84 protein-coding genes and 4 tRNA genes (1 of these 88 cut by a window edge) are annotated in these 115,343 nt (G+C 41.0%); 63 read left to right on the forward strand and 25 right to left on the reverse strand.

All coding sequences use genetic code 11. The annotated features are described in order from the left end of the window. Positions 1–49 precede the first annotated feature (49 nt). Positions 50–1,834: a bifunctional UDP-sugar hydrolase/5'-nucleotidase UshA gene (gene ushA, locus L2747_RS07500; RefSeq protein ID WP_248998453.1), complete on the forward strand. Its 1,785-nt coding sequence runs from the start codon at positions 50–52 to the stop codon at positions 1,832–1,834. 385 nt (positions 1,835–2,219) lie between these two features. After that, the gene (locus L2747_RS07505) at positions 2,220–2,660 is read left to right on the forward strand and encodes an Hsp20 family protein (RefSeq protein ID WP_248998454.1); all 441 of its coding nucleotides are present in this window, start codon (positions 2,220–2,222) and stop codon (positions 2,658–2,660) included. A gap of 115 nt (positions 2,661–2,775) precedes the next feature. On the opposite strand, the gene ilvN is transcribed toward L2747_RS07505, so the two are convergent. The 4 genes from ilvN to L2747_RS07525 all read right to left on the reverse strand — a co-directional run bounded on the left by ilvN (position 2,776) and on the right by L2747_RS07525 (position 7,715). Then, complete coding sequence (gene ilvN / locus L2747_RS07510) at positions 2,776–3,270, reverse strand: acetolactate synthase small subunit (RefSeq protein WP_248998455.1); 495 nt, start codon at positions 3,268–3,270, stop codon at positions 2,776–2,778. Continuing rightward, entirely contained in the window at positions 3,270–4,991 is a 1,722-nt protein-coding gene (locus L2747_RS07515; protein ID WP_248998456.1) for an acetolactate synthase 3 large subunit, read from the reverse strand. Before L2747_RS07515 ends, ilvN begins: the two co-directional genes overlap by 1 nt. A 474-nt stretch (positions 4,992–5,465) precedes the next feature. Continuing rightward, entirely contained in the window at positions 5,466–6,698 is a 1,233-nt protein-coding gene (locus L2747_RS07520) for a multidrug effflux MFS transporter (RefSeq protein WP_248998457.1), read from the reverse strand. 663 nt (positions 6,699–7,361) lie between these two features. Then, entirely contained in the window at positions 7,362–7,715 is a 354-nt protein-coding gene (locus L2747_RS07525) for a hypothetical protein (RefSeq protein WP_248998458.1), read from the reverse strand. Positions 7,716–7,963: 248 nt separating this feature from the next. On the opposite strand from L2747_RS07525, the gene L2747_RS07530 reads away from it, so the two are divergent. Further along, positions 7,964–8,716 carry a Nif3-like dinuclear metal center hexameric protein gene (locus L2747_RS07530; protein ID WP_248998459.1) on the forward strand — a complete coding sequence of 251 codons (753 nt, stop codon included), beginning with the start codon at positions 7,964–7,966 and terminating at the stop codon, positions 8,714–8,716. 111 nt (positions 8,717–8,827) lie between these two features. Here L2747_RS07530 and metG read toward each other — a convergent pair whose 3' ends face one another. Continuing rightward, positions 8,828–10,867, reverse strand: coding sequence for a methionine--tRNA ligase (gene metG / locus L2747_RS07535; protein ID WP_248998460.1), 2,040 nt, complete (start codon positions 10,865–10,867; stop codon positions 8,828–8,830). A 160-nt stretch (positions 10,868–11,027) separates the two neighbouring features. Here metG and apbC point away from each other — a divergent pair, with 160 nt between their 5' ends. The 9 genes from apbC to L2747_RS07580 are packed head-to-tail and all read left to right on the forward strand — an operon-like array spanning position 11,028 to position 17,806. Further along, complete coding sequence (apbC, locus tag L2747_RS07540; protein WP_248998461.1) at positions 11,028–12,143, forward strand: iron-sulfur cluster carrier protein ApbC; 1,116 nt, start codon at positions 11,028–11,030, stop codon at positions 12,141–12,143. 11 nt (positions 12,144–12,154) lie between these two features. Then, positions 12,155–12,793, forward strand: coding sequence for a uridine kinase (udk, locus tag L2747_RS07545; RefSeq protein WP_248998462.1), 639 nt, complete (start codon positions 12,155–12,157; stop codon positions 12,791–12,793). A gap of 9 nt (positions 12,794–12,802) precedes the next feature. After that, positions 12,803–13,183: a hypothetical protein gene (locus tag L2747_RS07550; RefSeq protein ID WP_248998463.1), complete on the forward strand. Its 381-nt coding sequence runs from the start codon at positions 12,803–12,805 to the stop codon at positions 13,181–13,183. Continuing rightward, positions 13,183–14,082 carry an aminodeoxychorismate lyase gene (gene pabC, locus L2747_RS07555; protein WP_248998464.1) on the forward strand — a complete coding sequence of 300 codons (900 nt, stop codon included), beginning with the start codon at positions 13,183–13,185 and terminating at the stop codon, positions 14,080–14,082. Before L2747_RS07550 ends, pabC begins: the two co-directional genes overlap by 1 nt. Next, positions 14,079–15,086: an endolytic transglycosylase MltG gene (gene mltG / locus L2747_RS07560; RefSeq protein WP_248998465.1), complete on the forward strand. Its 1,008-nt coding sequence runs from the start codon at positions 14,079–14,081 to the stop codon at positions 15,084–15,086. Before pabC ends, mltG begins: the two co-directional genes overlap by 4 nt. Next, positions 15,083–15,721 (forward strand): dTMP kinase, encoded by a 639-nt coding sequence (gene tmk / locus L2747_RS07565; RefSeq protein ID WP_248998466.1) that lies wholly within the window; start codon positions 15,083–15,085, stop codon positions 15,719–15,721. The genes mltG and tmk overlap by 4 nt, the downstream gene beginning before the upstream one ends. A 1-nt stretch (position 15,722) precedes the next feature. After that, the gene (gene holB / locus L2747_RS07570) at positions 15,723–16,640 is read left to right on the forward strand and encodes a DNA polymerase III subunit delta' (RefSeq protein WP_248998467.1); all 918 of its coding nucleotides are present in this window, start codon (positions 15,723–15,725) and stop codon (positions 16,638–16,640) included. A 5-nt stretch (positions 16,641–16,645) separates the two neighbouring features. After that, a complete protein-coding gene (locus tag L2747_RS07575) occupies positions 16,646–16,972 on the forward strand; it encodes a PilZ domain-containing protein (RefSeq protein WP_248998468.1) in 327 nt (108 codons plus the stop codon). A gap of 45 nt (positions 16,973–17,017) precedes the next feature. Continuing rightward, a complete protein-coding gene (locus tag L2747_RS07580) occupies positions 17,018–17,806 on the forward strand; it encodes a TatD family hydrolase (protein ID WP_248998469.1) in 789 nt (262 codons plus the stop codon). Between the two features lie 273 nt (positions 17,807–18,079). Here the strand turns inward: L2747_RS07580 and rsmF are convergent, their stop codons facing one another. Further along, complete coding sequence (gene rsmF / locus L2747_RS07585) at positions 18,080–19,513, reverse strand: 16S rRNA (cytosine(1407)-C(5))-methyltransferase RsmF (protein WP_248998470.1); 1,434 nt, start codon at positions 19,511–19,513, stop codon at positions 18,080–18,082. 59 nt (positions 19,514–19,572) lie between these two features. Here rsmF and L2747_RS07590 point away from each other — a divergent pair, with 59 nt between their 5' ends. Then, a complete protein-coding gene (locus tag L2747_RS07590) occupies positions 19,573–20,799 on the forward strand; it encodes a nucleoside recognition domain-containing protein (protein WP_248998471.1) in 1,227 nt (408 codons plus the stop codon). A 224-nt stretch (positions 20,800–21,023) separates the two neighbouring features. Here the strand turns inward: L2747_RS07590 and L2747_RS07595 are convergent, their stop codons facing one another. The 3 genes from L2747_RS07595 to L2747_RS07605 are packed head-to-tail and all read right to left on the reverse strand — an operon-like array spanning position 21,024 to position 24,889. Then, positions 21,024–23,651 (reverse strand): PqiB family protein, encoded by a 2,628-nt coding sequence (locus tag L2747_RS07595; protein ID WP_248998472.1) that lies wholly within the window; start codon positions 23,649–23,651, stop codon positions 21,024–21,026. Further along, positions 23,629–24,270, reverse strand: coding sequence for a paraquat-inducible protein A (locus tag L2747_RS07600; protein ID WP_248998473.1), 642 nt, complete (start codon positions 24,268–24,270; stop codon positions 23,629–23,631). The genes L2747_RS07595 and L2747_RS07600 overlap by 23 nt, the downstream gene beginning before the upstream one ends. Further along, positions 24,257–24,889: a paraquat-inducible protein A gene (locus L2747_RS07605; protein WP_248998547.1), complete on the reverse strand. Its 633-nt coding sequence runs from the start codon at positions 24,887–24,889 to the stop codon at positions 24,257–24,259. The genes L2747_RS07600 and L2747_RS07605 overlap by 14 nt, the downstream gene beginning before the upstream one ends. A 185-nt stretch (positions 24,890–25,074) precedes the next feature. Here L2747_RS07605 and L2747_RS07610 point away from each other — a divergent pair, with 185 nt between their 5' ends. From L2747_RS07610 to L2747_RS07670, 13 genes are all read left to right on the forward strand, one after another. After that, positions 25,075–25,365: a YebG family protein gene (locus L2747_RS07610; protein WP_248998548.1), complete on the forward strand. Its 291-nt coding sequence runs from the start codon at positions 25,075–25,077 to the stop codon at positions 25,363–25,365. A gap of 86 nt (positions 25,366–25,451) precedes the next feature. Then, positions 25,452–25,907 (forward strand): GAF domain-containing protein, encoded by a 456-nt coding sequence (locus L2747_RS07615; protein WP_346347777.1) that lies wholly within the window; start codon positions 25,452–25,454, stop codon positions 25,905–25,907. A 286-nt stretch (positions 25,908–26,193) separates the two neighbouring features. Next, positions 26,194–26,832, forward strand: a complete 639-nt coding sequence (gene proQ / locus L2747_RS07620) for an RNA chaperone ProQ (RefSeq protein ID WP_248998475.1) — start codon at positions 26,194–26,196, stop codon at positions 26,830–26,832. A gap of 33 nt (positions 26,833–26,865) precedes the next feature. Further along, positions 26,866–28,911 (forward strand): carboxy terminal-processing peptidase, encoded by a 2,046-nt coding sequence (prc, locus tag L2747_RS07625; RefSeq protein ID WP_248998476.1) that lies wholly within the window; start codon positions 26,866–26,868, stop codon positions 28,909–28,911. A 73-nt stretch (positions 28,912–28,984) separates the two neighbouring features. Then, on the forward strand, positions 28,985–31,546 hold the full coding sequence (gene pepN, locus L2747_RS07630; protein WP_248998477.1) for an aminopeptidase N: 2,562 nt from the start codon (positions 28,985–28,987) through the stop codon (positions 31,544–31,546). A gap of 89 nt (positions 31,547–31,635) precedes the next feature. Continuing rightward, complete coding sequence (locus L2747_RS07635) at positions 31,636–31,863, forward strand: DUF2835 domain-containing protein (RefSeq protein ID WP_248998478.1); 228 nt, start codon at positions 31,636–31,638, stop codon at positions 31,861–31,863. A gap of 316 nt (positions 31,864–32,179) precedes the next feature. Beyond that, positions 32,180–34,228 carry a DUF1302 domain-containing protein gene (locus tag L2747_RS07640; RefSeq protein ID WP_248998479.1) on the forward strand — a complete coding sequence of 683 codons (2,049 nt, stop codon included), beginning with the start codon at positions 32,180–32,182 and terminating at the stop codon, positions 34,226–34,228. An 18-nt stretch (positions 34,229–34,246) separates the two neighbouring features. Next, positions 34,247–35,611, forward strand: coding sequence for a DUF1329 domain-containing protein (locus L2747_RS07645; protein ID WP_248998480.1), 1,365 nt, complete (start codon positions 34,247–34,249; stop codon positions 35,609–35,611). A 48-nt stretch (positions 35,612–35,659) separates the two neighbouring features. Further along, the gene (locus L2747_RS07650; RefSeq protein ID WP_248998481.1) at positions 35,660–36,676 is read left to right on the forward strand and encodes a WD40/YVTN/BNR-like repeat-containing protein; all 1,017 of its coding nucleotides are present in this window, start codon (positions 35,660–35,662) and stop codon (positions 36,674–36,676) included. A gap of 12 nt (positions 36,677–36,688) precedes the next feature. Continuing rightward, positions 36,689–38,992 (forward strand): efflux RND transporter permease subunit, encoded by a 2,304-nt coding sequence (locus tag L2747_RS07655; RefSeq protein WP_248998482.1) that lies wholly within the window; start codon positions 36,689–36,691, stop codon positions 38,990–38,992. A 261-nt stretch (positions 38,993–39,253) separates the two neighbouring features. Next, positions 39,254–44,098, forward strand: a complete 4,845-nt coding sequence (locus L2747_RS07660; RefSeq protein ID WP_248998483.1) for an NAD-glutamate dehydrogenase — start codon at positions 39,254–39,256, stop codon at positions 44,096–44,098. 59 nt (positions 44,099–44,157) lie between these two features. Beyond that, positions 44,158–45,177, forward strand: a complete 1,020-nt coding sequence (gene pyrD / locus L2747_RS07665) for a quinone-dependent dihydroorotate dehydrogenase (RefSeq protein ID WP_248998484.1) — start codon at positions 44,158–44,160, stop codon at positions 45,175–45,177. A gap of 174 nt (positions 45,178–45,351) precedes the next feature. Further along, entirely contained in the window at positions 45,352–45,888 is a 537-nt protein-coding gene (locus tag L2747_RS07670) for a cell division protein ZapC (RefSeq protein ID WP_248998485.1), read from the forward strand. 450 nt (positions 45,889–46,338) lie between these two features. Here L2747_RS07670 and L2747_RS07675 read toward each other — a convergent pair whose 3' ends face one another. Beyond that, on the reverse strand, positions 46,339–46,944 hold the full coding sequence (locus L2747_RS07675; protein WP_248998486.1) for a peptidylprolyl isomerase: 606 nt from the start codon (positions 46,942–46,944) through the stop codon (positions 46,339–46,341). Positions 46,945–47,347: 403 nt separating this feature from the next. Here L2747_RS07675 and rlmKL point away from each other — a divergent pair, with 403 nt between their 5' ends. The 5 genes from rlmKL (at position 47,348) to rmf (ending at position 53,905) form a co-directional block, all read left to right on the forward strand. Further along, positions 47,348–49,483 carry a bifunctional 23S rRNA (guanine(2069)-N(7))-methyltransferase RlmK/23S rRNA (guanine(2445)-N(2))-methyltransferase RlmL gene (gene rlmKL, locus L2747_RS07680; RefSeq protein ID WP_248998487.1) on the forward strand — a complete coding sequence of 712 codons (2,136 nt, stop codon included), beginning with the start codon at positions 47,348–47,350 and terminating at the stop codon, positions 49,481–49,483. Further along, positions 49,473–49,709, forward strand: a complete 237-nt coding sequence (locus tag L2747_RS07685) for a glutaredoxin family protein (protein ID WP_248998488.1) — start codon at positions 49,473–49,475, stop codon at positions 49,707–49,709. Before rlmKL ends, L2747_RS07685 begins: the two co-directional genes overlap by 11 nt. Before the next feature lies 1 nt (position 49,710). Continuing rightward, positions 49,711–51,630, forward strand: a complete 1,920-nt coding sequence (locus L2747_RS07690; RefSeq protein ID WP_248998489.1) for an ABC transporter ATP-binding protein — start codon at positions 49,711–49,713, stop codon at positions 51,628–51,630. Positions 51,631–51,659: 29 nt separating this feature from the next. Then, complete coding sequence (locus L2747_RS07695; protein ID WP_248998490.1) at positions 51,660–53,537, forward strand: DUF3466 family protein; 1,878 nt, start codon at positions 51,660–51,662, stop codon at positions 53,535–53,537. A 191-nt stretch (positions 53,538–53,728) separates the two neighbouring features. After that, on the forward strand, positions 53,729–53,905 hold the full coding sequence (rmf, locus tag L2747_RS07700) for a ribosome modulation factor (protein WP_220781850.1): 177 nt from the start codon (positions 53,729–53,731) through the stop codon (positions 53,903–53,905). A 104-nt stretch (positions 53,906–54,009) separates the two neighbouring features. Here the strand turns inward: rmf and fabA are convergent, their stop codons facing one another. Both fabA and L2747_RS07710 read right to left on the reverse strand, forming a co-directional pair. Next, positions 54,010–54,525 (reverse strand): bifunctional 3-hydroxydecanoyl-ACP dehydratase/trans-2-decenoyl-ACP isomerase, encoded by a 516-nt coding sequence (gene fabA / locus L2747_RS07705; RefSeq protein ID WP_220781851.1) that lies wholly within the window; start codon positions 54,523–54,525, stop codon positions 54,010–54,012. Positions 54,526–54,592: 67 nt separating this feature from the next. Further along, positions 54,593–56,302, reverse strand: coding sequence for a S16 family serine protease (locus L2747_RS07710; protein ID WP_248998491.1), 1,710 nt, complete (start codon positions 56,300–56,302; stop codon positions 54,593–54,595). A 233-nt stretch (positions 56,303–56,535) separates the two neighbouring features. Here L2747_RS07710 and L2747_RS07715 point away from each other — a divergent pair. The 11 genes from L2747_RS07715 to rplY all read left to right on the forward strand — a co-directional run bounded on the left by L2747_RS07715 (position 56,536) and on the right by rplY (position 64,128). Beyond that, a tRNA-Ser gene (locus L2747_RS07715) sits at positions 56,536–56,626 on the forward strand. Positions 56,627–56,833: 207 nt separating this feature from the next. Continuing rightward, positions 56,834–57,478, forward strand: a complete 645-nt coding sequence (gene uvrY / locus L2747_RS07720) for a UvrY/SirA/GacA family response regulator transcription factor (protein ID WP_248948097.1) — start codon at positions 56,834–56,836, stop codon at positions 57,476–57,478. A gap of 18 nt (positions 57,479–57,496) precedes the next feature. Then, on the forward strand, positions 57,497–59,326 hold the full coding sequence (gene uvrC / locus L2747_RS07725; RefSeq protein WP_248998492.1) for an excinuclease ABC subunit UvrC: 1,830 nt from the start codon (positions 57,497–57,499) through the stop codon (positions 59,324–59,326). Between the two features lie 47 nt (positions 59,327–59,373). Further along, entirely contained in the window at positions 59,374–59,922 is a 549-nt protein-coding gene (pgsA, locus tag L2747_RS07730; RefSeq protein ID WP_248998493.1) for a CDP-diacylglycerol--glycerol-3-phosphate 3-phosphatidyltransferase, read from the forward strand. Between the two features lie 151 nt (positions 59,923–60,073). After that, a tRNA-Gly gene (locus tag L2747_RS07735) sits at positions 60,074–60,149 on the forward strand. A gap of 11 nt (positions 60,150–60,160) precedes the next feature. After that, positions 60,161–60,234 (forward strand) — tRNA-Cys (locus tag L2747_RS07740). Positions 60,235–60,314: 80 nt separating this feature from the next. Further along, positions 60,315–60,400, forward strand: a tRNA-Leu gene (locus L2747_RS07745). 535 nt (positions 60,401–60,935) lie between these two features. Further along, a complete protein-coding gene (locus L2747_RS07750; protein ID WP_248998494.1) occupies positions 60,936–61,505 on the forward strand; it encodes a prepilin-type N-terminal cleavage/methylation domain-containing protein in 570 nt (189 codons plus the stop codon). 139 nt (positions 61,506–61,644) lie between these two features. After that, the gene (locus L2747_RS07755; protein WP_248998495.1) at positions 61,645–63,039 is read left to right on the forward strand and encodes a L,D-transpeptidase family protein; all 1,395 of its coding nucleotides are present in this window, start codon (positions 61,645–61,647) and stop codon (positions 63,037–63,039) included. Positions 63,040–63,135: 96 nt separating this feature from the next. Next, a complete protein-coding gene (gene mepK, locus L2747_RS07760; protein WP_248998496.1) occupies positions 63,136–63,684 on the forward strand; it encodes a peptidoglycan L,D-endopeptidase MepK in 549 nt (182 codons plus the stop codon). A gap of 156 nt (positions 63,685–63,840) precedes the next feature. Then, positions 63,841–64,128 (forward strand): 50S ribosomal protein L25, encoded by a 288-nt coding sequence (gene rplY, locus L2747_RS07765; protein ID WP_202722036.1) that lies wholly within the window; start codon positions 63,841–63,843, stop codon positions 64,126–64,128. A gap of 71 nt (positions 64,129–64,199) precedes the next feature. Here rplY and L2747_RS07770 read toward each other — a convergent pair whose 3' ends face one another. From L2747_RS07770 to eco, 4 genes are all read right to left on the reverse strand, one after another. Next, the gene (locus L2747_RS07770) at positions 64,200–65,714 is read right to left on the reverse strand and encodes a SpoVR family protein (protein WP_248998497.1); all 1,515 of its coding nucleotides are present in this window, start codon (positions 65,712–65,714) and stop codon (positions 64,200–64,202) included. 8 nt (positions 65,715–65,722) lie between these two features. Beyond that, positions 65,723–66,991, reverse strand: a complete 1,269-nt coding sequence (locus L2747_RS07775) for a YeaH/YhbH family protein (protein WP_248998498.1) — start codon at positions 66,989–66,991, stop codon at positions 65,723–65,725. 48 nt (positions 66,992–67,039) lie between these two features. After that, positions 67,040–68,974 carry a PrkA family serine protein kinase gene (locus L2747_RS07780; RefSeq protein ID WP_248998499.1) on the reverse strand — a complete coding sequence of 645 codons (1,935 nt, stop codon included), beginning with the start codon at positions 68,972–68,974 and terminating at the stop codon, positions 67,040–67,042. Positions 68,975–69,381: 407 nt separating this feature from the next. Then, positions 69,382–69,960 (reverse strand): serine protease inhibitor ecotin, encoded by a 579-nt coding sequence (gene eco / locus L2747_RS07785; RefSeq protein WP_248998500.1) that lies wholly within the window; start codon positions 69,958–69,960, stop codon positions 69,382–69,384. A 558-nt stretch (positions 69,961–70,518) separates the two neighbouring features. Between eco and dmeF the strand changes: the two genes are divergently transcribed. From dmeF to L2747_RS07805, 4 genes are all read left to right on the forward strand, one after another. Then, positions 70,519–71,487 (forward strand): CDF family Co(II)/Ni(II) efflux transporter DmeF, encoded by a 969-nt coding sequence (dmeF, locus tag L2747_RS07790; protein ID WP_248998501.1) that lies wholly within the window; start codon positions 70,519–70,521, stop codon positions 71,485–71,487. 29 nt (positions 71,488–71,516) lie between these two features. After that, a complete protein-coding gene (locus L2747_RS07795) occupies positions 71,517–71,936 on the forward strand; it encodes a MarR family winged helix-turn-helix transcriptional regulator (protein WP_248998502.1) in 420 nt (139 codons plus the stop codon). Between the two features lie 320 nt (positions 71,937–72,256). Further along, positions 72,257–73,876, forward strand: coding sequence for a phosphoethanolamine transferase (locus L2747_RS07800; RefSeq protein ID WP_248998503.1), 1,620 nt, complete (start codon positions 72,257–72,259; stop codon positions 73,874–73,876). A gap of 101 nt (positions 73,877–73,977) precedes the next feature. Then, a complete protein-coding gene (locus tag L2747_RS07805; RefSeq protein ID WP_248998504.1) occupies positions 73,978–75,030 on the forward strand; it encodes a GGDEF domain-containing protein in 1,053 nt (350 codons plus the stop codon). Positions 75,031–75,120: 90 nt separating this feature from the next. On the opposite strand, the gene L2747_RS07810 is transcribed toward L2747_RS07805, so the two are convergent. From L2747_RS07810 to L2747_RS07835, 6 genes are all read right to left on the reverse strand, one after another. Next, positions 75,121–77,826: a bifunctional acetate--CoA ligase family protein/GNAT family N-acetyltransferase gene (locus L2747_RS07810; RefSeq protein WP_248998505.1), complete on the reverse strand. Its 2,706-nt coding sequence runs from the start codon at positions 77,824–77,826 to the stop codon at positions 75,121–75,123. A 470-nt stretch (positions 77,827–78,296) separates the two neighbouring features. Next, complete coding sequence (locus tag L2747_RS07815; RefSeq protein WP_248998506.1) at positions 78,297–80,552, reverse strand: multiheme c-type cytochrome; 2,256 nt, start codon at positions 80,550–80,552, stop codon at positions 78,297–78,299. A 693-nt stretch (positions 80,553–81,245) separates the two neighbouring features. Next, positions 81,246–83,219: a hybrid sensor histidine kinase/response regulator gene (locus tag L2747_RS21480; RefSeq protein ID WP_248998507.1), complete on the reverse strand. Its 1,974-nt coding sequence runs from the start codon at positions 83,217–83,219 to the stop codon at positions 81,246–81,248. Between the two features lies 1 nt (position 83,220). Continuing rightward, a complete protein-coding gene (locus L2747_RS07825; protein WP_248998508.1) occupies positions 83,221–83,517 on the reverse strand; it encodes a hypothetical protein in 297 nt (98 codons plus the stop codon). 2 nt (positions 83,518–83,519) lie between these two features. Further along, positions 83,520–84,725 (reverse strand): EAL domain-containing response regulator, encoded by a 1,206-nt coding sequence (locus L2747_RS07830; protein ID WP_248998509.1) that lies wholly within the window; start codon positions 84,723–84,725, stop codon positions 83,520–83,522. After that, complete coding sequence (locus L2747_RS07835; protein WP_248998510.1) at positions 84,722–85,690, reverse strand: helix-turn-helix domain-containing protein; 969 nt, start codon at positions 85,688–85,690, stop codon at positions 84,722–84,724. The genes L2747_RS07830 and L2747_RS07835 overlap by 4 nt, the downstream gene beginning before the upstream one ends. Before the next feature lie 1,874 nt (positions 85,691–87,564). Between L2747_RS07835 and L2747_RS07840 the strand changes: the two genes are divergently transcribed. From L2747_RS07840 to prpF, 9 genes are all read left to right on the forward strand, one after another. Beyond that, positions 87,565–88,455 (forward strand): LysR family transcriptional regulator, encoded by an 891-nt coding sequence (locus tag L2747_RS07840; protein WP_248998511.1) that lies wholly within the window; start codon positions 87,565–87,567, stop codon positions 88,453–88,455. Positions 88,456–88,545: 90 nt separating this feature from the next. Then, positions 88,546–89,667, forward strand: a complete 1,122-nt coding sequence (locus tag L2747_RS07845; RefSeq protein ID WP_248998512.1) for an efflux RND transporter periplasmic adaptor subunit — start codon at positions 88,546–88,548, stop codon at positions 89,665–89,667. 8 nt (positions 89,668–89,675) lie between these two features. Further along, on the forward strand, positions 89,676–92,753 hold the full coding sequence (locus tag L2747_RS07850) for an efflux RND transporter permease subunit (protein WP_248998513.1): 3,078 nt from the start codon (positions 89,676–89,678) through the stop codon (positions 92,751–92,753). Between the two features lies 1 nt (position 92,754). Next, the gene (locus L2747_RS07855; RefSeq protein ID WP_248998514.1) at positions 92,755–94,224 is read left to right on the forward strand and encodes an efflux transporter outer membrane subunit; all 1,470 of its coding nucleotides are present in this window, start codon (positions 92,755–92,757) and stop codon (positions 94,222–94,224) included. 516 nt (positions 94,225–94,740) lie between these two features. Next, on the forward strand, positions 94,741–95,397 hold the full coding sequence (locus L2747_RS07860; RefSeq protein ID WP_248998549.1) for a GntR family transcriptional regulator: 657 nt from the start codon (positions 94,741–94,743) through the stop codon (positions 95,395–95,397). 95 nt (positions 95,398–95,492) lie between these two features. After that, the gene (prpB, locus tag L2747_RS07865) at positions 95,493–96,371 is read left to right on the forward strand and encodes a methylisocitrate lyase (RefSeq protein WP_220763063.1); all 879 of its coding nucleotides are present in this window, start codon (positions 95,493–95,495) and stop codon (positions 96,369–96,371) included. Between the two features lie 207 nt (positions 96,372–96,578). Further along, on the forward strand, positions 96,579–97,703 hold the full coding sequence (gene prpC / locus L2747_RS07870; RefSeq protein ID WP_248998515.1) for a bifunctional 2-methylcitrate synthase/citrate synthase: 1,125 nt from the start codon (positions 96,579–96,581) through the stop codon (positions 97,701–97,703). Between the two features lie 152 nt (positions 97,704–97,855). After that, positions 97,856–100,471, forward strand: coding sequence for a Fe/S-dependent 2-methylisocitrate dehydratase AcnD (gene acnD / locus L2747_RS07875; protein ID WP_248998516.1), 2,616 nt, complete (start codon positions 97,856–97,858; stop codon positions 100,469–100,471). Positions 100,472–100,877: 406 nt separating this feature from the next. Then, positions 100,878–102,113, forward strand: coding sequence for a 2-methylaconitate cis-trans isomerase PrpF (prpF, locus tag L2747_RS07880; RefSeq protein WP_248998517.1), 1,236 nt, complete (start codon positions 100,878–100,880; stop codon positions 102,111–102,113). 277 nt (positions 102,114–102,390) lie between these two features. Here the strand turns inward: prpF and L2747_RS07885 are convergent, their stop codons facing one another. From L2747_RS07885 to L2747_RS07895, 3 genes are all read right to left on the reverse strand, one after another. After that, positions 102,391–103,083 carry a helix-turn-helix transcriptional regulator gene (locus tag L2747_RS07885; protein WP_248998518.1) on the reverse strand — a complete coding sequence of 231 codons (693 nt, stop codon included), beginning with the start codon at positions 103,081–103,083 and terminating at the stop codon, positions 102,391–102,393. Between the two features lie 218 nt (positions 103,084–103,301). Then, on the reverse strand, positions 103,302–103,778 hold the full coding sequence (locus tag L2747_RS07890; protein ID WP_248998519.1) for a GyrI-like domain-containing protein: 477 nt from the start codon (positions 103,776–103,778) through the stop codon (positions 103,302–103,304). Between the two features lie 218 nt (positions 103,779–103,996). Further along, a complete protein-coding gene (locus L2747_RS07895) occupies positions 103,997–104,380 on the reverse strand; it encodes a VOC family protein (RefSeq protein ID WP_248998520.1) in 384 nt (127 codons plus the stop codon). Positions 104,381–104,728: 348 nt separating this feature from the next. On the opposite strand from L2747_RS07895, the gene L2747_RS07900 reads away from it, so the two are divergent. From L2747_RS07900 to L2747_RS07935, 8 genes are all read left to right on the forward strand, one after another. Further along, positions 104,729–105,031, forward strand: coding sequence for a YkgJ family cysteine cluster protein (locus L2747_RS07900; RefSeq protein ID WP_248998521.1), 303 nt, complete (start codon positions 104,729–104,731; stop codon positions 105,029–105,031). A gap of 240 nt (positions 105,032–105,271) precedes the next feature. Next, positions 105,272–106,114, forward strand: coding sequence for a class I SAM-dependent methyltransferase (locus L2747_RS07905; protein ID WP_248998522.1), 843 nt, complete (start codon positions 105,272–105,274; stop codon positions 106,112–106,114). Beyond that, positions 106,111–107,202 (forward strand): HNH endonuclease, encoded by a 1,092-nt coding sequence (locus L2747_RS07910; RefSeq protein WP_248998523.1) that lies wholly within the window; start codon positions 106,111–106,113, stop codon positions 107,200–107,202. Before L2747_RS07905 ends, L2747_RS07910 begins: the two co-directional genes overlap by 4 nt. A gap of 236 nt (positions 107,203–107,438) precedes the next feature. Further along, positions 107,439–109,844, forward strand: a complete 2,406-nt coding sequence (locus L2747_RS07915) for a type I restriction-modification system subunit M (protein ID WP_248998524.1) — start codon at positions 107,439–107,441, stop codon at positions 109,842–109,844. Then, on the forward strand, positions 109,825–111,102 hold the full coding sequence (locus tag L2747_RS07920; RefSeq protein ID WP_248998525.1) for a restriction endonuclease subunit S: 1,278 nt from the start codon (positions 109,825–109,827) through the stop codon (positions 111,100–111,102). Before L2747_RS07915 ends, L2747_RS07920 begins: the two co-directional genes overlap by 20 nt. After that, the gene (locus L2747_RS07925) at positions 111,103–112,515 is read left to right on the forward strand and encodes a DUF262 domain-containing protein (RefSeq protein WP_248998526.1); all 1,413 of its coding nucleotides are present in this window, start codon (positions 111,103–111,105) and stop codon (positions 112,513–112,515) included. Next, complete coding sequence (locus L2747_RS07930; protein ID WP_248998527.1) at positions 112,508–114,499, forward strand: DUF262 domain-containing protein; 1,992 nt, start codon at positions 112,508–112,510, stop codon at positions 114,497–114,499. Before L2747_RS07925 ends, L2747_RS07930 begins: the two co-directional genes overlap by 8 nt. A 36-nt stretch (positions 114,500–114,535) precedes the next feature. Then, a protein-coding gene (locus L2747_RS07935) for a type I restriction endonuclease subunit R (RefSeq protein WP_248998528.1) crosses the window boundary here: on the forward strand, positions 114,536–115,343 show its start. It continues 2,273 nt past the right edge of the window; 808 of the gene's 3,081 nt are visible here — the first part of the coding sequence; the start codon lies at positions 114,536–114,538; the stop codon falls past the right edge of the window.

Raw genomic sequence — 115,343 nt, forward strand, 5'->3', positions numbered from 1 at the left:
AAACAATTAATAAAACGAATTATAAAAAATAATCAAGGGGTTGATTGTAATGAAAAAGACTTTACTGAAAGGATTAGTGGCTACAGCAGTTGTTAGTGCATTAACGGCATGTGGTGGCGATAATAAGGACGATTTTAAGCACGTTTCAGATGCTTGTGTGGCAGCTGGCGCTGATTGTACCTTTTTCACCGTAATCCATACTAACGATAACCACGGTCGTTTCTGGCAAAATAAAGATGGCGAATACGGTATGGCTGCACGTAAAACTGCAATCGACAGTATCCGTGATGAGGTTGAGCGTGCAGGTGGTGATACTATTTTGCTATCTGGTGGTGATATCAACACTGGTGTACCTGAATCAGATATGCAAGATGCTGTGCCTGACTTTATCGGTATGGGATTGTTGGGCTATGATGCTATGGCTGTGGGCAACCATGAATTTGATAACCCATTATCTGTACTTGATATGCAAGCAAACATCGCAAAATTCCCAATGCTTGCTGCAAACATCTATAAAAAAGATAGCGAAGGAAATCCAACTCAGGAACGTTACTTTGAACCGTACCGAGTGTTTGAAATTAACGGCCTAAAAGTCGCTATCATAGGTTTTACTACTGTTGATACCCCAAAAGTTGTTAGTCCTGATAACGTTGCAAGCTTGCATTTCACTGATCCTAAAGCTGAACTTCAAACTGTTATGGCAGAAATCGAAGCTAATGAAACAGTTGATATGGTCTTTGCTCTAACGCACATGGGTCATTACGCAAATGGTGAACACGGCACTGAAGCACCTGGCGACGTTAAGTTAGCTCGCTCTTTAGCTGGCACTCCATTTGACGGTAAACTCCAAGCCATTATTGGTGGCCACTCTCAAAATCCAGTTTGTATGGAAGGTGATGGCTATGCTGACTTCAAACCTGGTGACGAATGTAAGCCAGATGAGCAAAACGGTACTTTCATCATGCAAGCACATGAGTGGGGCAAGTATGTAGGCCGTGCTGACTTTGAATACATCAATGGTGAATTGTCGCTTGCAAGTTACAAGTTAATCCCTATCAATCTTAAAGAAGAAAATGAAAACGAAGAACTTGTTTTCATTACTGAAGAGATTGAACAAGACCAACTAGTTATCGATGCGCTGCAACATTATCAAGATCTTGGCCAAGAGTTACTTGATGTGGATATCTCAAGCACTGACGGTAAGCTTGAAGGAGATCGTAATGTTGTTCGTGCAGAGCAAACTAACCTAGGTCAGTTATTAACTCGCGCATATGCTGATTGGGTTACTGCGAACTTCGACTCAACTGTTGATTTTGGTGTGATGAACTCTGGTGGTATTCGTGATTCAATTGCTGAAGGTACAATTTCTTACCGTGACGTGTTAACTGTTCAGCCATTTGCAAATGACGTGGCTTTTGTCACCATGACAGGTGCTGAAGTTCAAGATTACCTTGCAAACGTTGCCCTTAAAACCGGTGGTGGTATGGCTCAGTTACACCCAATGGAAATGAATGTTACTTGTGACGCTGTTGAGATTGACCCAGACGCAACTTCAGCAGATATCGTAGAGATTTTATCTCTAGGTGGACGCGACTTTAACCTAACCGATAACTACACTTTCTCATTGATTAACTTCAGTGCAAAAGGTGGCGATGATTACCCTGTAGTGACTGCTCACGCTAACTACATCGATACTCAACGTAGTGATGCATCAGTATTACGTGAATACTTCGAGAAAAACCCAAGCATTAAAGTGGCTGAATACGCGCCAGCTAATGGCGGCCACCCTAAGTTTTTCCGTGGTGGTTCGGAAGTTAAGAGTTGTGCTAAATAATTCGCTAAATTAGTTTAACAATCATAGTAAGTAAGGTTAAATCGTTCGGTATTAATCAAGTGATTTAACAACTAAAACTATGTTCTATAAAATCCAGTACAGGCTAAGTCTGTGCTGGATTTTTAGTTTTTACCTACCCTGCAGTCGAATGTATAACTCAGCTGAATTTTATCGGAATAAACAAATAATTTAATTTTCCCTTGAAAAGCTTAAAGCTCATCCATATATAGATGATAAGGTCGCTCAATGAGGACCTTACAAGATATCTAAATACTGTGCCTTCGGGGCAGGATTTAGAGAGGAAGTGTAATTACGCTTCAATAATGGTGCGATATCAGTCGGCCAACTTACTTTTAAATATATTGCTTAACACAAGGATATACCCATGAGAAATTATGACCTTACTCCACTATACCGCAGCGCAATTGGTTTTGACCGTTTAGCACAACTTGCAGAGCATGCGGCGTCTAATAAAGGTAATTCTGGTTACCCACCGTACAATATCGAACTAATTAATGAACATCGCTATCGCATTACGATGGCTGTTGCTGGCTTTTCTATGGAAGAGCTCGATATCACAAGCGAAGGTGACAAGTTATTAGTTAAGGGCACAAAAGCGGAAGAGAAAGAAGACCGTAAATACCTTTATCAAGGGATAGCAGAGCGTGGATTTGAGCGTACTTTCCAGCTAGCCGATTACGTAACTGTTATTGGTGCCAATTTAGAAAACGGCTTATTGAATATTGATCTTAAACGTGAGATCCCAGAAGCGATGAAACCAAGAAAAATAGAAATTGGTCGTTCACGCTTAATCGATGGTGAGTAAATCAAAGCGTGATGCCTAGATAACAACCCCACAGATTGATAGAGAAGAATAAAAAAGGGAGCCAATGGCTCCCTTTTACAATTTCAATAATCGATTCAGTTACTGATTTAGCCGTTTAAGCTTTCATTGCTTTTTCACCGCGAGCAAGACCCACAACACCTGAACGTGAGATCTCCACAACTTTAGTAACATCCCCTAGAGCTGCAATACAAGCATCAAGCTTTTCAGTGGTACCTATGAGCTGCACGGTGTAAAGGCTTTGAGTTACGTCTACAATTTGACCGCGAAAAATATCGGCTAAGCGCTTAACTTCTTCACGATTTTCGCCGTGTGCTTTGACCTTAATTAACGCAAGCTCTCGTTCGATATGCGCAGACTCTGTGATGTTAGAGACTTTAAGAACATCAATGAGCTTATGCAGTTGTTTCTCTATTTGTTCTAACACATACTCGTCAGCATTAACTGTTACCGTTAAACGCGATAAAGTCATATCTTCGGTCGGTGCAACGGTTAATGTTTCAATGTTATATCCGCGTTGCGAAAATAGACCAACAACTCGTGATAGTGCACCGGGCTGGTTTTCAAGTAATACACATATAATCCGACGCATTAGCTTTTCTCCGTTTTGCTCAGCCACATTTCATTCATTGCGCCACCACGGATCTGCATTGGGTGAACGTGCTCAGTTTCATCTACGTGAATATCCATAAACACCAGCTTATCTTTCATATTGATGGCTTTTTTAAGGCCTTCTTCTAATTCTGCTGGGTTACTGATTGTCATTCCAACATGGCCATAGGCTTCAGATATTTTTGCAAAGTCGGGGACAGAATCCATATAGGATTGTGAATGACGGCCTGCATAAATCATATCTTGCCATTGCTTAACCATTCCTAAGAAATGATTGTTTAAGTTAATAATAATCACAGGAATATCATATTGCAGAGCCGTTGATAGTTCCTGAATATTCATTTGAATAGAGCCATCGCCGGTGACGCAAATAACAGTCTCTTCGGGCATAGCCAGTTTAACACCTAAGGCAGCAGGCAAACCAAAGCCCATGGTGCCGAGACCGCCAGAGTTTATCCAACGGCGGGGCTTATTAAACGGATAATAAAGTGCGGCAAACATTTGGTGTTGGCCCACATCAGATGCAACGTAAGCATCACCATTGGTTAGCTTATGAACTGCTTCAATGACTTGTTGTGGTTTGATTTTTTTATCATTGGTTGAGTATTTAAGACTATCAACGGCACGCCAAGTAGCGATATCGCTCCACCATTGATCGTTTGCAGCCGCATCCGTAATTTCGTAGTCGTTTGCTTCTATTTGCTTGAGCATATCATCTAAGATTTTTTCAGCAGAGCCTACTATTGGAATGTCTACTCGAATAGTTTTGGAGATCGAAGAAGGATCTATATCGATATGTAGAATTTTGGCATTCGGGCAATATTTTTCGACATTGTTGGTGGTGCGATCATCAAACCGTACCCCAATACCGAAAATTAAATCACTGTTGTGCATTGTCATATTGGCTTCATAGCAGCCATGCATGCCTAGCATTCCAACACTGTTTTTATGAGTGCCGGGGAATGCGCCTAAACCCATGAGCGTGCTAACCACAGGAATATGTAGTTTTTCAGATAAAGCGAGAATCTGTGCATCGCAAGCTGATATTACTGCGCCGCCACCAACATAAAGAACTGGCTTTTTAGCATTTAATAAAGCTTGTAAGCCACGACGAATCTGGCCTTTATGGCCCGATGTCGTTGGGTTATATGAACGCATGCTGATATCTTCTGGATATTGATAGTCATGCAAAATAGCAGGATTCATACAATCTTTAGGGATATCGATAACAACAGGGCCGGGACGGCCACTAGCTGCGATATAAAATGCTTTTTTAAGGATTGCTGGAATATCTTTAGGATCGGTGACTAAGAAACTATGTTTCACTACAGGTCGCGAAATACCAATCATATCGCACTCTTGAAACGCATCATTACCGATAAGGTTACTTGGGACTTGCCCAGAGATAACAACTAGTGGTATTGAATCCATATAAGCCGTTGCAATACCTGTGATGGTATTAGTGGCTCCAGGTCCAGACGTAACGAGTACAACACCGACTTCGCCGGTTGCACGCGCATACCCATCGGCCATATGGACTGCAGCTTGTTCATGGCGAACTAGAATATGTTCAATATTAGACTTTTCATGTAGGGCATCGTAGATATCCAGCACAGAGCCGCCTGGATAACCAAAAATATGTTTTACACCCTCATCAATAAGAGAACGGACGACCATGCTGGCGCCTGATAGCTTCTCCATAGTATTTCCTCATAAGTTACCGCGACGTATGCAGTATCTTGATACAGCGACGGTAATCGCTCTAATAATTAAGCTAAGACGGTAATCTTCGCTCACGAAATGCCATAATAATCTTAGGAAAAATTATCGTTTGCAAAATATTGCTCGGCAAACATTCAATATGAATGTATTTTCATCATATAAAACCCAAAAGTTATTTCAAGCGATTTTAGACAAAAACTGTTCTGGTTGAAGAATATTCATTATTGAATAGGGAATAGTATATAAAAGCAGCGACAACGGTTCGGAGAACTCTGTGAATTTGGCCGACTTAGGTATTGGGGATTAAACCACTAAGCATTAGTGACTTAATGCTTAGTGGCTGGTTGCTGTCGATTATGAGTGCAGAGATTGCTTGCTTTGCTTGATGCAAAGCTCATGAGCTTATCATGATTAAGGAGCAATACTGCTTAATTGGTAATTTAGCATGTAATGTTACTCTTCGATAATCACAGCCGCTGGTTCATGCCGACTCATGAATTGACATAAACCCACGAGTATTACTGCCGACAACATTAGTGCCGAAAATGGTACCGCTGTACCAGTATAAAATAGCGCCAATAACGGACCTGCTAATGCACCAAATCCAAAGCGTAATGTACCGATAACGGCAGTTGCAGTACCGGTTTCTTTTTGAAATTTCATTAATACAATGGCGTCAGCATTTACCGACATGACTCCTAAACAAGCCATTAGTGGAAGTAACATGGCAACCGTAAACATGTAGTTAAGGCTTAATAGATTAACGGTTAACAGCGCAATACCGGCAATGGCACCAAAAAAGGTTGCTACCTTTAACATGCGTTTGGAGCCATAGCGACCAACAATCCGACTATTAACAACGTTTGCGAGCATTAATGCGCCGACGTTAGTACTAAATAGTATGGCAAAAAGTGATTTATCTAAACCGAATACTTCCATATACACAAATGGTGAAGCGGTTAGATAACAAAAGAAAGCAAAAGAAGTTAACACACCACTGGCAATGTTTAGCTTCACGCCTTTTTTGGTAAACACTGTGGCATAAGCACCAAAAAATGTTTGAGTACTGCGATTACTATTGTCTTTATCGCTCGGCATTTTAAGTTTAAGGCTGACCAAAAGTAATAATACAAACGCATAGAAAGCCAAAATAAAGAAGATTAAATGCCAGTCACCTAGCTCTAGGATTAGACTACCGATACTTGGGGCAATTAAAGGTGCCAACATCATAATCAGACTAACGTAAGACATACCTTTTGCGGTATTTTTACCGTAAAGTTCCTTGATATACCCTGGTACGACAACAGTTGCTGCTGCGCCGATAAATGCCTGAATAAATCTGATTGCTAAGAAGCTCTCTATTGTGGTGACAAAAGCTAAGCTTAAACTTGTGAACATAAAACCGCTAAGGCCGATTAGCACTAACCTTTTTCGTCCAAATCTATCGGCTAGAGGACCGAAGCACAGCATACCTAATGCGTAACCGCCTAAATATAAACTTAGCGATTGTTGCACTAAAGTAATATCGGTATTGAAGCTCGTAGCTAGGGTTGCCATTGCGGGTAGATACATATCAATGGCAAGGGGAGTGATAGCCACAATTGCAGACAGCATTGGGATCAGGAGGGCGAGGCTGGCACCAAAAGGATATTTCTGCTTGCTTTGACTATTGGGAGAATTGTTCAACGGTACCTCAACGACTAAATACTGCGACTTTTTGTAGCAATGGTGATTTAATTTGTGATTGTTACAGACGAATATTTGCGGTTATAGCAACTATATTTGCAGATAAGGTCAAATAAGCGTTTAACGGTGTTAATGCTAGATCTGTTGGTGCTTACATTGCCGACTAAACGAGGTAATGCTCTATTTAGTGAATGAAAGGAACACTGTAAATGTATTGATTATTTTCAGTGTCAGATGCAAATATATTAGCGTTTTAAACAAAATTATCAATCTTAAATCCGCGTTATTTTTAACCTATTGATGAGCAATTTGTAAGTAAAAGCGTTGGAGAGTTTAAAACGTCGAAGTGAGCCCTGAATCGGTGCTAGAGTTTTTATTCTAATTTTTGTTCATTAGTTACAACGTATTCAGGTCATATATTTTCTATTTCGAACAGCTTTGTAGCGGTCGAATCTCTCATAGACTGATTCGCTTACATTGCAAAAAAGTGAGAATCGAAGCTGTGATATTGCAGGTAAAATTTATGTACCAGTATTACGAGATTTTACGTAGCAGAGTTAGACCTATAAAGTAAAAAACTCCGCTACGCTGTAACGGAGTTTTTATTGAGTGCTTTTAAATATCATCACATTGGCAAAATGCGATTGATTTTATCTATAAAAATTAAAAGCCGCGTGGCAGTTGGCCTTTACCTGCAAGCTTTTCACGCCAAAGTTCTTTAGGTGTTTTACCTGCTTGATTACCACTGCTTTTAGCAACAGGAGCAGCTTTCTTAGCTGGCGCCTTTTTTGCTGCAGGTTTAGCCGCAACCGCTTTTTTCTCAGTTTTAGCTTCAACAGGCGTAGTTTCACCGCCAACTTCCGCTAACATCGCTTCTAAATCACTAAAGCGTAAAGACTTACCGCCATCGATTTTGTACCAGCTACCTTTCTGTTCAACTTTAACAGCTTGGCCATCACGCGCAGTAAGCGCTGCCTCAAGAGTGCTGATAACTTCTTCTTTGGTCAGTTTTGACATAATAATAACCTGTTTATTTTTGTGTGTACTTAAAGGTTTGAACTGATTTTATCGTTTAATGTACCGTAAAGTCCAATTTTAGGCGTATTTGACTGTATTTCTATGATGTTTTTAACCTTTTTAAGTAATTTGCGAGGAAAAAAACATCGATTGTTAATAACAGTAGCAAAATCCAAAGCTGGTGACTTAACTGTCTATTTACACTAACAATAGGTTAAAATACGTTTTTTGCTATTCTCGGTGGATTTATGACTCGGACCGAATTAGGCCAATATTTGGCAAATTTTTTACAACTCTCTAATTTCAAAGACTATGCGCCCAATGGCTTACAAGTTGAAGGTAAGGAAGAAATTAATACCATAGTGACAGGCGTTACAGCATGTCAGGCATTGATTGATGCTGCCATAGAGTTAAACGCTGACGCAATTTTAGTGCATCATGGCTTTTTCTGGAAAAGTGAGCCTGAAATCATTGTTGGTATGAAGCAAAAACGCATTAAGGCTTTATTAGTTAATGATATTAATTTGATGGGTTATCACTTGCCATTAGATGCTCACCCAGTTGTAGGCAACAATGCGCAGTTAGCAAAAGTGCTGGATATTGTAGAAGCTGAAGTGATTGAAGGTGTTGCTCAAGGTTTAATTTGGCAAGGTAAACTTGCTCATCCGTTAAAAGCTAAAGCTTTTAATGAATTTATTTCGCAAAAACTTAATCGAAATTGCCAACATTTAGGTGATGAAAATGCACTGGTCTCGACTGTTGCCTGGTGTACTGGTGGCGCACAGGATTATATTGATGTAGCTGCCAGTATGGGAATTGATGCTTTTATCAGTGGTGAAGTGTCTGAGCGTACATATCACTGTGCGGTTGAGCAGGGGATCCAATATTATGCAGCGGGTCATCACGCCACTGAGCTATATGGTATTCAAGCATTAGGTGAGCACTTGGCTGATAAATTTGGTCTAGAGCATCACTTTGTCGACATCGTTAACCCTGTTTAATTAGCCACTATGTGACTATGTCGAAGCAATGACCAAAATTAATAATTGTTTCAGTAATAAAAAAGCCGCTTAAATAGCGGCTTTTTTGTTTAATGTATTAAGTAAAAGGGCTTACTTCACTTTCATACCTGGCTGAGCACCTTCGTGCGGCTCCATGATCCAAAGATCTTTACCGCCAGGGCCTGCTGCCAATACCATACCTTCAGATACACCGAAACGCATTTGACGTGGCGCAAGGTTAGCGACCATAACGGTTAGCTTGCCTTCTAGATCTTCTGGCGCGTAAGCAGACTTAATACCAGCGAATACTTGCTTAGTTTCGCCGCCTAAATCTAGCTCAAGACGTAATAGCTTGTTGGCTTCTTTAACGTGTTCAGCTTTGGCGATACGTGCAATGCGCAGATCAATCTTAGCAAAATCATCAAAGCTGATCTCATCGCTAATAGGATCTTGCTCAAGCGGGCTCTTAACCTCAGCTTTAACTTCAGGCTCTGCTGTTACTTGCAAGTTTTCTGTTGATGCTTCGATAATGGCTTCAATGCTCTTCATCTCAACACGCTGCATTAATGCTTTAAACTTAGCTATCTCGTGGCCAGCCAGATCAACGTCTAGGTTGTCCCACTTAAGCTCCATTTGTAAGAAGGCTTCAACATCTTGCGCAAGCTTTGGTAATACAGGCTTTAGATAAGTCACTAATATACGGAATAAGTTAAGTGCATTACTACAAACCTGATGCGCTTCTTCTTGCTTGTCATCTTCTTTGATTAACTGCCAAGGCGCCGAATCTGCAACATATGCGTTAGCAATGTCTGCTAGCGTCATAATTTCACGCATAGCTTTGCCGTATTCACGGGTCTCATAGAAGTTAGCAATGCTTTCTTGTTTCGCTAAGAAGCTTGTTGTCAGGCTAGTGTCGTTAATCTTCGCTAGTTTGCCGTCAAAACGCTTGCTGATAAAGCCTGCTGTGCGTGATGCCAAGTTGACTAGTTTACCAACTAAATCGGAGTTAACGCGTTGTGCGAAATCTTCAAGGTTTAAATCAAGGTCGTCAATTCTGCTGCTAAGTTTAGCGGCGTAGTAATAACGAAGATACTCAGGATCTAAGTTATCAAGGTAGGTACGCGCTTTAATAAAGGTGCCTTTAGACTTTGACATCTTAGCGCCATTAACAGTGACATAGCCGTGCGCATAAACACTAGTAGGCTTACGTAGACCTGCCCCTTCAAGCATTGCTGGCCAGAACAGACTGTGGAAATAAACAATGTCCTTTCCGATGAAGTGGTAAACTTCAGCTGTTGAATCTTTGGCCCAGAAATCCTCAAAATTTAGGTCGTCGCGCTTGTCACAAAGGTTTTTAAATGAACCCATGTAGCCGATAGGGGCGTCTAGCCAAACGTAGAAAAACTTGCCCGGTGCATCTGGAATTTCAAAACCAAAGTAAGGCGCATCACGAGATATATCCCACTGCTGCAAACCTTGCTCAAACCATTCACCTAGCTTGTTAGCCATTTCTTGTTGTAATGAACCAGAGTTGATCCACTCTTTCAACATGCCTTCAAAAGCTGGCAGATCAAAGAAGAAATGCTCAGTATCTTTCATTATTGGCGTAGCACCAGATACGGCAGACTTAGGATTGATCAAATCTGTTGTACTGTACGTCGCGCCGCAGTTATCACAGTTATCGCCATATTGATCTTCAGACTTACAGCGTGGGCAAGTACCTTTAACAAAACGGTCTGGCAGGAACATTGACTTTTCTGGGTCAAATAGCTGCGAGATAGTTTTAGTTTTGATATAACCATTGTCGCGCAGCTTGATATAGATGTCGCTAGCAAGTTGACGGTTTTCATCGCTGTGAGTGCTGTGGAAGTTGTCAAACTGAATATTGAAGTCAGCAAAGTCTTTCTCGTGTTCAGTTTGAACTTGAGCGATCATTTCTTCAGGAGTAATTCCCAACTGCTGTGCTTTAAGCATGATTGGCGTGCCGTGAGCATCGTCAGCACAGATATAATGACATTCATGTCCACGAAGCTTTTGAAAACGTGACCAGATATCGGTTTGAATATACTCCAACATATGACCTAAATGGATAGGACCATTTGCATATGGAAGGGCACTTGTGACTAGGATTTTACGTTGTGAATTTGCCATCTTTTCTCAAAATCGCTGGGAACCAAATTGGAATGGCATAGATACTAACCGATCCTATGCATAGTTTCATCAAAAGCTCGCACAAGTGGATTAAATCTAGACTAATGTTTGCCAGAATATCTGGTACAATTGCGCAAATCTTATTTAGGGGGTCTGCATTTTGTCTTCAACACATCCAAATTATCATCTTGATGATGCTCTACTCAGCCAAGTACTAGCAATTCTTGATACGTTTCAAGACACGTATCTGAACAAAAGTTTGCTTAGCGCGGGCATGGTTACAAAACTTGCTATCGAAGGCAAGCGACTGCAGCTAGGGTTATGCTACTCATACCCGTGTCAAACTCAGTATCGCGACATCGTAATGGCAGTGACCAAAGAGCTAGCGGTATTGGATGCGATTGATGAAGTAGAATGTGAAATCGATTTCCAACCTGAAACAGTATCGGCTATCAGCGCCGTTGAGCCACTGCCAAATATCAAGCAAGTCATTGCAGTTGCTTCAGGTAAAGGTGGTGTGGGTAAATCTACAACTGCAGTAAACCTAGCGCTAGCATTAGCAGCAGAAGGCGCTAGTGTAGGTATATTAGATGCCGACATTTATGGTCCATCAATCCCTATGATGTTGGGTGTTGAAGATTTCAAGCCGGTATCACCAGATGGCAAGATCATGACCTTTGCTCCGGCACATGGTATTGCAGCACAGTCGATAGGCTTTATGCTAGATGGCGATCAAGCTGCAGTATGGCGCGGCCCAATGGCGGCAGGTGCGCTAGTACAACTACTTACCGAAACTGATTGGCCAGAACTGGATTACTTAGTGATTGATATGCCACCAGGAACTGGTGATATCCAGCTTACTTTGTCGCAAAAAGTGCCAGTAAGTGGTGCCGTAATCGTTACAACACCGCAAGATATTGCGTTGGCTGATGCTAAAAAAGGCGTGAGCATGTTCCAAAAAGTTAACATCCCTGTATTGGGTATTGTTGAAAACATGAGTTTCCACTTATGTCCTGAGTGTGGTCATAAAGATCATCCATTTGGCGCAGAAGGTGGCCAGAAAATGGCGACTCGCTATAACGTTCCGCTACTTGGGCAATTACCGCTACAGCTTAATATCCGTGAAGATGTAGATAAAGGTACACCTACTGTAGTGGCTGACGAATCAAGTCAAGTCGCTGGTATTTATCGTGAAATCGCTAGAAAGGTCGGGGCACAGCTTGCGTTATGTCAAGCACAGCCTAAAGTATCAATTAGCATGTCTGATGACGAATAAGGTCTATTTAAATGAATTCTAAAGATTGTGTTGTAATTGGTATTGCTGGCGCATCAGCATCGGGTAAAAGTTTAATCGCAAAAACGATTTATGAAGAGCTTTGCCGTGATTTAGGTACAGACCAAATCGGCGTGATTGCAGAAGATGCTTATTACCGTGACCAAGGTCATTTGTCTATGGACCAGCGTGTACTTACAAATTACGACCATCCAAAGGCTTTGGACCACGAGTTATTGTGCAGCCACCTACGTGAGTTAAAAGCCGGCAATGCAGTTGATGTGCCTGTATATAGTTATAACGAACATACCCGTACTGATCAGAAAGTAACACTAACTCCTAAGAAAGTGATTATTTTAGAAGGGATCTTGCTACTGACAGATCCAGCTCTTCGTAAAGAGATGGATGCGTCAGTATTTATGGATACTCCGCTAGATATCTGCTTTATGCGTCGTTTATCTCGCGATGTAGCTGAGCGCGGCAGAACAATGGAATCAGTGATGGTGCAGTATACCGAGACTGTACGCCCTATGTTCCTTCAGTTCATTGAGCCATCTAAACAATACGCTGATATCATCGTGCCACGCGGTGGCAAAAACCGTATTGCTACAGATATCTTGAAAGCACGTATTCAGCATTTATTAGCGAAATAGCGCTATTAAATGAGGCATAGGGGACAAACTGCAATTAAGGGGTTAGGGAATACAGTTATTGCTGGCAGCTTTCATGGAGTCGCGGCTATTCAGGCGCCTTGGCTAAAACCTAAGCTGGCATGTGATAAAGCTGTTGACGCTGGATTGACTCAATTATGTCAGATTGCTAATTTGTTATTTCAAGCTAGTGTTCCTTATATTTATTCGAGCTCTTTAATTGATGTAAGACCCTGTGAGCTAATCACAGCCATTCGCCAAATGAATGCTGCTGAACAAAAGCATTCATTTGCGGATTTTGAGCCACTCAGACTTGCTATTGTGCTAAATTATGTGGCATTACCCGTTGATATCGTGCGTTGGCGAGATAGCCTATTCAGCAAGGAGCATTAATGGCGCAAGTTTGGGTAAATGGAGAAATCGATATAGGCGTCAGCCCTTTAGATAGAGGGCTAGCCTATGGCGACGGTTTATTCGCAACGATGCGTGTAAACCAAGGTCATATTTTATTTCTTGATGAACATATGGAGCGTCTTACTCAAGGCGCTTTTCGTTTAGGTTTTAGCTGGACACCTTCTGCTGCTCTTTACTCGCATTTAACCTCTTTAGCCCAGGCTAATCCACAGTCTTGCATTAAGTTAATCTTGTCGCGAGGTGTTGGAGGCAGAGGCTATGGTGTCGAGCTTAATCGAGTTAACCAAGCCTTTACTCAGTATGATTTATCTAATGCAGAAAAATCAGACTCTAAGCATGAAACTGCAAGCAATAACTCACTGGATGTCACTGAAGTTATTTCATTAAGTGTATTACCTGAACACTACCAAACTTGGCAACAACAAGGCATTTGTCTTGCGCGTTCTGAAGTCCTATTAGGTAAACAGCCAAAACTTGCAGGTATAAAGCACTGTAATCGATTAGAACAAGTATTAATTAAGTCGGCCGTACTACCCCATGGTTACCAGGATTGGTTGGTGCTTGATTCAAGTAACAATATGATTGAATCATCGATGGCAAATATCTTTTTTGTTATCGAGGATAAGATTGTGACACCAAGAATAAGCCATGCAGGTGTGGCTGGTATGATGCGTGAACAATTGATTTATCAACTTTTAAGCAGAGGTTTTAAGGTAGAAATAACAGATATTGATTACGATAAGTTAAGCTCGGTGAAGCATGCATTTATCAGTAACAGTCTTTTTGGATTAGTTGATGTAGTCGCTATCGATAGATTTACCTTCGAACGTGCGGTTTGGACATCAAGTTTAAGAGAACAGCTCAGTCTGATATTATGAAAAAAATTATAATAAGCCTATTTGCAAGTCTATTTACCTTATTAACCATTGGCGCAATGTCGCTTTATTGGGGTTATCAAATGCTGTTGGATTATGGTCAGCAGCCAATCAATGTGACCGAAGCACAAGAGCTAACCGTTAAACGAGGAACGACATTTAATCAGTTTATTTCTGTTTTAGAATCTACCGATCTCATTAAAGACGGTTGGAAACTAAAGTGGTTGGTTCGTTTAAAGCCTGAACTTGCCCATATCCGTTCCGGTTTATATGAGATTACACCGAGCGATAACATTGACAGCCTTTTAGCTAAAATCGTCGGCGGTAAAGAGAAATCGTTTGGCGTCACACTGCTAGAAGGCCAGACCGTCAAGGAGTGGCGCCAGGTATTAGCGACGCAAGATAAGCTGGTTATGCAAGCAGACGTGTTTCAACAAATCTTGCTAGATAATGGCGATGACAGTGGCTTGCCAGAAGGCAAGTTTTTTCCTGACACTTATCATTACCCAGCTGGTAGCAGCGAAAAAGCGCTGCTGAATAAAAGCTATCTAAAAATGCAGCAGGAACTTGAGCAAGCATGGCAAGGGCGTCAAGCTAACTTACCGTTAAAGTCTGCCTATGAGTTGCTTATCTTAGCGTCCATTATTGAGAAAGAGACCGGTAAAGCGAGCGAGCGTCCATGGATTGCTGCTGTCTTTGTTAATCGTTTGCGTAAAGGCATGCGTCTGCAAACTGATCCCACGGTAATTTACGGCATGGGTGACAGGTATAACGGCAATATTACTCGTAAAGATCTGCGTGAAACGACCGCATTTAATACTTACAGAATTAATGGTCTACCACCAACACCTATAGCAGCGCCAAGCTTAGCGGCAATAAAAGCTGCCGCGCATCCTGCCGATGTTGATTACTTCTATTTCGTATCGCGAAATGATGGTAGCCATGTATTTTCAAAAACACTGACCGAACATAACCGTGCAGTGAACAAATATCAGAGAAACCGATGAAAACACCAAGCGAACACTCGGCCAAGTTTATTGTCATTGAAGGACTTGAGGGCGCCGGCAAATCTAGTGCTATTGCACTGGTGAGAGATTTTATAGAAAAGCATACTGGTCAAGCACCTATTTGTACTCGTGAGCCTGGCGGTACGCCTTTGGCGGAGCAGATGCGTGATTTAGTCAAAGTGGCAAATGAAACCGATCCATTATGTGATGAAGCCGAATGCTTGCTTTTCTATGCAGCTAGAGCGCAATTGGTTGCCAATGTTATTAAACCAGCACTTGCGAAAGGCGAATGGGTTTTAGGTGATAGACATAATTTGTCTTCGCTAGCATATCAGGGCGGAGGTAGAGGGCTTATGCCTCTAGTTTCAGCAATTAGTGATGCAACCTTAAAAGGTTTTAAACCTGATCTGACTTTGTATTTAGATATTGACCCTAAGCAAGGTTTAGAGCGCGCTGCACGTCGCGGCGAGCTAGATCGTATTGAGCAGCAAGAAATTGAATTCTTCGATCGCGCACGAGCAACGTTTTTAGCCTACGCAAATGCAGATGATTCAATAAAAATTATCGATGCGAGCCAGAGCATGTCTGAAGTACATAAAGATATCATTGCACTGTTACAAGAGCAGAGCTGGTAATATGGCCCAGCTTCCTTGGTTACACCAGCCTTTAGAGGCTTTTTGTTCCCTGTTAAAGACTAAACGTATAGGCCATGCTTACCTTGTGGCTATGGACATGGGTTATGGTGGTGAGCAATTAACACTAGCGCTTGCTAAATCATCATTATGTACTGCGGTTGGCTATGCTGGGAGCTGTGGATTTTGTAAATCGTGTCAGCTTGTTGAAGCCAATAATCACCCCGACTTATATCGAGTTGAAGCTGATGGTGCACAGATTAAAGTGGATCAAATCCGTACACTTTGCCAAAAGCTAACCACTACGCCCCAGCAAGGTGGTCGCCGTATTGCATTTATTTTAAATAGTGAGCGCTTAAATCAGGCGTCTGCTAATGCATTACTTAAAACACTGGAAGAGCCAGGTAAAGACACAATATTGTTTCTACAGGCTAATTCACCGAGCCGATTATTATCAACGATCAGTAGTCGTTGTCAAAGACTACATTTAGAAATTCCCGCTAAATCAGTAGTTAGGCAGTGGTTGCATCAAGAGTTGCAAATTAGTGAGGATGTTACTTGGTGCTTACCAGTAGTTGGTGGACCTTTAGCAGTCATTGAGGCCGTTGAAAGCGGGCGAGAGCAGCTGCTCGTATCTTACCGAAAAGCTTGGTTGCAAAGTTTGTCGTCTGGGCTGCTGTGTGATAGTTTAATAAATGTTAATGAAAAGCAAGTTTCTGATGCACTTAAAGTTTTATATCTAGTCGTGCATAGGATCTTGGTGAAAAAACAAGAAGTGGACCCTTTGACTCGAGTGGCATTAGCCAACTTTGCAGGCAAAATCATGCAAGTCGAAACACGCTTATCAGTAATGCCAACTGTTAATTCGTTAGCATTATTTGAAGGGTTAACCATTGAATATCGCCAGCTAATGAGCCAATAAACCCTATGAGTAATCTTGTCGTTAAATTTGAATCTTTACAGCAGCTTTATCGTGCCTATATGCCTTTTATCAAGCCTATGGGAATGTTTGTTACAAGCGCAGAAAGCTTTAATCTTGGACAAGAAATAAATGTGTCTTACTTATTGCCAAATAGCAGTGAAAGGCATGAGTTTACCGGTTCTGTAGTTTGGATAAACCCAATGGGCGCGTCTGGCGGCCGTCCTGCAGGTATTGGAGTTAAAGTGTTGACCGATCCAGACTTTCATAAACACCATATTGAGCAGATGCTTTCACATGAGCTTGCCTCCGGGGATTTGACCTGCACTATGTAGCTGGGTAGACTTGCAGTCCTTTTTGCTGTTTGTTGGGTTTTCTCAGTGCTTATCGATTCACATTGTCATTTAGACCGTCTTAAAACCGCGCCAGATCAGGCCTCACTTCAAGAAATTATTGCTGCTGCTAAAGCACGTGATATTGCATATTTTTTATGTGTAAACGTTCGTCAGCAAGGATTTGCTGATATGAAGCAGAAAATGGCGCCATTCAATGAAGTCTTTTTATCTGCGGGAGTACACCCTTTAGATGTCCAAGACGGTCTTAATATTGAAGAAGTTGAACAGTTTGCTCGTGATGAGAAAGTTATCGCGATTGGCGAAACGGGTCTTGATTATTTTTATGCGAAGGAAACTAAAGCATTACAACAGCAATGTTTTGAGCAACAGATAGATCTGGCTGTTAAAGTGAAAAAGCCATTAATCATCCATACTCGTGACGCGCGAGAAGATACGATTAATTTTTTAAAGCGTGGTAATGCGGAAAGTGTTGGTGGTGTATTGCATTGCTTCACGGAAAGCTGGGAAATGGCCAAAGAAGCGCTCGATCTTGGTTTTTATATCTCAGTGTCAGGAATCGTCACATTTAAGAACGCCGGCGATTTACGCAACGTGATCAGAAAAGTTCCTAAGGATCGTCTACTCGTTGAAACAGACTCACCGTATTTAGCACCTGTACCGCATCGTGGTAAGGAAAATCAACCGGCTTTTGTGCGTGATGTAGCAGAGTTTGTTGCTGAGTTACGAGGAGAAAAGTACCCAGAACTTGCACAGTACACGACTGAGAATTTTTTCAACTTATTTAAAGATGCGGCTCGTTTAGCGGGTCGTTAGTACTTGCTAGAGCCAAATTAGAGACAAAAAAAGACCCAAAACTATTCCAATTGTTCTGGGTCTAGGGGAATGGCTCACTAGGAGCCGTGCGCTACTGTTGATACCGCATAGGTAAAATTTTACAGCTGCTTAGTTCGGTAATCTTTAGTTATTCTGAGCAGCTAGTCTTAAACTGATGTTATACAGTGTAGACCAGCTTTTTTATTTGTGGGTGGTTATTTTTGTGTCAACATCATCCAAATGTAACTTTTTATGTATTTATGCACTAAAGTTTTATAGATAAAGGGCTATCTTATCTTTAACTAAGTCTCTAGGGAGGTTGTTTTTTAATTTATTACCTAAGTGCTTTGCAACCCCAAGTGGATTCGCTGCATAACTGACAATTACTTCACCCTGTGGTTTTACTCTTTCAGCAAGGCTAATATCACGTCCCATCAAAAACTCTTTTGCCTGCTCATCGCTAAGTTCTATTTGGGTTGGAGACGATAAAGCTAAGATCGCTTCGTGGCGAACTTTATAGCCTTTTTTCAATGCATCCGCGAGTTTGATCCCAATGCGTTGGAAGCGCATTTTTCCAATAAGCGGCAATACAGCTTGAGGGAATAACCAAAACTCGAGATCTCGCTCCATTATCTGTGCATCATCAGGTATATCGATATTGAAAGCCTCTTTAAAATACAGCACAAGTTCTGCAACTTGTTTTGCTTTCGCGGCAGTAAACGGGAAGTTCTTTTGTTTTCTTGGTTCATCTTGTTGGCGTTCAACCTTTGAAACCTTGTTTATTTTTGCGACAAAAAAACCTTCACTATCATAAATTTGTGGCCAAACGTGTAAGAACCCCTCTTTTGTACAGGCCTTTTCTGCATTGGGGAATAGCTTCTCTAAACTAGCAAACTCTACAGCATTACCGAAAGTTGTTTTTAAGTGGTTACAGACGTCTTGGTTTTCTTGGCGACTTAGTGCACAAGTTGAATAAACCATGTTTCCGCCAACCTTTAATGCTAAAAATGCCGATTCAATCAATGCTTTCTGGGTTGCAACTATGCCTTTATTCTCATTGTTATCCCAATTTTTCAGTGCGTCAGGGTCTTTGCGGATAGTACCTTCACCGCTACAAGGTGCATCTAACAAAATTGAATCAAAGGTTTCAAAAAGATATTCACCAAACACTCTTGCATCGAAGTGAGTAAGAGCGCAGTTTGCGACACCCATTCTGGCTATATTGGCATGGAGTACTTTGACACGGCTAGCAGAATATTCATTAGCCACTAACAAACCTTTGTTTTGCATTAGCCCTGCAATTTGAGTTGTTTTAGAGCCAGGGGCTGATGCCATATCAAGTACTACAGGATCTGTTTGTACTTTTATATTTTGGCTATTTTCATTTTTAAACAATGCGGTTGGCGGCAGCATCGAACTCGCTTCTTGGATGTAAAACAAGCCTTGCAAGTGCTCTATCGTGTTGCCAAGTTGAATCTTCTGGCTATTGGTGATCCAAAAACCTTCTGCACACCAAGGTATAGAGTCAAACTGCCAACCTTTTGGTGTCATTAGTTTGATAAAATCAGTGACGCTAATTTTTAAAGTATTCACCCGAATAGAAAGACGCAGTGGCTGATTGCTATAAGCAATAAAGTCTTCCATAGAAAGGTGATCTGGGAGTTCGCGTTCGATACTGTCGAGGAAATTCTGATTAAAATGAGCCATATGTCGAAGATAATGCGGTAAAGTATCAGGATTATAACAGATTAAAAGAGATTCATTGCGTGCTAAATAAGATCTGGTTTGGCTTTTTTGCTACCGCATTAGTGGCGATACTAGCCCAAGTGTTTACCGGCCATACTCAAGTTCTGTCTGAAAGCGTGACAGCCATTTTTTCAAGTTCGAAACTAGCGGCTGAGATTGCACTTGGTTTAGTGGGAGTTCTTTCTTTGTGGATGGGCTTAATGCGAGTTGGGGAAAAAGCTGGTGTCGTTGCACTTTTTTCGCGCTTATTTGAGCCGCTATTATCGAAACTCATGCCTGAAGTACCAAGAGGCCATCCCGCATACGGTAGTGTGACCATGAATCTAACTGCAAATATGTTGGGGTTAGATAATGCTGCGACGCCCTTAGGGCTAAAAGCAATGCAAGATCTACAAACGTTAAACCCAAATAAACACGTAGCAACTAATGCGCAGATCTTATTTTTAGTGCTTAACACCTCTTCGATAACTTTAGTCCCTGTCACGGTGTTTTTATATCGCGCTCAACAAGGTGCAGCAGCACCAGCAGATATCTTTTTACCTATATTGTTAGCGACAACAGCATCAACTTTGGCTGGGCTAACGATAGTTGCACTCGTGCAACGGTTATCACTATTTAACGCTGTAGTTTTGGGCTATGCCGGCGTTATATTATCTTCGATTATTGGCCTGGTCTTTTATCTCAGTACTCTCACTGTGACCGTAATAGGCGAGGTGAGTACTGCACTCGGTAACGGGATCTTGCTGCTGCTTATCTTTAGTTTTGTTTTAGTCGCAGGCGTGCGTAAAGTGGCCGTTTATGATGAGTTTATTGAAGGGGCTAAGGAGGGCTTTTCACAATCAATTAAACTCATTCCGTATTTATTGGCAATGCTGTTAGCTATAGCATTATTAAGAGCATCAGGTGCTTTAGATTATTTACTGCAATTGATCGCTAGCGTGGTTGCTGTAGCAGGTGGTGATGTGCGTTTTGTAGATGCTATGCCTACCGCGATTATGAAACCTTTTAGCGGTTCAGGCGCACGAGCTATGATGTTAGAAACCATGCAACACTATGGGGTAGATTCTTTTGCCGGCCGATTAGCAGCCATATTGCAAGGTAGTACAGAAACCACATTTTATGTATTGGCGGTATATTTTGGTGCGGTTGGGATCCGTAATGGACGTCACGCATTGGCTTGTGGTTTATTTGCGGACTTAGCGGGAATTATTGCTGCAATACTTGTTTGTTATCAATTCTATGGTTAATCGCCTGCCTTGGTAATTGTCAATTAACATTGCTCTATAACGTCAGTAGCTTAAATTTCGAACACAATACGAGGCTTACTAAGGTAAGCTAATTATTTGAATGGTTATATTCATGACTGATATGGGATTAGTGGATAATTTACCGTTTTAGAAAGGCATATAAAAAACGAGGCATTTGCCTCGTTTTTTATGTTTTGATTAACAGCCGTTTTAACTGGAACTCATTAGTTTTGACTTGTTTGTATAGGAGACCAATTCAACCAAGCAGGATCGATTTCACTATTTAATATAAAAGTCTGCTTGCTAGTAAGCTCATTGGTTGAAGTGGTTGTCGCTTGTGTTGCTACTGCAATCCCGCCTGCTAATATAGTTTCTAAAGAGCCTGTTTCTATCTGCGCTCCAGAGAAAATTCCGACGTCGACCTTCACTCCTGAAAGATCCCAAAACACGCTAGTCTGATTGATTAGATGCTTATATTTATTTTCTACATGAGCTTGCATCAACACTCCTGTACCTTGCTGTGATAGCTCGTATGCATCAACTTGACCGATTTTTATACCTCTAAAAAATATTCCTGTACCGGACTTTATTGAGCCTAGTGAGCTATCTGATAAAGTAAATCTCAGTTCATTTGCTTGGGTATAAACAGGCTTTTCAATCGTACCGATAAACTCTGATGAAGTTGTTACACTATGTCCTGGGTAGACTTCTATGTAAGGGCCGCTAATTAAGGTCTCTGGTGCAGTTATTCCCGCAAGCGAGATATCGGCAGTAACAACAGAGTATGCTGCATCTTGTTGGACAAAATTAGCTGCGTACTCCCCATATAAGTATGCGTTAACGTTCAATTTATTAAGGTCTGCACCCAAGGTTACAGTTTCTACTTCACCGACTTTATGCCCTAGATATCTGATAGGTGCTTTGCTTGTTAATTGTACCGTTGCTGGGAAGGTAAGCTTAATTGGCTTGGCTTGACTCATCGCTAATAACTTAGACTCATATAGGCTGGTTGAGTTAACGACTTTGCCTTGCTCAAGTAATCCCAAACTGATGCCACCTTTTAGTGCACCCATCAAAGGAGCGACTTCCACTTCAACACCACTTAAACTCGCGTTAATTGATAGCGCGCTATTACGCCAAAATACAGTTTGCTCGTTAAGCAGACTTTTAAAGGTACGTTCTATGGCAATATCAATAGCAAAGTTGTTCTCAGCGGCTTGCCATTGTACTGAAGTGACTTCACCTATTTGCATTTTCTTATAATAAATTGGCGAGCCAGCAACGAGATCCGCAGCGTCTTGGTTAATTAAGCGTTTTTTGATTAAATGCTGTTTGCTATAAAACACCTTGGCATCTTCACTGCTAGCAAATACGTATAGTGAGTCGCCGTCAGTCGCAAGGGCTTTATTTGTTCCTCTAACTAAGCTTAATGCACCATTTGTTAGTGTATTAAAATCGTTCGTTTTTACCTTTACACCATCTAAATTTGCATCGATTTTTAATGCCGACTCTGCAATGAAATGGCTATTTTTACTGACTAACTCGGCAAAATCTGCAGCGATTTCGACTTGATATTCAACCTGAGTAAAAGCATCGTTTAATTTTGCGCTCAGTACTTGACCAATCTTTATTTGCTTATAGCGAATTTCTGCTCCAGCACTAACTCCAGGATTAGAATCTGAATGCAAAGTTACCAGTAATTTGCTGATATTTTTGGGCTCTGGTGCTTGAGTCAATAGTTGATATTGTTGTTTAGCTGGGCCTGAACCTGGAACAAAGTTTATAACATTGCCAGTAATCAAACGTTCTGGATGTTTGATACCTGATAGCGAAATATCAGCGCCTTCGAGCCAAAAGTTTGCACTTTCAGTCAAGAGTTCTTGATACATGCTATCGATTTTAGCGTCTAATAAGATGCCATTATCACTTAAAGATTTTTTGGTTACTTGGCCAATCTGTATGCCACGATATACAATCGAAGTATTTTGAGATACAGATTCGCTTCCGTTAGCGATTAGCTCAAATTGAGTGCCACCTAGCGCGTCATCTTCACTATCATATAGTGCAAACTCATGATTGTTTTGAGCAAGTGTTGAACCGCTATTAGAGCTAAAGCTAATACCGCCAGCCAGGAGCGACGCTAAACTCTCGCTGCTAACTTTAATTCCTGATAATGAAGCATCAACACTAATGCCTGATACATTCCAAAATTGTGAATCGATTTTCACAAGCTCTGCATATTGCTGTTGGATAAAGGCGGTAACTAGGATCTGCTCGGCATTCTCAAGATGATAACCAACAATTTGGCCAACTGGGATTTGTCGATAAAATACTGGCGAACCCACATCTAAGGAGCCTAATTTATCTGAGGTAATATTAACTATTAGGCCTTCTACGCCCGGGGTAATGACTGGCGCTTTAGTCTCGGCTTCAAAGTAGGTTTCTGACTTTCCTTCACCGGGTAAAATACTGATGTAATTGCCCGAAAAAAGCGTATCTAAGCCTTCAACACCAGTAATCGTGGCTTTGGGTTTGACCAACCAAAACTTTGTACCTTGATTAATAAAAGGCTCTGAACGATAGTCCATAATCACTTTTACATCGACGCCCTGTAGTTGGTCGTCAATACTCATATCAACCACTTTACCAACAGTTAACCCTTGGTATTTTACTAAGGTTTTACCTATGTCCATACCCGTAGCACTAGGGAAATGGATTGTGACTTCAATACCTGACTCACGAATGCTTTTGACACCGAGCCAAGCACCGAGTGCCAGTGCAATAATAGGTAATAACCAAATCGGTGAAAATAGTTTTTTCTTGACGATTTTAGGTGTTTGTACTTGAGTCATTTTTTGCTTCCAATCTATCCCAGAGTAAACGGGTATCTATGACTTTTGCAGCGAGCTGCGTGAGTAAAATTACTAAGGCAAACGCTGTTGCAGCTGGGGCAGGTTTTGCATCTAACAATTGTCCCATATTAACCACTGCAACAGTCAGTGAAATCACAAAAAGGTCGAGCATTGACCAGCGTCCAATCCATTCAATAATATGAAAACCAGTCATTAACTTCTTTTTTGAAATAGGTAATTTAAAGGTAATTGCTGATAAATAAATGGTTAAACCAACAATTTTTAAAATTGGTACCAAGATACTCGCAGTAAATAAAATGATGGCAATAGGGATCATATCAGTTTTAACTAAATGGGCGATCCCTGAAAAAATGGTGTCTTGTGTTACACGACCTTGATTAGTCAATGTCGTTATTGGATAGATATTAGCTGGAATGAGTAGGACTGCAGCAGTGATGAGTAGTGCCCAGCTTTTTTGCACACTGGCGTAGTCACGAATAATTAATGGTGCATCACAGCGACTGCATGTCCTAGATTTGCAACAAGTCACCTTATTACACGTTTTGCATAAGGTTAAACCAATGTCTTTTCCCAACGGGCCGCCACTATTTATGCTCATCAAGAAAACTCCACATGTGTTCCAAATCGTATTCCCGCATTAAAAACAGCGTCATAATAAATAGCATAGTAAAACAGAACGTACCGAAGCCAAAAGATACTGTCGCGAAGTCGGCCAAATTGAAAGCTGCGACTAAAAAACTGATAACGTAAATTTCAAGCATTGTAAGCTGGGTTAACAATCCTTGCATTTTTAATAATTGTTTTAAGGTTGTTCTTAACATCATTGACGTTAGTCCGAACTTGATAATGAGGATCTGACTTAATATAGAGATTAATAATAACCCTGGTGCAACAACGGCCGAGATTAAAACAGCTACTCCAACGAGCCAGTAACCTTGGTAGTAAACGGCTAATGCGCCTTCTAACACGGTCGTGGTTCTCATGCTGCCGAGAAATTCAAGTTCCAACACGGGATATAAATTAGCAGGTGCAAAAAAGAATACGGCAGTTAAACATAGAGCTAGCATACCGTTTATAGAGCAATAAGGAGTATCGTAAAGCGGGGTATGGCAACGAGGGCATAGCGCACGCACACCGCTAGGCAATGCACGCTTCCTAATCACAAGATCACACGATTGACATAATGTAATACTACAATCTTCGGTTTCCATTCCCATCCGTTTTGTATTCAAGTGGACAATACCTACGTTGATTTCAATGCAAATCATGGCTTTTGACACGTATGCTTTTGAAAATATTGAGCCATTAACCACAGAAGTTTATCAGATAATCAAGAAAACTTGCATAAGAAGTTCAATCTATGAGACTCTTTACTGTATATAAAAACAGTGTGAGGTTGGATATGGCCGTTGTAACTCAATTTGTAGTGGTTAGAGAAGGGGTTGAAAAGATGACTTTTACATCTAAAAAGGAGGCTGATGCCTACGATAAGATGCTAGATATCGCTGACAATCTGATTCCATTTTTATCTAAAAGTGAACTTGACTTAGCCGAGAACGATATTGAAAAGTTAGGTTTTTTCCTTGCTCAACATAAAGATGATTTACAAGTTTTGTTAAAAGGTGGTTCGTTAGATAAAAAAGTGACGCCTAAAAAAACACCAAAAAAAACCGAGAATAAAGAGCCTAAATAAAACCGCTTGAACAAATGACTCTGTTTGTTGTTAGAATGCTGCAATTATATTTTAGCTTTAGATGAACTTGTTGGGGATTGTTAAAGGTGAATGATTTTTACGATACGTTGAATAGACAGGTCCAGGCGTTGTTCGAAGGTGAAGATGACATCGTTGCGGCGCTTGCTAATTTTTCAGCATTATTAAATGACAATATGACAGATCTAAATTGGGTCGGTTTCTATTTATTGAAAAATGATCAATTGGTACTCGGGCCGTTCCAAGGTAAAGTGGCTTGCACGCGTATCCCTATTGGAAAAGGCGTGTGTGGAACAGCGGTCGCTATGAATATCAGCCAGCGAATAGATGATGTTCACCAGTTTGAAGGTCATATAGCATGTGACAGTGCAAGCAATTCGGAGTTGGTTGTACCGCTAAGAAAAAATGGAACTGTTATTGGCGTGCTCGATATTGATAGCCCATCGTTATCAAGATTCAGCGAAATTGATCAACAAGGCGTCGAAACTTTGGTTAAAAGTCTCGAAATCTGCCTATTTGGTTAAACTACGACCAATTATCGCTAATTGTAGGTCGCAATCATTTGAAGCCTCTCTATAATAAGCGGTTTGAGTAATGAAAAAACTAAACACTGACAATTCAGCAAATGAATGCATGGAGTTTAGGCTTTTATGTTGCTAAGGTAGGTTTGGTTTTAGAGTGTAAAAACAAATGTTAACGATTTTTCATTTGTGCTTTTAGCTCTGATCAGACAAATATAAACGACACATAAACTGAACTCAGCGATAGTGCTTATCAGTGGTGTCCCTTTTTTAAACTGTGGAAGTAAAGATGGAATCAACAGAAAAGTTGACCGATACCAACGCTATTCTTGCGTATTTGTACGAAACATTTCCTTTATGCTTTATAGCTGAAGGCGAAACTAAGCCATTAAAAATTGGTTTGTTTCAAGATTTAGCGGAAAGGTTAGCTGATGATTCTAAAGTCAGTAAAACTCAGCTGAGAATCGCATTAAGAAGATACACTAGCAGCTGGCGTTATTTAAAGTGCGTGAAAGCAGGCGCACAACGTATCGATTTAGATGGCAACGAATGTGGTGAATTAGAGCAAGAGCACATTGACCACGCGGCAGCTACACTAAAAGAAAGCCAAGATAAAGCGAAGGCTAAACGTCTTGCTCAAGCTAAGACTGCAAATCCAACAGCTAAAGCTGCTAAAAAACCAGCTAAGAAGCCTGTTGCTAAACGTCCTAAGCCTGCAGCAAGCAGCAAGCCTGCTAAAGAAGCGGTAGTGGCAGAGAACTTAACACCTGCAGTATTAGCTGAATTAAAAGCCAATCAGCGTGTTAACGTTAAGTTAGGTAAGGCACCAGTTGCTGGTGTGATTTTGGACATTAAGAAAGAAGATGTTCAGGTTCAACTAGACTCTGGTTTAACCATCAAAGTTAGAGTTGAGCACATACTGCTGTAATGGCTTAGAAGCATATAAAGGAGTAACTTGTTGATGCGAAAACTTTCTCTGGCTGTATCTATTGCCGGTATTTTTGTCGGATTCTCGGCATGGGCCGTAAGCCCTACTATTCAATTCAGCGAGTTGCCCGCTCTTAAGCAGGAACCGCAGCACAAAGTAGCCAGTAAACGTGTTACTGGTCTCTTCACTCGTTCACATTACCATCGTTTTGATATGGATGATGTGTTTTCTGAGCAAGTATTTGATCGTTATTTGAAGCAATTAGATTACCGTAAGAATGTTTTACTACAGTCTGATATTGATGGTTTCAAAGGCTATTCAACACAATTTGACGATATGCTAAAAAGCGGCGACTTGAATCAAGTTTACGCTATGTACGAGCTTGTTCAAAAACGTCGTTACGAGCGCTTTGTCTATGCATTATCTTTACTAGATGAAGAGATGGCATTTGACGTTGCGGGTGACGAATATGAGTACGATCGGAAAGAGGCGAGTTGGCCTAAAACTGAAGCTGAATTAAATGAGCTTTGGCGTCAACGCGTTAAATACGATGCGTTAAACCTTTCTCTAACGGGTAAAAACTGGGACGAAATTGTTGAAGTGTTAGAAAAGCGCTATAACAACGCAATTAAACGTTTAAGCCAGACCAAGAGTGAAGATGTATTCCAAGGCGTAATGAACGCGTTTGCTCGCACTGTTGAGCCACACACAAGTTATCTGTCACCACGAAACGCTGAACGTTTCCAGATGGAAATGAACCTAAGCCTAGAAGGTATTGGTGCCGTTTTACAAGTTGATGATGACTATACGGTAATTAAGAGCCTTGTTGCTGGCGGCCCAGCGGCTTCAAGTGAAAAATTATCGCCAGAAGATAGAATTATTGGTGTTGGCCAAGAAGGTAAAGAAATTGTTGATGTTATTGGCTGGCGTCTTGACGATGTTGTCGAGCTGATTAAAGGGCCTAAAGGCAGTAAGGTTGTATTAGAAATCTTGCCTAAGAAAGGCGGCACAAGTGCGAAAACATTTGAGCTAACAATTGTTCGCGACAAGATTCGTTTAGAAGATCGCGCAGCAACATCAAAAGTCATTGAACCTACAGAAGGTCCATACGCAAACCGTAAAGTAGGCGTAATTCAAATCCCTGGTTTTTATATGGATTTGTCTAAAGACGTTTCTAAAGAATTAGCAGAATTAAAAGAGGCCAAAGTTGAAGGGATCATTATCGACCTTCGTGGCAATGGTGGCGGTGCGTTAACAGAAGCTACACTTTTAACTGGTTTGTTTATTGAACAAGGCCCGGTAGTCCAAATTCGTGATGCCAATGGTCGTGTGACACAAAATCGTGATAACGATGGACGTGTTACCTATGATGGTCCGTTAACCGTAATGGTTGATCGTTATAGTGCTTCAGCATCAGAAATTTTTGCTGCGGCATTACAAGACTATGATCGTGCGTTAATTGTTGGTGAGTCGACCTTCGGTAAAGGTACTGTTCAGCAACATAAGAGCCTAGGCCGAATCTACGATATGTACGAAAAACCAATTGGCCATGTGCAATATACGATAGCAAAGTTCTACCGTATCAACGGCGGCAGTACACAGTTGAAAGGCGTAACGCCTGATATCCCATTCCCAAGTGCTTTAGAGCCTGGTGAGTATGGTGAAGCTGAAGAAGAAAACGCGTTGCCTTGGGATAAAGTACCTGTTGCACAATACGGCACATTGGGCGAAATTTATCCTCAACTGATTGCTAACTTAGATGGTAAACATAAAGACCGTATTAAGAGCGATGTTGAATTTGGTTATATTTTCCAAGATATTGCAGAGTTTAAAGAAAATCACGACGATAAAACTGTGTCATTGGTTAAGAGTGAACGTTTAGCTGAGCGTGACGATAACGACCAAAAGCAACTTGACAGAGCTAATGACAGGTTAGTACGGGAAGGTGAAGAGAAAGTGAAGTCATTGGACGACATCCCTGATGACGTTGAAGTCGCTGATGCGTTCTTAGATGAAACCGCATTTATTACTCTGGACTTAGCTGATATTGAAAAGCTAGCCAAGAACCAACAAAAGTAAGATTGACTCAATAAAAAAACGCGCTTAATGCGCGTTTTTTTTAATCAAAAATTAATAAGAAAGAGGTTTATTCATGTCCCAGCCACAAGCTAAATTCCTCAAAGATTACCAAAAACCACTATTTCAAATTAGTCATATTGATTTAGACTTTTCCTTGGCTCAAGCGCAAACCCAGTTGATTGCGACAAGTAAAGTGATTCGTCATGGTACACATAGTGATGCGTTAGTATTAGCCGGTGATGATATTGAGTTACTCAGCGTTACAATTGATAACCAGTCTGTTGATTATATGCAGCGTGATGGCGAGCTTATTATTGAGACAAGCTTGAATGCATTTGAATTACAAATCATCACCAAATTAGATCCAGAGGCTAATACAAGTCTTGAAGGTTTATATATGTCCGACGGCGCATATTGCACTCAATGTGAAGCGGAAGGATTTAGACGTATTACTTACTTCCTAGACCGCCCAGATGTATTAGCTATTTACACAGTTCGTATTGAGGCTGATAAGCAAGCTTTTCCATTTCTACTGAGTAATGGCAATTTAGTTGACAGTGGCGATTCTAATGACGGTTTACACTTCGCTAAGTGGCATGACCCATTCCCAAAACCCGCTTATTTATTTGCATTAGTTGCAGGTGATTTTGATCTATTGGAAGACAGTTTTACGACTTGCAGTCAACGAGATATTAAATTGCAAGTATTTGTTGATAAGGGAAATTTAAATAAAGCTCACCATGCTATGGCATCGCTTAAAAAGTCGATGGCATGGGATGAAAGCCGCTTTAATTTAGAATATGACTTAGACATTTACATGATCGTCGCAGTTGATTTTTTCAATATGGGGGCAATGGAAAACAAGGGGCTCAATGTATTCAACACTAAGTTTGTTTTAGCAGATAAAGACTCAGCTACAGATGATGATTATCATGGTATTGAATCTGTTGTTGGTCATGAATATTTCCATAACTGGACAGGAAATCGAGTAACTTGCCGTGATTGGTTCCAACTAAGCCTTAAAGAGGGGCTTACTGTATTTAGAGATCAAGAGTTTAGTTCAGATTTGGGCTCTCGTGCAGTTAATCGTATTCATGCAATTAAAGTCATGAAGAACCAACAGTTTGCAGAAGACTCTGGACCTATGGCACACCCAATTAGACCAGAGTCAGTTATTGAGATGAATAACTTTTACACCGTTACCGTTTATAACAAAGGTGCTGAAGTTATTCGTATGATGCATACTTTGCTTGGAGAGAGTGGCTTTCAAAAAGGAATGGCATTGTATTTCGAGCGTCACGATGGTGAGGCTGTAACATGTGATGACTTTGTGGCGGCGATGCAAGATGCAAGTGGCATTGATTTAGCGCAATTCAAACGTTGGTATAGCCAAGCTGGCACGCCACAAATTGATGTACAGGAAGAGTACAACTCAGAGACTCAGTGTTATACATTGACCTTGCTACAGTCTACTCCGGACACGCCGGATGGTTCTGCTAAATTACCGCTGCATATCCCATTTGATATTGAGCTTATTGACGTTGCCGGCCAATCAATTGTTAATAAAGTCCTAGATTTTACGCAGGAGAAACAACAGTTTAATTTTGAAGGGCTAGAACAGAAACCTATTCCATCTTTACTGCAAAATTTTTCAGCTCCTGTAAAACTTAATTTTGAATATTCTGTTGAACAGTTAGTTCACATAATGCGTTTTGCTCAAAGCGAAGTCGCTAAATGGGAAGCTTCTGTAGCGTTATTTAGTCAATCCATTTGGCAAAATATAGAGCGTTTGCAGGCGCAGCAAGCGATGTTTATCGATCCAAGAATAGTTGATGCTTTTAAAGGGGTATTGTTAGCACAAGATCTAGATAAAGCCTTAATGGCGGAGATATTGACCTTAGCCAGCGCAGGCTCATTAATCGAACAAAATGATATCGTCGATCTAGATAATCTTAAAATAGCGCGAGAGTTTGTTGTACTGGAGATCGCCGCAAACTGCGAAGACGAGCTGCTAGTTATCGTACGCGAGTTAGCAGGTATTGATGATGCTGCAACACGAGCTTTGAAGAACGTTTGTTTGGCCTTATTGCTAAAAGTTGATAGTAATTATGCATCACTTGCTGAGCAGCAATATAACAATGCTGAAAACATGACTGATAGCTTAGCCGCCTTAAGCGCTTTGAATGGTGAATCTTCTGCTATTCGTGAGCAACTTATGGCTAAGTTTGAACAGAAGTGGTTGAAAACGCCATTAGTTATGGACAAGTGGTTAGGATTGCACGCGACATTCACTAACGACAATTGTATTGATAAGTTGAAATCTTTATTTGATCATGAAGCGTTTAGTTTTAATAATCCTAATAGAGTTCGCTCGTTAATTGGTATCTTTGCAGCAGCAAATACTTTTGAATTTCATCGTCATGATGGATTAGGCTATCAATTCTTAACGGATGCAATTATCAAACTTAATACTTTGAATCCACAAGTTGCCGCGCGGATCATAACGCCTTTAATACAATTTAAGAAATTTGATTTGGCGCGTCAGCAATTAATGATCAATGAGTTAAACCGAATTCTTACGGTCGATAATTTATCAAAAGATCTATATGAAAAAGTAACTAAGGCGTTAGTTTAGACGTTAGATTAGTCCTAGAGTCTCGACGTCCTGTCTTTTATATGCAGCGTCGAGACTAAACTATTTGTAGCCAGCAATAGAGTAAGAAATTGTCTAGTCAACATCAATTCCAATTTGGGTTAAATATCACTTACCAAGAGTTTCTACCTTATTATCGAGGAGAAATTAATAAGGTTGAAGTCATTGATCTCACAGGGCGCACGCTTTGGATTAATGCGCGGCATTTTAGACCTTTTTTAACAAGTGTCGGTATTAAGGCGTATTTTCGTATGACCATTGATGCACAAGGAAATTTAATTACTCTAATTAAAATTTAGAGTAATTACTTCAAACGGTCGATTGCTTTAAACAATCTGCAGTATCTATCTGTTGAACTTGTAAGTTATTGTTAAATATGTGTATATGAGTTCAACACTAGCCCTTTCTAAATTCACCTATTACTGATTTAAATCTATTGCTAAAAACTAGTCTAAAAATCTGCTTTAAGTAACGAAATCTTTTAAAGATTTTCTATGTTTCATCCTTGCTCACTCTGTATAAATGCTGTAACAATGGTGTTACCTGGAGGCTAACGGTATGTTGGCTATCAATTCCTATAACAATAGAATCCAGCAGGTTACGGAGAGAAGCTAAATGAAAAAGGTTAAAAACGGCTTTAATAAGTCGACGCTCGCTTTGGGGATCGTTGCGGCGCTCAGCTTTGGCATGACTAATCATGCAAATGCTGTCTCATTTAATTGGGGGGAGGTAGAAGGTACATTCGACTCGACTTGGACTGCTGGTGCAAGTTGGAGAACTGAAGGTCGTGATTGGGATAATCAAATTGGTAAGGTAAATCACCCACGATTTGATTGGTCCGGATATTCTGCTTTTGGTAATACGAAATACAGCTCTGCTGAGATCTGGGCGCAGCCCGGTTCTTATTCAAGCAATGGTGATTTGAGTAATTTGTTGTACTCGCAAGGCGATACAACTTCAGAAATTTTCAAAGGCCTGCACGAGTTATCATTGAAATACCAAAACTTCGGTGTGTTTGCCCGTGGTATGTATTTCTATGATAGAAAAATGAATGATGGTGATTTTGGTTTTAATGATCCTTTAACGGGTCAAGAGTTTGATCCATGTGAAGATAGCAAAGCATCTGAAGTTCAGTGTAAAGATATTCGCTTACTCGATGCGTTTGTTTACGCTGATTTCGATTTTAACGATGGTGCTAATCCACTATCAATACGTGTTGGTAATCAGGTTGTCTCTTGGGGAGAAAGCACACTGATTGCCCACGGTATTGGTGTTATTAACCCTGTCGATTTAAACATTCTAAATGCGCCTGGCGCAGAGTTAAAAGAAGCGTTTAGACCACAAGGTATGGTGTGGGCGTCATTTGGTGTTACCGACAACTTATCTGTTGAAGGTTTCTACCAATACGATTGGGAACCTGTTTGGGTACCGACTCCAGGCTCATTTTTTTCGACTAATGATTTTGCCGGATATGGTGGCTACAGCCAAAATGCTCAGTTAGGATTTAACGCAAATCCTGACATGAATCTTGATTTCTTAATGTCAGAGTACAATGCCCTTGTCGGTATGGTTGGGTCTGGACAGGTAGATGCTGCAACCTTGGCATCACTTGCATTAGCGTACCCAACAAAGGCTACACTGGTTGAAGATCCTGCTGAAGCGAGCGATGATGGTCAATGGGGTGTCAAACTTGGTTACTATTCTCCCGAATTAGGCGAAACAGAGTTTGGCCTTTACTACATGAATTATCACAGCCGTCGTCCCCTTATTAGTGGTACAACAGCAAACTTTTCTCAAGAAGCTATTGGCCGAGATCTTCAGCGCCTTGGTGGTAAAGCTCAGTCTGGCGAGGCGATGACTCGCGAAGACTTGTTAGCATTAGAAACTTTCTCTAAAGCTCAGATTGTTTATCCAGAAGATATTCAATTAATGGGTGTAAGCTTTAATACGCTGGTAGGTGATACGTCAGTTGCAGGTGAGATTGCTCACCGTTTAGATGAGCCTCTGCAGATCGATGATGTTGAATTGCTATTTGCAGCAATGCCACAGCAGCTTGCTAATGCCGGTTTGCGCCCAGATTTAGATGGTGTCTCACAAGTAGAAAATTATGGACCAGGTGAATACGCGGAAGGCTTTATTCGTTTGGATACTACGCAAGCACAAACCACATTCACTCATTTATTTGGCCCTACATTAGGCACTGATAATCTAACTATGTTGGCTGAGATTGGTGGTGTTTGGATCCATGATATGCCTAGCCATGATGAGCTTCGTTTAAATGGCCCTGGTACAGGTCGCTCAGGTGGTAATCCTGATATGCCAGGTATTATTGAAGCATTGCATAATGGTCCTGAAACCAACCCGTTCCCAACAGATTTCGCATGGGGTTATCGCTTAGTTGCTAAGGCTGACTATAACAACGTGTGGGGAGGAGTAAACATTGCGCCTCGAGTTATCTTCTCACATGACGTTGATGGTATTACGCCAGATCCAATGTTCTTGTTCACTGAAGGTAAGAAGTCTGTAGCTGTTGGTATTAACTTTGATTATCAAAGCCGTTGGGGCGCTGATATTTCTTACAATACTTTCTTTGGTGGTGTAGGCACTACTAATGCCATGGCTGATCGAGATTATGTGTCGTTCAACATTAAGTATTCAATCTAAATCACAAGGACAATAATAATGAATAAACTTGCGATATTGCCTGTAGCAGTGATGATTGCGCTAAGCGCACCGAGTGCTATGGCTAAAGTATCAGAAGCCGATGCGGCGAAACTCGGAACAGAGTTAACTCCACTCGGTGGTGAGAAAGCTGCTAATGCTGATGGATCTATTCCTGCTTGGGATGGGGGGATTACAGAGCCTGTAGCTGGATATAGTAAAGGTATGCATCACCCAGATCCGTTTCCGGGAGACAAAATTGAATTTACTATTACAAATGCAAATAAAGATAAGTATAAAGCGTATTTATCAGATGGTCAGGTAAAGCTATTTGAGTTGTACCCAGAAACCTTCAAGATGAATGTTTACCAGACGCGTCGTTCAGCGTCCGTGCCGCAGTTTGTTTACGATGCGACTCGAGAAAACGCGACTCGCGCAGAGCTTATTGATGGCGGTAACGGCATCAAAGGTGCGTCAATTGGTATTCCTTTCCCTATGCCTGAGAATGGTTTAGAAGTGATTTGGAACCATGTTTTACGATTCCGTGGTGTTGATATTAAAACGTCTCGTAGTCAGGCGGCACCTACAGCTGGCGGTAGCTACACACTAGTTGAAACAGCAGAAGAAATTCGTTTTCAATATTCTCGTCCAGAGATGACATTGGATAAGTTATCTAAAGACAATACACTGTTTTTCTTTAAGCAAGTTGTTACACAGCCTGCACGCCTAGCGGGTACAGCGTTACTTGTTAAAGAAACAATGGACCAAGAGAAATTACCTCGTCAAGCATGGACCTATAACACTGGCCAACGCCGTGTTCGTAAAGCACCAAATGTTGCGTTCGATACGCCAGGTACAGTGTCTGACGGTTTAAGAACAACCGATGATTTCGATATGTTCAACGGTTCGCCTGTGCGTTACAACTGGGAGCTTGTCGGTAAACAAGAGCTTTATATTCCTTACAACGATTATAAACTTCATTCAGATAAGCTTGAGTATGACCAAATTATCACCCCTGGTCATATCAATCCAGAATACGTACGTTATGAGAAACATCGTGTTTGGGTAGTCAAAGCGACGCTAAAAGAGGGCATGCGCCATATTTATAAGGCACGTACTTTCTATATTGATGAAGATTCATGGCAGGTATCTGTAGCTGATTTATATGATAACCGTGATGAGCTTTATCGTGTGGCTATTGCTCATGGTTTGAACTACTACGAAGTGCCAACTCAGTGGAGTACGTTAGAAGTATTCCATGATCTGCAATCACGTCGCTATATCGCGATGGGGTTAGATAACGAAGGTCGTATGTACGACTTTGATGCCAAACTAAGTGAAGCAAACTTCACACCAGCGGCATTGCGCCGTGCAGGTATTCGTTAACCCTACCAATGAGGGGCGCAAGCCCCTCTTTATTTTAAGGAAGTTTGTATGTCGTTTAGCATGCTTCGGTTTCTCTCTGTATTGAGTTTATTTAGCCTTTTTCAGTCTACTTCACTGCTGGCACAAGAGAATAATTTACAACAACAAATTCAGCCTCTTGCTGCAAACTCTCTCGTTTTAGATATCGCAAAAAATCAACAAACCTTGGTCGCCGTTGGTGACAGAGGCCATGCCTTTATTTATCAAGACTCTTGGAGGCAGGTGAGCACTCCTACTCAGGTACTGCTGACTAAGGCTTTTTTCATAACGCCAAATAAAGGTTGGGCAGTCGGTCATGATGCGACTATTTTACATACTCAAGATGCAGGGCTGTCTTGGCAATTACAAATGCAATCGCCTGAAATTGAGAAGCCTTTTTTAGATATTTTATTTTTTAATGAACAAAATGGCATTGCTATTGGCGCCTATGGATTGTTCTACCGAACTCAAGATGGTGGTCGCACTTGGAAGAGTGAATACCATCAAGAACTGCTTTTTGAAGAAGATATTGCTTACCTAGAAGAGCTCAAAGCTGAAGATGAAACTTTGTATTTATCTGAGCGTAGTACTTTATTACCCCATTTTAATCGCATATTACCTGTTAATGACACAACCTTAATCATGGTGGGGGAGTTAGGGTTAGTTGCGACATCAATAGATGAGGGGCGTAATTGGATTAAACAAGATTTTCTCTATGAAGGTTCATTGTTTAATGTCGCTGTAGTTAGCAATACTGCATTTGTTATGGGGTTAAGGGGCAACGTATTTCGTGCAGACTTAAACCTTGTAGATTGGCGTAAGGTTGAGTTACCAGTGGATTCTACCATTAATGCAGGGATCCAATTGGGCGAAGATACGCTGCGCGTTGTCGGTAATGCAGGAGTGATTATTGATATTTCAACCTCTGGCGAAAGCCAATTAGTAGAGCAACGACAAGGTGAAAACCTCGTCGCTATTGCCGAAGACTCACAAGGAAACTTATGGGTCGCGGGTAATAAAGGTCTCATCAAATTAGAACAAAAATAATAGGACCTTACTATGTTAGATAAATTAGTTAATGGATTCGAATCTTATCTATTTCGTCATAGAGCCTTTGTTATATTTTTATTTGCAGTTGCTACTGTGTTTTTGGGAATGCAAGCTAGCAATCTAAAAATGGATGCAGCATTTGTAAAAAATATTCCGCTTAATCATAGTTATATGCAAACTTATCTTAAGCACCAAAAGCAGTTTGGCGGCGCAAATAGTATTATGGTGGCAGTTGAAGATACTAGCGGCAATATCTTTAACCCGACCTTTTTTGATGCGTTAAAAAATGTTCATGACCAACTATTCTTTATTCCTGGAGTGGATAGGGCACAAGTCAAATCGTTATTTTCACCATCAACTCGATTTACTGAAGTCGTTGAAGATGGATTTGCCGGTGGACCGGTGATCCCAGCTGATTTTTCAACTACAGAATATGGTCTAAAAGTTGTTCGAGGTAATATTGAGAAAGCAGGTATTGTTGGGCGATTGATTGCCGAAGATTATTCTGCTGCAATGGTAAGTGCTCAGCTAATGGACTTTGACCCTCAAACTGGTGAGGCTCTGGATACCTTAGCTTTTGCTGCACAGCTGGAAAAAGAGTTACGTGAGCAATACGAAACTGATGAAATTAAAATTCATATTATTGGCTTTGCTAAAATGGCGGGAGATGTAGCCGATGGTGCAAAAGGCGTATTACTGTTTTTCTTAATTGCTATTTTAGTCACCGCGGTCATGGTGTACTTCTTTTCTAAATCAGTCGCCTTAACAATTCTACCTTTGGTTTGTAGCCTTATAGCTGTGGTATGGCAGTTAGGCTTATTAACTGTGGTTGGTTTTGGTTTAGATCCCATGTCGATTCTTATTCCATTTTTGGTATTTGCAATTGGTGTAAGCCATAGTGTGCAGATGATTAATGCTGTGAGGCGACGTGTGACTGATGGTCAGTCAACGAAAGCTGCCGCAGCGTTAGCGTTTAGAAGTTTATTGATCCCAGGTGGTGTTGCGTTGTTGTCCGATACCATTGGCTTTATGACTTTACTCGCGATTGATATCGGTATTATCCGCGAGCTGGCAATATCGGCTTCATTAGGTGTAGCAGTCATTATTTTAACTAACTTGATGCTGTTGCCACTTTTAATCTCATTTACTACGGTAACACCAAATAAAGAAATTAAAGATAAACCCGGCAATAATATTTGGTTAACACTGTCTAAATTTGCTACGCCTAAATATGCAATTTGGGTCTTGGCTATTACAGCGGTGCTTTATGGTGTTGGTCTACAGCAAGCCAATAAAATGAAAATAGGTGACTTGCAAGGTGGTGCACCAGCACTGCATCTAGATTCACGCTATAACCAAGATACCTTTTTCATTACAGACAAGTTTTCAATCACCACTGATGTGATGACCATTATCGTAGAGGCTTTTCCTGAGGCATGTACTTATCATTCAGTACTTACTGAGATCGATGAGTTTGAATGGCAGGTTAGTAATACGCCGGGTGTTGAAGCAACAGCAAGTCTTGCATCGGTTGCTAAACGTGTTAATTCTGGTTTTAACGAAGGAAATCCTAAGTGGAGCGTCTTACCACGTACAACAGCCAGCTTAGTACAAGCTGTAGGGCGAGTGCCAACAACTTCAGGACTGTTAAATAGCGACTGCTCGGTAATGCCTGTGTACTTGTTCTTGAAAGATCATAAAGCAGAAACTATTGAAGTTGTCATCGAGAAAGTAAACCAGCTACAACAGCAAATGAATAGTGACAAACTGCAGTTTAAGTTAGCTTCTGGCCCCGTAGGTGTTATGGCTGCAACCAATGAAGCAGTGGCTGAAGCACAGTTACCTATGATGCTGTATGTCTATGGTGCAGTGTTTATTTTGTGCCTTATTAGTTTCCGTTCTTTAAGAGCGACAATTGCCGTGATTTTGCCGCTTTACGTGGTGTCTACCTTGGCTCAGGCATTAATGACTCAACTTGATATTGGTTTGGCTGTCAGTACATTACCTGTTATTGCGCTGGGTGTCGGTATTGGTGTTGACTACGGTATTTATATCTTATCTACCATGGCGGTTCGTCTGCGTGATGGTATGCCAGTGCAGCAGGCCTATTATGAAGCTTTGGTTGAGCGAGGTAGTGCAGTGATATTTACCGGACTGACATTAGCGATTGGTGTGAGTACTTGGTTCTTCTCTGCGCTCAAGTTCCAAATGGATATGGGAATATTGTTAACCTTCATGTTTTTGGTAAATATGTTGGGGGCAATAATTATACTCCCAGCAATTGCGGCTATTTTTTGGCGGCAGCCCAAGTAGAGTCTACTAAAGAGGAGCATTAGCTCCTCTTTTTTTATGCATAAAAACACGTAATATACGATTGTTATGTCAGAGATGTGAATGAAATCGCTGTCAGGTTAAATTCGATGAGGATGTACCACTAAAATAGTTCTCGAAATATGGCGAGTTTAGTAATAAACTTCGCGCTATGACCTAGGTCACAAAAATAGGCTCAGGTCGGTTTAAGAAGCATCCATAAAAATTAAAAAGCGCTGCCATAGCCCCTAAGGAAATAGCAACATGGCCTTGAAAGATGCAATGCCTTCAGTACTGCTCGAAAATGTAGTCACCCTAATTCACGCTAAAGTACCTAATACACAAGCAAAGCAAGTAGAACAGTTCGCTACTTGTCTCTATGCGCACATGTCGAAAGACGACCTCAATGCACGCAATGACAGTGATCTATACGGCGCTGTTTTAAGTCAATGGAATGCGCTGAACAAGACCTCCGTCGGGGAAGGTCATATCAGAGTATTTAATCCAAGTCAGTCTAAGCATGGCTGGCAATCAAGTCATTCAATTATAGAAATTATCCAACCAGATATGCCATTTTTGGTTGATTCTGTTGGCATGGCGCTAAACCGACTCGGTATTACTGCACATATGATGCTGCACACGCCAATGGCGATTGAGCGTCATGACGGTAAAGTGACGAAAGTGAGTTATAGCTCTGATGATCAACATAACGTCGATAAAGTCGCTGTATTTTTAATAGAGATTGATCGCCAAAGCAGTGACGCAGATATTAAAGCACTGACAAAAGAAATTGAATCAGTTATAGACGATGTAGGCGCGGCTGTTAACGATTGGGAAGCGATGTCTCAAAAGCTAAGTGATACGATTGCTGAGTTAGAGAATCGTCCATACCCAGGTACAAAAGAAGAGTTAAGCGAGGCAAAAAACTTTCTTTCGTATCTAAATGATCATCACCTTACTTTGCTTGGTTACCGTCGTTATGACCTTCATAAAGTTGAAGGTGATCTTGAATTAATAGCGGATAAGTCAACGAGTTTAGGTTTAATGACTAAGTCAGCTAAAGCCAAAACAGAAACTGGACTCTTACTGTCTAACTTCTCGGCTAGTGCCCGTAAAGAAGCACTTGATAGCAGCTTGTTAGTACTCACTAAAAGTAGCGAAAAAAGTCGAGTTCATCGTCCAGCATATGTTGATTATATTGGTGTTAAGCGTTTTGATGAACAGGGTAACGTTGTTGGTGAAGACCGATTTATTGGCCTTTATGCATCAAACTTATATAACCGTAGCCCACGCGAAATTCCATTGCTAGCTCAAAAAGTGCAACGAGTGTTAGATAACTCAGGTCTTACACCACGCTCTCATGATTATAAAGCGTTGATGCATATTCTTGAGACACTTCCACGTGATGAGCTTATCCAAGCGAGCGTTGAGCAATTAGCATCAATTGCCCGCGGTGTGCTTGAAATGCAAGACCGCGACAAACTGAAATTGTTTGTTCGTAAAGATGGGTTTGGTCGTTTCTTCTCTTGCTTAGTTTATGTATCAAAAGATAGATATAACACCAAGTTACGTGAAGATACTCAACGTATTCTTGCGCAACATTTTGAAAGTAGTGAAGACGTTGAATTTACCACTTATTTCTCTGAATCGACTTTGGCTAGAACGCATTACATTATCAAAGTTGACAATAATAATATGGACGTCGATGTGGCAGCGATTGAGAATAATTTGACAGAAGCAGCGCGCTCTTGGGAAGACAAACTTGCCAGTGCCGTCATTAGCGCTCAGGGCGAAGAGCTAGGTAACAGTTTAATTAAGCGTTACGTTGACGCTTTCCCGCGTAGTTATAAAGAAGATGTATTACCAAGCTCATCGGTCGTAGATATTCAGCATCTTGAAGAGCTGGATGATGACCATAAATTGGGTATGCTATTTTATCAGCCGCAAGAAACGGCGCTGAATGATAACAAGGTACGCTTAAAACTATTCCATAAAGATGAACCTATTCATCTTTCTGATGTGTTGCCAATGCTGGAAAACTTCGGTCTTAGAGTCATCAATGAAAGACCTTATGAAGTTAAAACTGCTGATGGTGCAACATATTGGATTTTAGACTTCTTAATGACAACTCAAAACGTTGCATCTGATGATCTAGCTGACAGCCAAGAGCGCTTCCAAACTGCATTGTCTCAAGTGTGGAAAAAAGAGCTAGAAGATGATGGCTTTAACCGTTTAGTGCTTTCTACCGGATTAACCGGACGAGAAGTATCAGTACTACGTGCATACGCTAAGTACATGCGCCAAATCGACTCTACATTTAGCCAAGCATACATTGAAGAAACTTTCTCAAGTTACCCGCAGATTGCAGATCTACTGGTTAAAATGTATATCCGCAAATTTAACCCTAAGTTAAAGACTCGGACGCTAAACAAGTTTCTTGAACAGATAGATCTTCGTCTAGAAGACGTATCTAGCTTAGATGATGACCGTATTATCCGTCGTTACTTAGACTTAATTAACGCGACTAATCGCACCAATTTCTATCAAGTTGCTGACTCTGGTCTACCTAAGTCATATATCTCGTTCAAATTTGAACCAGCTTTGATCCCAGAGATGCCTAAGCCATTACCAAAGTATGAAATCTTTGTGTATTCACCGCGTGTTGAAGGTGTACACCTTCGTGGTGGTAAAGTGGCACGTGGTGGTCTGCGCTGGTCTGATAGACGTGAAGATTTCCGTACAGAAGTATTGGGTCTAGTTAAAGCGCAACAAGTTAAAAACACCGTAATCGTTCCAGTAGGTGCAAAAGGTGGGTTTGTTTGTAAGCAACTGCCGACCGATGGCAACCGTGAAGCGTTTTTTGCTGAAGGGCAAGAATGTTACCGTTTATTTATTCGTGGTCTGCTTGATATCAGCGACAACATTATCAACGGCGACGTTATTGCACCAGAAAATGTGGTTCGTCATGATGAAGATGATCCATATTTAGTTGTTGCAGCAGATAAAGGTACTGCAACATTTTCTGATATCGCAAACGAAATTGCGATTGAGTACAATTTCTGGCTAGGTGATGCGTTTGCTTCTGGTGGTAGTAATGGTTATGACCATAAGAAGATGGGCATTACAGCTCGCGGTGCATGGGAATCTGTTAAGCGTCATTTCCGTGAAATGGGCGTTAACTGCCAAACCACAGATTTTACCTGTTTAGCCGTTGGTGATATGGCTGGTGATGTATTTGGTAATGGTATGTTGTTGTCTAAACATACACGCCTAGTGGCTGCATTTAACCATATGCATATCTTCATTGACCCAAATCCTGATGCTGCAACCAGCTACGTTGAGCGTGAGCGTTTGTTCGCATTGCCTCGTTCAAGCTGGGAAGATTATAACCAGGAGCTTATCTCTAAAGGTGGCGGTATATTCTTACGTTCTGCTAAGTCAATTCCATTGTCTGCAGAGATGAAGAAAATGCTTGGTACGCAAAAAGCGTCAATGGCACCATTAGAGTTGCTGAAAGAACTGCTTAAAATGCAGGTCGATCTTATCTGGAATGGTGGTATTGGTACTTACGTTAAAGCGACGAGTGAAACTCATGTTGAAGTTGGCGACCGTGCTAATGATGCTATTCGTGTAAACGGCAATGAAGTACAAGCCAAGATTATTGGTGAAGGCGGTAACTTAGGTTGTACTCAGTTAGGTCGTATTGAATACTGCGCGAATGGCGGCCGTATGAACACGGACTTTGTCGATAACGTCGGTGGTGTAGACTGCTCTGATAACGAAGTTAACATCAAGATCTTGCTAAATGCTCTAGTCGCAGATGGCGAGATGACATTGAAGCAGCGCAATCGTTTACTAGAAGATATGACTGATGAAGTCAGTCGTATTGTTCTACAAGATTGTAAAGATCAGACTCGCACTATTTCGGTAACCCAAGTGCGTGGCGCTGAGCAGCTTAAAGAACAGATCCGTTTTATTCACTATCTTGAAAAAGAAGGCAAGTTAGATAGAGCGCTTGAATTCTTACCCAATGAAGATGAATTGGCTGATAGATTAGTCAACGGTAAGTCACTAACGCGTCCAGAACTATCAGTACTTGTTGCTTACGCTAAAATGGTGCTTAAAGAGCAGCTGTTAACTTCAGAAATTACTGAAGACAGTTTCTTAAGTCAGCTATTAGTTGAATACTTCCCTAAGCAATTGCAAGAAAAGTACACAGCAAATATGGCATCGCATCCGTTAAGAGGTGAAATTATTGCCACATCGTTAGCTAATGAACTAGTTAATGATATGGGACTTAATTTCGTGCAACGTATGCAAGATGAGACAGGTGCCTCAGTAGCTGAAGCGGCTATCTGTTACACTATGGCTCGCGAAGTATTTGGTTTAGCTGATTTAACTAAGTCCATTACAGATTTGAACGGTGTTATACCTGCAGTTGTTCAATGCGAAATGTTACATCAGTTAAGACGTAACATTCGTCGTGCGAGCCGTTGGTTCATGCGACACCGTAATCGTAATTTGAATATCGAGCAAACGATTGCGTTCTTCAAGCCAGTATTTGATGAGTTAAAAGCTAGCGTTCATCAGTATATGGTAAATGAAGAAGTTGAAGGTATTCGCGCCGAGTCGAATGCATTGATTAAAGAGGGTGTGCCAGAGGATGTCGCGATGGTTGTCGCAAATGTCAGCACCTTGTTCTCTGCACTTGATATTGCTCAAATCTGTGAATCTGAAAACAAGCCAGTTCCTTTGGTTGCTGAAACTTACTTTAAGCTTGGTGCAAGTGTAGATTTACACTGGTTCCTTGAGCAGATAAGTGCACAACCGGTGAGTAATCACTGGCAAGCATTGGCGAGAGCAGCCTTTAGAGAAGAGCTTGATTGGCAACAGCGTTCATTAAGTTCTGTGGTGTTAAGAACTTGTACTGAAAGCTGCGATGCAAACAAGATTATTTCAGAATGGATTGGGGCAAATCAAAGCCTACTGGAACGTTGGTTCCATATGCTGGCTGACTTCAAGACTTCGCAAAGCCATGAGTTTGCAAAGTTCTCTGTAGCCTTACGTGAACTTAATCTTCTGATCCTTCATTGTGAAGGACAAAAGTAATCTGATATAAATCAGAAGCCCTGGCAAATGCCGGGGCTTTTTTCGGTCTAGGAGAAAGCATGTTTTATAAAATCGCACAAAAGTTCATGTTTCAGATGGATCCAGAACTAGCGCATAATTTTGCTATGAGCAGTTTAAAATCTACTGGTAATTCGCCTCTAAATTGCTTTTATGCGCAAAATATTAAGCCAGCTCCCGTTACTATGATGGGACTGACATTTCCAAACCCTGTAGGCCTTGCTGCTGGGATGGATAAAGACGGTGAGTGTATCGACGCATTTCATGCTATGGGTTTTGGCCATATTGAAGTCGGTACAGTAACACCGCGTCCACAGCCTGGTAATGAACAACCTCGATGTTTTAGACTCAAACCCGCAAAAGCAATTATTAATCGCATGGGCTTTAACAATAAAGGCGTCGATAACCTTGTTGAAAACCTAAAAGCTGTTAAAACAAATGCTATGGTTGGTGTGAATATTGGTAAGAATAAAGATACGCCAGTAGAGCAGGGCAAAGAAGATTACCTTATTTGTATGGATAAGGTTTATCAATATGCGGCTTATATTGCTGTTAACATTTCATCGCCTAACACCCCAGGTCTTAGATCGCTTCAATACGGAGATCTACTAGACGATCTTCTTGGTTCTCTTAAGCAAAAACAAACAGAGCTTGCTGAAAAACATGGTAAATACGTACCAATTGCTTTGAAAATTGCACCTGATTTATCAAGTGAAGAGATTGAAAAGATTGCAGAAGCGCTGATTAAAAGCAACTTTGATGCGGCGATTGCAACTAATACAACACTGACTCGCGACGGAGTAAGTGGATTGTTAAATGCTAATGAAGCGGGCGGATTGAGTGGTAAACCATTGAATTCATTGTCTACTGTAGTGATTAAACAACTAGCAGACTGTCTAAAAGGTAAGTTGCCGATTATTGGTGTAGGTGGTATTAACTCTGCTGAAGATGCTTTAGATAAATTAGACGCTGGTGCAGAAATGCTTCAAATTTATACTGGTTTTATTTATCAAGGACCTCAGTTAATTAAAGATATCGTTGAAGCATATCGAATTAAATAAAGGTATTTAGATCTAATATTGTTTATTAGATCGTAAAACGATCATTCAGATCTATTTTAGATCGGGATGATCGTTTTTTATTTAACAAATACATTTCATTTCGAATAAAATTTATTTTGATATTGATGAAATAATCATCTATTATCCAATTGTATCTAAATAAAGGTAAACGTTATGTTATTAATGCCAAAAAGGGATTGGCAATGGGGCTATAATGAAACACACCAAGTACTCAGTGTTTCGTTAGGGGATGATATGGAGTTCTTATCACCTTATAAATTTAAGTCTCTAATACCTGATGCCAAAAAAACAACAGAGTTTAGCGTTGAACACGCTAAATTTTATATTGATTTGGTTGACCGTTTATCAAAGTCCTTATCTTTAAATGATGCCCTCTTGGTGCAAATAGCGCTTAACGCTACCGCTGCTCATTTTTTATTAAAACCTCAGATGCCAAAATCTTGGTTCTTTAATGTGTCACATCAGTGTGTTTATAGCGAAGTTGGTAAGTTATTTCAGCTAACCACTAATGAGCATACTGTCTTGGCTATGGTGATAGAGTCGGGGTTGCAAGCCTCGTTAATGATGATTATGTCAGCAGAGTGTCGTTTAACTGATTCTAAATCGTTACTGCAATTTGAAACGATTAAAGTTATGCATGATAGGCTAGCACCATTATCTCCGTCTTTACGTCAAGTTAATGCCGCTTAAATTTTTTGGAGGGTATTTAATTCGCTAGCCCAGTAACTAGCTCTTCATTTTTATGCCTTCAGAATGAAAGTTATATAGGCTAGAGGAGCGACTCTGCTTAGTCTAATTTTTATTTAAAGTGCATTGTTAAATCTTGATTAATATCTTCACTCCCGAAAGGACGAATTGGCTACTCCCCCCTATACTGACTTTATATTGTTAATTTAAAATTAGCTAAGATGCTAAGTTAACTACCTCCGCTAAAAATTTTATATGCTTAAATATTGCATTGGTGATCATATCCGTACTTGGTGTTGAAGTTCTTCCTGCTTAATTTTGATGTCTTATAACGAATATTTCATAATATTTTTTAGGTAAAGGCTAATCGTTTTTAGGGTGGCAAATTTTTATTGATCAGTTAACGATAAGATGGACGCCATGTACTATGCTTTTTATAGCGTCCATTTAAGGTTAATTAGAGCAGTTAGTTTCCGTCACAGAACTAATTAAAATCTCAGTCAAAGGGACATCACTGCTATTGGTGCTAACGACGCTTATTTGGTCTACAACTTCCATGCCTGAAGTCACTTCACCGAAAACGGCATAACCATGGTTAGAACTTGATGCATCAAGTTGTGGATTATCGAGTATATTGATAAAAAACTGCGACGTTGCAGAGTCCGGAGCACTGGTTCGTGCCATTGCTATGGTGCCGCGCTTGTTACTTAGCCCTATATTCGCTTCATTAACTATTGGTGCATTTCCTAGCTTGGCAACTAACCCTGAAGTGTAACCGCCGCCTTGCACAACAAAGTTATTAACACTTCGGTGAAATAGCGTTCCGTTGTAAAAGTCACTCTCGACATAATCTATAAAATTATTACCTGTTACGGGAACATTGGTGAGATCGATTGCAAGTGTAATATTCCCCATACTTGTAGACATTTGATAACACACATCTGCTTTAAGACTTGGTGGTACTAGTGGTGGAGGAGTCACGGTGCTATTTGAATCGTCGTTACTACCGCCACATGCAGTTAAGCCTAGGCAAAGAAAAACGGGTACAAGTTTGTTCATTAATCTACTCACTATAAATATCAGCAACCAGTGTTGCATGGATGTTTTTATTGTTACTTTCATGTGGTGGTGATTTTTATCGATTTTTTGTCGTTGATCAATAAAGCAATATCAATAGTAACAAACTGTAGCAATTAGCTTTTGTTGTTTAACCCGCCCGAGTACATTTAAGTGTGACGTATGCAATTTGTCGTATATAAGGGGCGAACTGAAAACAACAAAGAGTATATAAAATGGTCGATAGCGAAAATATTGAGGGGATAGAAACGATAGATTTAAGTTTTCAGACAATACTACTCGCTGATTGCAGCGATTAAATCTTGCTTTAGCTAATAACTTTTATCATTTAGTAGCGCTTACAGGTATAATGTCCAACTAATTTTTACTGTGTGTCGACTAATCAATGTTAAATTTTTTTGCTGCAGCTCCTCGGGGCTATGAATACGCGTTATCACTTGAACTAGCAGAGCTTGGCGCTTCTGAAATTAAAGAGAGCGTTGCTGGTGTTTATTTTTCTGCTTCTTTAGAGCTGGGATATCGTATTACGCTTTGGTCGCGCTTGGCGAGCAGAATCATTTTTGTCATTTATAAAGGTCCATGTGAGTCTCCTGAGCAGTTGTATAATGCGGCTTATGGTATTGACTGGCAGATGCAGTTTTCAAATCGCAGCACGTTTAGCATCGACTTCCATGGCTTGGGTGGTTTTATTAAAAACACTCAATTTGGTGCATTAAAAATTAAAGATGCAATCGTTGACCGCTTTCGTGATGATGACTTTAGTCGTCCAAATGTAGAAAGAGTTGACGCTGATTTTAGAATCGATGCACATTTTAGACGCGGCGAAATAACTATTGGTTTTAACTTCTCTGGCCCAGCGCTGCACAAGCGTGGCTATCGTTCTACGACCGGTGAAGCTCCACTTAAAGAAAACTTAGCAGCGAATATGCTAGTACGTAGTGGCTGGCAAGCAGAGAAAGTTGATTTACTTGATCCTTTCTGTGGTAGTGGCACAATTTTGATTGAAGCCGCTATGATGGCTTGTGATATGGCGCCAGGTATTCACCGCGAACGTTATGGTTTTGACCACTGGTTACCGCACAACAAAAAAGTGTGGGAAGAGCTTTTAAATGAAGCCCGTGCCCGTGCGTCTATCGGTAAGACTCGTTGTGAAATTAAATTCTTCGGTTCAGACATTGACTCTCGTTTAGTTGCTTTAGCTAAGCGCAATGCAGAGAATGCTGGCGTATTAGAATTGATTGATTTCAATGTTTGTAATGCACTGAATATTGAAGCGCCAGTTGAGTCAGGTTTTTTGATCTCTAACCCGCCATACGGCGAGCGTTTAGGTAATGTAACCTCATTACTGCAACTTTATTATCAGTTAGGTGATAAGTTTAAGGCTGAATTTGGCGGCTGGAGCATTGCTATTTTAAATAGTGATGTAGAGCTGTTATCGGCACTGAAACTTAAGGCTGACAAGCAGATGAAGATGAATAATGGCGCGTTAGAGTGTGCGTTTAATCTATATACTGTTCATGCTGAAAATACTCGTCGTGTTGATCCTGCGAATATTAAGATAGAAGGTGATGTTAGCGATATAGCAGTTCCGTTTGCTAACCGTATTAAAAAGAATTTCAAACAATTAGAGAAGTGGGCGAAGAAAGAAGGTGTAGATAGCTACCGTTTATATGATGCTGACTTACCTGAGTATAACGTTGCTGTTGATAAGTATCTTGATTACGTAGTTATTCAGGAATATTCAGCGCCTTCTCAAATACCTGAAGCCGTGACTAAACGTCGTCTTACCGACGTGTTGATCTCTTTACCTAGTGCAATTGGTATCGATCCAAATCATATTATTTTAAAAACCCGCGAGCGTAAAAAGGGGACAAATCAGTATGAGAAATTGGCTGCGAGCAAACTTGAGCTCATCACAACTGAATATGGTGCAAAGTTTAAGTTAAACCTTAAAGAGTATTTAGATACTGGTTTGTTCTTAGATCACCGTTTAACGCGTAAGTTAGTGGGTGAAAAGTCAAAAGGTCGTAGTGTCTGTAACTTGTTCTCATACACAGGTTCTGCATCAGTACATGCGGCATTAGGCGGAGCGACATCGGTAACAACCGTTGATATGTCAAATACTTATATCGATTGGGCAAAAGAGAACTTTGCGTTAAATGGTTTAAATAGCGATAAGTATCAATTCGTTCAAGCTAACTGCTTACAGTGGATGAAGCGCACTCACGATAGGTTTGATCTGATTTTTATTGATCCGCCAACCTTCTCAAACTCTAAGCGTATGGAAGATTCATTCGATGTGTTACGTGATCACGTAGATATGTTGAGTGATGTATTTAAGCTACTAAATCCAGGTGGAGAGATCATTTTCTCTAACAATAAACGTAAGTTTAAGATGGAAGTTGAGCAGCTTGAAGCGCAAGGAATGGTTGTTAAAAATATTGATAATCAAACATTGCCTTTAGATTACAAGCGCAATCCGCATATTCATAACACTTGGTTGATTACTCATGCCAAGTAATACCTCTGTTGTATTGTTTCACACAGATGCTTGCCATTTGTGTGAGCTTGCGGCTGAGCTGCTTGAGCAAGCGAATGTTGCTTATAGCATGGTAGATATTTGTGATGATCTTACCCTAGCAGAGCAATACGGTATTCGTATTCCTGTGGTCAAAATAGCTAATACTGAAAAAGAGCTAGGTTGGCCGTTTGATCTCGAAGCATTAGTCAGATTTTTAGGAGCGTAAGTTGAGTCTCGTACGTATTAATAACGGCTCTTTAGCCTACGGTTACACCCCTTTATTGCAAAACGCCGATTTTACAATTGAACCAGGTGAGCGTGTTTGTATTGTGGGCCGTAATGGCGCTGGTAAGTCTAGTTTAATGAAAGTGCTAAGTGGTGATGTTCTGCTTGATGAAGGCGAGTTTAACATCGCAACTGACGTCAAAGTTAGCCGTTTACAACAAGACCCACCAAAAGCAGAAAAAGGCACTGTGTATGCGTATATTGCAGCAGGCCTAAAAGATGTTGGTGAAAAATTAGAACGTTATCATCAGCTTTCTCATGATTTAGCGACAGCCTCTGCAGATGATATGGAGCGTATGCTAAAACAAATGGAACGTCTGCAAGAAGACATCGACCATTTAAACGGTTGGCAGCTAGACAATAGAATTAGTCAAAACTGTGAGTTACTTGGTTTAGATGCAGATGCTCCACTATCTGAGTTATCGGGTGGTTGGCAGCGTAAAGTAGCGTTAGCACGTTCTTTGGTGAGTGATCCTGACTTATTGCTTCTTGATGAGCCAACAAACCATTTAGACATCGATACAATTGAATGGTTAGAGCAGTTCTTATTGAGTTACCGCGGCGCTATTGTGTTTGTCAGTCACGACCGTGGCTTTATTCAACGCATGGCAACAAGAATTGTTGATTTAGATCGTGGCGTAGTGACTTCTTGGCCTGGTAATTATCAAACATATCTAGATGGAAAAGCGGAGTGGTTGCGTGTTGAAGCCGAGCAGAATGCCCATTTTGATAAAAAATTGGCAGAAGAAGAAGCTTGGATCCGCCAAGGAGTTAAGGCTCGTCGTACTCGTAATGAAGGGCGTGTTCGTGCTCTAAAAGATCTACGTGTTGAACGTATGGCCCGTCTTAATCGTCAGGGCGGCGCCAAAATGGCAGTTGCTGATACAGAGCGATCAGGTAAATTGGTCTTCGATATCGAAAATCTTGAATACAACCTACCTGAAAAGAATTTGGTTAAGAATTTCAGTTCAACTGTTATTCGTGGTGACCGTATTGCACTGATTGGTCCTAACGGTTGTGGTAAATCAACATTAGTTAAATTACTTATTGGTCAGCTTGAAGCTCAATCAGGTCATGTAAAAGTTGGTACTAAGCTTGAAATTGCTTACTTTGACCAGTATCGCGAAGCGCTAGATCCAGAAAAAACGGTCGAAGATAACGTAGGTGAAGGGAAGAAAACCGTTACTATTAACGGTCAAGACCGTCATATTTTAAGTTACTTGCAAGACTTCTTGTTCTCGCCAATGCGTGCTCGTACACCTGTAAAAGCATTATCTGGTGGTGAAAAGAACCGTTTATTGCTTGCGCGCTTATTGCTAAGGCCTGCCAACCTTATTATTCTCGACGAACCAACAAACGACCTTGATATTGAGACATTAGAGTTGTTAGAGTCGTTACTCGCAGAATATAAAGGTACTTTATTGCTTGTTAGTCACGATCGTGCCTTTATTGATAACACAGTAACAAGTAGCTGGTGGTTTACTGGTAATGGTGGCTGGAGCGAATACGTTGGTGGTTACCAAGACGCTGTAGCTCAAGGTGCTCGTTTTTATTCCGAGGAACCTCAAGGCGATAAGATGGTCGAAGCTCCAGTTGTAGAAGCTAAACCCGTAGCTAAGCCAATTGAAAAGAAAGTTGAAAAGAAGCTTTCTTATAAATTGCAAAGAGAACTAGAGTCTCTACCAGCGCTAATGGAGCAGCTAGAGCAAGAGCTTGAACAATTACAGACTATTGTCAGTTCTGCTGATTTTTACGCTCAGGAACAAAAAATAGTGAATGAAAACTTAAAAGCGTTGTCCGATAAGGAGAGTCAGCTTGAGAGTTGCTTTGAGCGATGGGAAGAGCTCGAATCATTGAAGTAAGCTAAAAATAATAAATAGGAAGCGAGTTAATGAAGTTTAAGTTGGATAAAGCCCTATCGTTAGTAGCTGTTGGTGTTTTAAGTGTACTTCAAGGCGTTCATGCAGCGCCTGTTTATGAGATTATCAATATTGATAATTATCCTGATGTACAAAACGGCGATTATGATTTAAATGGCACCATAGATAACACTCGAAATGGCTATGGTATGGCTGTTAACAGCAGTAATGAAGCCGTTGGTGCTGCAAAGGGTAAAAAGAAACTGACCGTTTCTGAAGAAGACGATGGCGTTATTGATATTGAAGATGGCGTAGCTGATTCCGAAACGATTACTTATTCGGTCAATCTTCCAATTATTGCCAACAATTACACCTTTAACTCTATTGGTAACGCGTGGGTCCCAACATTTGAAAGTGTAAATGGAACCACTGCACCAACCTTCCCAGAAGATGAATCGGCTGTTAACTCCGTCGATACTTTTTTCTATGACATTAATGATAGTGGGCTTAAAGTCGGTGCCATGACAGGTAAGGAACAAACGCTTCCTTATGTGGGTGACCGAGAAGATCAAGATTTCTGGTACTACCGCGAATATGAACAGCGTGGCTTTGTTAAGTCTGGTAGTGATGCCGAGGTTGCGTTGCTTCCGCCTTACTCACAATATGTTTATAAAGAAGGTGAGTCAGAAGAGCAAACAATTACCGTTGGTGGTTTTTCTAGCGCCGCATCAGTCAATAATAATGGTTTAATCACAGGTTATGCCAGTACCGATATTAGTGAAAATAGTGCCGGTAAAATCGACTCTTGTGTAAGTAATAATAGCGAAACTAAACCTCAAAATATCTGTATTCAAGATTTACAGTTTCCCAACCAATATGGCTATAGTGACGTTCAATATCAGATCCGTGGTTACGTTTGGCAATATGATGCAGGAGCGGTTACGGCAACAATGCTACCGCTTGGTCTTGAAGTTACCAATGATTCAGTTTTTAGCGCACAAGGCTTAGGCATTAACAACGAAGGTCAAGTTGCCGGTCGTTCTTATGTTTATCGAGATAATGATAAAGATAGACTTTATTACGATGCTGCATATTGGACTAAAGATGCTGCTACTGGTGAGTATAAATACAACTGGGTAGATGTTGATGAAGCTCGAGATGTATATTCATCAATTGCTTATGATATTAATGATAACGGTATTCTAGTCGGCAGTTACAATAAGTATATCAATGGCTATCGCCGTGATAAGTTTTTCTATTTTGATACTAAAAGTCCAGAAACACCACTCGTTACTCCTAATGACTTTTACGATAATTTGTCTGACTTAAGTAGTCGTGGCCGTGATATTAACAATCTGGGCCAAGTTGTCGGTTATATTGAGACGACACATGATAAAGAAAAGCCACGTCCAAAAGCGGGTTTCCTTTATGATTTGCCTAAAGATGAGTTTAGTAATCTAAATGACTTACTAACGTGTGAGTCTAAAGGCTATAAGCAAAATGACAAAGGTAATTGGGAAAGAAACCTAGTTGAAGTGACTGACGGTGACGGCAAAACTCTAACCTATAAAAGTGACATCTTAGTTGTTGAAGCAAATAGCATTAATGAAGATGGTACGATTGTGGGTACAGCGTTCATCCGTAAGCCATCTTATAAATTTGATGACGATGGTAACTTGGTGATAGGTGATGATGGTAAACCATTCTTTCAGCTAAATGGTAATGGCGATCCGGTTACTTCATACTTACCGAGAATGGTTATTCTGCAGCCTAATAGTACATCAGGTGCTGAAGCTTGTACCGTTGTTGATGATGACGATACTGATGAAAACTATGAACGCAAGGGCGCAGCGAGCTTTGCATGGCTTTTAGCATTGCCATTATTGTGGTTTAGACGTCGTATTAAATAACTAGCACAATAACTTAAAAAATCGAGGCAAATAGCCTCGATTTTTTTTGAATTAAATTTGTAATAATTCTCAATAGCTTAAAAAACAAGCATGCTAAAGTCGGTTTTTTGTGATTGATCTCTGTTCAAAAAAGCTTTATCAATGGAGGTGAAGCGATAGCTTCTTTTGGTTATTGAAGAGAGGATGCTTGCATGAAAAGACAGAAAAGAGATCGATTAGATAGAGCTTTTTCTAAAGGTTTTCAAGCTGGAATTGGCGGCCGTTCGAAGGAGATTTGTCCATATTCGACACTTGATTCTAAATCACAGTGGCTTGGCGGGTGGCGTGAAGGCATTGATGGGCGAGTGAGTGGATTATTTAATAAATAACACTTTTCACCTACTTTGATTAATTTTGTATTTTTATCACGGAATTGTTAAAAGCAGCATTTTTGCCCTCTAATATAGAGGGCATTTTATTATATTTTTAGCGGCTAAAAGCTAGTGGTATCGGTAAAAATCCCGACTTTAAGATCTTTAGCGCTGTAGATTTCACGGCCGTCAACTTCCATTGTCGCATCGGCAATGCCCATAACCAATTTACGATATACTTTACGCTTAATTGTAAGTTTGTACGTGACTTTTTTAGCTTCAGGTAAGACTTGACCGGTAAACTTTACTTCACCAACACCAAGCGCACGACCTTTGCCTAATGCGCCTTCCCAGCCAAGAAAGAATCCAACAAGTTGCCACATAGCATCTAAGCCTAAACAACCTGGCATTACTGGATCGCCAGCAAAGTGACAGTCAAAAAACCATAGATCTGGGTTAATATCTAGCTCTGCAACAATTTCACCTTTACCAAACTCACCACCGTCAGCATTAATTTTTAATACGCGGTCGATCATCAACATATTGTCTTTCGGCAATCTCGGAGAATTAGGTTCGAATAATTTGCCAAGTCCACAGGCAACAAGGTCTTCTTTAGTAAAACTGTTTGCGTAACTCATTATTTTTTATACTCCAGCAATTTGAGCTGCCAAGGTTAGCGAACACGTGTACGCTAAACAACTCCGATCAGCTAGAAAATCTTAATTTATCGACTAATCTCGCAAAAAGGCTACGTTCTTCGTCTTGATAACCAGCAAGACTTTCCAAGCGTGATTGCACTAAACCATAAAGAGATTCATCTGGAAATTGATTATCCTCATCTGGGCTACCAGCGGGTGTTTGCATTAAGATCTCTACTGCTTCATCGATATGTTTAACTTGGTACAACGTAAATAATCCAGCATCGACAGCATCGATAACATCTTGATGCAGGTTTAGCTGTTGCATATTAGAGCAGGGAATTATGACGCCCTGATGACCCGTTAATCCACGACGTTTACAGAGTTTAAAGAAACCTTCGATTTTTTCGTTTACACCACCAATAGCCTGTACATTTCCAAATTGGTCTATGGCGCCTGTAGCGGCAAGGCTTTGGTTAATTGGTTTTTCTGAAATCGCTGATATTAAACAGCAATATTCAGCCAAAGAAGCACTATCTCCGTCAATCTCTTGGTAAGATTGTTCAAATACAATATTTGCATTTAAATGCAGAGGGGCATCTTTACCAAAAATACGGTAAAGGCACGCAGATAAAATCATCATGCCTTTTGCATGAATATTGCCACCTAACTCAGATTTGCGTTCAATATCGGCAACTTCACCGTCTCCATAGTGGACGGAAGCGGTAATACGTGCTGGTTCGCCATAGCTAAACTCCGCATTTTCAATAACGGTTAACCCATTTATCTGGCCAACCATTTCGTCCTGAGTGGGCAGATTGATAAATAAATCATCAAAATTCTGTTCAGATAGTCTCTCTGATGCATTATGACGTTGATTTACCATGTTGATGCTGTGAGCGAGGGTTTGCTCAGATATTTTTTCGCTTTGGCCATATGCTTTAGCTTGAGCTAACAAATGTTCTATATTGGTACTCATTAAACTTAAGCGTTGCTGGTGATCTGCAAGTTTCGCGCTAAATTGTAATAACAGAGTTAAGGCTCCGTCGTCGAGCTCTACTTTGATATGGTTAAGTATCCCTGCTAACCAGTGGCAATAATCCAATACTGAGTGCTCAGATAAATCCATTTCGTTAATCAGCTCACCCAGCAATGGGAAGTGACGTGAAAAGCTCGGTTCTCCCAACCAGCAACTGCCATATTGATGGCTTGAACCAATCAGGATGATTTTACATTTTAGCGGGATTAGCGGTAGTTTTGAGTGAGCCTGATATGCTTGCTTATCGAGGATGTCGAGGAGCAGATCCCATAAGGTTTCGCGCTTCCACAATGAGTCAGCGCAAATAAACAGCAAATGACAGCTCGCAAGTAATCCAGCTGTATAGTTTTTGCTACTAGGATCGTATTGACCAATTAAGTCTGATTTGCGAATTGCTCCAGATAAATATCCATGGCTAAGTGTTTTGTTGGTAAGTACTGTGTCGCCGACATTTGTCGTTGCTTGCCAATGGGTTTGCCCTTGTTGATCTAATATCAAACTTTGCGCTATAAATTGGCCGTGATTTTTAACTAATGACTCAATGATACGTTTACGATTGCAGCCAAAATACTCGGCCAAATACATGTGCTGGTTTTCTGTGGTGCATAGTAAATTAAATGCATCAATAGTCCGGACTTGAGCGAGCAAGTCTGCTTTTGCACTAGATGTAATAACCTGTTTAGCTGGAAGAGTAAAACGAGGAATAAGCGCTGAAGCAGGAATAACGTTTGAGTTCATATAAGTGTATGGCAATTTTTAGTAGCACGATACTAGCACATTTTTTAATTGCCTTTGATAGATAACGTTATATAACTGATGTAAAAGCGGATGCATAATAATTAGTATCAGCTGTTTTTCGTTTAAACCTCCGCCAAATTGTGTGCTTATTGAGCGTCGTTATGTATTTACCGGTATTTTTAAGGTAAATAGGTTTACTTCATAAGAGAAAAACCATAGTATTTACATCGCTCGGAGAGATGGCAGAGTGGTCGAATGCACCGGTCTTGAAAACCGGCATGGGTTTATAGCCCATCTAGGGTTCAAATCCCTATCTCTCCGCCACATTTAGAAAAGGCAGCCTATGGCTGCCTTTTTGCTTTTTTAGCTAAGTCAATGATTTTGAAAAGTATTAACTCTAGTCAATCTCGTTGATTTCAGACAAATTTATCTTTCTTAATCCCTTTTTTTGCGATAAATTAACCTTTATAACATTATTGATTCTAACTTCACTTTATGAGGTTGAATTAAGCATTAAAAGGTAAGGCAACTTTGATCTCTGTATATTTAGTTGATGACCATGAGCTAGTCAGAACCGGTATTCGACGGATCCTTGAAGACGAGCGTGGCATTAAGGTCGTGGGTGAAGCCGGTGACGGTGAAACGGCAGTACAGTGGTGCCGTAAAAATGAAGCCGATGTCATTTTAATGGACATGAATATGCCAGGGATTGGAGGGTTGGAAGCTACGCGTAAGATCCTGCGCTTTCAAGCTCATGCCAAAATCATCGTGTTAACAATTCATACAGAAGATCCATTTCCTACTAAAGTTATGCAGGCAGGGGCCTCTGGTTATTTAACTAAAGGCGCAACTTCCCCTGAAGTATTACAAGCGATTCGCCAAGTTGCACACGGCCAACGTTATCTATCTCCAGAAATCGCGCAGCAAATGGCACTAAGCCAGTTTAATCAATCAGAAGAGAATCCGTTCAAAACACTGTCTGAGCGTGAGTTGCAGATCATGTTGATGATTACTAATGGTGAAAAGGTCAGTGAGATCTCTGAACAACTCAATTTGAGTCCAAAAACGGTAAACAGCTATCGCTATCGATTATTTGCTAAATTGGGGATCGGTGGAGATGTTGAGCTGACTCGTTTGGCGATTAGATATAAAATGCTTGATACGGGACAATTTTAATCAAAATCGACATCTTTTATGCCTGAGCAATTTAATGCCGAAAACTTCCTAAAAACAGTCACTTCTTCTCCTGGCGTATACCGTATGTATGACGCCAAGAGTGTGGTTATTTATGTAGGAAAAGCAAAAGATTTGAAAAAGCGGCTTTCTTCTTACTTTCGTAAAAATCTTGGTAATGTAAAAACTCAGGCACTTGTGTCTCATATTGCTAATATTGATGTCACGGTGACACATAGTGAAACTGACGCATTAATTCTAGAAAATGATTACATCAAGCAGTACATGCCTAAATACAATGTATTGCTTAGAGATGATAAGTCTTATCCATATATCCTACTAAGCAGTCACAAACATCCTCGGTTAGCATATCATCGTGGCCCAAAACGAGATAAAGGCCAATATTTCGGTCCATATCCTAATGGTGGTGCGGTTAGGGAAAGCTTGCACCTTATGCAAAAGCTCTTTCCTATTCGGCAATGTGATGATCTTTATTATAAATCTCGTTCTCGCCCCTGCTTACAATATCAAATTGGTCGTTGCTGTGCGCCTTGTGTGGATCTAGTGAGTAACGAGGATTATCAGGAGCAAGTTAGGTTAGCATCATTATTTTTAAAAGGTAAAAATAGTCAAGTGATGTCGGTCCTTGTTGAAAAAATGGAGCAAGCTGCAACTGACATGGCCTATGAACAAGCTGCTTTATATCGTGATCAAATCACCGCTTTACGTCGAGTGTCTGAGCAGCAGGAAGTATCCAATGCCTCTGGAGATATGGATGTGATCGGTGCTTATTATGCTTCTGGAGTGGCTTGCTTCCATCTACTGTTTATTCGGGAAGGTAAAATATTTGGTAGCCGCAGTTATTACCCTAAAGTACCGGTCAATACCGAAGTCACCGAAGTTTTACGAGCATTTATGTTGCAGTTTTATTTGAACTCGGATAGTCAACGTCTAACACCCAAAGAAATTCTAATCAGTGAAGTATTTGCAGAACAGCAAGAGCTAGCTGCTGCGATACAAACGGCACAGAACAAGAAAGTTGAGATAAAAACTCAAGTTAGAGGAGAGCGCGCCAGTTTTCTACGCTTAGCTCTAACCAACGCGACTAATGCAGTTAATACACGTTTATCACATAAGAATACTGTTGAGCAGCGTTTCTTGTTATTAGAAGAAGCTATTGAAGCAAGTAACAAGATCCAGCGTATGGAATGTTTTGATATTAGCCATACTATGGGGGAGAGTACAGTTGCATCTTGTGTCGTATTTAATAGAGAAGGGCCAAGTAAAGCTGACTATCGTCGTTATAATATTACAGGGATCACCGGAGGAGATGATTACGCTGCAATGAAACAAGCCATCAGTCGACGCTTTGACAAAGTGACTGATAAAGGCAAAGTTCCCGATATTTTGTTTATTGACGGTGGTATTGGCCAGTTGAGAATTGCGCAAAAGGTGGTTGATGAAAAGTTCGTAGCACTAGATAACGCTCCGACATTGATTGGCGTTGCAAAAGGGGAAGGGCGAAAGCCTGGACTAGAAACATTGATTTATGGTGAGAACGAAGAGTCATTCACTTTACCTGCAGATTCAGGTGCTTTACATCTTATTCAGCATATTCGTGATGAGTCCCATCGATTCGCAATAACAGGACATAGAAATAAACGCCAAAAAACTCGTAACACATCAACGTTGGAATCTATTGCTGGTGTGGGTCCGAAAAGGCGCAAAGCATTACTGCAATATCTTGGTGGTTTACAAGAAGTCAAAGGTGCAAGTGTCTCTGAATTGGTAAAAGTACCCGGTATTAGCCTAGAAATGGCACAAACGATACATGATGCATTGCGAGGGTAACAAAATTAAGGCAAGATTGGCGCTGCTTTTGACTAATAGGTCCTACAATGCCGTTTAACATTCCTATTGCGTTAACACTTTTCAGGTTATTACTGTTACCTGTTTTTGTTGTGCTTTTTTATATACCTGAACCCTGGTCTCCTTTTGCTTCGGCATTTGTTTTTTGGTTAGCAGCGGTAACTGATGCGCTAGATGGTTATGCTGCACGAAAATTAAAGCAGTCGACTCGTTTCGGTGCGTTTCTAGATCCCGTTGCAGATAAGATCATGGTAACGACTGCCTTAGTGTTATTGATTTCTGAGTACAGCAACATTTGGCTGACGTTGCCAGCATTAATTATGATTGGCCGCGAGATTGTGATTTCAGCATTACGCGAATGGATGGCTGAAATTGGTAAAAGAGGAGCTGTTGCTGTTTCATGGATTGGTAAATATAAAACGGCAGCGCAAATGGTGGCTATTACTGGGTTAATTTGGCAACCAAATGAATTTCTGACAAATGTCGCCTACGCACTGTTTTATGTTGCGGCAGTTCTTACTTTATGGTCGATGATGAGCTATATTTTGGCCGCGTGGAAAGATCTGACGGCTGAATAGAGTGTTAAAACACCGAAGAGATCAATAAGTGGTCAAACGGTCTTTTATCGATAATTATAGCGTTGACTCTTGGTAATTAATCGGTAGAATGCCATCTCGTAGTCAAGGAGAGCATACTAAGCACTAGCTTGATTACGGTTTAAATTGAAATGCGACATTAGCTCAGTTGGTAGAGCGATACCTTGCCAAGGTATAGGTCATCGGTTCGAACCCGATATGTCGCTCCAATTTAAAGTATGGCGCGATGGCAGAATGGCTATGCTGCGGATTGCAAATCCGTCGATCTCGGTTCGACTCCGGGTCGCGCCTCCATAAATAAGAATTTGGTGAGTTTCCTGAAAATTGAAACAGTATTGGTACCGACAATACGTATCATCAAAATCAAAGAGTTTGCCCGTGTGGTGGAATCGGTAGACACAAGGGATTTAAAATCCCTCGCTGAATAAGCGTGCCAGTTCAAGTCTGGCCACGGGTACCATCTTCTATTGAAGAGTGATAAAACCAGCCTAGAGCTGGTTTTTTTACGTCTAAAATTTAGTGCCATAATAATCTCACTATTTACGCATAGCAAAAATTCCCTCGAACTCTTCACAAAGTAACGCGTGCCAATTCAAGTTTAGCCACGGGTAGCCTTGTTAAGGCCTCCGCACCAACCTGCGGAGTTTTTTTGTTTCTATAAGGCGCTAATGGACTAATGCGTTTAATCTGAGCAATATATTCCTTGTACTCTTAAAAAGTAACGCGCGGCAGTGCATGTCAGGCGCCGACACGTATCAGAAAGTCTATGCTTAAACAGCAACTTTCAGATTGTTTTATGCTTTGTATCTGTTCTACATTTGTTTACCTGTGGGTCATTAGGAAACTTCGCATAAATGCAATTGATAAAATTTCAATGATGATAAAGACTACAACTTTATCTATTTATGCATAAATTTAATACAATAATGAGCAGGGAAAGTTGAGGTTTGACTTAACGTTACCATGTTATTTATTGGATATAAGTTGGGTGTAGTATGAATAAACAAGCTAAGGGGTTCACTCTGGTTGAATTGGTCGTTGTGATCATTGTTCTGGGAATTTTGGCGGTTACTGCGGTACCTAAATTTATAAACTTAAGTGACGATGCACATGACGCATCTATCAAAAGTGCATTTGGTAGTTTTAGTTCAGCGGTTAAGCTTTACCATAGTTGCTGGCTAACATCAGGAAAGAGTGGCTATGAAATGGATTTAGCTTGTTATGGAGAGGGGGATTTAGATTCTTCTGTCACAGGGTATCCTTTAGGGATTGATACGTCTACTAGTCAGAATGGTACTCGTCTTCAAGGTGCGTTTTGCAAAGAGATCTGGCAAGGACTGCTTACAAACGATGATTACAACCTAGAAAACCACGGTAATAACACGTTTGATAAAGGGGATGATATTATTTATTGGTATTCAGGTGGTGATCTAAGTGACTCAGATACATATTGTTATTATAACTATATTGCTGATGATAGGAGCCAAGGAGCCGATAATTGGCAATTAAAGTATTACCCGGCAACAGGCCAGACCAGCATTGGTCAAAGTGCTCTTAGTTTTTAAACTAATGGTATAAGCTTATTAATTAAAGAAGCTTGTTATTTAGTTCTTCGAAAAATTTGCTTACCTAAATTTTTAAGCCGTCATATACAAAACACAATTGTTTGCCATACTTAAAATAGCAATATTGAAGGGAGGCAAAATGCGATTTGGTAGTATGATATGCTGGTTAGGTTTGATATCTATTTGCTTTACAAGCCATGCTGATGAGCGGCTTACACGTGCTCAAAATATGCTGTATCAACAGGTGTCCTTAATTGCTTTGGTTGATCAAGATGAGCAATTTGAGCGATACAAGACCAAATTGTTAAAAAGTCAGCTTTCTCAAACTCAGTTAAAGCAAATTGAAATGCAAATTGCTGATTTTTGGAGCCAACGTAATTTACCCATTAGAAATGGAGCTGTGAGCCAATCAGCCGATCCGTTTATAAGAGCTATGGCACTGGAGCCGCAGCTAGACGGATATTTGCATATTCAAAATCGTATCCGTCACTTACAGTGGTTAGCAGAGCAAGACTGGTGGCAACCTATCAGTATCTCTAAGTTGATTCGGCCAGGGATGAGCGACCCCGCAATTCCATCGATCGTCAAACGATTATGGCTGTTGGGCGATTCCAATAGCTCAGCAAAGAGCACTAATCAGTTAGATCCTTCAACCGCAACTTCTTTAAAACGTTTTCAGCGTCGACATGGTCTACAGCCCGATGCAGTCATCGGGCCTGAAACGATAAAGTGGTTAAACGTAACACCCAAACAAAGAGCTTCGATGTTAGCTAATAACTATATTGAGCGTGCAGAGTTTATGGCTCAACGTTCGCACCGTTTTTTAGTTATCAATATCCCTGCATTTGAAATGGAGCTATTTAATAATGGTCGTGTAGAGCTTGCCTCTAGGGTCATTGTTGGTAAACCTTATCGCCCAACTCCATTATTGAGTAGTGCAATATCGAATGTAGTGATAAACCCTAGCTGGCGAGTGCCTAAAAAGATTCTATACAACGACTTGTTACCTCAAGTTAGAAAAGACGGTAACTACATCAATGAGCGTAACTTTGACGTCTACGATAGAGACGATAAGCAAGTATTAAGAACCGCGGAGCAATGGAGTGATTTGGCTAAAGGGCCGTTTCCCTTCCGGTTTGTACAAAGGCCTGGAGTAAATAATACTTTAGGGCGCTATAAGTTCTATTTTCCAAATGATCACAGTGTGTACCTGCATGACACCGTCGATCCTAAGCTATTTCAACTTAGCAATAGAGCTTTGTCTTCTGGTTGTATTCGTGTTGAAAATGTTGAAGGTTTAGCCAATTGGATGGCAGCTAATCTAGTAAAAGATAAGCAAACCTGGGTTGATAGACATAGAGATCGAAAACGTACCCAGTGGTTTGCACTCAATTCAAAACTCAATGTGCACTTAGTTTATTGGACAGCTTGGTTAGATGAGTCTAATCAAGCTCAGTTTAGAAATGATATCTACCAAATGAACACCAAACCCAATGCTTCCCCCCCCGTCAGTGCTCAAATCAACGACTTATAAAGCAGATACTGCTAATTTAGCATGATTGCTTGATTTCTGTTTTTCTACAGGTTAATTTGCCTGCCAGTTGTTTGAAAAGTAGTCAGTGGTGGATGTGTGTCAGTAGTATGTAGCTCGCGTAGACAGTTATTATTAGGCTTAGGTGGTGTAGCAATGTTTTCAATGTTGCCTTCAAAAGCCCAAGCAAGTCGTTCAACGAAAGGAGTTAGAAGCTTAGGTTTCTATAATCGTCATACAGGTGAACGTGGGCATGGAAGCTACTGGATTGATGGTGATTATCAAAATGAAATTCTGACGGATTTTAGTCAGGTGCTTAGAGATCACCGACTAAATGAATCTGCGCCAATGGATAAAAGACTGTTTGATTTTGCTTTTCAGCTAACAGAGTCTTTGAGTTTTGAAGATGAGTTGCATATTATTTCCGGTTACCGCTCACCAAAGACCAATGCTATGCTTGCTAAAAAAAGTAATGGTGTGGCGAAGAAGAGCTATCACATGAAAGGGATGGCATTAGATTTAGCGTTACCCGGAGTTAAACTCGCACAAATTCGTGAAGCGGCGATTGAATTGAAGCTTGGTGGAGTTGGTTATTATCCAAATTCTGGCTTTATTCACATAGATACTGGACCTGTAAGAAATTGGTAGTAAGTTTATCCATTAATATATCCAAATCGCGCGTCATATACTTTGTACGTATAAATATTCTGTGTTAGAATCCGCCCGCTTTAAACAAAGTCATGGTTGGTCGAAAATCGTGGCTTTATTATATTATTATTATTATTTTTATTAAGTGAGTTTACTATGTCTTATACTATCGCTGCACAAGTTCGTACAGAAATCGGGAAAGGTTCGAGCCGCCGCCTACGTCACGCTAAGAAAGTTCCTGGTGTTATCTACGGTCCAGGTAAAGAAGCTATCTCTATTGTTTTTGAACACAAAGATATCATCAACATTCAAGAGAACCAAGATTTCTACACTTCTGAGCTAACTATTGCTCTAGAAGGTAAAGACGTTAAAGTTCGCGTTCAAGACATGCAACGCCATGCGTTCAAGCCAATGATCGAACACGTTGACTTCAAATTCGCTTAATCTAAGCTGATTTGATAAAAAGCGCCTAATAAGGCGCTTTTTTTATGGCTCAATGGTACCAATATTGGCTGTTATTCTTCATTTTTTTCAGGGCAAGCTGCTATTAGGCTTGTGTCGCCGTCATCATAGAGTTCTAGTTTGACATCGAAGCCCCACAAACGATGCAGGTGTTTAACGACTTGATGGCAGGTATCAGCTAGGGGGATCCTTGAGTTAGGTATATAGCGTAATGTTATCGAGCGATCGCCACTGACTTCTACATTTTGAACCTGAATGTTAGGTTCCAAGTTGGATAGGTTATACTGCTGCGACAGTTTTTCTCTGATCTCTTTATATCCAGCGTCATCGTGGATTGCTGAAACGCTAATATGGTTTCTTCTATCATCATCAAGAATAGAGAAAAGCTTAAATTGCCTAATAATATTTGGCGATAGATATTGGCTAATAAAGCTTTCATCTTTGAAGTTTTCCATAGCGAAGTGCAGTGTCGTTAACCAATCACTACCTGCGATTTCTGGAAACCACTCTTTATCCTCTTCGGTAGGGTTTTCGCAAATCCGACGAATATCGACAAACATATTAAACCCCAAAGCATAGGGATTTATGCCACTGTAATAAGGGCTGTTATAGCTTGGCTGAGCAACCACGTTAGTATGGCTTTGTAAAAACTCCAACATAAACCGGTCAGTAACTAAGCCTTCATCGTAGAGGTGGTTTAAAATGGTGTAGTGCCAAAAGGTAGCCCAGCCCTCATTCATAACTTGAGTTTGTTTTTGTGGATAAAAGTACTGCCCCATCTTGCGGACAATTCTAACTATTTCACGTTGCCAAGGTTCCAAAAGTGGCGCGTTTTTTTCAATGAAATAGAGAATATTTTCTTGTGGTTCAGCAGGAAAGTTCACTTTTTCCTGCTTAGCTTCCTCTTGCGGTGAATCAGGAATCGTGCGCCAAAGCTCATTTACTTGGCTTTGCAAGTAAGCCTCTCTGTCTTTCTGGCGCATCTTTTCTTCTTTGAATGATATTTCGCTAGGGCGCTTATAACGGTCAACACCATAACTCATTAATGCATGACAGGAGTCAATAATGCTTTCTACTTTCTCAATTCCATATAGCTCTTCACATTCACTGATGTAGTTTCTAGCAAACACTAAGTAATCGATTATAGAACTGGCATCAGTCCAAGTTTTAAAAAGGTAGTTACCTTTAAAGAAACTATTATGACCAAAGCTAGCATGGGCCATGACTAAGGCTTGCATCGTAATAGTATTTTCTTCCATTAAATAGGCGATACACGGATCGGAGTTAATAACAATTTCGTAAGCTAAACCCATTTGTCCACGCTTATAGCCTTGCTCAGTTTCAATAAACCTTTTACCAAACGACCAGTGTGTGTAGCCAATCGGCATGCCTATTCCTGCATAAGCATCCATCATTTGTTCGGCAGTAATAACTTCAATTTGATTTGGGTAGGCATCTAAGCGATAGATCCCTGCAACTCGCTCAATTTCAGTTAAGTAGGTTTGTAGTAGATCGAAGTTCCAATCTGGGCCATCGTCTAGTGGTGTTCTTTTATTTGGAGTATCCATAGCGCCTCCTAAACAGCCTGCTTTTTAAATAGTTCTCTAAATACAGGATATATATCTTCAGCCTGTTTTATATGTTGTACTGCGATGTTGTCATGAGACTTTTGCAGATCTTCATACTCTCGCCATAGTGTTTGATGAGCGCGGTTAGTGATCTCTATGTAGCTGAAGTAGCGAACGACTGGCAATAGCTTTTTCTCGAGTAGTTCATGGCAAGAAGGGGAGTCGTCTGCCCAATTATCACCATCAGAAGCTTGGGCTGCATAGATATTCCACTCATTTTCTGGGTAACGTTTTTGCTGGATCTCGTGCATTAGTTTCAAAGCACTCGAAACTATGGTGCCACCAGTTTCTTGCGAATAGAAGAATTCATGTTCATCTACTTCTTTTGCCTGGGTGTGATGACGAATGTACACAACATCTAAGTTTTTATAGGTACGAGTTAAAAATAGATACAATAGAATGTAAAAACGTTTTGCCATGTCTTTTGTGGCCTGATCCATAGAGCCGGATACGTCCATCAAACAAAACATAACCGCTTGGCTAGATGGTACTTCACGTTTTGCATAATTGTTATAGCGTAAATCGAATGTATCGATAAAAGGAACTTTTTTAATCCGCTGTTTAAGATCGATTATTTCAGCTTTTAACGCCATGATTCGTTCAGCATCAGAACCGGGTTTATTTTCCAGTTGGTCAAGTTCATTCTCTAATTGAGATAACTTGTTTTTTTTGGTTGAAGTCATTGCCGTTCTGCGGGCAAGTGACGAACGTAGTGATCGCACGATATTGATATTGGCAGGGACTCCGTCGTTGGTAAAACCTGCTCGATATACTTGATATTCAACAAGTTTGTTTAAACGGTTATTTTGTAGGTTAGGTAGCTCAAGATCTTCAAATAACAGCTCTAAATATTCATCTTTTGAGATCTCAAATACAAAGTCATCTTGGCCTTCGCCGGAATCAGAGGCCTCTCCTTGACCTGCACCTTGTCCCTGACCCGACGGTGGACGCTCTATTTGATCGCCTTGAGCAAATTTATCATTGCCGGGATGAACTCTTTCTCTTACTCCACCACTTCCTTGGTGAAAAGTGGGTTCACTAATGTCACGTGTTGGGATACTAATTTTTTCGCCTTTATCGACGTCCGTAACACTACGACGTGTAACTGCATCGCTAACAGCCTTTTTAATTTGCTTTTTATAACGATTAATAAAGCGTTGTCTATTAACGGTACTTTTACCTTTAGCATTAAGCCTTCTATCAATAAAACTTGTCATGCGCACCTCCTAGCCAAATGGGGGGGAGCAAGCTCCCCCTTGGGCTTTTTAAGAAGACTTTCTTACTCTCAAGTACCACTCTGAAAGCAGTCTTACTTGTTTTTGGGTGTAGCCTTTTTCCATCATTCGATTCACAAAGTCATCATGTTTACGTTGATCATCTGTTGAGGTCTTGCCATTGAAAGAAATCACAGGTAATAGATCTTCGGTATTTGAAAACATCTTTTTCTCAATTACCGTTCTAAGTTTTTCATAGCTCGTCCATAGCGGATTCATGCCTTCGTTGTTAGCACGTGCGCGAAGGACAAAGTTAACAATTTCATTTCTAAAATCCTTTGGATTGCTTATTCCTGCTGGCTTTTCTATTTTTTCTAGCTCTGCATTCAATGCAGCTCTATCAAATAGCTGGCCTGTTTCAGGATCTCTATATTCTTGATCCTGAATCCAGAAATCGGCATAGGTGACGTACCTATCAAAAATATTCTGACCATATTCTGAGTAAGACTCTAAATAAGCGGTTTGGATCTCTTTACCAATAAACTCAACATATTTTGGAATGAGGTAACCTTTTAAAAACTCTAAGTAGCGCTCAGCCATTTCTGTTGGGAATTGTTCTTGCTCGATTTGACGCTCTAATACATAGAATAGGTGAACCGGGTTAGCGGCAATTTCGGTATGGTCGAAATTAAATACCCGCGACAAGATCTTAAAGGCAAAACGGGTGGATAGTCCCAACATGCCTTCATCGACACCAGCATAGTCACGATACTCCTGATAAGACTTAGCTTTAGGATCGGTATCTTTCAAACTCTCACCATCATAGACTCGCATTTTTGAATAAATTGATGAATTTTCAGGCGCTACAACTCTTGATAAAACAGTAAATTGTGCCAAGGTTTCAAGCGTACCAGGAGCACACGGGGTATTGGCGAGTTCAGAGTTGCTGAGTAGTTTTTCGTAAATACGAACTTCTTCTGAAATTCTTAGGCAATAAGGTACTTTTACAATGTAAACCCTGTCTAAGAAAGCTTCATTAGTTTTATTGTTTCTGAATGTGGTCCACTCTGACTCGTTGGAGTGAGCTAGAATGATCCCACTAAAAGGCAGTGCAGATAAGCCTTCTGTACCGTTGTAATTACCTTCCTGAGTTGCTGTTAGTAGAGGGTGTAACACCTTAATAGGTGCTTTAAACATCTCCACAAACTCCATCATGCCTTGGTTAGCACGACATAATGCACCTGAATATGAATAGGCGTCGGCATCGTGTTGTGCATAATGCTCTAGCTGACGAATATCTACTTTACCTACAAGTGATGAAATGTCCTGATTATTTTCATCTCCAGGTTCGGTTTTAGCGATAGCTAATTGATCAAGAATAGAAGGGTAAACTTTAACGACTTTAAACTTAGAAATATCACCGCCAAATTCGTGTAAGCGTTTTACAGCCCAAGGTGACATGATTGTTTTCAGATAGCGGTCAGGAATATTGTATTCTTGCTTAAGAATGTCGCCGTCTTCATCTAAATTAAATAAACAGAAAGGGTGATCATTAACAGGGCTTCGGACACCGTCCGCGGTTAATACATATACTGGAACATCTTGCATCAAGGCTTTTAGCTTCTCCGCAAGAGATGATTTACCACCACCGACAGGTCCAAGTAAATACAAGATCTGTTTAGACTCTTCTAAGCCTTGAGCTGAATGTTTAAGGTAAGCCACGATTTGTTCAATGGCTTCCTCCATGCCGTAAAAATCTTTAAATGCTGGATATCGTGAAATTAGCCGATTTGAAAACAGTCGGCTTAAAACCGGATCCTTGGAGGTATCAATGACTTCTGGCTCGCCAATGGCCGTTAATAGTCGCTCTGCTGCAGATGCATAGGCACTGCGGTCTTGCTTACAGATTTTCAAAAAGTCTTCTAACGAATACTCTTCGTCTAGTTTTTTCTCATAGCGCTGTTGGTAATGCTCAAATATACTCATAACCGGCCCCCTGAAACGCACAAATGATAAGATTAGAGATAAATATTCTTTACCTCCTATCTTTAATCTTAGTCGTAAAATGAGACCTCTGTAGTAAAAAAGTAAATAAAAACAAAGAGAAATAGTTGCATTTGCAATAGTTGCAGTTGATATTTTTAAAATCAAACAAAAATGAGCAAGCGCTATAGATGTTGGTTTCCCGAGTCATTTTTATTCTTCTAAAAATAAACTGTTTCAAGAATCGATACCGAGTGCTTTTTGGCGTAAGGGAAATTAATGACAGCTGGAAGCTGCTTAAATACTATCTAGAAAGCAGAAAGCAGAAAGCAGAAAGCAGAAAGCAGAAAGCAGAAAGCAAGGCGTAGTTAGCGCCTAACTTTCGAAAATACCATAATGTATATTGTTGGTTACTTAGCTTGGCCTGAATAGCTAAATTCAGTTTCAACTTTCCATACGCGATAACGCAACTGGCTGTTTTCCGGAAGGTAAAATACTTTTGCTAAGCGGCTATCATAGTTAAGTATTAGATCGGCATTAATCGATAAAAACTTAGCCGTTTTCGCTTTTTCAAAGCAGGCCATCATCGTACTCGGCCCATCAACTATGGTGTCTACTTGATAATAATTGTAACCCCAACCTTCAACTGATAACTGTTTCAGCTCCCCAATCAGACCATGTTTATTGCAATCAACCATTTGTGTTTGGCCGATCTCAATTTCTATCATGTAATCACTTTCATTCTCGATTTTTGGTAGGGTTAAAATGTGTTGTTCTTGCCCGGCTGCAGGCTTTGGGTACATTTTGGTTTCGTTGATAGAAACATAATTGCTAGCACTATACATTTGGGTCGTTATCATATTTTGATTCAATCCAGACGGGTGAGTAGGACTTGTAGCATTCACATTAAAAGAAAAAGCGCCAAAAACTAAAGAAGTTGCTAACAAGGCACGGCTAAACTTATTTTTGCGTTGAGTGAATAAAGTCATAAATTCTCCAAAATAAAAGTATTGTTCGTATTCAATATCTATATGAACGGCCTAGATTTTAAAAAGGGTTAAAAAATATTGTATTTTTTTAATTTTATTTACTTTCAACTAAAAAATACATTTTAATTCAAACGATTATCTTCTTCCTCCTGTTTAAACAAAACATTCCTTTTAACCTATCCTCAAGCAAAAAACAGTTCGTATCGCTGTTAAATTATCCAAAAAATTTAGCTAATTCCGCTGTTCAGTACAAATTGATCTCGATCACAGTAACCCGAGTTTTCCTTGAAATACTGTACTGACAGGTTCAAACTTTGTTTGATGATCAAATTACTCTGAGTTCAAATTATACTTTTTTCAAAGTAACTCCTTCACTGAGGCTGAATGAGTGTGACTCCTTTGCGTCATAAGCTAGTCAACATTGCTAGTTTGTTGAAAGAGCCAATATAGCTAGAGTTAATTATTCAGAAATTGGGCAAAGTTGCTTTTAAATAGTAGTTATAAGGCTATGTGCTGAGTAACACCGTACATAATTAGAAAAGGAAAGAAGGTATTTTTATGCTTAAGGGGGAGCAAGTGCAAATTAACTGTCAGCACAAACAAGGCTTTTCAAATTTAAATAGTGCAGGTGAACGAAATACTGCTTATGTTCTGTTGCTAACGATAGTAACTATGTTAGCTGAAATTGTAGCTGGAACAATGTATGGCTCGATGGCTTTGCTAGCAGATGGCTGGCATATGGGCACACATGCAGCGGCATTTATGATTACACTTTTTGCTTATCGTTATGCACGGAATAATGCCAATTCAGCTGAGTTTTCATATGGTACGGGAAAGGTGAGTGTTCTGGGCGGCTATACCAGTGCGATTGCGCTTGGGGTTGTGGCGCTGGTGATGTTGGTTGAATCTGGTATTAGAATATTTAAGCCCCATGAAATTCAATTCGATCAGGCCATTTTGGTCGCCTTTATTGGACTTACTGTAAACATAGCAAGCGCATTTTTACTTAAAGATCATCATGGTCACTCACATGGCGATGGACATGGCCACTGTCATGAACATCACGATCATCATAGCCACCATGAAGAGAGTCACGGACATGATCACAATTTACGTGCGGCGTATTTCCATGTTCTTGCCGATGCGCTTACCTCTGTACTGGCAATCGCAGCCCTATTAATGGGCAAATATTTTGGATTAACTTGGTTAGACCCATTAATGGGGATCATCGGTGGTATCATTATTAGTCGTTGGGCATGGGGCTTACTAAAGCAAACAAGCCCAGTGTTACTCGATGCGAGTATTGAGCAATCTTATATTGATCAGGTAACAGTCAGTATTGAACAAGAAGGAGCACGAGTGGTGGACTTACATATTTGGAAAGTCAGTGCTGATCACTACGCTGCAAGTTTTGTCATTGAAAGTCCTGATGGAAAAGGAGTCGAATATTATAAAAATAAGCTTTCATATTTTAAACGCTTATCTCATGTCACTATTGAAGTGAATCATGTGGCTGAGGCACAATAGACGCCTTATCAATAAGAGTAAATAAACTAATGAAAAACCAAGGTGATAGTCTAAATCATGCCATGATTGAGTTTTATGAGAAGTTATCATCTTGGGAGATGGCCGTAGTTAAAGATAAAGGCTTTAGTTTGCCTCAAGTACATACAGTTGAAATATTAGGGCTGAATGGTCCAATGCGAATGAAAGAACTTGCGCAAAAAATAGGGGTGACCACGGGGACGCTTACTGTTCAAGTCGACAAAATGGTTGATGCTGGTTTGGTTAATCGTGTACCTCATGCTAATGATCGGCGCTCAATTTTAATTGAGCTGACCGAAAATGGTCATATGATGTTTACCGAACACGATAAGTTGCATATGCAACTAACACAAGATTTAACGGCCAAGTTTGATGATAGTGAACGTGCTAAGTTATTAGAATTTTTCGAGAGAATTAATAAAGAGTTTTAATAGATTGTCTCCCAAATTGTATTACTCTGAATATTGGCCATTTAGTTTAACCTAACCATTTAATGGCTTACAAATTCAGCAAGAAAGTAAGCCATACTCCAAATTGAAATCATCCAAATATTTTTAGTGACTAGCTTTGGTACCAATCTTATCGCCATTGAGCGATACATTTTGATACTAAATAGCGGCTATTTCTAGCTAATCACTTTTTAGCGCAGCCCTATGGTGCTAAAATTAAAGCGAAAGTGCCGACTGAAGGCTAGTGGCAAGGAAGGCCATAAACCGTTATTACTCGTCATCAAATAAAGTGAGCAATTCCTGTGCTATCACGTCTTAAAAATCTAAACAGCATCCAATTTACTTTTATTCTTGCGCTTTATTATGTCTGCGTGTTCAATATTCCATTCTTTAATATTGTAAAGCACGGGATCGATAAACAAGCTAACGTGAACATGCTGTTTATAGCTACGATTCCGTTCTTTTTAGTGTTTATACTGTCATTTTTATTTAGTCTTTTTAGCATCAAGTATATAGCCAAGCCATTTTTTATTGGGCTGACAATACTGTCATCTTGCGTTTTCTTTGCTGAGTTGCAATATGGCGTTATTTTTGACTATGGCATGATTGAAAACATGGTCCAAACCAACCAAGCTGAAGCTGCGACTTACCTCAATTGGGTGTCTATTGCCAATCTAGTTATAACAGGCGGGATCCCGGCGTTATTGATTTACAAAGTTAATATTACATACAAACCTTTTACTAAAGAGCTACTGCATAAAGTCTTGTTTATGCTAGCAATGCTTGGTGGTGTTCTACTTATTGCCGCATTTTATTATGAAAATTATTTAGCATTTGGCCGCAATAATAGTTTAATCAAACGCTCCATAATCCCAACATACTTTATCGGTTCTACGGTTAAATTCGTTAATCTTAATTACTTACAGTCGCCACTTGAATACAAACAATTGGGTTTAGATGCTCATAACTCTAGCCAAAAAAAGAAACCTAACCTAGTTGTGTTACTGGTAGGTGAAACTGCTCGTGCGATGAACTATAGCTATTACGGTTACGACAAGCCGACAAACTCTCATACTCAAAAGCACGATTTAGTTGTCTTTAATGACACGCGCTCATGTGGCACTGCAACGGCGGTTTCTTTGCCTTGTATGTTTTCAAGAATGGGTCGTGAAAACTATGACGAACGTCGAGCGAAAGCACAAGACGGTGCTATCGACGTATTAAAACATGCAGGAATACAATTACAGTGGCTAGACAATGATAGTGGCTGTAAAGGAGTATGCCAGCACGTTGAAAATATCGTTATTGATCATAACAATAATTCTAAATGGTGCAATGGTGAGTCTTGCTATGACGAAGTACTAGTTGATGAGTTAGTGGCGAGATTAGGGCAAATAAAGCTAGAAGACACTTTGATAGTATTACACCTAATTGGTTCTCATGGGCCAACCTATTACCAGCGCTACCCTGAAAGTCACCGTAAATTTGTGCCAGATTGTCAGCGTAGCGATATACAAAACTGCAGTAAACAAGAGCTGTTAAATACCTACGACAATACGATCTTGTACACTGATTATATTGTGTCATTGGTAGTTGATAAGCTAAAGCAGCAAGAAACTAGATTTGATACAGCTATGCTATATCTGTCTGATCATGGAGAGTCTTTAGGTGAAAGCGGCATGTATTTGCACGGTGCGCCTTATGCATTTGCACCAAAAGAGCAAACTCATATTCCTTTCTTGGGTTGGTTCTCTGAAGATTTTGCTACACAGAACAATTTAGATTTAGGTTGCTTGAATAAGTATGCTAAGTCCGGTGGTTTTTCCCATGACAATCTATTTGATAGCTTACTGGGTCTGTTAAATGTCACTAGCGATGTTTACCGGCAGAGCACTGATATTTTTGCTCGCTGCAGAAAATAAACTCCTTTAATAATAGACTTTCTGTAAAAATAGGCTGTTAAGCAGGCTTTTTTTGTATAAAGTATTGATAAGTATGGATATCAATAAGGGGTTACTAATTTATGGATGTGGCGCAGCAATTATCAGAAACTGAGCTGTCGGCAAAGATATTACGCCATGCAGTACCTAAGATGTCAGAGTTGAACATACCTGTTACCCCTGACAATTACGCTGTATGGTACGAATACTATAAAGGAATTAACCTCGACCTAAAGCGTGCAATTGATGGTTTTTTAGCTAACAGATTAGCGTTTACTCCTGAGGTATGTAGCAGCCTGTATAAAACCTATATTCAGGTCAACTCCTCTGAAGTCATTGAAAATGTCCAAATTGAAACTCAAGTTTTAATTAACAGCTTAATTGCAAAAATTGCCAGTATGACAAAAGGTACGTCACGGTTTTCTGAATCACTGAGTGAATTTGATACTGCTTTAAAAGAACAACCAGATCAACTCGTCATGCAGAAGCTTGTTGATGGTGTTAGCTTAGAGCTCGAACAAATCATCAATACGAATCTTGAAATGGATAAAAGTCTGCATAGTATGACGCAGGAGGTTGATGCTCTTAAGTCCGAAATGGCCGAGCTTCGTTCCGTTGCGATGACAGATCAGCTGACTTCATTACATAATCGCCGAGCTTTCGATCAAGAAGTGATTAGCCATATTGATAGTTTTAGTCAGCCTAACTTTGAAAGTAGCTTGCTGGTGATTGATATTGATTACTTTAAGAAATTTAATGATACGCACGGACATTTAATCGGCGACAAGGTATTAACTTATGTTGCTCAGGCATTGAAGAGTTCGGTTAAAGGTGCTGATTTTGTTGCACGTTACGGTGGCGAAGAGTTCGTAATTTTGCTGCCGCAAACTAACCATCTAAACGCTCAAAAAGTTGCGGATAATATTAGACGTAAAATTGCCGAGCGTAACTTAACTATCGGTAAAGAGAAAAAGCTACCGTTAGGCAATATTACTGTGTCAGTAGGTGTTGCGTCACTCAAGCCTACAGATGATAAAGATAGCTACTTTTTACGTGCTGACGAAGCTTTATATCGCGCAAAGTCATCTGGGCGCAATTGCGTCGTTGGCGAGCCCGTTATTGAAACGCCGATTTAGTAAAGCAGTTATCTATAAAGAATACTAAAAAGGCCACTAGCTTATGCTGGTGGCCTTTTTAGTTAACAGATTAGTGCGAGATGATTAAAGTTAGTCGTTTGATGCAGGCTTTAAATCCATATGCATATTAATTAGACGTTCTTCCATATCAAATGTCACTGTAAAGCCTAAATGTTTAGCAAGGCTGGCCATATTTCTATTTTCAAACATGGTAAACCCAGTAAGGGCTAAGGTGTCATTTTGTTTGTAGTAGCGCACCAACTTCTCAAGTAATAACTTACCTAATCCCTGGCCTTGGTAATTACTGCGTACAGCCATGGCAAACTCTGCTTCTGTATTATCAGGGTCAATTGAGGCTCTAATTGCACCTAAGGTGGTTTCTTCGCCATCATCACCTAACGCTGTGGCTATAAAAGCCATCTCACGGGCGTAGTCAATCTGGGTTAATACCGCCATTTCCTCATGAGTCATTTTCGAGCGTACGCCAAAGTAACGTTTGTACCTGTCTTCGTCAGATAGTGAATTATCAAAGGCCATATGTTTAGGTTCATCTTCAGGAAGAATCGGCCGCAGCATTACTTGGTTGCCATTTTTTAGGGTAGCAATCTCTTCTAGTTCTTTAGGGTAAGGGGAGATTGCCAGCCTTGAGGCATTATCAACAGGTTCAGGATTAAGGCCAATATTAACGTCAAGCAAGGTAATATTCTCGCCTGCGCACAAAACAGGGTTTAAATCTAAGGTCGCTATTTCAGGGCAATCAATAATTAAATGCGATATTTGTGTAAGCAATACACATAGCGCATTCATATTTAACCCAAGTGGTAAATGGCGATCCCTAAGTTTTTGAGTCTTGAGTGCTTGGATCACCATATAACGGGCTAGTGTCATGTTAAGAGGCGGTAGCGCAACGACGGCATCTTTAGTTGGTTCCCATTCGGACCCCCCTTCGCCGAGCAAAATAGCAGGGCCAAATACCGGGTCATTGGCAACGGCAACACGGATCTCTTGCGCCCCCGCGGTTAGCGCCATTTTCTGTACGATTAACCCTTCAATTTTTGCATCGGGGTTAAGTGACATTACGCGTTCAATCATGGCTTTAGCCGCTTGTTTAACTTCTAAGTCTGAGGTTAAATTTAGCATTACGCCGTGTACGTCTGACTTGTGATGAATATCAGGTGATTGCACTTTTAGTGCAATTGGGTAACCGGCTTGTTTCGCATATTCAACAGCCTGATCTGGGTTATTAGCAAACCAAGTATCAACAGTATTTAAACCGTAAGCCGCTAAAATCACGCGGGATTCATGGGTCTCTAACAGAGTTTTACCAGAATCTATTGCTTGTTGAAGCTTGGTTCTTGCGGTAGCGGTATCAGCTGGAATATTAACGGGGATAGATTGTGGTACTTCCTGGAGCAGTTTTTGGTTACGACGATACTCAACCATATGCATAAACGCGCCCACAGCGCCTTCCGGTGTTCTGTAGGTTGGAATTCGGGATTTTGAAAAGTGTTTACGCGCTTCATAAGCAGAATCTTCACCACTCCAATTAGTTAAGACATTGACTCTATTACGGTTCGGATGCTTTGCAATTGTTTCAGCTATTGCTTCTGCAATCTCAACACTCTCGCCTAAAGCTGATGGTGAGTGCAGTACTAAAATGGCATCTAGATCGTCACTATCCATCAGAATTTCTAGTGATTTGGCATAGCGCAGTGCGTCCGAGTCCCCCCCGATATCTACCGGGTTTTGGCCAGACCAACTTTTAGGAAGTAGGGCGTTTAATCTTTGATAGATCTCAGTGGATAAAGAGGGTAGTTTGCCACCGCCTAATATAAGTTCATCGAGCGCTAACACTGCAGGGCCACCGCCGTTGCTGATGATCCCAAGGCGCTCACCTTGTAACGGTCTAGAGTGAGCTAGCGTCTCTACAGCGGCAAATAGCTCGATAAGATCGTTTACCCTAAGCATACCCGCTCGCCTAAAGGCTGCTTCATACACGGCATCGTTTCCTGCAACACCGCCAGTGTGAAGTTTTGCCGCGCTGGTCCCCTCAATACTTCTACCAGACTTGATGACTAAAATAGGCTTGTTACGCGACGCTGCTCGCGCTGCCGATAAGAAGTGACGCTTTTCATTAACCGAGTCGACATAAAGTAAAATTGCATCGGTTTTAGAGTCTCTGCCTAGGTAATCAAGTAACTCATCAAAGTTAATGTCATTGGCGTCGCCAAGAGAAATAAACGATGAAAAGCCAATGCCTTTGTTATTCGCCCAATCAAGTACAGTGGTACATATTGCAGCTGATTGCGACACAAATGCAATTTTACCGGGTAGTGCAGCTGTATGGGCAAGGCTAGCGTTTAACCCAAGGTTTGGCAGTATCATCCCTAAGCTATTTGGACCAAGAATACGCATGCCATAACGTCTAGCGGTTTGCTGAGTGACAGTGAGTAAGCTTATACCATCTTCGGTTAACTCATCACCAAGGCCCGATGCCATCACGATAGCGACTTTGCAGCCAAATTGAGCCAGAGTTTCAATGATTGCAGGCACTCTAGTCGCCGCGGTACAAACAATGGCTAAATCCGGTTTTAGAGGTAAAGATTCTATGTTTGGATAAGCTAATACGCCCAATACCGCTTCATATTTAGGGGTTACCGGCATAATAGGCCCTGAAAAACCTCCAGACAGCAGGTTTTTCATTAATACATTCCCCGCTCGTTTGGGTTTATTTGACGCGCCAATGATGGCAACAGATTTAGGTTTAAACAGAGTATGAAGGGTACGTTGGCTCATGAACTTATCCGATAAGTCAGTATGTTATGAGTTTACATGAGCCCAATATATTTACCATAGTAGAATGGTCGAATCGAATCAGAAGCTTCGAAACCTGGTTTATCAAAGCTATATCAAACCGAGCAAAGAAACCCGTTAATAGAAAAGTGATACAAAAAGCAGTTATAAAGTCTGAGCGACTTTCACTAAGTATCTGCAGATTTTGATGTGAATAAATTACTCCGCTAATTCGTTTTACCTAAGTTTTATATCAAGTACAATCTATTTTGCTTAGCAATTAAGCCAAGTTTTTAATATCAAGAATATTGATGAGTTGATTTTTATTTCGATATTTTTGCGATTGAGTTTTAATACGCCACTAAAGTAAGCCTGTGTAATTAATTGGGCTCATCACTGGCATTGAAAGCCTATACCTAGTTCAATTAGCCGTAGCAAGAATTAGCCGACCACTATTTAATAACTGTCATCTGTTACTTCGGCAGCCGTGCTCTAAGGTCTTCAACTACATTGTTCGGCACCAATGGGGTCAGTTTGTTTAAACACTGCAAACTTTGCGGTGAACGATTATCGATCATCAACTCACATAAAGCGAAAAGGTACTGTGGATTACCACTCACTTGATAAGCCTTATTAAACGCGGTAGCAGCTTCACCAATGGAGTAAGGTGTTAATGCAATTGCGTAGACATACCAAAATCGGCCATTATTAGGTTCAAGCTTAGTTGCCATTTTAAGGCTCTTTAGCGCGGCATCATTTTGTTTGCTGCGTAGTAGGGCTAACGCTTGACTAAAGCGCAGAGTACCCGAGTCGGGCTTGGCAATAATGCCTTGCTCTAGTATTTGAACCGCCGCAGATTCTTTACCTTGTGAGCGATATAAATCAGCAAGATTAGTATATGCGCCGGCAAAATTCGGTTGTACATCGATAGAAGCCTTGTAACTTGCTTCGGCTTTGTTTGCAAAACCCTGGTTTGCATATAAATTACCTAAATTTGTGCGCGCAAAGCCTCTATCAGCATTAAAGCTGAGGATCTCAATATATTCTTTTAATGGCGCTTCTAGTTGAGCTTGTTGCTGACTTGATAGCTGTTGCCAATAGTTTGCAAGTGCTGCAGCGGCTTGGGATCTGATCATTAACACTTCATCGGTCAACAAAGGTGCCAGCATTTGCCATCGTTCGGCAATAGTATATGGGCTGCTACCTTCGACTGCTGCGACCCTTAACATTTCATCTTGATGTTTTACTGCTCTTGCGATCGCTACAATCCCATTTCGTCCAGTAAATTGCTGTAAACGCTCAATGGCGGCAGCTCGAATAATATTGGCTTGCTGGTGGTCCTGAGATAGATAAGACAAAGCATCAACAGAGTTAGGATTACCGGCTCTAGCACTGGCAAAAGCGCTACTAAAGTGCTGCGGTACAAAAGTGTTTAACTCTGGATACCAAGACGTTGAATGCTCAATTGCCCACTGAGTTGATTTGTCATCATGACATTGGTTACATGCGTTCGGAGAACCTAATCGTTGAGTATTCGCCGGGACAGGGATACTGAAACTATGATCACGTCTGTCATCAATTTGCATATAAGTTGTTTCAGGCATATGGCAATTAACACACAAGCTACCAGTGTTGTTATCGTGTTTATGATGTTCGCTGGTATCAAATGTGCCAGGCTCATGGCACTGACTACAAAGTGAATTTTCCTGTAATATTAACTCGGTGGTATGTGGATTATGACAATTACTGCAAACCACGCTATTTTCATGCATTTTCGACTGTAAAAATGATCCATAGACATAATTTTCATCATAGACCTGACCATCATCAAAGTATTGCGCCTGAGCAATAAGATTCAACTGATAGCGGTCCCCAAATGGTTTAGTTACCAAAGGCTCTTTGTCATTGAGCTGTAATCTACGACTATGACACTGGGCGCAGGTTTGAAGCTGTTGACTATCTTGTTTTGCCAAAGGTTTAGCAGTGTTTTCACTAGAGCTTCTAGCTGAGCCCAAATTCGAGCGTTGCCATTGGGCAACGGATTTAGCAAGAGTTCGATCAAACCCTTTAAATGGGGTTTCAGCGATGACTAAAGCGGAAGATGCGCCTTCATTGTTAGCGTTTTTACTTGGTGAGTCGTTAGCCCAAGAAAGGTGATCGCTTGCTGCGCCATGGCAGGCTTCACAGCCAACATTAATTTCTGAAAATTGAGTATCAAATCGGTTCGTTTGCGGATTATAATTTTTCTTCACATTGGTTGAGTGGCAATCGGCACACATGTGATTCCAGTTTTGCCCGGCATTTAACCAATAGAAGTCCTGATGTTGAGCACTGTTATTTGGATAAAGGTAAAACCACTTTTGACCACCATCTTCAACCTTGCGATTATCCCAAGCAAAAGGAATAAGTTGCACTCGACCGTCTTCGAACTCAACCATGTACTGCTGCAGTGGGTAGTAACCAAAGGTGAAGCTTATCTGGTAATCAGTCAATTTACCCTGGCGATCAGCAAGGTTTACCCAATAACTCTCTTGCTTCTTAAAGAATCGGTATTGTTGGTTCTGATGGTTGATAGTGATCTGATTAAAGTCTCCAAATACGCTTTGTTCATCAGCGTGCTTCATCGCCATATCATGATCAGAACCTTGCCAGTCTTTAAAGGCTTGCTCATGACAGCTTTTACAAGCAAATGTGCCGACAAAGTCAGCCGAGCTGGCTGTATTCGGCATACACGTGCTCAAAACCCCAAGAAAACCTAGCATTGCGGGCAGAGCTTTTGAATTTAGCCAATCAGGATTAAAACTGGAAAAAGCGAACCAAGGTTTGATAATGAAATTCCTTTTACATCAAATAGAACAACGAGCAATATCCTTAACTAACATCGCTGATCTATTGGTAATTGTCCATTAATGATCTTGAACACTAAAATAACTTGTTTATCAAAGTGGTCTCATTTTGTTGTGAAGTGCACTGGCTCATTTGCTTGGTTTTTAACCGTGTTGAAAACGGGTTAGAGTTTTAATCAGTTATTAAGTACAAAATTAACCAAAACAGACTTATTTTAGCCAGAGCATGATCACTTAGGATTAACTGACATAAAATCATGTTGTTTGCAGTCGCTTTAGCTCGAGTAGTGTATCTAGCGTATAATTCACTTGTTGTGGATTAGTAAGTAGTGAGGCATTTTGCTGCGAATTGAAGATTTAGAGCGGTTTACGATAGTTGTTTAGCTGGCCAGTTATACTGCTGCGGCAATCGCAGTTAACCTACCAAGGGCAAATGAGCGTCGCGGTATAGGCTTATTCAATGCTCAACACACGACAGTAACTTCTAACTCAACACGGCACAACTATCACGCACACCTCACCGCACTTTGCCCTACTTACATAGCGATATTATCTTGTATAGATTCTACTATCACCTTAACTTAGCGCTAAATACTGTTCCAGTTGATTGACTTTTAATGGTTTTTGTAAGAATACAATATCATTTGAAAGACTTAGTTTTGGGATTTCATTTTCGGAGTTAGCAGATAAAATGAAGTAGCGAAGGGAGTTATATCCATATTGTTTGAGTTTTTCTATTAGTGTTAGGCCATTGGATTCACCTAATATATAGTCCATCAATACAATTAATGGGGATTGTTCAGAATAACCATATTTACTCATGTAGCGCTGCAATGCTGTAATCGATTCCGCCTCATTAACAGCAGTAATGACCTTATAACCATTACTTTCTAATAGAGATTTACATACAGCGAGATCAAAGCGATTGTCTTCAACTAAAAGCACGACTCTATTTTTATTATTCACCCTTAACGGGTAAGTATGAGTTTGATGAGGTTTAGTATGATCAACTTTGCTTACTACATTCGCTTTAGTGTTAGTTAAATGGTGTTTATTTGACACTTTATAAGGGAAGTGAAATATCACCAAAGTACCTTTACCTGGTTGGCTTCTGATCTTAATTTTACCACCAATACTTTCAATCACTGACTTGGAAGTATACAAGCCTATACCGATACTTGGTTCCGCCTGCTTAACAGAAGAATAAGTGGTAAACGGATTTCTAAATGCTTCTTCCGCGCTTTTGACCATGCCATTACCAAAGTCTTTTATCGATACTCTGATGTAACCTAATTTAGCACTGTCATCTGTGTCACAAGGTAGTATTTTTATATCGTAAATAACCCTATTACCTGTACTGTGCTTAAAGGCATTATTAATAAAATTAGTGATTAGTTGATAGAATTGAGTTGAGTCTAGTTGAATAAATTGTGGGATCGGGCTCGATAATTGCATTACTATTTTTTTCTTGTGGACATCAATAAATGATTGATAATAGTCATTTAATTTACCTAGAAAGGCTTTAAGGTCTAATTCTTCATAGCATAACGAAAGGCATTCCGCGCTAGCTTTACTGTAGGAAAGAGCGTTCTGTGCAACACTATTAACTAAATTTGATGACCATATCAAATTATCAACGATCTCTTGTTCTTTTTTTCTACTGTAAGAAATTGTTTTTAATAAGTTTGCATAACCAACAACTGCATTAATAGGGGTTCTTATTTCATGGTTTAAGTTAGACAATGCAGCAAGTTTCGCATTATTCTCTCGTTGAACAGTTTGTTTATTAAGCAGGTTGTGCACGTAAATCGCCATTAAAAGTGATATACCTATGCCTAATAGTGAACAGTATGCAAGTAGTGTTAAAACTGTAAATAGCTCATCTTCAGCCGGGATGTAGTTTACGTAAATTAGAAAATTTGTACCGTATTTTGGTAACGTCATTATCTTGTAAGAATCAAAATTAATTAATGTAGATAAATGTCGATTTTTATAGTCTTTACATGCCTGATTACTTAGTGTCTGACTACCGATGGTTAACCTTAAGCAAAAATTTTGATTTTGTTCAAGTTTTTTCTGGATAAGGCTATTAGGAACTGCATAGATTAAGTATGGATCTTTAAAATGTTCTAGAGGGATGATTGTAGTAGTATAATTATCAAATTTAAAGCTGGTTTCTCCTCCAAATAAACTATTAAATTGTTTTTTATTTATCGTATCTTCGTAACCTGTATCGGATATAAAGTTTGGTTTTAAGTGTTTTCCAATAGTGAATGCTATGGCTGATTTTGATTTTAATATCTCACTTGAAAATAGAGAAAAATTTTCATGGCTAATTGGATTTCTAGTTTCAAAAAGAATGCGTAATGCATCAATAACCATGCCTTGTTGTTTAAAAATCTCCCTTGAAGATTCAAAAATTTGTTTTGTTTTGTTTTGGTAAAATGAGTAAAAGCCATTCTGCATTCGTTTCCAAGTTGCAAACGTCGACGCAGTTGTTAGAGTCAAACCGATAATTAGAACGAGATAACTAAGCCTTTTTTGCTTCACGTTAACACTCCTTCAATAATTGCTGTAAGGCTTCAATATTTACCAAAAGTAATTTTTTTGTAGGTGGTTCTTTGCAAATTTCTTCATTGCTTAAATTTAAGTATTTGCATAAGCCTTTATATTTATGATGATAATCTGTTACTGATTGGATATCTGTATGATTAAGTTCTACAATGTCATACTGCAAAGCTGTAAGCTCCAGTATTAACAATTTATGGAGGTGTTTTTTGGTTTCAAGGTCAAATTGACTAAAGAATAGAGAGACCTTTTCAGATATGTTTTGTTTCGTTAAGTTCATTATCACCCTCCAATAGCTTTCGTATAGTTATTAATCCATTCAATTAAATAGCGCCCTTCAATAGGTGGACTATAATAAAAACCTTGAGCATACTGACAGTTCAATTCGGTTAATTTATTCACAACAGCTATTGTTTCCACACCTTCAGCAACTACTTTTACATTGAGCTTTTTTGCCATATTGATAATGGCAGTAACTATGGCGTGGTGCTGTTCATTAGTATCTATATCTGTGACGAAATCTTTATCAATTTTTATTTCATCAAAAGGAATAGAGTCTAATCTTTCTAAGCTTGAATAACTTTTTCCAAAATCATCTAAAGACACTTTGATTCCATTGATAATTAACTTAACGATGGCTTGCGACGTTGCTGTTTTATTTATTGTTTGCTGTGACTCTGTTAGTTCTAGTGTTAAATTTATATCGTTGTTTTTATTGTGTTTCCCTATAATGTATTCAACAAAATCTTCAGAGTCCAAATCATGCGCACTTATATTTATAGCTAAATTATAGTTTTTTAATTCATTTATTGATTTCCATTGACTTAAAGCTTGGTTTAGTACTAACTTCGTTAATCTATGGTTATTTTTTGTTTGTTCGACGATAGGTAGGAAATTTTTAGGAGAGATAAATTTATCACCCTTTATATAAAGACGGGACAGTGCTTCAAACCCAATTATCTTTTGGGTGGTGATGTTTATTTTTGGTTGGTAACATAATAATAAATTATCGTGATTGATTAAGTTTCTTATATTTTCTGTGTTACATAGGCTAGGGGGGGATGTATAGCTTTTTTTTGTTTTTTGTTTTTTATTTTGTTGTAAGAATTCAAGGTAAATATTACGAACATTTAATGGTTTTTTAAATACGCCAATTAGGTTTAATCTATGTTTCTTGATAATATTTTTAACTAAAGATAACGCCCGAGTATTTGTTGAGCTTATGATTATCAAAGGCGTCTCTAAATCTTTAATCGCCACCATATGACTAATTAGGGTCAGCCCATCTCCTTCTTTCATCTTCAAATCTAAAATGATTAAATCCAATTTATTGCTAGCGGGGTGATTAGTTCTATTAAAAAATGCTATAGCGGCATTTGCACTGCTAGCCTCTTCTATCTGTATCATATTGCTAATAACAACTTCTTCAAGCTGTTGTTTAATAATGCTTCTTATGAACATTTGATCATCTACGATAAGAATCTTCATATGTTCTTACCTTTGCCAACACTAGTTAAAAAGTCGTTAAGTTGCATAGGGGTGATAACTGCGAGCTTCAATAAAAAACGATTCGCCATTACTTCAGACCGAGTGATTATGTAAGAGCTTACTTGTACAGTCTTTTGTAATAACTCAATATTTTTAACTTTGAATGGTTCTAGTTTAGCCTTATTTAGTTTTTTTATGAGGCTTCCATTACTGGTTGAGAAGCACATAAATCGTAATTGTTTCTGTTCCGAAAATTTGTTGATATAGGTTGACATTATGCTATTTTCAACTTGCTTCGTGGCACCCGCTGATGAAAGCACTAACATGGTGTTGTGTTGGCTTTCATTGTGAATATTCTTTTTTATTATGTTTTCTAAGTTTGTGGTGAAATTAACTAACTCTAATGTTGCTTTGGTAGTCGATGTTAAGAATAGACAATGACCAATGATCTGCCTATTAAAAGCCGTAGCAATAGTTATCTTTAAGTCCCCCAATCTATCAAGCATTTCTAATGGTAGCTCAAAATTAATTGTTGGATTACCTTCGTATCTCATGATCATCTTTAATACTAGGTAAAAACTTTCATCATCGATGTCTATAGTGTGTATTTGATAGTTATCATTACGAAAATATGGATGGTTTGACTTTTGATTTATTGGATCTGTTTCCATGATTAATTCACTTGATTCTCTAATAAATTGTTTGTCGTCACTATAGATACTGGTTAATTCATCGTCATATAATTCGACTATTTCAGCCTGTTTTGCTAGTGAAGGAATATTTACGCCACGTTCCCAACGACTTACAGTGATAGAATCTAAGTTATAAAATAAGCTACTATGTTGACGAAGCTGTAAACATAACTGTTCCTGTGATATCGAGTTATTCGATCTTATTTTCTTAAGAAATGTTGAGAATACATGTGCTTTTTGGTCTTCAGCGTCTGAGTAGTTGGTAAAGGTCATAACGTGTTCCATTTTTTCTTAAATGTCTCAATATTTGTATATATAGTTCTTCGCTCACTCCATCGATGGCTTCTGGATACCGAACTGTATATAAAATCCAAAGCCTCAGTTTTGCTTTCTTAAAGTAGAGCCCCGTTATTTTTTCATTTTCCATCGAATAAGCATTTTTCTAATCTATATTAGTGATTGATTATGGAGTCTAGAACAGGGCCAATATTAATGACACGGCAACTTAATTTTCCTTGTAGTCCCAGACTGCCTAGCCACTAACAGATATTGATTTATCGACTATGCACTATTTGTATTAAAACATCAGTTATTGTTCTATCCAAATTTTTGCTCTTATTTAATAGAACACTAGGTTATTAATTTAAGGTGTCTTATGTTTATTATTAATATTGATTAAGAAGTGGGTGAGGTTAACTGATAGATGTGATGATTATTTTTGGACTTAGTACTAAGTAACATATTGATATCGCGTTACTCTCAGGTTTACCTTCATGTGGAGTGGTTTTTTGATGTGACTTTTATTATCTACCTTGTCATAAAAAGTTCATAATAAATAAGGTGCGAATTAAATTTAACAAATGAACTTAGATTAGGAGTGATATCTTTTACCTCTTTAGGGGGGCTGGTGTTGAGTAACTTCAATGACAATGCAGCAATACTTATCAGTAGTGAAATAAATTGTGTATATTTATCTAAGTTGCTATCGAGCTAAATCCTTATACAAGGCAAGTTAGGCAGCTTACCGGTCAGTCTTGATGCGCTGCGTCGGACAAATATGTTCATAGATGTGTTGTAGCAGCAAAAAATAAACTGGACATATGACAATAACTCTATTTATAACGCTCGGGATAAATAGGCAGATAAAGAGTTGTTTTTTTGCTAACTCATTATTCCGTAAAGTCCTGATAGCAGCGTTTATTAAATTGTCTCCAATAGTTAATTGTGTTAAGTAAAGCAATGGCGACCTAAGAAAAGACGAGAAATGCAGCGTTTAAGCTGCTGCATTTTTATAAAAGCCACTAGGTTAAGTCTTGTTAAATTATCCGACTATCATAGCTTGTAATTCTGCAATAATTCAGCTGTTAAAGCTGTTTTTCAACTTAGCAAACTCTTAATTTTAATTCTGTTAAACACTTTGTTCAAACCCATGTAGGGTAGAATCATTCCTAAGCTATTTAGCCCTTTGATGCGCATGCCATACCTTTGTACAGATTGCTATATCTGACATAACAGGTTTTCACCTCATTCATTTCTTCAGCCATGCCAGAAGCCATGACTATGGACCGTAACAACAAAATTGGGTCAAAGTTTCTATGATGCCGGGAACGGGATTGGCTGCTGTGCAATTAATAGTGAGATCGGCAATAAATAGTAATGTTTGGGTGTTGGGATAAGCTAAGACGCTTATTTCCACTTCATATTTTTACGTTACCGGCATGATAGGCCCTGTAAACCAGCAGATAACAAAGCTTTCATCAACATACTGCTAGCTCTTTTAGAGCTTATTTGAGGCAACATTTATGGCTACAGATTTAGGTTTAAACAGAGGAAGGCACGCACAGGCTTACCAACAAACCTTACGGCTCACCTTACGAACTCATCTTGTAAAACAATAGCTTATACATATTTAAATCAATAGGTTATTGGTTTGTGTGAACGCATGGTTTTACCACCGTCTAATAGTTTAATGAAGCATATTAGCGCTGAATTAATCCGAAGATATTCTAGCGAGTTTAGTTTGCTATGGTTTTGTGGACTAAGCCACATACACATTAACTACATTATTAACCTAGACACAAAAAGGTTACAGTTTCTAAATAGAGCCTTTATTTAGCTCGCTGTACCTAAAGTCTATGAGGTGAACAATGCGAATTGAAGATTTAAAGCTGTTTACGATTGTGGTTAAACTTGGGAGTTTTACCGCTGCAGCAACGGCACTGGATCTACCGCGCGCAAATGTTAGCCGCCGTATTGGTGAGTTAGAGAAATCACTCAATGCCCAGCTATTTTTTAGAACCACCAGGCAGTTACGTCTAACTCAACACGGCGAAGCCTACTATCACGAGCTGCTCACTGTACTTGATGGATTTGAGCAAGCTAAGAATAAACTGCTCGATGTTGATGAAAATCCAGTTGGAAAAGTAAAGCTGGGCTTTTTACCTGAAAGTGACGAAGCACTGCAACCAGCATTAGCCAAGTTTCAGCGACTGTATCCCGATATTGAGTTAGACCTTCGTTTTACCAATAACTACGTCAACGACATTTACAGTCAGGGTTTAGACTTTGTATTGCATGCGGGTAAGATAAAAGATTCAGGTTTTATTGCGCGTAAACTCTTAAGTTTGGGCCGTGGCATGTACGCCAGTCCCGATTATCTAGCAGAGCACGGCGCACCAGCCAATTTAGATGAACTTACACAGCATCAAACTATTTGCTATCGCTGGCCTGATGGAACACTTGATGATAATTGGGATCTCATTAGCGACAGCGTAAAAGTGAATTGTAAAGTCAGCTGTAATCACATGGGCTTTATCAGGCGAGCCATTGTTGGTGGGCAGGGGATAGGCTTTATGCCGCCGTTATTTGCGTTAGCCGCAATCGAAAACAATCAATTAGTACGGATTTTGCCTGAGTACGAGTCTAAGAAAGAAGATGTGTGGTTAATCTACCCAGATAGAAAAGGCATCAGTTTACCGACACGGTTATTGATTGACTTTTTATTACAAGAAATTCCTGAAATGGCTTCTTTGTCATGATTATCGTGACAGTGTTGTACGCATTCGGCAGATTATCTCAATAAGTTAAACACTTAGACTCTCCCTTAATAAATATTACGGGAGAGAGTAATGAAAAAACCAACCTCTAGCAGTCTTAAGCGACCAGTAACACAGCGACTAATCCTTGTTAGCACCATACTGGCGGCAACAGGCTGCAGCGAAACGCCAATATCCCAAGAGCAAGACGCGCAAACACATCAGCATCGTCCTGTGCAGATTCTATTGCTCGACGATTCCCAGCAGAGCAATATCAGACACTTTTCTGGCGTATTAGAAGCCACTAAAACCGCACATCTCGCTTTTAAAGTTCCTGGCACCATTGAAGCCATTTTGGTTAAAACGGGTGATAGCGTCGTTAAAGGCCAAGTCCTCGCTAAGTTAGAACCCCATGACTACCAAGTAACCGTTGTTGAGTTAAAAGCACGTTTAGCCGAGGCAAATGCTGCACACGACTTGGCTAAAGTGGAGCTAGCACGTGTAAAAACTGCCATTGCTGATGACGCGATTTCACAAGTCAATTTAGATAGAGCTCAAAGCGGTTACAAGCGCAGTTTAGCTATGGTTAACGTGATGAAGCAAAACCTTCAAAAAGCCCAAGATGCCCTTAGTTACACCGAGCTAACGGCACCTTTCTCTGGCGTTATTGGTGCTAAGAATCAGCAAACCTTTGAACAAACTGCGCCGGGCACAGCACTGTTTTCATTACATCAACTCGGCAATATGAAAGCCGTTATTGATGTACCCGAAAATCTCATGCCTCAACTGCAAGGGTCGCAACAAGCGCAGGTGCATTGGTATGGTCAAGACAAGCCTTACACCGCTTCGTTAAGTGCCATGGACACAATGCCTCACCCAATCAAGCAAACATATGAGGTTGAGTTTGTTATTGCTCAAAGCACAACGGCATTACCGGGTAAAGCGGTCGATGTCTCGGTGACATTCGACAGTGATACGCCTAGCTATTGTGTGCCCTATGGCGCGTTAGTTGGCAAGTTTGAAAGCAATAGTGTTTACGTGGTGCATGAGCAAACAGTGATTGAGAAAAATGTCACTGTACGCTCTTTTGGGCAAAATAAAGCCTGTATTAGTGGCGACTTATCTCAAGGAGATGCGCTAGTAACCGCTGGTGTGCATTACCTTAAACCAAACCAGCGAGTCACCAATACTGTTGCTAAAGCATTTAGCTACTAGGAGTCATGATGAATTTAGCTGAATTTGCGATAAAACAACGGGTATTTGTACTGTTTTTTAGTGTGCTATGTGTGATTGTCGGTTTAGTGTCTTACTTTGAGTTAGGCAAGTTAGAAGACCCTTCCTTTACAGTCAAAAGTGCAGTCGTTGTCACGCTTTATCCTGGCGCTTCCGCCAAAGAGATTGAACTGCAAGTGACCGATAAAATAGAGACTAAGCTGCAAGAGATGGGCGCAATGTGGAAGCTTCGCTCCTTGTCTCGCCCGGGTAGCTCAATGATATTTATCGATTTGAAAGAATCGACTAATTCAAAAGAATTACCACAGCAATGGGATCTATTACGTCGCAAGGTAGAAGATGTGAAGCTCTCTTTACCTGCAACAGCGCAAATCAGCATAGTGCAGGACGAGTTTTCTGAAGTCTACGGTATGTTGTTTAGTGTTTATGGCAACAATGCGCAACCAGAAGAGTTACGTCAATATGCTAAGGAGCTACAGCGCCGGATAAAAACGCTAGATGGCATTAAGAAAATTGAGTTGCATGGTGTTCAAAGCCAAGCGGTTTATATCGACTTACCTGAACAAAGATTAGCTAAATACGGCATTTCTTCTGCTCAAGTGATCAATCAATTATCTACTCAGAATCTTACCTTCGATAGTGGTAGCTTTGCGGCGGATGCTGAGCGGATCCGTATCGATCAAAGTAGTGCCTTTAAGTCTGTGCAAGATATCAAGGACCTGACAATTAAAGGCGGAATAGGCCAATACAGCACAGGTCTAATTAGGCTTGGTGATATTGCCGATGTCACTTTAGGGTACAAAACCCCAGCAACAACACTGAGCCGTTTCAACGGTGAACCCGCGGTTAGTTTAGCGGTCAGCCCAGTTGAAGGCATAAATGTGGTGAGCCTAGGTGAATCACTGACCGCAATTATTAATGATTATCAAGCAGAGTTACCCGTCGGAGTGGAAATCGGCACCATTGCTTTTCAGCCTGATGAAGTTGAAAAGTCGATTGAAGAGTTCGTTGTTAACTTGCTTGAAAGTGTAGCAATTGTATTTGCCGTACTTTTGATCTTTATGGGTTTTAAAAGCGCGACAATCGTGGGTAGCAGTTTGCTGTTTACCATATTGCTAACGCTTATTTATATGTACCTAGCAGGGGTTGATCTACAACGTGTATCACTGGGTACGTTTATTCTGGCCTTAGGTATGCTGGTGGACAACGCCATTGTGATCACTGATCTATTTGTGGTCAAACTCAACAAAGGAATAGCGCGTACCAAAGCGGCGATTGATGCAGTAAAAGAAACGGCTAAGCCGCTGTTAGCCGCCACCGTCATCGCGATTATGGGCTCAAGTCCTGTGTTGTTTTCGCAAACTGACGCTGGTGAGTTTGCAAGCTCAGTGTTTTTAATTATCTGTTCATCACTTTTATTTTCATGGTTAGTAGCAGTAACCCTAACGCCGTTATTGTGCTGGTTATGGATAAAGCCAAACACTAAAAAAGAACAACAACATAAAACGAATCGCTACCAGCTTGCAGTGGGCTGGACGGTTAAAAATCCACTAAAAGCCATATCTATGGTGGTCCCACTATTGCTAATCACCGCGATGGCTGTGCCTTATGTTGCTATCAATTTTATTCCTAGCTCAGACCGTCCAATGGTATTCCTAGACTATTGGTTACCTAATGGTTCCAAGATAGAAAGCACATCAGAGGATATGAAAAAAATTGAAGGTTGGTTGTTAAAACAGCCTGAGGTTACCACGATTTCAAGCTATATCGGCGCAAGTGCACCGCGCTTTTCGGTCACTGTAGAGCCTGAGCCATATGATCCTAGTTATGGTCAGGTGGTGATTAACGTGGCGGAATATGACGCTATTACCGATCTTGTTAAGCGGGGCGACGCTTGGTTAGCGCAAAACTTCCCAAATTCTGAGCCACGCTTTAGAGCATTAAAATTGGCGACTAAGGACAAATTTAGCATTGAAGCAAGATTCACCGGATCTGATCCACAGGTGCTGCACCAGTTATCAGAACAAGCCAAAGTAATATTAGCTAGCCATCCAAACATTAAGTATGTGCGCGATGATTGGCGTCAACTCAGTAAAGTGATTGAGCCGATTATCAATCAAGAGCAAGCAAGGCGCGCAGGTATTAATCGCACTGATATTTCGCTAGCCATTAAGCGTGCAACAGAAGGCGTGACATTAGGCACGCTTAATCAAGGCGATCAGATAATCCCGATTAGCTTTAGAAGTGCAGATGCCGACTTGAGTTATTTGGAAACACTACCCGTGCGTTCACTGCTAGGTGTGCATAGTGTGCCACTAGGCCAAGTGGTTGACGGCTTTGAACTTAAGGCCGAAGAGAGCATGATTTGGCGCAGAAACCGGATGCCCACCATTACTGCACAGGCTGATGTTTTTGATATCACTCCAGCAGAGGCAAGAAATCAAATAAAACATCAAATTGAGGCAATAGAACTACCAGCAGGCTATGCCTTTGAGTGGGGCGGTGAGTATTACGACGAAAATCGCGCCATAACCGATACCTTGAGCCAGTTACCTAAGGCATTGTTGATGATGATAGTCATTATGGTCGCCATGTTTAATGGTTTTAAACAGCCGGCAATCATTTTGATCACATTGCCATTAGCGGCAATAGGTGCAACCTGGACGTTACTACTCATGGACAAACCATTTGGTTTTATGGCGTTAATCGGTGCTATTACGTTATCTGGCATGATCATCAAAAACGGTATTGTGCTGATGGATCAAATAGAGCTTGAGCGTGCAAATGCAAAGCCTCTGCAAGAGGCTGTATTAGCGGCAACACTTAATCGCACCATGGCAATCTCAATGGGAGCATTAACAACCGCTTTAGGCATGATCCCATTATTAAGCGATAGACTGTTTGATCAGATGGCAGCAACTATTATTGGTGGTTTGGCCGCAGCGACCGTGCTGTCGTTATTTATTATGCCCGCCTTCTATTGTCTGTTTTATCGCAATAGCGACGAGCAACAGCAATCAACTCAAATCGAACCACTTATCGCGCAACCTGCATTGGAGCAAAAATAATATGAAACTTTTAAAACTGGCTCCACTTGCAGTGGCGCTCATTGTCTCTGGATGCGCGGTTGGCCCAGATTATCAAGTGCCGACAACTCAGCTGCAATCTGAGTATTTGAATCAAAATATTCAAGGAACAATAGCGGCAGGAGCTCACGCTGAACAGCTGCATGCTTGGTGGTATCAATTTAATGATCCTGTGCTTAATCAACTCGTTGTGGATGCTCAAAACCAAGCGATTCCTCTAAAAGTTGCAGCGGAGCGTATAAAAATGGCGCAGTCTTACCAAACGGCAATTGAGTCATTTAAAGTGCCAACGGTGAATATAGGAGCGGGTTTTGGTAATGCACAGATAAGTGAAAACGATCCGCTGTTAGGTGGAGCAATTACAGCCACCAATCCATTAACCGGTGAAGCGCTGGGTTTAGTGGATGACAATAACAGTGCATTTTTTGCAGGTGGCAATATTGCTTGGCAAGCTGATCTATTTGGTCAAATAGACAGGCAGTCTCAAGCCGCGGCAATACGCAAAGAGCAAGCAGTGATCATGCGTGAGGGATTAACAACATTAATTACCTCTGATGTCATCCATAATTACTTGCAAATGCGCGGCGCCGAGGAGCGTAAACAAATTGCATTAGATACGGTTAGCGATCAAAAACGCACTTTAGATCTGGTTAAACTTATGGTTAAGAGTGGTTATGGCTCTAAGTTGGATGAAGCACAAGCCAAAGCGATGCTCGCGGTAACGCAATCGGTTATTCCGCAGTTAGAAATTGCCGAGAATGCCCATCGCCAGCGTTTAGCTATTTTACTTGGAGAAACCCCCAAACAGGCGCTGCAGCGCTTTAGCCAAAATATGCCGTTACCAGACTTTACAGGAGTGATCCCAACCGGTTTACCATCTGATCTGCTTAATCGTCGCCCAGATATTCGAATGGCAGAGCGAGAAATGGCAGCCTTAAACCAAGAGCAGGGCGCAGCAATCGCGGCGCAATACCCAAAAGTCTTTTTAACTGGGTCGCCGGGCGTTCTGGCTAAAGACTTTGATGATCTATTTAGCAGCGACTCAGTCGCATGGTTAGGTAGTTTAGGCATTAGTTGGAATGTGTTTGATGGTGGCCGTGGTGACGCCATGGTTGAGTTACAACAAGCGCGTTTCGACGTAAGCGTGCTGAGGTATCAACATTCAGTCATTGCAGCATTCGGTGAAGTAGAAACCTTGTTACAGGGCTACGGTCATAGTCAGCAGTATGTGCAACTGGTCATCGAAGCTGAGGCTGAAACCACGATAGCGGTCAATAAAGCGAAATCCTTATATAAGGCCGGATTAAGTGATTACCTATCAATTCTAGATGCCCAGCGTCAGCAAAACATGCTTAAAGACCGTGTAGTTGCCGCCAAACTACAGACTGCACATATGACAATAGGCCTACATAAAGCGCTTGGGGGAAATTGGAGTGTAGAAGATGGTGTTTAACTAACTTGTTTTGCCGTAATAGCCTGATAGCACGCCTTTATTTAAATGTCGCTATTAGGCAATTGGCTTAGGGCTGCAATTACAGAATAAAACAAGATAACTAACATAAGACAAGTCAACAAATGCAGCGTTTAAGCGCTGCATGTTTATGTATAAAGCCGCTAGCTTAGTCTTATTCAATTACCCGACTATCACAGTTTTTAATCCACTAAGCTGCCAGTTGCCAGTTGCCAGTTGCTAAGTGTCAGATGCCAGTTATTAGAGCAGTCAGTTGTTAAAGCTGCATTGCAACCTACCCAATTGTTAATCTAAATACTATTAAACACCTTGATCAAATCAGTCTTGTTTTAACGAAAAACTGTAAAAGTTTTTTGCCTTAATTCGCTAATAGGTTAAAGAGTGTCTCTTAGACTTTACTCTAATGTTGTCGACAATTTGTCGGTTCATTGTTGACTATTTGTTTTTAAATGGCTAGATTGTCGACAATCCATTAAGAGCTAATATTCTATTTTGCCAATGACATTCTTTAACGAACAACCGGTTACCAGCGCAGATAAAACCTTCTTTCAGCTACGCAAAGCGATAGTGGAAGGCGAGATCGAGCAGGGCTCCAAGCTGAGTGAAACCGAGTTGTCGACAAAGTACAGTGTAAGCCGGGCGGTCGTGCGCGAAGCGATTAATCGTTTAGAAGCAAGCCACCTAGTTGAGCGCAAAGCCAATGTTGGCGCACGAGTTGTTAGTTTAACGCCAGCAGGGTTACTTGAGCTTTATCAAGTACGCGAATCCCTTGAAGGCATGGCGGCACGGCTTGCGGCAATAAATATGACCGATCAAGAAATTATTGATTTACAAACACTACTCAATAGCCATTTTGAGACGGTTCAGTCAGCGGGCAGTTATTACCAAGAAGCCGGCGATGTCGACTTTCATTACCGTATTATCCAAGGCAGTAAAAATAAGCATTTAATCTCAATGTTGCTCGACGGTATTTACCATTTAGTACGCATGTATCGCGTACAGCTCGGCATGACGGGCCCGAGAGTGACCACCGCCTTTGATGAACATAAACACATAGTACAAGCAATTTGTAATCGTGACGCAGAGCTAGCAGAGATGCTGATGCGTCGCCATATTCTGTACTCGAAAACCAGTATTGAAAATAAGCTGGCATAGGCACAGGTAATTAAACAGATAAAAATACAACATCAAAATAAGTTTGCAGGGCGATGAGTTAGGCGCCGCACATAATCAACAAGAAGGAAAAACACATGAGCGCAGGTAAGAAGTTTCGCGAAGCGTTAGCCGCTAATAAGCCCCTACAAATCGTGGGTACCATCAATGCTTATTCAGCCATGATGGCGAAGAAAATTGGTCATCAAGCTATCTACCTTTCTGGTGGCGGTGTAGCAAACGCATCATACGGTTTACCGGATCTTGGCATGACATCGCTCAATGATGTGATTGTTGATGTGCAGCGTATAACTTCTGCTTGTGACTTGCCGTTAATGGTTGATATCGATACCGGCTGGGGCGGGGCGTTCAATATTGCTAAAACGATTCGCGATATGGAAAAAGCCGGCGCTGCCGCGGTGCACATGGAAGATCAAGTCGCGCAAAAGCGCTGTGGTCATCGCCCCAATAAAGAGATTGTTTCAACAGAAGAGATGGTCGATCGCATTAAAGCGGCTGTAGACGCCCGCACCGATCCTGACTTTTTCATCATGGCGCGTACAGACTCGTTCGCTCAAGAAGGCTTAGAAGCGGCAATTGCGCGTGCTAAAGCCTATGTGGCAGCAGGCGCTGACGGCATTTTTGCAGAAGCGGTGAAAACGGAAGAGCATTATCGCGCATTTAGCGACGCGCTAGATGTGCCAATTCTTGCCAACATTACTGAATTTGGCCAAACCGAATTGTGGAATAAAGAACAGCTAGGCGAGTGGGGCGCATCAATGGTGCTGTACCCATTAAGTGCCTTTAGAGCCATGAACAAAGCGGCTGAAATGGTGTACAGCTCAATACTTGAAAATGGCGACCAAAAGGCGGTAGTAGATTCAATGCAAACACGAATGGATCTATACGATTACCTGGGTTACCACGATTACGAGCAAAAGCTAGATAAGCTATTTGCTGAAGGAAAGAACCTGTAACTGCTGACTAGCGGTAATAGGCAATAAATGAATTAAGTAAAACGGCAGTAAAGCATAAGTTATCCATCGCCAAGCTGCCAAATATTGAGAAACACCTATTAGATAAAACCTTACAAACGTTTGCATGATGGATAAGCGCAAACGTAATAAATATAAAAATAACTTGCAGCTAAGGCTGACGGGTAAACAAATAAAAGGAAGAGAGCAATGGTTGATAAGAAGATTGGTGGCGCAGGTCTACGTGGTCAAAGCGCAGGTGAAACATCTTTATGTACAGTAGGTAAGTCAGGCTCTGGCTTAACCTATTGTGGTTATGACGTATCAGATCTTGCTGATAACGCTTCATTTGAAGAAGTGGCTTACTTGCTTTTTAACGGCGAGCTACCCAATCAAACCCAGCTTGATCATTATAAAACCGAGCTCTTTGCCCTGCGCGATCTTCCAAAGGCGTTAAAAGAAGTACTGCAACGTATTCCAGCAGACGCCCACCCAATGGACGTGATGCGCACCGGTTGTTCATTCCTAGGTAACCTAGAGCCAGAAGCCGATTTTAGCGAGCAAAACCAAGCGGCAAATCGCTTATTAGCCGCGTTTCCGGCCATCATGTGTTACTGGTATAAGTTCTCTCATGAAGGCGTTGAAATAGACTGCGTAACCGATGAAGACTCTATTGGTGGTCACTTCTTACACCTACTTAATGGCAAAGCACCATCTGAGCAGCACCGCCGCGTAATGGACGTGTCGCTGATTTTGTACGCCGAGCATGAGTTTAATGCTTCAACCTTTACCGCTCGCGTGTGTGCATCAACCTTATCAGATATGTTCTCGTGTATTACAGGCGCCATCGGCACCTTACGTGGCCCACTGCATGGCGGCGCGAACGAAGCAGCAATGGATATGATCCAGCAGTTTAGCTCACCTGAAGATGCAAAAATCCAAATGGCTGGCATGCTTGAGCGTAAAGAAAAGATCATGGGCTTTGGTCATGCGATTTATCGCACCTCAGATCCACGTAATGTGATCATCAAAGCCTGGTCAGAAAAGTTGGCAAACGAGTTTGGTGACACCTCACTTTATGATATCTCAGTCGCTTGTGAAGAGTTCATGTGGGATACCAAGAAGCTATTCTGTAACGCTGACTTCTTCCATGCATCTGCTTACCATTTCATGGGCATTCCAACTAAGCTGTTTACCCCAATATTTGTTTGTTCACGCCTAACGGGTTGGGCTGCACACGTAATGGAGCAACGCTCTAACAACCGTATTATCCGCCCAAGTGCTGATTACACTGGTAGCGAGCCACGTAAAGTTAATCCTATTAGTGAAAGATAGTCATAATAAATAACGATAAAGGCAGGTTACTCTGCCTTACTGTTAGGTAAGTGATTGTAATTTAGGTTTTTAGTGGGATGAAAATATTGCAAGGACCTAGGACCTAGAAGCGAAGCGCCCTCTAACCTGTACGAATTAAACTGGAACGCCCTATGAATACCCAATACCGTAAACCTTTACCCGGTACCGATCTCGATTATTTTGATACCGAAGCTGCGGTTAATGCTATAAGCCCAGGCGCTTATGCAAAGCTACCTTATTGCTCTCGTGTCTATGCCGAGAACCTTGTACGTCGCTGCACAACAGAAACATTAACCGACAGCCTTAAACAGATCATTGAACGTAAACGCGATTTGGACTTTCCGTGGTATCCCGCGCGCGTAGTGTGTCACGATATTCTAGGCCAAACCGCGTTAGTAGACTTAGCAGGCCTACGTGATGCCATTGCTGACAAAGGCGGCGACCCATCAAAAGTGAACCCAGTTGTGCCAACTCAGCTGATTGTGGATCACTCTTTAGCGGTTGAGCACGCGGGTTTTGAAAAAGATGCCTTCGAGAAAAACCGCGCGATTGAAGACAGACGTAACGACGACAGATTTCATTTCATTAACTGGACTAAAACTGCCTTTAAAAATATTGATGTTATTCAGCCGGGTAACGGCATCATGCATCAAATCAACTTAGAGAAGATGTCGCCTGTTGTGCAAGCGCGCGATGGCGTGGCGTTTCCTGATACCTTAGTCGGCACCGACAGCCACACGCCGCATGTTGATGCTTTAGGCGTTATCGCTATTGGAGTTGGCGGCCTTGAAGCCGAAAGCGTTATGCTGGGTCGACCATCTTATATGCGTCTGCCCGATATTGTCGGTGTAGAGCTGGTGGGGCAACGTCAAAGCGGCATTACCGCAACGGATATTGTACTGGCGATTACCGAGTTTTTACGTAATGAAAAAGTGGTTTCTACTTACCTTGAGTTCTATGGTGAAGGCGCAGCCAATTTAACACTGGGCGACCGTGCAACAATCTCAAATATGACCCCAGAATTTGGCGCCACCGCAGCCATGTTCTATATCGACGATAAAACCATTGACTACCTTAAACTAACTGGCCGAGACGACAGCCAAGTTAAGCTAGTAGAAACCTACGCTAAGCAAAGTGGTTTATGGGCCGACAGTTTAAAAGAAGCGGAATACGAGCGAGTACTGCGTTTTGATTTATCAAGTGTAGGCCGTAATATTGCTGGCCCATCAAACCCACATCGCCGTGTATCTACGGCCGATCTAGCCGCAAAAGGCATTAGTGCTCCTTATGCTAACAAAGCAGAAGGGGAAGCAGGCTTAATGCCCGATGGTGCGTGTATTATTGCCGCCATTACCAGTTGTACTAATACCTCAAACCCACGCAATGTGATTGCCGCAGGCTTATTGGCTCGTAATGCTAATGCTAAAGGCTTAACCCGTAAGCCTTGGGTTAAAACCTCATTAGCACCGGGATCAAAAGCGGTGCAGCTATATCTAGAAGACGCCAATCTATTACCTGAGCTAGAAGCCTTAGGCTTTGGCATTGTCGGCTTTGCCTGCACCACCTGTAATGGCATGAGCGGCGCGCTGGATCCTGTGATTCAACAAGAAGTGATCGATCGTGACTTATACTCTACAGCGGTATTAAGTGGTAACCGCAACTTCGACGGCCGCATTCACCCTTATGCTAAACAAGCCTTTTTAGCGTCGCCGCCATTAGTTGTCGCTTATGCTATTGCGGGCACCATACGTTTTGATATTGAAAAAGATGCCTTAGGGCAAGATGAGCATGGCAACGACATTTTACTTAAAGATCTATGGCCGTCTGATGAAGAAATTGACGCGGTAATCGCCCAAAGCGTTAAGCCTGAGCAGTTCCGCAAAGTATACGAGCCAATGTTTGACATAAAAGTTGAATATGGCAGCCAAAATGATCCGCAATACGATTGGCGTCCACAAAGTACCTATATTCGTCGCCCACCATATTGGGAGGGCGCATTAGCAGGTGAGCGCACCATGAAAGGCATGCGTCCGTTAGCGGTACTCGGTGACAACATCACCACCGACCATCTATCGCCTTCAAACGCGATTATGCTCGACAGTGCTGCTGGCGCTTACTTGGATAAAATGGGCTTACCAGAAGTTGATTTCAACTCATACGCAACGCACCGTGGAGACCACTTAACGGCGCAGCGTGCCACCTTTGCTAATCCAAAATTGTTTAATGAAATGGTGACGCAAATTGGCCGTAATGGCGAAGTTGAGGTGAAGCAGGGCTCTTACGCTCGCATTGAGCCAGAAGGTGTTGAATCACGCATGTGGGAAGCAATTGAAACCTACATGGAACGTAAACAGCCGCTGATCATTATTGCGGGCGCTGATTACGGCCAAGGTTCAAGCCGCGACTGGGCTGCAAAAGGTGTGCGTCTTGCTGGTGTTGAAGTGATTGTGGCTGAAGGATTTGAGCGTATTCACCGTACTAACCTTGTCGGTATGGGCGTATTGCCGCTTGAGTTCACTAATGGTGCTAATCGCCATACTTATCAGATTGATGGCACAGAAACTTACGATGTACTTGGTGAACGTACGCCGGGCGCAATGCTCACGGTAATTATGATCCGTAGTAATGGTGAAACAGTTGAGATCCCAGTTAAGTGCCGACTCGATACCCTTGATGAAGTCTCTATCTATGAAGCAGGCGGCATACTCCAGCGCTTCGCCCAAGACTTTTTAGAGTCCTCAACGTAGAAAAGAGTCTTCAAGAGAGCCATCAGCGGATAGAGAGTAGAGTTTGAATCTTTGCTCTTTAATCTTGGTGTTAAAAAGAAGCCTTGGATGGTGGAGATACCATCCAAGCTTAGACTCGGTAGCCTAGATGAAGTCTCCACCTATGAAGCGGGCGGATTTCAATTAGTTCAGCCAATAATAGAGTAGAGCTTTAGTATTTTCTCTTTAATCTCGCAGCTGTAAGTAGATACTTTTATATCGTTATCCTGATGAGACGCCGCAAGTACATCCTTGTAGGCTCTGCGGTGGCATCGAAGCTAAAAAAGCCACCAAGGCTCATCTTTATAACGATATAAAACCTCACGCTTATGTTGTTTCATTTTACATATGACTAAATGACTCAAACAGTATTAAAACGGTAAAACACATGACCACATCAACAGATCCAAAACCAAAATTTGCGCCACAAATCAAAGTGCCTGCCACCTATATGCGTGGTGGCACCAGTAAAGGGGTGTTTTTTAATTTAACCGATTTACCTATTGAGGCGCAGGAAGCAGGCGCTGCGCGTGATGCCTTGTTACTAAGAGTCATTGGCAGCCCAGATCCTTACGGTAAACAAACCGATGGTATGGGCGGGGCAACATCCAGTACCAGTAAAACGGTTATCTTAGCTAAAAGCGATAAAGCCGATCACGACGTTGACTACCTATTTGGTCAAGTTGCCATCGACAAACCGTTTGTTGATTGGAGTGGTAACTGCGGCAACTTAACTGCAGCGGTCGGCTCATTCGCTATCAGTAACGGTTTAGTCGATAGCAGCCGTGTACCAGAAAATGGCATTGCTGTGGTGCAAATTTGGCAAAAAAACATACAAAAAACCATTATTGCCCATGTACCTATCACTAATGGTGAAGTGCAAGAAACCGGTGATTTTGAGTTAGATGGCGTCACGTTCGCTGCAGCTGAGGTGCAAGTTGAGTTTTTAGCCCCAGCAGATGGTGAGGGCGCTATGTTCCCAACCGGTAATTTAATTGATGACTTAGCTGTACCTACTGATGTTGTAGAAAGTGGTGTATTGCAAGCCACCATGATCAACGCTGGTATTCCAACCGTGTTTATTAACGCCAGCGAATTAGGTTACAACGGCGCTGAACTGCAAGATGCCATTAACGGTGATGCAAAGGCACTTGCCATGTTTGAAACCATCCGCGCTTATGGCGCAGTGCAAATGGGGCTAATCAAACATATCGATGAAGCGGCAACCCGTCAGCATACGCCCAAAGTAGCAATAGTGGCGCCGCCGATAGATTACACTTCATCAAGCGGTAAACAGATTGCCAAAACCGATATCGACTTAAACGTGCGCGCCTTGTCTATGGGCAAACTGCATCACGCCATGATGGGCACTGCTGCAGTGGCAATTGGGACCGCAGCGGCAATACCCGGCACCTTAGTGCAGATAGCTGCCAGTCAAAGCCTGAGTCTGAGCAATAGTGCTAGTTCGGACTCTGTCACCTTTGGTCATCCATCAGGTACCCTAAAAGTAGGCGCTGAAGCGACTGAAGTCGACGGTAACTGGCAGGTGAATAAAGTGGTAATGAGCCGCAGCGCAAGGGTGTTAATGGAAGGTTGGGTTCGCGTACCTGCCACTGCTGTTTAGCACCTCTAAAATCTAGAGCTAAAAACAACAAAGCAGGCGATTCGATAATGAATGCCTGCTTTTTTTATGTGGTACGTGCTTGGAAAATGCCGGTCATAGCCTCTTTAAGGGGCTATTTATTAGGGGCTATTTATTAGGGGCTATGTATTAGAAGCTTGATTCACAAATTTATTGAGTACTTTGTTAATAGCGCGAACAACAGTTTCAGTCACTCTTACAATCACAATTTCAATCACTCTTACAATCACTTTTACAACCAGAGCGGCAATAACAACCGTTAAGAATAAGTCCCGCCGTATTCAGCTTCCATCAACTTAATGTAGTCATGCATCTCTTGCCCGGCAGTAACGGCAAAGTAGCGGCGTAGATTGGTGATATTAATGATTCTATCGACTCTGAAATTTCTAAAGTCATTACGTAACTCACACCAAGCGAGTAACGTCCAAGTGCCTTTCCAAAAGTAGATCGCGAGCGGTCGCAACTCTCGTTGAGTACAATCATCTTTTGCATCGCGGTAATCCATTAATAGGTATTCTCGCAGGCGAGAAGCTTTCCGCAGTGCATCTAAAAATTTAAATTCGTCATTGTCGATGTAAAAGTCGGGGGCAAACATCAACGACTGATATTCCTTTAAGCGCTCGGGCAAAACTGATTCGACTTTTATCATCGCCTGTTTTGCCGCACTCGATAACTCGCTGCCGCCCCAGGCTTGCACCATGCGCATCCCTACTTGAATTGCTTCAAGCTCAGCCTCGTTAAACATCAGCGGTGGCACGCTGACTTCTTGCCTAAGCAGGTAACCCACTCCAGCTTCGCCCTCAATAGGAATGCCGCTTAAGCATAAATCTTGAATATCGCGATATACGGTTCGGGTCGATACCTCAAGCCGTTCGGCCAATTGCTGCGCAGTAGTTAAACGGCGACTACGGAGTATTTGAACGAGCTGAAATAATCGGTCTGCACGGCGCATAGGGTTCCTGCAAGCTAGGGTTATGGTTTTCTTTGGTTAAGGCTTTTTAAAAGGCCCTGATTATTTTACTGATGTTACCCAGTGACTGTACAAAGTTACTGCACCGAGTGACTGTACTCAGATAGCAAACACAGTGGCTGTACCTAGCCGTTATAAAGAGTAGTTATAAATAGTAGCTGTAAATAGTAGCTGTAAATAGTAGCAATCTATAGCCGCTATTAGTTAACACCAATATAAATATCGACTCCGGCAGTGGAGGTGTAACACTCGTAATCGGTGTCAAAACTGCGCTGAAATGGGCATTCTTTTGCTTCAAAATAATGCCATATTTGCTGCCAAAGTGCGATTATCACCGCTGGCATTTCGCCAGTGGCACTAAATTTTAAGTATTTGCCTGCAACTAAATCAACCTCAGTTAAATCTGCGCTAGCGGGTTCGCGAAGTGTTAAGCCTGCCAGAATAGAATACTGCCCATTATGGTCAGACTCATAGTGGTAGTAACAACCGTAGATAGGTGAGGTGGTATTACTACTGACTTCAGGGCGCTGCATAAACGCTTGCCAGAGAGGCATAATCTTTTGCGTCGCTTGGTGTTGCTCAGCCTTATTTGAAGTCGTGACCGCGAGCCCAAAGACCTTAATAGCAGGCTGATTAACTAGCTGTGGCGATGATGTTTCATTACTAATTTTATTCATTCCATATTCCTTTCTTGGCTCTGCCAAATAAGCCGTCCATATAAGCAGGCCAATACAAACAGAGAAATTCTTATAAATAATCAGTTGCTTGCCGCTATGGCAGCAAGCGCACTGTGTTGTTTACGCTAAAAGCGCCTTTCTTGTATCAAATATTAGTTTTTTTTAAATTAGCTTTATCGCGCTATTTCCTCGTTCTAGCAATAGCACTAGCACTAGACCTATTTCTCCTTGGACCAAAGCCCAACCGTATTACCTTCGCTATCTTCAAATAATGCAATAAAGCCACATTCGCCGTCTTTAATTGGCATAACAGGAAGTAAGATTTTTACGCCAGCCTGGCTAATGCGCTCAACTAATGGAGTGAGTTGCGGGCTTAAATGCAAGTAAAGTACGCTGCCGTACGCAGACGGTTGCATCATTTCGTGCTTCACCAAGCCTATGGTAGCCGCTTCTTTATCAGTAGTTTCTAGAACGGCCATCTCCATATCGTTCATAGTTTCACGGTGAAAGCTAACATCAAAATGCTTGCTATAAAAAGCCACGGCTCTGTCCATATCAGCGACTGCAATCTCTCCCCAAACTAACGGTGCTTGTTCCAACATAATTAACTCCTTTTAAGATCAATACCAGCTAAGTGGCACTTGATATAAGCGCCATCGCTTAGCGTTGAAACAAGCATAAATGAGGGCTACTGACAGCATAGTGTCAGTAGTGTTTTGCATATTTGATTTGTAGGGGTAACGGTTGCCCCTTATTAGCAGAGAAGTCTTATTTCATAAGCGATCGCGCTGTAAAAATGAGCGTTTATCGTTTGTGTCGTGTGCAATAAATCGAAAAGCGACTAAATCTATAACGAATTGGGCTAGAACAAGCCCTCAACGCTGCAAATAGATCGAGAAAATTGCAGTTTTAGCGTATCCTAGCGGCCATTAAATTTAATACTGCTGTTTATGAACATTGACGTAAAAGACATATCCGATCCGGTAATCAACGCTGAGATCACCTGTTCAAACTGCCAAGCCTGTTGCTGCCGTTTAGAAGTGATGATCGTGACAGATACAGGTGTTCCCGATGAACACATCAGCATTGACGAATATGGCGCCGAAACCATGTTACGCCTCGATGACGGCTGGTGCTCCGCAGTCGATAGAGACACCCTAATGTGCACTATTTATGAGAACCGCCCATGGATCTGCCGTTTGTTTGAGATGGGATCTTATGAGTGCATCAGCGAGCGCAAAGAGCTGCTTTAAAAGAACTGTTTTAAATGGCTCTTTTAAAGAACTCCTTTAAAGAGCTTTTTTAAAAACATCGTTTGAGGTTTAGCTAAACACAGGATTTGTTTATCGTGACCTCAATCATGCTATTTCGATTTAAACATATGATCTAGATGTTCTTTTAACGCGCTGAGTATGATAATTTATTTGGATTAAATAAGCGCCTAATAACAATCGAACAACCAAGAAAAAGGCGCAATACAAAGGAATGTATTAGTGGTTTCTATAGCCAAACAGCAAGACACTGCCAGCTTTTATAATACCCATGCGGCTAAGCTAGCTGCCCAGTATCAATCAACTTCATTTGAGCTAGTGCACGAGTCTTGGGTTGCGCATTTAACTGATGTCTTTGTTTCTCATGCCAGTTCTCATATTAGCTCTCATATTGGTTCTCATAGCATTTCCAATGCTAGCTATCACACTAACTCTTACGCTAGTTATCAATCAGCTTTAACCGATCCCACTGTGTATTCCGCAAGCATTAATGTGCTGGATATTGGCGCAGGCTCCGGCCGTGATGTTAAATATCTAGCAGAGCAAGCAACAAGCCAGCAAAGTGTTGCTGTCTATGCCATAGAGCCCGCAAGCGAATTAGCTGCAATAGGCAAAAGCTTAACTCAAGACCTTAACGTCACTTGGATACAAGACTCACTCCCGGCGCTTAATACATTAAGTAAAATGTCTGACCTTAACCAAGCCAACCTGCGCTTTAAGCTCATTTTACTTAGCGCTGTTTGGATGCACATTCCTGAATCACAAAGGCTTCAAGCGCTTACACGTTTAGCCGAATTGCTTGAACCTCAAGGCAAGTTGATTATCACCTTACGTCACGGACCAAGTGGTGATGAGCGAGAAATGCATCAGGTAAGTATGCAAGAGCTAGAAACGCTGTGCCAAAACTTGAGTGATAACAGCCTAAAGCTAACGATTATCGATAGCGTCAAAGCTGAAAAAGATAAGCTAGGTCGAGACAAGGTTTACTGGGAAACGCTAGTACTGCAAAAGGTAACCAAGCAGGGTGACGATATTGAGATGCAATCGACGGGTGAACAGTCATGAGCGAATCTTTATTTCAACATGTTGATGCACAAACTCAAGTTAGCTTTATTAGTTATTTGCAGCGTTTGTTAGTCGAAGGGGAGTTTACCGCAACCTATAAGTTTGCCTTACTGCACGCCTTAGCTGATATCTGTATCGAGCGACCACTGCACAGTGATGTTACCGCCAACCTGCACGATGCATTAGACAGTGTGATCACCATAGACGAGTTAGTGGTGAAATTTATCGAACTGTATTGGCAACACTCTTTACCTTATAACGGCGTGGGTGATGAAGCATTTGTACTGTTACAAAACTCTGGCGGTCAATCGGCATTGGTACAAGATTTAGCGGCGTTTCGCCAGCAAGGTATACGTACCCTTGGGCAGTTAAAACAACATGCAGGCTGGAATAAGTTAGTCAGTAAAACCCGAAGTACTTTTAAGCAAGGCCCACTTTGGCGATTACAGTTGCTTGCGGGTAAAGAAGAGTGCTTTTACTACAACCACGACAAGACGCAAAAACATATTGTGCTTAAACCTGGCATCGCTTTTTGCTTTAGGCGTTTTTACGATTTAGTCGTATCACTCTCAAGAACCCACTGGACACAAAAAGTCAGTGCATTCCCCGCAAATTTCAACGTACTTGGCGGCAAAGGTAACTTATCTGAATTTTTGTTCGGTTGTGACCGCAGCTCAATTATCAGTGCTAGACCGCTACTAACCGAGATCCAAAAAGGTAAATGCTTTTACTGTAATAAGCCGCTGAAAAACGATGGCAGCAATGCAGCCGAAGTGGATCACTTTATCCCGTGGGCGCGATATCCAAACGATCTCGGCCACAACTTTGTTTTAGCACATCGCAGTTGTAATAACGCCAAGCGTGATCACTTAGCTGCCCAGCGTCATAAAGAGCGTTGGTATGAGCAAAACATTATAAACAACACTGCACAAATCACATCAGAGCTAAGCCAGTATTTTATTTGTGATAGTTCTCGCTCTGAAGCCATTACCGCTTGGGCGTATCAGCTAGCGCACCAAGGAGAATCGCCATTGTGGCTAGCGGACAGGGAGTTTGAAGCTTCAACAAACAAAATGTTTGCATATTAATCAAAAACTATTTTTTATTAATTTAATGCACGTATTTTATACCGAGTGGAGCAAATATTATGCGAAACCGGAGCGTGAATATATTAAGTCGAGAGTAAGTAACTTTACGTTTAAACCTATTGATGAATAGTTACTTTGCGACGGTCGAACAATTTGCATTTGTATGCATATTAACAAGTGTTAGAATCTGGCCTATTTCTGGCTAGTAGCCATTACAACTCAAAAGATGCCTTTATATGGACCACTCAGTACATAACAAACTCGTTTCATTTATTTGGTCGATTGCCGACGACTGCCTTCGTGATGTCTATGTTCGTGGTAAATACCGCGACGTTATCTTGCCTATGGTGGTGCTACGCCGTCTGGATACGCTTTTAGAACCATCAAAAGAAGCAGTATTGGAAGAAGTTAAATTCCAAGTAGAAGAAATGAATGAAACTGAGCTTGATGACGCACCATTGTGCGCTGCATCAGGTTATGTTTTCTACAACACGTCTAAGTGGACCCTACAAACGCTGTTTAACACTGCGACCAACAACCAACAGATTCTGCTGGCTAACTTCGAAGACTACCTAAACGGTTTTAGCGACAACGTAAAAGAGATTGTCGAGTGTTTTAACCTGAAAGCTCAAATTCGCCACATGGCGGGAAAAGACGTTCTGCTAAATGTGATTGAGAAATTCGTTTCGCCATATATCAACTTAACGCCAGAGGTTAAAGAAGATCCTGAGGGCAATAAACTATCAGCACTCAGCAACCTTGGTATGGGTTATGTATTTGAAGAGTTGATCCGTAAATTCAACGAAGAGAACAACGAAGAGGCTGGTGAGCACTTTACTCCGCGTGAAGTTATCGAATTGATGACGCACCTTGTCTTCGACCCAATGAAAGACAATTTACCACTTTCAATCACAGTGTATGACCCTGCTTGTGGTAGTGGCGGTATGCTGACAGAAACGCAAAACTTTGTTGAAGAAAAGTATCCAGCATCAAACCGTGATATCTACCTTTACGGCAAAGAGATCAACGATGAGACTTATGCCATCTGTAAGTCGGATATGATGATCAAAGGTAACAACCCAGAAAATATCCGTGTTGGCTCAACTCTTTCTACAGATGAATTTTCGTCAGAACGTTTCGATTTTATGCTATCTAACCCGCCTTACGGTAAGAGCTGGGCGAGTGAGCAAAAGCACATCAAAGACGGTATAGATGTCGTAGATGGTCGCTTTAAAGTGAAGTTAAAAGACTACTGGGGCGTTGAGGCAGAACAAGATGCGACCCCTCGTTCAAGTGACGGCCAGTTACTTTTTCTGATGGAAATGGTCACAAAGATGAAATCGCCGCAAGTCAGCCCGTTAGGGGCTCGTATTGCCTCGGTTCACAACGGTTCAAGTTTGTTTACCGGTGACGCAGGCAGTGGTGAAAGCAACATTCGTCGTTACATTATTGAAAATGACATGCTGGATGCGATTGTTCAGTTGCCAAATAACCTGTTCTACAACACGGGTATTACCACCTATATCTGGCTGCTTAATAATAACAAACCTGAAAGCCGCCAAGGCAAGGTACAGCTGATTGATGCTAGCTTACTGTTCCGTAAGTTGCGCAAAAATTTGGGTAACAAAAACTGCGAGTTCTCACCAGAGCACATTGCGGAAATTGTCTCGACCTATCTTGAGAACCAATCCGTTGAGCGTGCAATCGATGAGAAAGGCGATTCTGTCGGTGTTGCTGCACAAGTATTTAAAAACCAAGATTTTGGTTACCACAAAGTGAATATTGAGCGCCCAGATCGCCGCAGTGCCCAATTCCGTGCTGATCTAATTGAGCCGCTACGGTTTGAAAAATCACTGCGTGAAGTGATGGAGTACTTGTACACCGAATATGGAGCACAAGTTTATGAAGTTGGCTTTGTTAAAGGGATTGAAAAAGAGATCACTAAATGGTGTGAAGAAAACGATATCAGCCTAAACAAAGCGGCAAAAACCAAATTGCTAGATACGAAAAATTGGATTAAGCAGCGCGCACTGGTTAATGCGGCAAATCAGTTACACAGCGAGATTGGTGAAGACACTTACAACGACTTTAACCAGTTCAAACAGCGAGTAGATACAGAGCTGAAATTACTCGGTCTTAAACTTTCGGCTCCTGAAAAAAAAGCTATCTTGGATGCTATCAGCTGGTATGACGAAAATGCAGAAAAAGTCATCAAGAAAGTCGCCAAGCTAAAGCAAGACAAGTTAGATGATTTACTAGAAAACTACGAATGCGAACTGCAAGATTTGCCAGATTTCGGCTACTACCCAACGGGTAATCACAACGAGTTCGTGACTTATGAGTCAAGCTCAGCTCTGCGTGATAGTGAATCTGTACCGCTTGAACAAAGTATCTATCAATACTTCCTTGATGAAGTAAAACCACATGTGGATGAAGCATGGGTAAATCTTGAATCCGTCAAGATTGGTTATGAAATCAGCTTTAATAAATACTTCTATCGTCATAAGCCACTCCGTTCAATGGATGAAGTCGCTCAAGATATTATTGTGCTTGAACAAAAATCGGAAGGTTTGGTTGCTGACATTCTGGGTATCTCTGTAGCTAAAGTTCAGGGGGAATCTGATGACCGATACTATGATTAAGCAGATGCCTAAGTACGAGTGTTACTTAGCTACAGAAATTGATTGGATTGGTGATATTCCTGCTCATTGGAGCGTTAAAAAAGCAAAGTTTCTGTTCAACGAAGTGAATGAGCGCTCTATCGACGGGAGCGAAGAGTTATTATCGGTATCACACCTTACTGGAGTTAGTCGCCGTTCCGAAAAAAATGTGACCATGTTTCAAGCTGAGGACTATACAGGCTCTAAACTGTGTCAGCCTGGAGACTTAGTTATGAACATTATGTGGGCATGGATGGGAGCGTTAGGTGTTTCTGACATAGAGGGAATAGTGAGCCCATCATATGGTGTGTTTAGAACTAAAAGAGCCAATGAATTTAATTCAAAATTCTTAGAGTATTTGTTAAAGACTCCCAAATATATTGAATATTACAACAAGGTCTCAACAGGGCTGCATTCTTCGCGTCTTCGCTTTTATGCTGATATGTTCTTCGGTATGAAGCTAGGGTTTCCTAGTTTCAAGGAGCAGAACTTAATTATTGAATTTTTGGATAAAAAAATATCTCAAATTGATGAAGCTATTGCGATCAAACAAAAACAAATCGAGTTGTTAAAAGAACGTAAGAAAATCATTGTTAAGAAATCGGTTACTCAAGGTTTGAACCCTGATGTAGCAATGAAAGATTCTGATGTTGGTAGTATTGGTCAGATACCTAAGCATTGGAAATTGATGTCTCTCAGATATGCATTTGAGTTTAAAAATAATATGCGTGTGCCGCTTAGTGCTATAGACAGGGGGGATATGCAAGGAAAGTATCCTTATTATGGTGCAAGTGGGATTATTGATTATGTTGATGATTATATTTTTGATGAAGAGTTGATATTGATTGCTGAAGATGGAGCTAATCTATTAAGTAAATCTACCCCATTGGCATTTGTGGCCTCTGGCAAATATTGGGTAAACAACCATGCTCATATAATTAAACCAAAATTTGTGGGGTTCAAGTATTGGGCTGAGTTATTGAGCTGTCTTGACTATACCATTTTCATTTCTGGAGCTGCTCAACCCAAACTAACTAGAGATAGACTTGGCTCAGTAAAACTTCCTGTTCCTCCAGAGGATGAAATCCTTGAAATAGTAGACTTTATTGAATTAATAATTCCACCTATTGATTCTGAGATTGAGTTAAGTACAAGGCAAATCGAAAAACTGAAAGAGTACAAAGTTGTTATGATCAACGACGCTGTAACCGGTAAAATCAAAGTGATGGAGCTGGCATAAATGGCGGTTGTTGTTGCTAGTTGCACACTAGAAAAGCTATTTTCCGGTATGCCGATTTTAGCTTCTGACGGTAAGGTTGAGACAGACGTTCACGGGATGCTTGCCATCCCTGAATATCAGCGCCCCTATCGCTGGAATGAAGAGCAAATCACACGCCTGTTGAATGACTTTAAGCTTCATCAGCAAGAGCTAGCTGGTAAACCAGAAGCAGAACATTGCCCGTTCTATTTGGGCAGTGTGATCTTGCATCAACACGGTGACAAGCTGAATATTATCGATGGTCAGCAACGCCTGACCACAATGGCGTTGATTTCCCACTTATCGGGCAAATACGCCGACCTTAAATTGGTTTATGAATCCCCAGAGAGCCAGCAGCAAATTAAACACAACTTCGGTTGGCTGTATAAGCATGAAGCTTCTTTGGCTGATATCGACTTTGCACAAATCAACATTACCTTGGTAGTGACAGACAGCGAAGATGAAGCCTACCGCTTTTTTGAAACCCAGAACACGGGCGGGGTGCGTTTAGCAGGGCCAGATATTATCAAAGCGCATCATCTGCGAGCGGTTGATGAGAAGGACAAATCTGCGGTAAACACCTTTGCCACCCGTTGGGAAGCTCTGGGGGATTTAAACCCCGTAGTTGATATTTTGTTGCGTGGTCGCTATTGGCAACATCTGAACTTCCGAGACTACCCGCTACACAACCAAACTCAGCAAGTGCGTAATAGCATTGTCACCGAACTGGCAGAGCAAACAGGCAAAGGTGACGATACTGCCTTTGGTAGAATTGCTCGTACTTATATGCCAAATGGCGGTGAGAGCCTAGCACAGCCTCAGGTCGGTTATGAGTTGCGCCAGCCGCTAAATAGTGGCGCTAACACCATCCACTATTTGCAATATTTTGAGCAACTGCGCCAAACCTATTTGCTGAAAAACTCAACGCAAGCTGAGCTTGCAGCTTTTTACGAGTTCTATCAAAAGCTGGTGTGTAAACTCGATGGCTGCGGTTATCTCAAACAGCTCTATGACGCATGCCTGTTGCTCTACATCAGTCAGCATGGGCAGCAAAGCCTAGAGGTAGCAGCGAAAAAACTTTTCCGCGTGGTTTATTCTCGTCGAGTAGAGAACCAAAAAGCAGTAAAAGAGAAATCGGTTCCTGCTTTCGTAAAAGAAACCCCAGTTCTGGATTGGATTGCAATGAGCTATACCCCAGAGCAGTGTTTTACACAGCTAGATGGTTTTAAGCTGTCGGTAGACAAGAGTGGCTTTGATAAAAACAGCGTTAAAAAACGTTTCGTAGAAAAAGTATCGCAATATTTTGGCCTTGATATAGACAAGCAAGATTATGCCAATCAATTTGGCCCTGCATTTAGCCAATACATCTCTGTGTTAGGAGCAAAACATGGGTGATCATTTATCAGTGCAAACTGAGCTTCTGACGCTAGAGAAAATCTACACCGATAACTACCAGTTTTCTATTCCCAGCTATCAACGTCCTTATGTCTGGTCAGATGATGATGTCTTGCTGCTGTTTCGAGATATTAAAGAAGCGTGTCGATTAAAAGAGCCAAACTATTTTATCGGCACCATACTTTCGTCTCGCATTGAACAAGATGGAGAGCGGATTTATGAGCTGATCGATGGTCAGCAACGCACCACCACATTAATGCTAATGACCATTGCTTTCAAATACGCAGGCATTAAGTCTGATCTTGCAGGGCTTGCTGTTTATACATCAAATAACGGGGAAGATAAGCCTCGTCTTCAGTTTTCAATTCGCGAGCAAGTTCAGCAGCTTTTGGGTGGCCTAGCGGGGCTTAAGAACTATCAAGTGCCCTCTAAGGAGACGATCGCCGACAATGCTTATCTTAAACAGATGGGCGTGGCGTTAGATGTATTGACCAAAGAAGTAGAGAAGCTCAAATCAGACGGTTTGGTGAGCGCCGAAGCTATGGGGGATTACCTCTACCGCCAAGTTCAATGGGTAAACAACATTGTGCCAATACAAATGGACTTAAACCGATTGTTCGCCACCATGAACACCGCTGGCATACAGTTAGAGCAAGCGGACATTTTAAAGGCGAAGCTGTTCAAACATATTCATACTGACAAAGCGCAATATGATGCAATGTGGGTGGCGTGTGAGCATCTGGAAAACTATTTTGAGCGCAATGTACGCAAAGTATTTCCTAATGCCGATTGGTATCATATTGAACCCGAACATTTGGCGTCTTTTGATGCTGAATGCTTCGCTGCAAAAGATGAAACCTCCGAGGAGTCATCTGGCTTGTCGATTGCTCAGTTAGCATCACAAGTTAAAGCAAGTTCAATTCCTGATAACACCAAACAAGAGAAGTTTGAAACTTACGATCTGGACGTTGAAACGGTTTACTGTCGCCCAATCATCAAGTTCCCGCTGTTATTGATTCACGCTTACCGAGTCTACTTGGCGCTTAATGATCATAATGATATTGAGCCACGTCTGCATAGTGATCGCTTGTTGGAGATATTCGACCCAATTATCAACGGTGATGAGCAATCGGTAAAGCTGTTTATCGAAACGCTATGGCAGGTTCGCTACCAGTTTGACCGTTGGGTTGTGAAATGGGTTGAACGTGACGATGCGACAGATGCGCAGCTTGGTTTAACGTATCAATCTCGCAGCAAGTCGAATGACACTTACTACATCAACCGAACGCAGAAAGAGCTGACGGATATTGTGCTTTTGCAAAGTGTTCGCAACTTTACCGGTGAGCGCAGCGCTCAGTATTGGTTAACGCCATTTCTTTCAGGCTTGATCCGTTCGAGTATCAAACAAGACTCTGAGGCGCTAGAACTGCTAGAAAATATCGACAACAAAATGTCACTATCAATCGATACTCAGAAAGAGGCAAGCTTTGCACTGGCTGAGGGCTTGGAGCCTAACTACCAGAGTTGGCAATCACAATCGACGTACTTTGAACAGTCGTTAGGGACGAGTTTCGAGCACTACTGGTTTCAGAAACTTGAATACTTGATTTGGAAGCAAATGAAGGCTTCAGAATCTTCATTGTCTTCTGAAGAATTGAATAAGTTCAAAAGGTACCGAATTACGTCTAAAAACTCAGTAGAACATGTTCATCCTCAAAATGATGAGTATAAGAGTGAGTTAGCATATGAAACGTTAAACTCATTTGGTAATTTAGTATTACTTAGTCCCGCTGAAAACTCTTCTTATGGACATCAAGACGTTGACAAAAAGCGTATTGATTTCGATAGGAAGTCCCATTTCGACGCACTCAAATTGAGAGAGATGTTTGCTGTAAAAGGGCAGGGGCTATGGGGCAAACAACAGATAGATGACCATCTAGAAGACATGATGGTAGTATTTGCTCAGCACTATAAACATCAATAAAAACTTCGAGTCATCAAACCAAACAACGTGGTATTTATGGTTAGTAAAACAAATGAACAGGCGCTAGAGGCTGCAATTGAAAAAGGTTTAGCAGGTATTTGTAAAGAAGAGCTAGCGTTGGGTGAAGCACCTCTTAATTACAATAATGAGCTTTATCTTATTGGCTCTCCAAGTGACTTTGACAAACAGTACGCTATAGATACCCGTTTGTTTTGGCAGTTCCTTGAAGATACCCAAGCGAGTGAGTTAGAAAAACTCAAGCACACCAGCCCTCACGATTGGCAGAGAAAAATCCTTGAGCGTTTCGATCGTATGATCAAGCGTCATGGTGTTTTGCGTTTATTGAAAAAGGGGCTGGACGTTGATGATGCGTTTCTAACGTTAATGTATCCAGCGCCTCTCGCAAGTAGTTCTGAGAGGGTAAAAAAAGATTTTGCAGCTAACTTGTTTAGCGTGACTCGCCAAGTCTGTTATTCCAATGCAAATCCATTGGAAGAGATCGATATGGTGCTTTTCATCAATGGTATTCCGCTGATTACTCTTGAGTTAAAAAACCATTGGACGGGACAAAATGCGGCTTATCATGGTCAGAAACAGTACCGAGATGATAGAGACGCGAATCAAACTCTGTTGAACTTCGCACGTTGTTTGGTTCATATGGCTGTTGATACCGATGAAGTCTATATGACGACCAAACTGGCAGGTAAAAAGACATTCTTCCTACCGTTCAATAAAGGCTTCAATCTAGGTAAAGGGAACCCTACTAACCTATATGGCCACAAGACTGCTTACTTGTGGCAAGAGGTATTCCGTAAAGGAAGTATTGCAAATATTATTCAGCACT

The organism is Shewanella marinintestina, assembly GCF_023283845.1.
Classification (GTDB): Bacteria; Pseudomonadota; Gammaproteobacteria; order Enterobacterales; family Shewanellaceae; genus Shewanella; species Shewanella marinintestina.

What these genes read in the sequence shown, in the direction of transcription:
- ushA (WP_248998453.1), top strand. Translation starts at nt 50, where the DNA reads ATGAAAAAGACTTTACTGAAAGGATTAGTGGCTACAGCAGTTGTTAGT.
- L2747_RS07505 (WP_248998454.1), top strand. Translation starts at nt 2,220, where the DNA reads ATGAGAAATTATGACCTTACTCCACTATACCGCAGCGCAATTGGTTTT.
- ilvN (WP_248998455.1), bottom strand. Translation starts at nt 3,270, where the DNA reads ATGCGTCGGATTATATGTGTATTACTTGAAAACCAGCCCGGTGCACTA.
- L2747_RS07515 (WP_248998456.1), bottom strand. Translation starts at nt 4,991, where the DNA reads ATGGAGAAGCTATCAGGCGCCAGCATGGTCGTCCGTTCTCTTATTGAT.
- L2747_RS07525 (WP_248998458.1), bottom strand. Translation starts at nt 7,715, where the DNA reads ATGTCAAAACTGACCAAAGAAGAAGTTATCAGCACTCTTGAGGCAGCG.
- L2747_RS07530 (WP_248998459.1), top strand. Translation starts at nt 7,964, where the DNA reads ATGACTCGGACCGAATTAGGCCAATATTTGGCAAATTTTTTACAACTC.
- metG (WP_248998460.1), bottom strand. Translation starts at nt 10,867, where the DNA reads ATGGCAAATTCACAACGTAAAATCCTAGTCACAAGTGCCCTTCCATAT.
- udk (WP_248998462.1), top strand. Translation starts at nt 12,155, where the DNA reads ATGAATTCTAAAGATTGTGTTGTAATTGGTATTGCTGGCGCATCAGCA.
- L2747_RS07550 (WP_248998463.1), top strand. Translation starts at nt 12,803, where the DNA reads ATGAGGCATAGGGGACAAACTGCAATTAAGGGGTTAGGGAATACAGTT.
- pabC (WP_248998464.1), top strand. Translation starts at nt 13,183, where the DNA reads ATGGCGCAAGTTTGGGTAAATGGAGAAATCGATATAGGCGTCAGCCCT.
- mltG (WP_248998465.1), top strand. Translation starts at nt 14,079, where the DNA reads ATGAAAAAAATTATAATAAGCCTATTTGCAAGTCTATTTACCTTATTA.
- tmk (WP_248998466.1), top strand. Translation starts at nt 15,083, where the DNA reads ATGAAAACACCAAGCGAACACTCGGCCAAGTTTATTGTCATTGAAGGA.
- holB (WP_248998467.1), top strand. Translation starts at nt 15,723, where the DNA reads ATGGCCCAGCTTCCTTGGTTACACCAGCCTTTAGAGGCTTTTTGTTCC.
- L2747_RS07575 (WP_248998468.1), top strand. Translation starts at nt 16,646, where the DNA reads ATGAGTAATCTTGTCGTTAAATTTGAATCTTTACAGCAGCTTTATCGT.
- rsmF (WP_248998470.1), bottom strand. Translation starts at nt 19,513, where the DNA reads ATGGCTCATTTTAATCAGAATTTCCTCGACAGTATCGAACGCGAACTC.
- L2747_RS07595 (WP_248998472.1), bottom strand. Translation starts at nt 23,651, where the DNA reads ATGACTCAAGTACAAACACCTAAAATCGTCAAGAAAAAACTATTTTCA.
- L2747_RS07600 (WP_248998473.1), bottom strand. Translation starts at nt 24,270, where the DNA reads ATGAGCATAAATAGTGGCGGCCCGTTGGGAAAAGACATTGGTTTAACC.
- L2747_RS07605 (WP_248998547.1), bottom strand. Translation starts at nt 24,889, where the DNA reads ATGGGAATGGAAACCGAAGATTGTAGTATTACATTATGTCAATCGTGT.
- L2747_RS07610 (WP_248998548.1), top strand. Translation starts at nt 25,075, where the DNA reads ATGGCCGTTGTAACTCAATTTGTAGTGGTTAGAGAAGGGGTTGAAAAG.
- proQ (WP_248998475.1), top strand. Translation starts at nt 26,194, where the DNA reads ATGGAATCAACAGAAAAGTTGACCGATACCAACGCTATTCTTGCGTAT.
- prc (WP_248998476.1), top strand. Translation starts at nt 26,866, where the DNA reads ATGCGAAAACTTTCTCTGGCTGTATCTATTGCCGGTATTTTTGTCGGA.
- pepN (WP_248998477.1), top strand. Translation starts at nt 28,985, where the DNA reads ATGTCCCAGCCACAAGCTAAATTCCTCAAAGATTACCAAAAACCACTA.
- L2747_RS07640 (WP_248998479.1), top strand. Translation starts at nt 32,180, where the DNA reads ATGAAAAAGGTTAAAAACGGCTTTAATAAGTCGACGCTCGCTTTGGGG.
- L2747_RS07645 (WP_248998480.1), top strand. Translation starts at nt 34,247, where the DNA reads ATGAATAAACTTGCGATATTGCCTGTAGCAGTGATGATTGCGCTAAGC.
- L2747_RS07650 (WP_248998481.1), top strand. Translation starts at nt 35,660, where the DNA reads ATGTCGTTTAGCATGCTTCGGTTTCTCTCTGTATTGAGTTTATTTAGC.
- L2747_RS07655 (WP_248998482.1), top strand. Translation starts at nt 36,689, where the DNA reads ATGTTAGATAAATTAGTTAATGGATTCGAATCTTATCTATTTCGTCAT.
- L2747_RS07660 (WP_248998483.1), top strand. Translation starts at nt 39,254, where the DNA reads ATGGCCTTGAAAGATGCAATGCCTTCAGTACTGCTCGAAAATGTAGTC.
- pyrD (WP_248998484.1), top strand. Translation starts at nt 44,158, where the DNA reads ATGTTTTATAAAATCGCACAAAAGTTCATGTTTCAGATGGATCCAGAA.
- L2747_RS07670 (WP_248998485.1), top strand. Translation starts at nt 45,352, where the DNA reads ATGTTATTAATGCCAAAAAGGGATTGGCAATGGGGCTATAATGAAACA.
- L2747_RS07675 (WP_248998486.1), bottom strand. Translation starts at nt 46,944, where the DNA reads ATGAACAAACTTGTACCCGTTTTTCTTTGCCTAGGCTTAACTGCATGT.
- rlmKL (WP_248998487.1), top strand. Translation starts at nt 47,348, where the DNA reads ATGTTAAATTTTTTTGCTGCAGCTCCTCGGGGCTATGAATACGCGTTA.
- L2747_RS07685 (WP_248998488.1), top strand. Translation starts at nt 49,473, where the DNA reads ATGCCAAGTAATACCTCTGTTGTATTGTTTCACACAGATGCTTGCCAT.
- L2747_RS07695 (WP_248998490.1), top strand. Translation starts at nt 51,660, where the DNA reads ATGAAGTTTAAGTTGGATAAAGCCCTATCGTTAGTAGCTGTTGGTGTT.
- rmf (WP_220781850.1), top strand. Translation starts at nt 53,729, where the DNA reads ATGAAAAGACAGAAAAGAGATCGATTAGATAGAGCTTTTTCTAAAGGT.
- fabA (WP_220781851.1), bottom strand. Translation starts at nt 54,525, where the DNA reads ATGAGTTACGCAAACAGTTTTACTAAAGAAGACCTTGTTGCCTGTGGA.
- L2747_RS07710 (WP_248998491.1), bottom strand. Translation starts at nt 56,302, where the DNA reads ATGAACTCAAACGTTATTCCTGCTTCAGCGCTTATTCCTCGTTTTACT.
- uvrC (WP_248998492.1), top strand. Translation starts at nt 57,497, where the DNA reads ATGCCTGAGCAATTTAATGCCGAAAACTTCCTAAAAACAGTCACTTCT.
- pgsA (WP_248998493.1), top strand. Translation starts at nt 59,374, where the DNA reads ATGCCGTTTAACATTCCTATTGCGTTAACACTTTTCAGGTTATTACTG.
- L2747_RS07750 (WP_248998494.1), top strand. Translation starts at nt 60,936, where the DNA reads ATGAATAAACAAGCTAAGGGGTTCACTCTGGTTGAATTGGTCGTTGTG.
- L2747_RS07755 (WP_248998495.1), top strand. Translation starts at nt 61,645, where the DNA reads ATGCGATTTGGTAGTATGATATGCTGGTTAGGTTTGATATCTATTTGC.
- rplY (WP_202722036.1), top strand. Translation starts at nt 63,841, where the DNA reads ATGTCTTATACTATCGCTGCACAAGTTCGTACAGAAATCGGGAAAGGT.
- L2747_RS07770 (WP_248998497.1), bottom strand. Translation starts at nt 65,714, where the DNA reads ATGGATACTCCAAATAAAAGAACACCACTAGACGATGGCCCAGATTGG.
- L2747_RS07775 (WP_248998498.1), bottom strand. Translation starts at nt 66,991, where the DNA reads ATGACAAGTTTTATTGATAGAAGGCTTAATGCTAAAGGTAAAAGTACC.
- L2747_RS07780 (WP_248998499.1), bottom strand. Translation starts at nt 68,974, where the DNA reads ATGAGTATATTTGAGCATTACCAACAGCGCTATGAGAAAAAACTAGAC.
- eco (WP_248998500.1), bottom strand. Translation starts at nt 69,960, where the DNA reads ATGACTTTATTCACTCAACGCAAAAATAAGTTTAGCCGTGCCTTGTTA.
- dmeF (WP_248998501.1), top strand. Translation starts at nt 70,519, where the DNA reads ATGCTTAAGGGGGAGCAAGTGCAAATTAACTGTCAGCACAAACAAGGC.
- L2747_RS07795 (WP_248998502.1), top strand. Translation starts at nt 71,517, where the DNA reads ATGAAAAACCAAGGTGATAGTCTAAATCATGCCATGATTGAGTTTTAT.
- L2747_RS07805 (WP_248998504.1), top strand. Translation starts at nt 73,978, where the DNA reads ATGGATGTGGCGCAGCAATTATCAGAAACTGAGCTGTCGGCAAAGATA.
- L2747_RS07810 (WP_248998505.1), bottom strand. Translation starts at nt 77,826, where the DNA reads ATGAGCCAACGTACCCTTCATACTCTGTTTAAACCTAAATCTGTTGCC.
- L2747_RS07815 (WP_248998506.1), bottom strand. Translation starts at nt 80,552, where the DNA reads ATGCCGAATACAGCCAGCTCGGCTGACTTTGTCGGCACATTTGCTTGT.
- L2747_RS07825 (WP_248998508.1), bottom strand. Translation starts at nt 83,517, where the DNA reads ATGAACTTAACGAAACAAAACATATCTGAAAAGGTCTCTCTATTCTTT.
- L2747_RS07830 (WP_248998509.1), bottom strand. Translation starts at nt 84,725, where the DNA reads ATGAAGATTCTTATCGTAGATGATCAAATGTTCATAAGAAGCATTATT.
- L2747_RS07835 (WP_248998510.1), bottom strand. Translation starts at nt 85,690, where the DNA reads ATGACCTTTACCAACTACTCAGACGCTGAAGACCAAAAAGCACATGTA.
- L2747_RS07840 (WP_248998511.1), top strand. Translation starts at nt 87,565, where the DNA reads ATGCGAATTGAAGATTTAAAGCTGTTTACGATTGTGGTTAAACTTGGG.
- L2747_RS07845 (WP_248998512.1), top strand. Translation starts at nt 88,546, where the DNA reads ATGAAAAAACCAACCTCTAGCAGTCTTAAGCGACCAGTAACACAGCGA.
- L2747_RS07850 (WP_248998513.1), top strand. Translation starts at nt 89,676, where the DNA reads ATGAATTTAGCTGAATTTGCGATAAAACAACGGGTATTTGTACTGTTT.
- L2747_RS07855 (WP_248998514.1), top strand. Translation starts at nt 92,755, where the DNA reads ATGAAACTTTTAAAACTGGCTCCACTTGCAGTGGCGCTCATTGTCTCT.
- L2747_RS07860 (WP_248998549.1), top strand. Translation starts at nt 94,741, where the DNA reads ATGACATTCTTTAACGAACAACCGGTTACCAGCGCAGATAAAACCTTC.
- prpB (WP_220763063.1), top strand. Translation starts at nt 95,493, where the DNA reads ATGAGCGCAGGTAAGAAGTTTCGCGAAGCGTTAGCCGCTAATAAGCCC.
- prpC (WP_248998515.1), top strand. Translation starts at nt 96,579, where the DNA reads ATGGTTGATAAGAAGATTGGTGGCGCAGGTCTACGTGGTCAAAGCGCA.
- acnD (WP_248998516.1), top strand. Translation starts at nt 97,856, where the DNA reads ATGAATACCCAATACCGTAAACCTTTACCCGGTACCGATCTCGATTAT.
- prpF (WP_248998517.1), top strand. Translation starts at nt 100,878, where the DNA reads ATGACCACATCAACAGATCCAAAACCAAAATTTGCGCCACAAATCAAA.
- L2747_RS07885 (WP_248998518.1), bottom strand. Translation starts at nt 103,083, where the DNA reads ATGCGCCGTGCAGACCGATTATTTCAGCTCGTTCAAATACTCCGTAGT.
- L2747_RS07890 (WP_248998519.1), bottom strand. Translation starts at nt 103,778, where the DNA reads ATGAATAAAATTAGTAATGAAACATCATCGCCACAGCTAGTTAATCAG.
- L2747_RS07895 (WP_248998520.1), bottom strand. Translation starts at nt 104,380, where the DNA reads ATGTTGGAACAAGCACCGTTAGTTTGGGGAGAGATTGCAGTCGCTGAT.
- L2747_RS07900 (WP_248998521.1), top strand. Translation starts at nt 104,729, where the DNA reads ATGAACATTGACGTAAAAGACATATCCGATCCGGTAATCAACGCTGAG.
- L2747_RS07910 (WP_248998523.1), top strand. Translation starts at nt 106,111, where the DNA reads ATGAGCGAATCTTTATTTCAACATGTTGATGCACAAACTCAAGTTAGC.
- L2747_RS07915 (WP_248998524.1), top strand. Translation starts at nt 107,439, where the DNA reads ATGGACCACTCAGTACATAACAAACTCGTTTCATTTATTTGGTCGATT.
- L2747_RS07920 (WP_248998525.1), top strand. Translation starts at nt 109,825, where the DNA reads ATGACCGATACTATGATTAAGCAGATGCCTAAGTACGAGTGTTACTTA.
- L2747_RS07925 (WP_248998526.1), top strand. Translation starts at nt 111,103, where the DNA reads ATGGCGGTTGTTGTTGCTAGTTGCACACTAGAAAAGCTATTTTCCGGT.
- L2747_RS07930 (WP_248998527.1), top strand. Translation starts at nt 112,508, where the DNA reads ATGGGTGATCATTTATCAGTGCAAACTGAGCTTCTGACGCTAGAGAAA.